We start from the raw sequence: 112,992 nt of genomic DNA, 5'->3' as shown, positions 1-112,992 counted from the left end.
CTGCTTCAACCCCACAAGGGTTCGTCTGAAACACCGACGATGTGGCGACTGGACGTGTCGCTCTCGTGGCTTCAACCCCACAAGGGTTCGTCTGAAACCATTCCGTTTCATCCGTAGTACCTCGCAAACGTGCTTCAACCCCACAAGGGTTCGTCTGAAACAAGCGCCATACGATAAGTGCTGGATGGAAATCGGCGCTTCAACCCCACAAGGGTTCGTCTGAAACGCCGACGTATCGGGCGCTCGCACTCGACGAGGACGGCTTCAACCCCACAAGGGTTCGTCTGAAACTCTCTGGTTGTCGGAATAGAACCAGAGCAAAGCCTGCTTCAACCCCACAAGGGTTCGTCTGAAACTGATGCGGCTGATGGGTGCGTACCCCTCACCAGACGAGCTTCAACCCCACAAGGGTTCGTCTGAAACATGGCACGCGAGATAGTGACGTTATCGTTAGAGCCGGCTTCAACCCCACAAGGGTTCGTCTGAAACCCGGCAATCGGCAACCTCCCGTTACATTTCGAGGTTGCTTCAACCCCACAAGGGTTCGTCTGAAACCCTCAACCTGAACCGCCCTCGCGAAGAGGACTCGCTTCAACCCCACAAGGGTTCGTCTGAAACCGCCTTCGACTTCTCCCAGCCTGAGTTCTCCGAGAAGCTTCAACCCCACAAGGGTTCGTCTGAAACACGCTTCGTCGTCGACGAGCGCTTGATAGAGCTCGCTTCAACCCCACAAGGGTTCGTCTGAAACCGTCCAAAGTGTCGGCCAACTTCTCGTCGACGGGGGCTTCAACCCCACAAGGGTTCGTCTGAAACCATAGATTGATGTCCTCCTGGCGGCAGGGCACTCGAAGCTTCAACCCCACAAGGGTTCGTCTGAAACTATCTCTGTGTCTTGATCGTAGACCGTAACATTTTGCTTCAACCCCACAAGGGTTCGTCTGAAACTTCGGGCGTCTCGGGTTCCTGGGTTTCAGGCTGCTGGCTTCAACCCCACAAGGGTTCGTCTGAAACTTGGTTTTGAATACTTAACCCCGAATGTAAGACAAGCTTCAACCCCACAAGGGTTCGTCTGAAACGCTACGTAGTCCAAATCAGGGTGACTATCCGGCTTTGCTTCAACCCCACAAGGGTTCGTCTGAAACTTCTTGCTGCGTGACGATATGGCTTTGTTTATCCAGCTTCAACCCCACAAGGGTTCGTCTGAAACGACGACCGTTAGCACATTCCCAACCGACGCAAACGGCGCTTCAACCCCACAAGGGTTCGTCTGAAACAACACGCTCACAATAGATACAAGCGCACTTGACGAAGCTTCAACCCCACAAGGGTTCGTCTGAAACGATATGGAAACCTTAGAATCAACGAGATATGAGGTTGCTTCAACCCCACAAGGGTTCGTCTGAAACTCGGCGTTCTTAACGGTCACGTCGTTATCAGGGAACGCTTCAACCCCACAAGGGTTCGTCTGAAACCGGGGGATTGACACCCGCGTTGACGCGCTTGAGGCTGCTTCAACCCCACAAGGGTTCGTCTGAAACTTAAGGTTCGCGGTTCACGACCTGTTCTCGTGGGGCGCTTCAACCCCACAAGGGTTCGTCTGAAACTTTGTTGGGCTGATATTGGCCCTTGGTTTTTCGGGACGCTTCAACCCCACAAGGGTTCGTCTGAAACCTTTGGATCGGATCTTTCGGTTTCAGACGACGGGGATGCTTCAACCCCACAAGGGTTCGTCTGAAACGCTGAAACTAACCATTATTGAAACGCTCGCTTTCGTGCTTCAACCCCACAAGGGTTCGTCTGAAACGTTAGCGACGATCGCGGTCGTGACTCGCGGATCGGCTTCAACCCCACAAGGGTTCGTCTGAAACTAGTCTCGGATGAATAACTTACAGCCGTCTTTATGAGCTTCAACCCCACAAGGGTTCGTCTGAAACCGCGCCCCAAGACATTAGCTCGAATTAGGCGAAGTCGCTTCAACCCCACAAGGGTTCGTCTGAAACGCTGGGGTTGGATCTTGAACTCTAAGCCCTCGGTCGCTTCAACCCCACAAGGGTTCGTCTGAAACCAACCAGAGGATATGACCCAAAAGGAGTGGTTCGGTGCTTCAACCCCACAAGGGTTCGTCTGAAACTCTCTGACATAATTAGCGCCCGCCAGTGCGTCCGCGCTTCAACCCCACAAGGGTTCGTCTGAAACGAGCCTACGACCGAGATAGAAGAGACACAGACACAGGCTTCAACCCCACAAGGGTTCGTCTGAAACTATAGTGACGTAGCGTAATATCTAATCTGTGTCGGCTTCAACCCCACAAGGGTTCGTCTGAAACATGACGCCTATCCCGTCCGGCGTATCCACGACTTCCGCTTCAACCCCACAAGGGTTCGTCTGAAACTGGGTCTCGGTTCGAGGTTCGGACTTCCCGTGAGTGGCTTCAACCCCACAAGGGTTCGTCTGAAACCGTCGTCGGCACAGGTGGGCGTCCCGCTCGCCACCAAGCTTCAACCCCACAAGGGTTCGTCTGAAACCTCCCAATAGAGGAGGTTGACGCCTGGCCGTGGGGGCTTCAACCCCACAAGGGTTCGTCTGAAACTGTTTGATCCGTTCAATAATCTCTTCAACGTCGATTGCTTCAACCCCACAAGGGTTCGTCTGAAACCGGTCGCCTGACAAGCCCTCGACGGCGTCGGTGAAGCTTCAACCCCACAAGGGTTCGTCTGAAACCACGGCGATTACATCCCAGACGGCGAGCAGCACTGCGCTTCAACCCCACAAGGGTTCGTCTGAAACGAGTGGTCGGATACTTCGTCCCCAGTGAGAACGTGCTTCAACCCCACAAGGGTTCGTCTGAAACGAACTCGGATCTGAGGCAACCGACAAAGCGATTGCTGCTTCAACCCCACAAGGGTTCGTCTGAAACTCTTTACCTCATCACCGGGCATAGTTCCTCTACCGTGCTTCAACCCCACAAGGGTTCGTCTGAAACTGGGAGAGTGGCCTTGCCGCAGCCCCGTTCGGCGCTTCAACCCCACAAGGGTTCGTCTGAAACCGGGGGCGCACAGTCCCAAGTCAACTCGATACTGGCGCTTCAACCCCACAAGGGTTCGTCTGAAACCCCTCTTTGTCGTAGTTGGCCGTGATGCCTTCGTACTGCTTCAACCCCACAAGGGTTCGTCTGAAACGCGGTTGTCGCTATCGCATAGAGTCGCAAACAAAGAGCTTCAACCCCACAAGGGTTCGTCTGAAACTGGTTGCAACTCATCAAAGCGTTCCTTATCACTCTTGCTTCAACCCCACAAGGGTTCGTCTGAAACTTGATTTGCTCAGTCCGTCGCTTTTGATTGGCGGCGCTTCAACCCCACAAGGGTTCGTCTGAAACTACGGAACGCTATCGAACCCGTGGCGACCACTCGACGGCTTCAACCCCACAAGGGTTCGTCTGAAACAGTCCGGGCGCGCGGTTCGAACTCGTCTATACGCTCGCTTCAACCCCACAAGGGTTCGTCTGAAACTACGGCGGGAAAGCGATCTGCCCAAGCTGTGATGGGGCTTCAACCCCACAAGGGTTCGTCTGAAACCCTGATCGGTATTAGGTGTGGTGTCGTCCTGAGCCGGCTTCAACCCCACAAGGGTTCGTCTGAAACTACACCACGGACGACGGCACCGAATACACGATTGATGCTTCAACCCCACAAGGGTTCGTCTGAAACGCCGGTTGGGACCGTATCCGGTCGTACCAGTCCTCGCTTCAACCCCACAAGGGTTCGTCTGAAACGGCGCGAAAGACTACCACCACGGTCAGTCTGACGTGCTTCAACCCCACAAGGGTTCGTCTGAAACAACAGAAAGAAGAACTTGGCGGACTTGCAGACGACGCTTCAACCCCACAAGGGTTCGTCTGAAACGCACTAGGGCATTTGTCCGTAGGTCTTCAATCGTGCTTCAACCCCACAAGGGTTCGTCTGAAACATCTTAGCCTTCGGGAAAGAGCGAGCCGAACAGACGCTTCAACCCCACAAGGGTTCGTCTGAAACGGCGGTATCGACTCGTATGGAGTTGCCGAAGGCACGGCTTCAACCCCACAAGGGTTCGTCTGAAACTTTCTATCGTTTACAAGTGTCACTGTCATTATTGCTTCAACCCCACAAGGGTTCGTCTGAAACGAAGCTCAATTGAGTGTCACGGGCGACTTTTCGTATGCTTCAACCCCACAAGGGTTCGTCTGAAACTAGGTTCGGAGTTGAGCCGCTGGATGACCCTCCTTCGGCTTCAACCCCACAAGGGTTCGTCTGAAACCACCTCCCCCCAGAATTTGACATAATCGCCTTGGATGCTTCAACCCCACAAGGGTTCGTCTGAAACACGGCTGGGGGCTCGACATCGACGGTACCACGATCTCGCTTCAACCCCACAAGGGTTCGTCTGAAACCACGTCGGGCACCACGTCGCGTCGTCGTGGTCACGCTTCAACCCCACAAGGGTTCGTCTGAAACCGTGACTGCGATTTGGCGTGGTGCTTATAACCGAGGCTTCAACCCCACAAGGGTTCGTCTGAAACCAGTGAGGTGGACACAATGACCGAACCAGAACAAGCTTCAACCCCACAAGGGTTCGTCTGAAACGGGATCATGTCACGGCGTCGGGGTATCAGGCCGCCAGCTTCAACCCCACAAGGGTTCGTCTGAAACCACGACGAAACCCGGTGGCGAACACGGCTCGGACGCGCTTCAACCCCACAAGGGTTCGTCTGAAACTTGCTGTGACGAGTGTGCCGGGTCCGTCCGGTCTTGCTTCAACCCCACAAGGGTTCGTCTGAAACTTATCAGACCCATCGCCAGTGTACTCCCAAACGTAGCTTCAACCCCACAAGGGTTCGTCTGAAACTCGTGTCTGCATCATCTGTAGACACTATCTGAAGTGCTTCAACCCCACAAGGGTTCGTCTGAAACGCGGACCTCGGTATCAATCCCGTAGGCGGGCAACTGCTTCAACCCCACAAGGGTTCGTCTGAAACTCTTTTTGTCCTGCCAGTTGACCCACTCCTCGGTGCTTCAACCCCACAAGGGTTCGTCTGAAACGCCCTCTACCACCCGAAACTAGAGGTTTCGTTTCAGACGCTTCAACCCCACAAGGGTTCGTCTGAAACCCGGTTAGTACCTCGTCGTACGCTTGGGGCTCCGTGCTTCAACCCCACAAGGGTTCGTCTGAAACCCACCACCTTCCACCAAATCGTTCGGTCGTCAGGCGCTTCAACCCCACAAGGGTTCGTCTGAAACCAGTTGGGCGTCGATATTTCGCTCACTACTACAGTTCTGCTTCAACCCCACAAGGGTTCGTCTGAAACCGCCGGAATTAGACAGTGCAACGATCACGGTACCCGCTTCAACCCCACAAGGGTTCGTCTGAAACACGGACCTGCTGGCGGCAGACGGGTACGAGAAGCTGCTTCAACCCCACAAGGGTTCGTCTGAAACTATGCCCAATACACGGGCTATAGACTCCGTACATTGCACACTGACACAAATGTTTCCATCGACCACCAATACTCGCTATGGCCAAGGGGGTCGATGGTCGAAAATCGTTACTAAATAAATCTACTCTCTTCCGCAGGATCGTCACCATACACCGTTCGATTGAGCAGTGTGTCCGAGGAGAGTTCGTAGACGATTACACTCTCACCGGGGAGGAGTAGATCTTCGATCGCGTTCTCCAGCGCGGTCAAATCACCTTCAGTAATCTGCCCTTCGAGGACGGAATTTTGGACGTGAGTGAGATAGCGACGGCCGAGTTTGAGCATTTTCTGCGTGCGGTCGGCCTCCATATCGTACACGAGAACGACGTACATTACCACCACCTCCGGAAGGCCTCATACGGTTCACCGGCCAAGAGGTGCTTTTTGAGTTTATACGCTTCGAGGCGCAAGAGATACTGATAGCTCACCTTCCGGTCGAGTTCCGGATGCTCGATAGTCTCTTCGAGCGTTTCCTCGAAGGCCTTCGTGTACGTTTTGCGTCCGCGTTCGGTGAGGAGACAAGAGCCCACTTCCGATCTGAAATCCTCAGCGGAGAGCTGCCGGCGGTTCAGTAACCGGAACATAACCCGATCGGCCAACAACGGCTTGAACAGATCGGCGACGTCCAATGACAACGAGTATCGCCGCTCTCCCGGTTCGTGGAGATAGCTCACTGAGGGGTCGAGCGCAGTCGCGCGGATCGCTGAAACACAGTTTGCATAGACGAGCGCGTTGCCGAAAGAGATGACACTGTTCACCTCGTTCGGCGGCGGGTTGAACCGACGAGTGCCAAACGCGAAGTCATTCGGGAGAATGGGCTCGAACGTCGCGTAATACGCCTTCCGAGCAGTCGCCTCAACGCCCATCAACTCGGACACGGACTCCGTGGCAGAAACACGTTCAGCAGCGACATCTAACTCGCCAAGCGCGTCCTCGAGATCGCGATCGCGGCTATCGTAGTACCGAACGTTCGCCCGCATATTATGAATGCTCCCCGCGACGAACTCACGAGCGATCTCAAGTCGGTGAATCTCATCTTCATACGCATTCACCTGTGCAACCACAGTACGTCCGGATGTCTGTCCCTTCTTCGGCATTACTGACCCAGAGTAGTAGTCGTTCCATCCGAAAACGTGTGCAGCGATCCCGTGGTCGTTGAGAAACGAAATAAGTCGGGTGTTGAAATCGATCTGACCGTGAAGGAATACGGCCTCGGCGTGTTCGACGGGGAGATGGTTCTTTTCGCCGCTCTCAGTGACGACGCGCAGGGTGTCGTCCCGGCGTTCGATGCGTCCGTCAGAGAAGACGTGATAGTTGCGGTCCATTGTTAGCACCAACAAAAGTCGTGGTAGGCACACGACGAGCAGAACGGCTTCTCACTCGCAGGCGGCGGTTGCTCGCACGTCACGACGGCGTATATCCCTCGTATCGCGTCCTCGACTTTCTCTCGCCGTTCGGTCGTCAGTTCGATCGGTTCGCGTTTCCGTTCGGTCGGATGCGCGAGGACGCCGTCACGTTCGACGCCTGCGATTTCCGCGAGATACCAGAGATAGTACGACAGCTGCATTCGTGCCGGCTCCTCCAGCGTCGAAGACGGTTTGACTTCGACGACGCGCCCGTCCTGTAAGAGATCGAGCGAGATCATTCCCAACGAGAGGTTCTCGCGTTCGGACTCGTACGCTGTCTCGTCAACGCGAGTACCGCGGACGACTGCCGTGTTCTCGCGGTCGATTTCGAGATAGCGACTTGCGAACCAGAGTTCCCGTTCACAGACGTGGAAATACTGCATCATCACCCCAGTCACGCGGAACGGATCGTCCACCGGCTCGCCAGTTGCAGTTCGTTTCAACTGTTCAATCGGGTACTCTCCCCGGGAGCCGAGCTCTGACGTGTCTGTCCCGGTTACGTCCGAGGAACCAGTCACAACAACCGCGCCTCCGCAGACGTGTCAGGGACACGGACTCCCTCGGTCGCGTTGAAATAGGATGTGTGTCGGCCGTGTCGGGTGTCAAGTTGTACCCGTTCGGCATCGGCATAGAGTCGTTCGAGGTGGGCCAGCGGCCCAGTCGCGTCCGCGGCGCTGTAGACGGGGATCGACACCTGTAGCGGCGAGAACTGGTCGACGAGGGCGTCTAATCGGTCCCACTCGAAGGCGGCGACGGCCTCACGAACCTCCGTAAGCTGTTCAGACTCGCGGGCAGTCCGTGCCACCACGACGTCGACAGCACGGCGCTCGTCGATCAGCGAGAGCCTTCCGAGCGTTTCGGCGTCAGCCCGGTCGACGTAATCGACGTATTCTCCTCTCCCGACGTTACGCGTATCGAGCATCCCGAAGTATGCTTCGACCGCGTCGCGAGTGACGACCGGCTCGGGGATCGGGGCCCCGTCGTAAACCTGATTGAGCGCGAGGGCCGTCAGTTTCGTCAGGCTATCGCCCTGGCGGTCGTAGACTGCCGTGGACGGCGTCTCTTCGCGGTCCTGTGGCGGGGCAAGCGTCCACACGGTGACGCGACCGCGGTCGCGATCGAACGATCGGTTGCACCGTCCAGCCGCTTGGACGAGGCTGTCGAGCGGTGCGAAATCTCGAACGACTTCGTCGAAGCTGACGTCGACGCCGGCTTCGACGAGCTGTGTCGACACGAACGCAATGGGAACACCGCGTTCGGTGAGCGTACTCGCCACCTCGATGAGATGGGCCCTGTCGACAGGGCGATGCCGCGTCGTCAGGTGAACGACGAGTGGAACCCCGTCTTCACGGCGGTCGAGCACCGTTTGGATCGTCCCGCCCGCATCTAACTCCGCGGTGACACCCTGATGGCTGCGGAGCCGTTCGTCGTACACCTCGTTGACGTTGATCGCATCACACCGATGAAGGAGAGTGGTAGCGAGTTCCCGAGCGCTGTCGATCGTGTTGCAGATGGAGAGGACCGACGAACCGCCATCCAGTCGTTCTGTCAGAACCCGTGCCGCATCCTCGTACGACACCGGCTCGGTGCGGCCATCGAGCGTTGCTTCGGCCGAGTGATGAAGCTCGAAGACGAGCCGGTCGAGCGGCTCGAAGTACGGGTCCGGATCTCCGATAAGTTCGAGTGGCGTCCCGTCCGCGGTGAACAGTTTCGGTTGCGTTGCCGTCATCGAGATGACTGTCGCGCCGTATCTCTCGGTGAGCGTCTCCGCGAGGCGTTCGACGAGCGGCCACCAGTCGAGTGGGAGTGCCTGCGGTTCATCGAGAACCACGACCGAACCGTACAACGACGGCAACTTCATCGAACGGCCGTTCGAGGGTCCAGCGAGACTCTCGAACAGCTGGACGAACGTCGTCACGACGAGCCCGCTCCGCCAACTCTCACCGAGCATCGCGGCGAGCGTTTCCCTCTCATCGCTAGGGACCGTTTCCGGATCGTCCGGGAGGTCAACGACTGTTTCTGCCAAGTGGTGGTCGACGGTAAGAAGGTCGCCACCGTCCTCGGTGGGGAAGACGTCCCGGCTGACTTCGGCGACTTGGTCGATGATCGACGTAAACGGGAGCGCGTAGACGACGCGACCGTCCCCCTCCTGTTGGCGAAGGACGGTGAGCGCCGCGTCGAGCCCCGAGAGCGTTTTTCCGAGGCCCGTCGGGAGCGTGAGCGTCGCGATCGACTCCGCAGAGCGGGCGAATTTCTCCGCCCGACCCCGGATGCGACGGCGCGCGCGTTCGCGGTCTTGGTTCAGCTGTCGCGTCGTCTCGTCGAGGTCGTCCGCGGCCGCGTCCAGCAGAAGCCCCTCGACGTGTGCGTCGATGGCAGAACGGGACGGGACTGTGGCATCGAACGCGTCGGCCCCCATTTCGATACCGGTACTTAGCGACGCTGCGCTCGTCTTGTCCGCGAAGACGAGTGCGCTCCACACCTGCAGGACTGCATCGTAAAACCGGTCCGAGAGTCGGTCCGGTTCCCGTGCGGTGAGCGCTCGACCGCTGAGAACGTGCGCTGCAACGGCGCGGTGAACTCCGTTCTCACGGGCGGTGTCCATCCGTTCACGGAACTCGGCCCACGACCCCTCGCCGTCGGTCGCACGCCGGATTAGCTCGTCCGCGAGATCCGGAACCGTCTCGTCGATGTTGTCGACCTGCGCGAATACGTCGGATCTGAACAACTGCTTCGCACGACTCCCGGTCATACTCGCTGTCGACCGTTCGACGTACTCCGCCGTGTCCGGAAGCCGTCCGTGGTGCCGGGCGACCGCGAGGAACCCGACGAGGGGATCATCGCCGTCGAAGCCGGACACGGAGAGCACGTAGTGGGCGACGAGCGCCCCAACGGGTGCGTGGTGTGTCGGCTCTGTGGGGTCGTCCCCATCGAAGTGAGCTTGGAACCACGAGGAGAGCTTCCCGAAGTCGTGAACGAACGCGACTCGACGCGCCAGTTCTCGCACCGAGTTCCCGTCGGGCGTCGCCCCATGTCCCGGGACGAGTCCCGCAACGCTGTTGGCGACGTCTTCCAAGTGGCAATCGAGCGGGATCGGTTCGCGGTTCGGACCGCGATGCGACGGCCGGTCTCGGAAGTCGCTCATTCGAAGATCACTCGTCGACCGTCCACTTCGACGGCCTCGACGTCGGTCACCGACAGTGACTCCCCCGCCGGGGAGTACGCGACCGTGAGGAACTCTGTCGTCGTTCGACCCCCGCTGTCAGCCGCCATATACCCGGGGGAACGCTCCACGCGCACCTGCGTTTCCGGCTCCATCACGACGTCGTCGACCGCGTTGATGATCACGGAGTCGACGCGGACATCCGCCGACTCGACTGATGTAACGTCGAACTCGCCGAGATAATCCACCTCAGCCAAGTGTTCCGAGAGGCCGAGACTCGGCGGGTAGTAACTCGTTCCCGCCGCAAGCCGGTCGCGTAACCGCTCGTAGAGCCCGTCGTCGCCGAGTCGGAGGTCGACGCGATACGCCGGCTCGACGAGCAATTCGTAGTTGTGCTGTTGTCGGAGTTCGGTCGGGTCGGGAAGAGAGACTCGCGCGTGGCCCCTCGACGGGACCGTCTTGAGGTGTTCCTTCGCCGTCGAGAGCGTATTCTGCGGGACGTTCATCGTCCGCAGTTCGGCGAGCGGCTCGATGGCCATCGCCGAGACGGCGGGGCCGAACGCCTCGTAGTACTGATCGCGACCGATTCCGAGGATGGCGGCGACAATCCCCGCCACTGTCGTCCGCGGCGGGATGCGGTACGTCTGCTTGACGATGTTTCCCTCGACGCGACGGAAGTGCGCCCACGGACCCCGAATCTCGAAGGAGAGACACGTCTGCGGGAGCGCCGTACCCTCCTTCGAGCCACGTGAGGTGTCCTCCGTTCCACCATCGGCGTCGCCCCAGTTCTCCAGCGAGCGTTGACTCATCAGTCCTCTGCCGCGGTCGGCATCGTTTCGGGAGCCTCCTCGTACACGTCGACGACGTCGACCCTTGCGGTCCCGAGTCGGTCGCGAAGCGCTTCGTAGACCCCGTGAGACCCACGGTCGTCGCCGGGCGTGAGGAGCTCGCCGTCCGCACTCGCTTCGAACACGTCGCTGGCTGCGACTCGAACGCCCTCGATCCGGTCGGCGTTGCGTTCGAGACGGGACAGGAGGTCGCTCAGATCGACAGTCAGATCGCGAATAGTGCGGACCTGCTCGATCGGCTCCGAATGCCCCGCGTCGACGCCGAGGTCGCGGGTCAGTCCGCCGAGGTGGTAGCCCTCATCGGCGTATTCGACGCGCAGGTACAGACGCGGCTCCTGTCCCACCTTGCTGCGACTGATCGTCTGATTCTTCAGCGCGCGCCAACAGAGCGTATCGAGTCGCTTCACGTCAGCCGGCGAGAGTTTCGTATCCGCCGCCCCGTGTTCGTCGACGAGGCCGTGAAACGCCACGAACCCGTACTGGATACGGTGGTCGTCGAGGTCGAACCCGCCCTGCTCTTTGTCCGCGCCGGTCGCGATAACGCTCGTGAGACTGTTGTACTCCTCGTTCTCCTGAACGGGGTGGATGGTCTTTCCCGGAGAGAACTGAACGGGACCGGTGAAGTGATCTGGGAGGTAGTCCTCGAACCCCTCGTATTTCCCTTGGAGGTCGAGGCTCATCGTCGCTCCGAAGTATCGGACGTCGGCGGCGTCGTCGAGGAACGCGCCGAAGATATCCTCACGCAGTTTCGCCTCCCCCTCCTCGTTGAGATCACCGAGGTCCCACTCGTCGGGGTCCAGCCCCTTGAGCCGGTCACGGAGGAGTTCCCACCGCTCGGACTGGTTTCCTTTTTCGTTTTTCACGTTCCGGACGTAGACGCCGTGGCCGTCCGCGTCGAGTTGGTCACGGAGGTAGCGCTTCAGACGGACGTCCGTGACGACTGCCTGCTGCGTCTGCGGATCGATCCGTGGCCGGTTCGCTCCGCTGAGAGGGTTCCCGTTCGGATTGGCGTCGACGGCGTCATAGCAGAAAACGATCTCTGAGCGGTGCTGTACGGGGTCGTAGCTGTCGTCGGCGTAGGCGTGTTCAGTCATCTGAGATCTCCGTGGCAGTCGCGTCTTCTTCGGTGGCCGATTCTCCCTCGGAGCCGTCGGTAGTCCAGTTGTTCATCCCGTAGGAAACACCTAGTGCGTAGTAGTAGCGGAGGTCGGTCGTATCGATCTCCCACGCCCCGTCCTCGCCGACTCGCGGCAGGATCTCGACGAGTTCGGTGACGACCTCCCCGTACATCGTCGAGGCGAGACCGTTTTCGCGGGAGTAGACGACGTTCTTGTCGAGGACGTCGCTCGCGAGGCGCTTGACTTTCGTCCCCGTGATCGCCTTGATCGGGTACTGATCGACGAGCGTCGTCGAACGGTTTTCGCTCACCTGCTGATAGCCGGTGACTTGGCCGACGAGGACGCCGAGCAAGAACCCCCCGCGCCGCTCCGGGCTCTCCGGAGAGAGCGCGGGAGTCTGATCGAGGAACTGTTCGAGCTTCGCTTCGCGCTTTTCGCGGGGCGATCCCCCGTCGGCGCGGGCGCGTGTGTCTGTCGCGTGTGTCATATCGGTGTTCGTATACGCGGTCGGTTTCGTCAGCGATTCGTCGTCACCAGTCAGTGCGCCAGCGGTCGCAAGGGCACACAGTTGTGCGTACTGCGTCGCCACCCGAAAGGTCGGAAAGCTTTCTGCCCCCTCGTCGATCAATCGGTCGACGTACTCCTCGAGTAGGGTCTCGACGGGGATCTGATCGCCAGACAGCGCGCTCACGAGCGATTGGATCCGGAAGTCGTCCGCGGACGCCGACTGATCGTCGTCTGGTTTCGAGTACGTCGATTCGAAGTACCAGCCGCTCGCGATGGCTCCGAGTAGATACCGCTCGGTCCCATCGAGGAGGTCCCAACTCTCGTGTGTCGGAAGCGCGGGGCGCACGTCCGGATGAGGAAGCGTCGCCGTCGCGTCGAACACCCACGAGCTCGTGATCGCCTCGTGCGCGCCCGCGAGCTCGACAGGGTGGAGCAGTGAACAGCCCAACGAATCGCCGAAGACGTCGAACCGCTTCGTCTGGTGTTTCAACACCGCCGCGACGTAGAAGCGCATCCGTTCGGCGAGATCCGCGGTGGAGGGGCTTCGATGGTACGCGTTGTACGTCTCCTGTACGGGAGTCATATTTTCTGAATCGACCGCTCCGTATAGTATTTTGTACAACTCGCGTGCGTCTTCGGACGTCAGTCGGCCGAAGAAGTACGGGAGGTAGTAGACGTTCGATTCGAGCGTGTAGTAGCTACACGCGTCGACGAACGTCGAGGCGTTCATCAGCGTCACCGCGACGTCTTCGGAGACGGGATGCGTTCGCCACGCCTCGTCCGGGTCGAACCCGGGGAACTTCTCCAGCTGTTTGCCGAGGAAGTAGTTGAGCGGATCCTCCGCGGTGCCGACCGTCCGTCCGTACGCACCGGTCACGAGGTCCGTCGCGTCGCCCGCGGAGTTCGTCGCCTCGCCCTTCGAGACGAGTTTCGAGCGCTTGCGCTCCCGCATCGCGACGTTGAACACGTCGGTGCCGCAGGCGCCAGGGAGCTTGTAGTCGCCGTCCGCGTCGAGCTTCACGGCGACGGTCGTCAGTGATGTCGTCGGTCCGTTGATCCGTTCTGTGACCGCCTGGGTGATGTCATCGGCGATCCCATCACGCTCACCGAGCGCCGCGAGTGCCTCGACGATCCAACCGTCATCGTGGGCGGCGACTGCGTCCTGAATCACCTCGTCGGACGCCCACGCAGTGAGTCGTTCGGTCAGGTACTCGGCGATCTTCTCGGGCTCTTTTCCCTTCCCTGTTCGATGGGTGATGCTGTGGTCGAAGCCTCGAGCCGCGTTGAACCACGAGTGAGCGACGGGTTCGACGAGGTCGCGCGAATACGTCCGGAACCGAACGGGCTCGTCGGGATCGAGTCGCGGCTCGTTCCCGGTCAGATCGACTTGGAGTATGGCCAAGCTCTCGGACTCGCCGAACAGGTCGGTCGATTTCTCCGGCGTCAGGTACGGTGCGAACTCCCCGCCGCCCGCGGTCGCGAGCGTGTACAGCCTGCCGTACAGGTACTGCAAGTCACGAAGCGACGTGATTGGTCGATCGGGAAGCTCGGCGGCGAGTTCCTCGTCGTCGTACTCGTCGTCGAACTCGGAGGGACTGGGGAGGAGGCTCACTCGCCGTGCACCTCCTCGGCGAGGGCTCCGTACGGACCGCGCTTCTCGGAGACGTTGATAAAGCCGAGTCCGAGCCCGTTTCGCTCGCCGAGGCCACAGTCGAGGGCGAGGTTCAGGTGCCGTCGATGGTGGTCGTCCCGGACGGTGTACTGGAGCCGCCACTTGCTGAGGACGTACGTCATCGTCTGCCCCTGTGTCACCTCGACCGGGACGGCGAACGTTTTGATCAGTTCGTATCCGTCGAACAGTTCTCCCGGCCGGTCACTCGGTCCGGGAAGGTGTTCTAGTGCGTGGCGGGCGTGTTTCTGATCGAGATTCGAGGCCAATTGCTTTCGCAGCGGCTTTGTCCCATGCTCAGGCTGCCAGTAGACAGCAGTATCTTCACCGGGATGGGCGATGCCGTAGTCGTCACAACGCCACGGCGGGATCCGCACGAGCAGTCCGGTCCCGGTTTCGAGCACGCCCGAACTCCCGGGTTCCCCGACGTCAGGAGAAAGGACGGATAGATCCTCGACGGTGAACGGCATCTCCCCGACGTTGAGCTCCGGATATTCCTTGAGGTTCTCTGCGACGTGTGCGAGCAGCTCTTCGTCGGGAGACGCGACGAGCAGCGTGCGCTCATCGCCCTCGCGCATATTCCCCGGCGGAAAGGGGTTCGAGAAGACGAACCCCGGCGGCTCGTTCGTATCGTGAACGTCTTCGAAGGCCGTTCCCTCGAGCGCCCGCCACATCCGACCGCGTAGTTTGTGGTGATACGCGTTGTCGTACGCCGCGTCCGCCCGCGCCGAGAGGCGGGCTAAAACCCGCATACAGCGGAGCTCCGGCGCGTTTTATGTCGATTGGTATTCATTTATCGGTGATTGTTGATCTTATGTCGAGGTAATAAATATTTGCACCAGCCCACTCTGGGTTCATCTGAAACGTGGTGCGCCCAAGTTATTGCCTCCCGGACATTTTCTTCAACCCTAGATTGGTTCAGCGGAACCGATTTACGTACTAACAGACAATGCTAGTACGCTGGGAGACAGTTCCCGAAAGGGCTCTTTGCTAGCGTGCCCGGATACCGTGGATACACTTTCACTGTATCCACCGGGCGGTTCATTATCTTGGCATATATCTACCTTAACAGAGACACTGTGTGCCAGCCACTTAATATTTTATCTCGTTGCCTCCCGGTACATTTGAATTACTCATACATTGCCCGCACAACAATATTCAGATAACCTCCCATTCAAAGCGTAAGACCAGTTATCGGCGGTCCCAACCCGACGAGTATGCCCGATGACGCTATCGATATTCGATTACGACCCGTTCGGCCCGACGACGCCACGGCCGTCCGCGACATCTACGCGCCGTTCGTCCGCGACTCGCCGGCGACGTTCCGCACCGAGGTCCCGTCGGTCGCGAGCGTCGAAGCCGACATCCGCGAGACGCTGGCGGCCGAGGAGTACCCGTGGTACGTGGCGGTTCAGGGCGTCGGCGGCGACGGCCACGACCGCCGTGGCGACGAGGCCGACGACGTCGTCGGCTACGCCTACGGCAGCCAACTCCGCAAGCGGCCGGCCTACCGCTGGGCCGTCGAGACGTCCATCTACGTCGATCCCGACGCACACCGCGCCGGCATCGGGAGTCGACTCTACGATCGGCTGTTAGAGACGCTCCGTGAGCAGGGCTACTGCGCGGTGTTCGCCGCGCTGGGGATGCCGAACCCCGAGAGCGAGGCGTTCCACGAGCGTCGCGGCTTCGAGCGCGTCGGTCGCTTTCCCGCGGCGGGCTTCAAGCTGGGTGAGTGGCACGACGTCGTCTGGTATCACCGCCGCCTCCGCGAGCCGGCGGGCGAGCCGGCCGAACCGCGGCCGGTCTCGGCCGTCGACGGAGCGTTCGGGGAGTGTGACTGACCGCATAGTGATTCTCGCGAGCCCTCATAGAGTTCTCGTCGGACGGGGCAGCGAGAATTTCTGAACCGGTGAAAGAATCACTACCACTTTCCACAGCAGAACCGTCGCTATAGTAGCGTTTGCAAGTCTTCACTCAGCCGATCGCACGACTGCGTGCGTCGAATGCGCAATCAGTTGCAAACGCTACTATAGAATCAGTACGTCTCGACGGAAACGCCATCGAACAGCTCGAAATCGTCCACGTTCCGTGTGACCACCGTCGCGTTCGCCTCTTTAGCGACGGCGGCGATGAGGACGTCGGCAGCGAGGGAGTTGATCTTATCGCCGTTTATCTCCGGGTCACGGTGAAGTTCCGCTTCCAGTTCACCGGCGACGAACGCGTGGTCGACATCGAAGGGAACGGTCCGCACCCAATCGAACGTCGACCGGATCTCGTGTCTGTCGAGTTCCCCTTGGAGCGCCCGTCCGACGGCGATCTCCTCGAGGTTGAGCGTTGTCGTCACGAACTCGTGCTCCTCGTGTTCGTCGAGGTAGTCCGCTACCGCGTCGACGCCGCCCCAGTAGTGGATGAGAACGGTCGTATCAAGCAGCTTCATCAGGGTCCTCGTCGATAGTTGCTAGCTCCTCGAGGACCGTCCGCTGACGTGTTGTGAGTCCCTCGCTCGTCCGAGTACGGGAGCGTTCGACCGCTCGTTCCAAGTCACCCATCTCCTCGGAGTCCAGCGTCCCGAACCCCTCACGCCAGTCGACAGTCGCCTCGTCCAGCAATCGATCCACGAGGTCGGTAAAGCTCTCGTCGTCCCGCTTGCGGGCCTTCAACCGCTCGTACGCGTCGTCGCGCAGGCCGATCGTCTTCGTCCCCATATATTGTGTTTGTGTGTATACACACAAAAGGGTTGCCGCGTCCGCGCTCGACGGCGACTCCGACGGCAATCCTCCGGAGAGTCGCCACGTTCAAGCGCGCCGGCCGAGTTGAGCCGACAACGATGACACGAAGCGTCTGGCTCAAGGCCGACGACAGCGTCGGCGACTGGGAGACACGGAAGCGACGGATCACGACCGGGCTCGAAGCCGGCGTCGACTGGGTACTCGTCGACGAGGCCGACGTCGAGCGCGTCCGAGCGCTGGGCGAGATTTCCGTCGCGGCGTTCCGAACCGACTCGGGGACCGCGCTCATCGACGACGTCGAGACGAGCGGAGGCGCCGAAGGCGGCGACGAAGACGGTGACGGCGGCGAGGATACCGTGAGCGCCGCGGAGTTCGGCGACGACGCGCAGACGGCGGACGCACCGACGGCCGCCGAGGCCACGGCGGACGCCTACATCGTCGGCAAAGACGGCGAGGGCGACGGGAGCGTCGACCTCCCCGCGGACTTCTCGGGCTCTGCGGACCTCACGACACTGCGCCGCGAGGACGACCGCGCGCAGGGCGCGTACGTCCGAATCCTCTCGAAGGAGTACGAGGCGCTCGCGGAGGAAGCGGCCGCGGAGGCCGAGTACACGATCGTCGTCGGCGAGGACTGGACGATCATCCCGCTCGAGAACCTCATCGCGCGCATCGGCGAGGAGACGGACCTGATCGCCGGCGTCACCAGCGCCGAGGAGGCCAAGACCGCCTTCGAGACGCTGGAAATCGGATCCGACGGCGTGCTGCTCGACTCCGACGACCCCGACGAGATCAGGCGGACCGTCGAGATCCGCGACGAGGTCGAACGCGAGACGCTCGATCTCCAGTGGGCCACCGTCACGGCCGTCGAGCGGACCGGCATCGCTGACCGCGTCTGCGTCGACACGGGCAACCTGATGGAGCACGACGAGGGGATGCTGGTCGGCAGTATGAGCCGCGGGCTCTTCTTCGTCCACGCGGAGACCGCCGAGTCGCCGTACGTCGCCTCGCGGCCGTTCCGCGTCAACGCCGGCGCGGTCCACGCCTACGTCCGGACGCCGGACGGCGGCACGAAGTACCTCTCTGAGCTCAAAAGCGGCGACGAGGTGCAGGTCGTCGACGCCGAGGGGAAGACCCGCGAGGCCGTCGTCGGCCGCGTGAAGATCGAGAAGCGGCCGATGTTCCGCGTCCAGGCGGAGGTCGACGGCGACCGCGTCGAGACGCTGCTGCAGAACGCCGAGACAATCAAGGTCCACACGCGCGAGGGGCGGACCGCCGTGACGGATCTGGACGCCGGCGACGAGATCCTGCTGTACTACGAGCAGACCGCCCGGCACTTCGGCGAGGCCGTCGAAGAGAGCATCATCGAGAAATAGGTTCGAGGCGCGTCGTTCGAGTTCCCGCCGTCACTCGCCGCGTTCGGCGCCCGTCTTCTCGCCGGGGCGTTCCCACTCCAGTTCGATCGTACACCACGGACAGAAGTCGATCTCGGGGTCGAGCTCGCCGCCGCAGTTCGGACACTGCGGCTCGTCGGTCGTCCGCACGCCAACCGAGGCGAGCCGGTAGGCGTCGAACGTGCTCAAAAGCAGCAGCCCGAAGAGCGGCGCGGTGACAGTCGCCGGCAGCGCCGACGGTTCGAGCGCCGCGACGGACGCGGGGTCGGTGAGAGAGACCGTCGACGGGTCGGCGAACAGCCACAGGAGCACGAGCGCCGCGCCGACGACGAAGGAGAACCACGCGACGGCCCGCCGCCACCGTCGGAGATAGAGGTGTCCCGCGCCGGCGACGCCGAGGCTCGCGCCGAGGACGGCGACGAGTGCCGCAATCATCGCACGACGGGTCCGGGTCATATCCGTGGTCGACGACGCCGGGGTTCTTAAACGTCCGGGAAAAGCAGCAGTCGAAACGCCGTTCGATCAGGCGAGGCCGATCGAATCTTCGGCTTCGAGCAGTTCGTGATAGCGGTTTCGGATCGTGACCTCGGAGATGTCGGCGACGTCGCTGACGGCGGCCTGCGTCGTCTTCTCGTTGGTGAGGAGCGCGGCGGCGTACACCGCAGCGGCAGCGAGGCCGACCGGCGACTTCCCGGAGTGAACGCCCTTCTCCTTGGCGTTCTTCAGCAGCTGGCGCGCGCGCAGTTTCGCCTCGTCTGACAGTCCGAGTTCGGAGGCGAAGCGGGGCACGTACTGCTCGGGGTCGGCGGGCTTGACCTCGAGCGAGAGCTCGCGGGCGATGTATCGGTAGGTGCGCGCGACCTCGCTCTTCGGGACACGGGAGACCTCAGAAATCTCATCGAGCGAGCGGGGAACGCCGGCCATCCGCGCGGCGGCGTAGACACAAGAGGTGGCGACGCCCTCGATGGAGCGGCCGGGTAGGAGGTCCTCGTCGAGCGCGCGGCGGTAGATGACTGAGGCGGTCTCGCGGACGTTCTCGGGGAGGCCGAGCGCGGAGGCCATCCGGTCGATCTCGCCGAGCGCCTGCTTGAGGTTGCGCTCCTTCGAGTCTCGGGTCCGGAAGCGCTCGTTCCACTTGCGGAGCCGCTGCATCTTCTGGCGCTGATTCGACGACAGGGAGTTGCCGTAGGCGTCGCGGTCGCGCCAGTCGATGTTGGTCGACAGCCCCTTGTCGTGCATCGTGTTCGTCGTGGGCGCGCCCACGCGGGACTTCTGGTCCTTCTCCTTGGCGTCGAACGCGCGCCACTCGGGGCCGCGGTCGACGGAGTCCTCGGTGATGACCAGCCCGCAGTCGTCACAGATCGTCTCGCCGTGCTCGTCGTCGACGACGACGTTGCCACCGCACTCGGGACAGGCCAGCTCCTCGTCGGTCGAAGTCGACTCGGTCTCTTCTTCTTCCTCGCCAGGGCGAACCCACCGCTGGCCGGCCGAGTCGCCGCCTCGGCCCTCGTTCGTTCGCGACTCGTCTCTCGTTCTCGCGTTCACGCGAGTGTAGGTACTCTTCTCGCTCATCGGGATAGCGACGAATGCCCCGAGCCACAGATACGCGTGAGAGAGGCCCGAAGCGGTCCGTACCCACTCAACCGCCGGATTGTATAAAAGCGGTTCGGAATCGATTGCCCGAACCGCGTACACAGCCCTGAGCCGAGGGATCCGTTGATAACGACCATTACAATTTATATATGCGGTTTGCTCGGACGGGGCACCACCACAACGTACTTGTCAGTCGCCGCACCGGCATCGGGTATGGACGCTTCCGGGAGTGATACCGCGGAAAGACGCGCCGGGGACGGCGGGACGGCAGTCGACCACCCCGAGCGCGTCGTCTCGCTCGCGCCCAGCGCCACCGCGACGCTGTCGGCGATGGGCGCGGGCGACGCGCTCGTTGGCGTGACCGGCCACTGCCCGCTCGATCGACCGGTCGTCGGCGGCTGGCTGAACCCGGACTTCGACCGACTGGCGTCTCTCGACCCGGATCTGGTCTGCACCGCCGACGCCCTCCAGTCGGACATTCGGTCCGACCTCCTCGACCGCGGCTACGACGTCTGCCACGTCGAACCGGACTCCCTCGACGCCGTCGTCGACACGTTCGCGACGCTCGGCCGAGCGGTGGGACGCGCGGACGCCGGCGAACGACTCGCGGCGGAGGCCCGTTCCCGACTCGACGCCGTCCGAGCGCGAGTGACCGCGCGACTCGACGACGCCGCGTCCGATGGCGGTTCCCGACCGGTCGTCTACTGCGAGGAGTGGGGCGACCCCCCGATGGCCGCCGGAAACTGGGTCCCCGAGGCCGTCGAAACGGCCGGCGCGCGGTATCCCTTTTGCGCTCCCGGTGATCGCTCACAGGAGGTGTCCGGCGAACGCGTCGAACGCGCAGACCCGGACCACGTCGTCGTACACCACTGCGGGCACGGGGACCGCGCCGACCCGGGCCTCATCGCAGAACGGGGTTGGGACCTCGACGCGTCGGTGCACGTCCTCGACGACGACCTCCTGAACCAACCGAGCCCGCGGCTCATCGACGGCGTCGAGACGCTGGCTGAGCTGTTCTACGGCGAGTCCGAGTAGGTCGCGTCTCCGTTGCCGATGGCCACCGGCTCCGAGCGTTTATCTAACAAGACCGGACCAGCGGGCGTATGATATGAGCGACGCCCCGCGTCGGGAAGCGGTTGCCTGGCACGTCGACGCGGGGTAGCGTGGCGGTTGCAACTCCCTATGCACTCGATCACACGCCGGCGTGCAGTCGGTCGTCGGCGTGCGCTCAGTCATCGGCGTGCAGTCGGACGACGTTGCAAGCGCGATGATCGACCCCGGCGGTCCCTCGTCGGGGGTGCCAGCTGTTCGCCACAGAGGAGACCGACACACGTAACGTCCGGCCGCGTTCACTCGCGAGTATGCGAATCGCTGTCGGCAGCGGGAACCCCGTGAAGCGGGAGGCGACGGCCCGCGTCTTTGCGGACGCGGCGGTCGTCGCGGAACCGGTTCCGTCGGGCGTCGCCGAGCAACCGATCGGCCACGACGAGACGCGAACGGGCGCGCGAAACAGGGCGGCGGCGACGCTCCGGGCCGGCGAGTACGACCTCGGCGTCGGCATCGAGGGCGGCGTCGCGACGTTCGGAGCCGAGGCGCGTGAGGACGGACGAAAAGCGACCGATTCCGAAGCGCCGTATCTCGTGATGTGGGCGGCCGTCACCGACGGCGACCGCTGGGGAGTCGGCGCCGGGCCGAGCCTTCCCCTCCCGCCGTCAATCGGTGCGCGGATTCGCGGCGGCGAGGAGTTGGGGCCGGTGATGGACGACGTCCTCGACGAGTCGAACGTCGCTCGAAATCGGGGCGCCGCGGGCGCGTTCTCCGAGGGGAAGCTGACGCGGACGGACGCGCTCGCCGCCGCGGTCACCGCGGCGGCGGCGCCGTTTCTGAGCGATCTGTACTGAGTCAGGATCCGTTCAAACGCGGGTTTCGGACGCCGGACTAATCGAGGTTCACCGGCTCCTCGGCCGACTCGCGAACCTCGCGTGACTCCTCGACCGCGGTCGTCAGCGAGACGTTGAGACCGAGCATCGAGGCGTAACCGCCCACGACGGTGATGAGGTTCTTCACGGCGTGATCGAGGACGGCCGCTCCGAGCGCGAGTTCGGCGCCGAGCGGCGTCAGTCCGACCACGAGGAGCGTGAACGCGCCCTCATAGAGGCCCACCCCGCCGGGTGACAGCGGGAGCACCTTCGCGAGGTTGCCGACGCTCACCGCGAAAAAGCTCACCGCGACGAGTTCGACGACCGGCAGGCCCGGTGCGAACGCCGCCAGCACGAGGATCGCGGTCGCGACGTCGAGCGTCCAGATGGCGACGCTCGACGCGCCGACGCGGGCGAAGCCGCCGCGCGTGCCGGCGACCGTCTGGAGGTCGGTGACGAACCGCGCGATGACGCCCGCGACGAAGTCGGCGTAGGAGTCCGTGCTCACGCGGTGAACGAGCGCGGTGACGAGGTCTCGATCGCTCCGCGCCGAGAGGGCAATCCCGCCGACGGCGGCGATCGCGACGAGGCCGACGCCCACCGCCACAGCGACGGCCACGCGTCCCGCTCCCTCCGCCCCGACGACGGTTCGGGCCAGTTCGGCCGTCTGTCCAGTCGCGGTGTACCCGATGAGGACTATCCCGGCCATCGACGCGATGGTCAGGAGGTCGAACACCCGTTCGGCCGCCAGCGACGCGAACCCGGTCGGGTACGGAATGCCGCGGCGCGCCTTCACCACGTACGCACGGATGAAATCGCCGGCTCTGGCGGGAAAGACGAGATTCCCGGTCTGGCTGATAAACACCGCACCCATCAGAAAGTCGACCCGCTCGTGGTAGCCGAGTTCCGCGAGGATGTCGCGGTAGCGGAGCCCCCGAAGCGGCCACGAGAGGACGTACACGAGCGCGGCCGCGCCGACGAGCGCGGGGTCCGCTTCGCGCATCTCCGCGAGCACCGCCCCGAAGTCGATGTACTGCGTCATCAAGGAGAGCGCGAGGACGGCGAGCATCGCCCCGACGGCGAGGTTCACCCGCCGAGAGAGCCGCGGACTGACCGACAGCTGCCACCACGTCCGGAGGATCTGACTCCCCATCCCGAGGACGTCGCGGACGAGGTCGACCTTCGTGTCGCCTTTGGGCGTCCACTCGACGGGGAACTCCGACACCTCGTAGCCGGCGCGCTGGGCCCGGACGAGCATCTCGGTGTCCCAGAACCAGTGTTCGTCCTCGACGTCGGTTCTGAGGTCCTCGAACGCCTCCCGGCTGAACGCCTTGAAGCCGCACTGGTGATCGCGGAGGTTCGATCCGAGGAGCGCCCGGACGAGGCCGTTGTAGATTCGGCTCGGTACGCCGCGTTTCGCCGGCCTGTCTGCGACGTTCTGTGGCATCCACCGCGACCCGGTCGCGACGTCGGCGGATCCGGATCGAACGCGTTCGATGAGCGCCTCGAGGTGCCGCATATCGGTCGCGAGATCCGTGTCGAAGTAGACGAGGACGTCGCCGCGGGCGGCCTCGAACGCGCGTTCGAGCGCGCCGCCGCGGCCAAGTCGCTCCTCGCTGTGGAAGTGACGGACCCGGTTGTCCTCGGCTGCGAGACGGTCTGCGATCTCCGGCGTCCGGTCGTCGCAACCGTCTTCGGCGACGATCACCTCGAATGTCCCGGCGTCGAGAAACGACGCGAGCGTCCGGAGCGTGGTCGCCACTGTCGACTCGATCGTCCGCTCCTCGTTGTACGCCGGAAGGACGACACTCACCGACACACCGGCCGCGACGTCGCCGTTTCCGAGCGGGGAGGCGGCCGTTTCCCTGCCGTCGCGGGGACCATCCATTGGTAGACTGTGCCCGTGCAGCGCGTATGAACTTTCTGCCTCAGTACGCAAGGTCCGACGTTAGGCGACCGTACCTCTCGATCGGGCATAGGTCCCGGATAGCCCCCGCCGAACGCACGAAACCGCAGCACTGCGCGGCGTTAACCGTCCGTACCAAACCCCTCATACGGGAAGCGGCCGTTGTCCTCGTGTATGAGCGCGACCGCCTCCACGACGACCGCACCGGACCTCAGCGAGAAACAACGCCGGATCCTCCGGTACCTCCGCTCGAACGTCGATCAGCGGACCTACTTCAAATCGCGACTGATCGCCGAGGACCTCGGCCTCTCGGCGAAGGAAGTCGGAGCCAATATGCGCGCGCTGCTCGACGGAGAGGTCGGTCTCACCGTCGAGAAGTGGGGGTACTCCTCGGGAACGACGTGGAAAGTGACGCAGTAGCGCTCGGAGGACCTCCGACGGTCTCCGACGACCCAGATGCGACGCAGTCGGCGGTACGGGACAGCTGAGACGTTGGTAAGCGGGTGTGGCGCTCGCCATCGCTCCCCGGCACCCCGCGGAGATACCAGCCGTTATCCGTCCGCGGCGACAACCGGCGGGAGTATGGACGACTCGATTCTGCAGGACCGTCGGCGCTTCCTCGGGGGCCTCGGCGTCGGTGGCGGACTCCTACTGGCGGGGTGTACCGAACAGCTCTCCCCAAGCGACGAGGCGCGTGAACAGGTAGACGAAGGCGGCGACGAGACGGCCAGCGGCGTCGCGGCTATCGCCGCCGTCGATCAAGAGGGGATGCAAGAAGAGCAGGCCCGGTTACGCGAAGAACTGCAGAGCGGGAACCTCTCCCGAGAGGAGGCACAGGAGGAACTCGTTTCTCTGCAGGAGTCGTATCTGAACGAGGCGATGGATGCGCTCAGCGGAACGCTCGAAGCCCAAGAGGGCGTGACCGTCGACGAGGAGTACCGCTCTCTCGGCGCGGTGACCGTCAGCGGCGACGCCGGCGCGATTCTGAGCGTGCTGGACTCCGAGGACGTGAGCGCGTTCGTCGCGAAGGCGGACGTGGAGTCGCGAGTACAGACGCAAGAAACACCGGAGTAGCGCTCGACTGCGGGGGTCGGCGCTTTTTCACGGATCGTATCTGACGAGCGAGTCGGCCTCGTCCGCCAGCGCGACCGCCTCGGGACCGAACGACTCGGCGTACCTGACGACGAGCGTGAGGAGCGTCTCGGGCCGTTCGACCGCGTATCCGCCCTCTCGGGACAGTACCCCCGCCTCGTCGAGTTCGCGGGCGTACCCGCTGACCGTCGCCCGAGAGACGTCGAGCCGTGCGGCGAGATCCGCGCCGCTCGTCCCCGGCGCCCGGAGGAGTTCGACGAGCATCCCGCGCGGCGTCCGTCGGCGCAGATAGCCGAGCGCGGTCTGCTCGAACGTCGAGAACCGACCCGCGGGGAAAAAGCGCTTGTAGTCGCCGTCGCGGCGGAACACGAGCACCTCGTCGTCGACGAGTCTCCCGAGGTGATGCTGTGTCTCGCCCGTCCCGAGACCGAGATCGTCGCGGATCTTCGAGAAGTGCGCGCCCGGCGTCGAGGAGACGTACCCGACGATCGCGTCGCGGGCGTCGCTCGTCGTCTCCGACGCCGCTTCGGCCCCCTCGCTCGCGCCGAGTCCGACGAGCGGCGACGCCGCTCCGAGCGCTGCGAAGCGTCGGAGCGTGGCCCGCTTCTCCTCGTCGATATCTCGATCCGGCATCCTTCGTACCAGTATCGAGGCGGGATTCGGACAAAAGCGCTTCGTTCGCCGGGGTTTACTCTCGCTCGGTCTCGACTTCCGGGTCGCCGTCAGCCTCGGCGGCGGGGTGCTCGCCGTCCGCCTCCGCCCCCGACGGCGGCTGATCGTCCGCATCGGCGACGACATCGTCGGGATCTTTGATGGACGCGGCGTCGGCGGCGTCGGCCTCGTTGACGACCGCGTCGGCGTCCCGGATGTCGGTTCCCGCGCCGCGTTTGATCGCCTCGGCCTCCTGTTCGAGCTCCTCGACGTCCATCTCGGTCGCCTGATCGATCTGGCCGAGAATCTCCTCGATGTCGTCGAGGCCGATGAGTTCGCGCGTCTCCGCGTCGAAGTCGAGGCTCTCCAGACCCGCGGACTCCTGCACGTCGGAGTCCGTCAGCTGCCGGCCGTAGCGCCCGAGGAGGCTCGTGAGCTCCTGCGGGAGCACGAACGTCGTCGACTCGCCCTGCCCGATCGTCTCGAGCGTCTCCATCCCCTTCTCGATGACGGCGCGCTCGCCCATCGATTCGGCGGACTTCGCACGCAGCACCGTCGAGATAGCGTCACCCTGCGCTTCGAGGATCTGACTCTGCTTTTCGCCCTGCGCGCGGATGATGTTCGACTGCTTTTCACCCTCGGCCTGCTCGACGGCGGAGCGCCGTTCCCCCTGCGCCTCGAGGATCATCGCCCGGCGGCGACGCTCCGCTGAGGTCTGTTGCTCCATCGCCTGCTGGACGTCTTGGGAGGGGTTGACCTCGCGGACCTCGACGCTCTCGACGCGCACGCCCCACTCGTCGGTGGGTTCGTCGAGTTCCCGACGGATTCGACCGTTGATCTCCTGACGCTTGTTGAGCGTGTCGTCGAGTTCCATGTCGCCGATGACGGCCCGAAGCGTCGTCTGCGCGAGATTCGAGACGGCGCGCTTGTAGTCGTCGACCTCGAGGAACGCCTTCTTCGCGTCCATCACCTTGATGTAGACGACGGCGTCGGCGGTCACCGGCGAGTTGTCTCGCGTGATCGCCTCCTGGCGGGGCACGTCGAGCGTCTGCGTCCGCATATCGAACGCGTACGTCCGAGAGACGAACGGCGGGATGAAGTTGATCCCCGGTTCCAGCAGTTTCCGGTACTCGCCGAAGACCGTCAGCGCCTTCTTCTCGTAGGCGTCGACGATCTCGACCATCTGATAGACGGTGACGATCGCGAGGAGGAGGACGAGGATCCCGACGGTCGGGATCCCGATTCCTGTCTGTAGCAAGACGGGACCAAGTACCATACAGGGACTTGGCGTGTCGGTCTGATAAGCGTTGGCCTGCGGCGCTGTCGACCGAAGTCGGCGGTGGGCGGCGGCCGGAGTCGGCGGTGGGGGCCCCGCGATCAGGCCGGCTCTGTCCGTCAGGCTCGCTCCGTCTCCGTCTCGCTATCGGGGTCGCCCTCTTGCTCGGTGGTGTCGGCGGAGTCAGCGTCGGCATCGGCGTCGATTCGCCGTTCGGCATTCGTCCCGGTCACCGAATCGTCTTCGGCACGACCCCGTGCGAGTTCCCGGTCGATGTCGTCGTAGGCGGCCGACAGCGACTCCACAGTCACGACGTTGCCGCCGCCGGGGTCGACGACGACGACTTCGCTGCCCTCCGGGATCTCACCGTCGACCGACCGCGCGGCGTAGTAGGGATTGAAGCCGCCCTCGTCGAGTTTGACCTCGCCCTCCGTCGGCGTGACGCGCTCTGTGACGTGTCCCGTGCGCCCGCGGAGGCTCTGTGAATCGCTGGTCCGACCGGAGCCTTTCCCGCCGTACACGTCGAACTCGCGGTAGCCGTAGAGCGCCAGTCCGCCGAAGGCGAGGACGAGCACGCCGAGGAGGACCGGTGAGGCGAGGGGGCCGAGAACGAGCCCGACGAGCCCCGCGGCCAGCAGCGCGACGCCGAGGACGATGAAGTGCGCGCCCGGCGCGAACGCCTCGAGGACGCTGATCCCGAGCCCGGCGGCGACGAGCAAGAGCGGCAGCGTCTCCGGCGGGATCGAGAGCTGTAAGGCGACGACGAGCGCTCGGTCGAGCATACCCGCCGTAGGCGCGGTGGACGATTAAGCGTTGTCACGCGTTCGCAGCGCCGGTCATCGCTCCGCGGGGCCGCCGTGACCGCGGGCCTCCCACCGTCGGGTACCGTCGCCGCGGATCACTCGCGGTCGTGGGCTCTCGCCGCGGATCACTCGCGGTCGGGGACCGTCGCCTCGGGCGTCACCGCGCCGTCTCGGACGAACCGCACCCGAATATCGCCCTCCATCAGAAGCGTCGCACTCTCGGCGTCGCCCGGGACGGTGAAGACGGTCCACACCTCGCGCGTTTCCTCGGGCTCGAACAGCCCGGCGCTCGGGAACCCCGTCACGCCGTCCAGCGGCTGGTGAGCGTAGCGCTCGCCCGCGACCTCGACCGCCAGCGCGGACTGATCGAGCTGCGTCGGGCTCGCCTCAGTGTTCGTCACGTTCATCCTGACGAGGAGGAACGTCTGGCCGTCGGGGGCGTCGTAGGTGGTCCCGTTCACCGTCAGCGACTCGGTCGTTCTCGCGTTCCAGCGGACGTCGAGCGTCGCGTTCGATCCGGCCGTCGACGCCGCCGAGACGTCGGGAGCGTCACCCGCCGTGGACGGGCCGACACCCAGTCCGACCGCCGGCCCGAACGTCGCCCCGAGCACGAACGCGACGACGAGGACGACCGGAACGACCGCGGCCGGCAAGGACCGCGAGGCCACCGACCGAGCGCCAGCCAGTCGGCCGCCCCCGGCGGTCGAGTCGGCCCCGCCGCCCGCCGCGTCGCTGCCGCCGCTGCCGGTCGCTGTGTCACCGCTTCCGCCGCCGTCCGCGCCGGGACCGCCGGCGCTACCACCGCGGCCGAGTTTCGCTCCGACGGCCGCGATCGGACCCGCAATGACCGCGGACACCGACGACGCGGCGCCCGAGAACCGCTCCGGGACCGGATCCTCCGGGATCGGAACGCCGAGGTCCCGAAGCCGCTCGAACGCCGCATCGAGGCGGCTCGTGTTCGTGTACGCGGCCAGTAGGTCCTCGAACCCGCCCTTTTCGACCGTCGTAGCCAGCGTCGATCGGTCAAGGAGGTGAACGCTTCGCTGGGCGGCGATCCGCTGTGCCCCCTCGGCGAACGCGCCCTGCGTCGCCGCGACTGCGACGTCGATTCCGCGCTTTCGGCAGAAGCCGACGAACTGCTTGAGGTGCCGCTCGGTGACCGTCGAGGAGGTCGTCGGGAAGACGTAGATGATGCCGCGCTTCCCGTCGCCGCGCTTGCCGACGACGAAGTGCGTCTCGTCGGCGCGCTCCTTGACGGTGACCTCCCAGCCGCGCTCGCGCCACAGGTCGGCGAGGAACGAGACGAACTCGTCGGGTTCGAGCTCGGGGATCACGCGGAATCACCCCGCCGCGCGAGAAGCGCGCTCGCGCCGAGGAGCGCCGCCACCGCGACCCCCGGCGACAGCGGGAGGCTCGATTGCGAGGCGCCGGCGGGGGCGAGCGGGGTCCGCGTCACCACCGGATACGACGTCGCCGTCGGCGTCGACGTCGCCGTCGACGTCTGCGTGGCCGTGCTCGTCTCGGTGGGTGCCGGCGGGAACTCGATCACCGCGCTGTCGACGACGACGCTGCCGTTCGCGACGTACGACGACGAGTCGGGATCGTAGGGGGGAGTACCGTCGTCTGCGGCGCCCTCATCGTCCGACGCCTGTCCGGGGCGGACCAGTTCGGCCCTGAGCGGCTGCGTCTCGAACACCGGCGTTTCGAGCTCCGCGCTCACGGCCTCGTGCTGCCCCGGCGGGAGGTAGTCACTCCGCCCGACGGGGTCGCCGGCGGCGTCTTCGAGTCGGACGAACCCGCCCTCGGGGATCTCGGCGCTCGCGATCTCGACGGTCGTTCCGTTCACCGTCTGGTTCTCGATCCGGACGCTCGGGTCCGGCGCGACGAGATACACCGTCTGGACGGTCTGGTCGCGGTGGTTTCGGACCCACAGCGTGGCGTTCGTGCCGCGGGAGACCGACGAGAGGTCGAACGACGCCTCGAAGTCGCCATCGTCGCCGACGGTCGTCTCGCGTAACTGGAGGAACGCGTTCGGGTCCGGCGAGCGGAGCCGGACCTCAAGGTCCGTGTTGGGGGCGCGGTTCGTCGACCCCGCCACGGCGAACGCGCCGTCGTCCCACGGGTAGTGGACGGAGTCGTTGACCGTCGACAGCGACACGGACTGCCGTTCCAGTTGGAACGTCGTCGTCGCGACCGTCTCCGAGGACTCCGAGAGGCCGCTCTCGTCGGTGAGCGTCAGCGACGCGCGGTACCGGTTCCGCTCGGAGCGGGACTCCAGACCGACGCCCGTGGTGTTCCAGACGACGTAGAGCTCGTCGTTCTCGAAGTTCGGCAGTACCGTGACGTTCGCCGTGTCGGTCGCGACGTACTCGCTGGGTTCGTGATTCGGCCCGGGGTCCGTCTGCGTGAAGTTGACTTTGAGGCCGTTGGCGGCGGCGCTCCCAGTGAGGTCGCTCGCGTTCAGCGCCGTCTCCAGACCGCTCTCTTCGATGTGGACAACGGCGTAATCTCCCCGGGCGACGGTCGACCCGGCGGTCATCGACTCCTCCAGCGGGCCGACGCTTGCATCGCCCTCCTCGCCCCCGCCGACGTGTTCCTCCGGCTCGAACGCGCCGGGGGCGCGGGAGGAGTCCGCGGCGAAGTCTCCGCGCGGTTCGACGGTGAGCGTCCCGATGTCGCGCTCGACGTCGTCGATGTCGACCCGGAGCAGGTAGTCTTCGGGCTCCATCGGCTCCTCGAGCGGCGCGGAGTGCAGCGTGGCGGAACCACCCTCGATGAATTCGTTCGGGTCCGCCGCGGTCGTCGCCCGGGTGTCGAGGACGACCTCGGTGGAGCCGCTGCCGCCAAGGGAGACGGTGACGTGGAAGCCGTATTCGGGGCCGCCGATCGTCAGCGTCGCGGGGTCGGAGTGCGAGACGGTGATCGTCACCTCGTCGCCCCGCTCGACGCTCACGTTCGCTTCGCCGAACGACGCCGACGCGTCGTCGACCTGCGGGAGGGCGTCGTCGTCGAGTTCGCCGCCGTCGAGCGCCCGGGCGTGACCGTCCGGCGCGGCGCCGAGCCCCGCGGCGGGAGTCGCACCGCTGAGGAGGAGGGCGAGAACCGACGCGAGGGCGAGGAAGGTAGACACGTTGGACATCGGCGAGACGGTTGTCTCTCTCCGCTACCCGCCGTCTCACATAAAACGCTGCGGTCAAAGCATCAGAACTGATAACCGACGGACGGGAGGACGCGCTCTCCGTCGGGCTCGTCGAACCGGGCCACGACCGGCTGGGCGGGTCCCAGTCAGCGAACCGCCGGCAGGATCGAGGCCGCGAGGAGCGCGATGGTTCCGAGCGCGCCGAGCAGGACGAACAGGGCGTTCTCCAGCGAGGGCGACTCGGGCTCGATCGGCGCTCGCGGCAGGCGGAACCGCTCGTCCTCGGCCACGGCCGCAGCCCCGTCTCGGTCGTCGACGGCGGTGGCGGCCGCCACGTCGGATTGCCCCGTACCGGCGGCTGTGTCGTCGGGTCCACGATCTTCCCAACTGTCTGTGGGACGCTCGTCCGCGCCGTCGGCGGGCGCGTCTCCCCGTGCATCGGCGGGCGGATCGGTCATTGGGAACCGTACGCGCGCCGAGGAAAAAGGCTTGCCGCTCGCGGGGCCGGCGCCCGTGGGCCGCTACTGGCTCTCGACGTCGCGGCGGCGGTGGCTGAGGAGATTCCCCTCGTAGACGACGCCGCGTTCGGCGTGTAGCGTCAGCGTCGTGCCGGGCGAGAGCCGGCGGGGGAGCGGCGCGCCGGAGATCATCGGGATCCCGAGCTCGCGGGCGACCAGCGCGGGGTAGCCGGTCATCCCCGGCCGCGCGTCGACGATCCCCGCCAGCTTGGCCGCCTCGCCGTCGAACTCCCCCTCGAAGCCCGCCGGCAGCGACAGGATCGCGCCGTCGGGGACCGCCGAGAGGTCGCCGTCGTCGCTGATCGCGAGCGGGCCGGCGACGCGACCGCCGACGACCTTCCGGCCGGTCGCGACCGCCTCCGCGGCGACGTGGAGTTTCAGCATGTTCGTCGTGTTCGTCCCCTCGAGTTCGGTCATCATCCCCGAGAGGACGACGAGCGTGTCGCCCGAACTGGCGACGTCGGCGTCGAGAGCGGCGTCGACGGCGTCTTCCATCATCTCGTCGATCCCCTCGCGGTACGACGAGAACTTCGGGATGACGCCCCACGAGAGCGCGAGCTGGCGGCGGACGCGGTCGGTCGGCGTCGTCGCGACGACCGGGACGCCGGGGCGGAACTTCGCGGTCTTGCGCGCGGTGTAGCCCGACTCCGAGGCGGCGACGATGGCGCTCGCACCGACGTCGCGGGCGAGGTACCGCGCCGAGCGGGCGAGCGCCTCCGTCCGGGAGTCCTCGTCGGGCGTCGGGATCCGCTGCTCTCGCACCTCGGCGTACTCGGCGCTGGCCTCGATCTGCCTGACGATCCGGTCCATCGTCCGGACGACGCGCACGGGGTCGTCACCGACTGCCGTCTCGCCCGAGAGCATCACGGCGTCGGTGCCGTCGAGGACGGCGTTCGCGACGTCCGAGGCCTCCGCGCGGGTCGGGCGGCGGGCGTGGACCATCGAATCGAGCATCTCGGTCGCCGTGATGACCGGCGTCCCCGTCGCGTGGCACTTGCGGATCGTGCGCTTCTGGATGATCGGAACGTCCTCGAGCGGCATCTCGACGCCGAGGTCGCCGCGGGCGACCATCACCCCGTAGGCGGCGTCGATGATCTCGTCGAGGTTCTCGACCGCGCCGGCCCGCTCGATCTTCGCGACGACCGGGAGGTCCGCGCCGAGTTCGTCGAGCGCGTCGCTGATGGTGTAGACGTCCTCCGCCGAGCGGACGAACGAGGCCGCGACGAAGTCCGCCTCGGTCTCGGCGGCGACGGCCAGCTCCGTCCGATCGCTCTCGGTGATGAGGTCGATGTCGAGGTCGACGCCGGGGAGGTTCACCCCCTTTCGGCCCCCCAACGTCCCGCCGGAGTCGACGCGCGCGACGACGGCGTCGCCCTCGATCCGGTCCACGGTGGCTTCGATCCGCCCGTCGTCGAGGAGGATCGTGTCCCCGGGTTCGGCCGCCGCGATCGAATAGGAGAGACCGACGGTCTCGGCGGTCGCCGCATCGCCCTCGACGAACCGGACCTCGCTGTCGGTCGGAAGGTGGATCGGCTCCTCCAGCGGCGCGGTCCTGACCTCCGGGCCCTGAAGGTCGACCATCGCCGCCAGCGGTTGTTCTACCGTCTCGTCGACCCGACGAATCCGCTCGATTACCTCGCGTCGTCCCGCCGGCGTCCCGTGGCTCGCGTTGAGCCGCGCGACGCTCATCCCCGCCTCGGCGAGGTCCCGAATCGTCGACTCCTCGTCCGACGCGGGCCCGAGCGTACAGACGATCTTGGCCTTTCGCATACCACTGACTACAGGCGAACGGGGTAAAAAATACCCGACGGCGGACTACAACCGTGGTAAAAATTCCGGGCGATACGACGCTCGGCGGCGCCTCGTGGTCCGGGTATCGCCGTGGGCCGGTCCGCACGGGAGCGTTCGGACAACCGCCGGACGCGTCGGGGTGGCGGCGCGCTCGCGGGCGCTACCGGATTTTCGTTCCGGGCTTGGCGTCGCCGTGCGTGGTGAGGAGATCGGCCTCCTCGCCCGCCGCGAGCAGCATCCCGTTGGACTCGACGCCGAACAGTTCCGCTTTCTCGAGGTTGGCGACGACGACGATCTTCGTTCCCGGCAGCGACTCGACGTCGTGGAGCTGTTTGATGCCGGCGACGATCTGCCGCTCTTCGAGGCCGATGTCGACGGTCAGCTTCGCGAGTTTGTCCGCGCCCTCGACGCCCTCGGCGGCGACGACCTCGCCGACGCGGATGTCGAGGTCTTGGAAGTCATCGAAGCCGATGCGCTCGTCGGCGAGCGGTTCGAGGTCCGCGGCCGGTCCCGCGTCCGACGAGTCGCCGTCGGCGCCTGCGCCGGCGTCCTCGCTCTCGTCTGCGCCGTCGTCAGCAGTCGCCTCGGCGACGCGCGCTTCGAGCTTCTCGTTCAGCTCCTCGACGCGCTCTTCGGGGATCTTCTCGAACAGTTCGGTCGGCTCGTCGAAGGACCCCGCTGGGGCCTCGAGCGCCGCTTCGACGCCGACAGCGTGGACGTCACCGTCCTCCCCGAGGTCGTCCCAGATGTTCTCGGCCGCCTCGGGCGTGACCGGCTCGAAGAGCACGGCGACCGCCTTCGCGATCTGGACGCAGTCGCGGATGACCCGCGCCTTCGCCGGGTCGTCGTCGTCGAGCTTCCACGGCTCGTTGCGCTGGATGTACTCGTTGCCGAACTGCGCGAGTCGGACCGCGCTCTCGCCGACCTCGCGGACGGAGTACTCGTTGACCCCGGCCTCGAACGCCTCGATCGCCTCGTCGATCCGGTCGCCGACGTCCTCGGAGAGATCGACGTCGGGCGCGCCCCCGAACTCCCGGGCGGCGAAGAGCAGCGAGCGGTAGACGAAGTTGCCGACGGTCCCGACGAGCTCGTTGTTCACGCGCTCGCGGAAGCGCCCCCACGAGAAGTCGACGTCCTGTTGGAAGCCGCCGTTCGTCGCGAGATAGTACCGCAGGAGGTCCGGCCGGAAGCCCTCCTCGAGGTACTCGTCGGCCCAGACCGCCCGGTCCCGCGAGGTCGAAAAGCCCTTGCCCTCGAGCGTGATGAACCCCGAGGCCATCACCGCGCGCGGCTCGGCGTAGCCGGCGGCGCGAAGCATCGCCGGCCAGAAGACGGTGTGGTGCTGGATGATGTCGCGACCGATGATGTGGACGATCTCGCCGCCCGATCCGGCGTCGCGCTCGTCGTCCTCGTCGCTCCCGTCGATCGCCCGCCAGGCCTCCTCCCAGTCGAAGACGTCGGCCCCGACGCGGTCTGTGTACTGCTTCGTCGAGGAGATGTACTCGATCGGCGCGTCGACCCAGACGTAGAGGACGAGGTCGTCGTCGCCGGGGTAATCGACCCCCCAGTCCATATCGCGGGTGATACACCAGTCCTGCAGTTCTCCCTCGATCCACTCGCGGGGCTGATTCTGCGCGTTCGAGGTCCCCTCGAGCCGATCGATGAACGCCGCGAGGTACTCCTGCAGGTCCGAGACGGCGAAGAACTTGTGCTCGCGCTCGCGGTACTCGGCGGGGTTGCCCGTGATCGTCGAGACGGGGTCTTCGATCTCGCCGGGTTCGAGGTGGCGGCCACAGCCCTCGTCACACTCGTCCCCGCGGGCGTGCTCGCCGCAGTACGGGCAGGTCCCCTCGACGAACCGGTCGGGGAGCCACTGGTCGGCGTCGGGGTCGTAGGCGACGGGGATCTCCTTCTCGTAGACGTACCCCTCCGCCTCGAGAGTCCGAACGATCTCCTGTGTCGTCTCGACGTTGGTCTCGTCGTCGGTGTGGCCGTAGTTGTCGAAGTCGACGTCGAACTTCGGGAACGTCTCCTCGTACTGCTCGTGGTGTCGAAGCGCGAACTCCTCGGGGGTGACGCCCTCCTCGGCCGCGTTGACCGCGACGGGCGTCCCGTGCATGTCCGACCCGGAGACGAACGCGGTCCGCTGTCCGAGTCGCTTCAGCGCGCGGCTGTAGATGTCGCCGCCGACGTACGTCCGGAGGTGACCGATGTGCAGGTCGCCGTTGGCGTACGGCAGCCCGCAGGTCACCACCGCCGGCCGTTCGGTGGGGAAGTCCTCGTGGCTCATAGGGGGTAGTCTCGGCGGCGGCACCAAAATCCCGCTGATTCGGCGCCGGCGCCGGGGCGGTATCGCCGCGGTCGCTCACGCCCCCCGAGCAGTCCTCAGACGATGGACAACAGCGTCCCCACGCCGACGACGGTGACGACCAGTCGACCGATGCTGCCGAGGAACGTCGCGGCCGCGAACTTCACGTAGTCCTCCTCGAGGACGGCGAAGGCGTAAATAGAGATCGTGTCGGGGAAGAACGGGACCGAGAGCGCGGCGGCGAGCCCCGCGTAGCCCCACTTCTGTGCGACGTCGACGGTGCGCCGCTCGGACCACTCGATCACGTCGAACCGGGAGTTCCGAAGCAACCGAACGACGGGTCCGGCCTCCTTGGCCTCCTGACCGATGTGGAATGCAAAGACGCTCCCGGCGGCTTTGCCGACTCCGCTCACGAGCATAATGATCGCCAGGCGGCCGGTCTCCGAGAGGCCGAGGTTCAGCGGTGCGAGGAGGACGACCTCGCTCACGCCGGGGAGCGCGAAGGCGATGAGAAACGAGTAGACGAAGATGATCGACAGCCCGGCCCAGCCGGTGGCCGTCTCCACCGCCCGCGAGAGCCAGCCGAAGTCGGGGAGGAGGTCGCCGGCGACGGCGGGGCCGACGGTCCCGGCCGCCTGTGCGATCGGATCGAGAGCGAGCCATCCCCCCGCGGCTGCGAGTGACACGTCTACAAGCGAGTCCGTCGCACGGGAAAGTAAGTCTTGAGTTTGGGGATGCGCTCGAACGACGCAGTGCGAGCCCGACCCGGAACCGGCTATCCGCCGGAGTTCCCGATCTCGTCCAAGTCGCTCAGAAACGCCCGGAGCACCTCTCGCGTGACGTGCGGCATCGCGACGACGCGGGCCAGTCCCGACCCCGTGCGGGAGAGACGCCAGTCGCGGTCCCGCAGCGCCTCGAACGTCGACGCGTCGAGGTCGGCGACGACGATCGGCAGTTCGACGTCGGCGACGTCGTAGCCGCGCGCGCGGAGCTCGCCGGCGAGCCACCGCGCCAGACGGTCCGCGCGCTCGTACTCGCGGCGGTACCCGTCGGGCCACAGCGCGTCCATCGCGGCGACGGCGCTCGCGACGCCTGCCCCGCTTCGCGTGCCGGTCAGAGACGCCTGCGAGGTGGACTCGAGATACGGCGTATCGACCGCGAGCGCGTCCACGCCGGCGCGCTCGCCGAAGAGCAGTCCGCCGGCGGGGATGACCGCCCGCCCGCACTTGTGCGGGTCGATCGTCAGCGAGTCGATCGGCGCGTGGGCGAAGCTCCACTCGTGGTCGGTGAACGGGAGGAGAAACCCGCCCCACGCGGCGTCGACGTGGCAGTAGGCACCAGCGTCGTGGGCGATCGAGGCGAGTTCGGGAATCGGGTCCACGCGGCCGTACTCGGTGGTGCCCGCGACGCCGACGACGAGGGCCGTCTGTTCGTCGACCGCGGCCGCGACCGCCTCGACGTCCGCCCGGTGGTCGTCGTCGGTCGGGACCGTCCGCAGTTCCACGCCGAGCACGTCGGCGGCCTTGGTGAACGAGAAGTGCGCGCTCTCGGGGGCGACGACGTTCGGTTCGGCCACGTCCCGGCGGTTCCGCGCGGATCGGACCGCCTGGATGTTCGCCTCGGTCCCCCCGCTGGTGACGTACCCGTGGGGCGCGCGGTCGGAGCCGGCCGCCGCGTCCGAAGGCGTGACGTCGAGGCCGGCCAGCCGTCCGAGACCCGCGACCGCTCGCGTTTCGAGCGCCGCGATCTCGGCGTAGGTGGCCGGATCGCCGGGGTTCGTGGCGAGAAATCGCTCGGCGGCCTCGCGCGCGGCGGGATGCGGCTCCGTGCACATCGAGGAGAGAACGCGGTCGAATTCCTGCGGGGCCGCCCGCTGCATAGAGCGCGGTAGGGACCGACCGTGTTTAGTCATTCTGTTCTGTGCATCGCGGCGCGCGGAGGCGGCTCACCGGACTGAATCGAGCACGAGTCGCTGTTCGGTGCGCTTTACCTCGTGTTGGACGTCGCGGACGGCGTCGATGTTGGCCGAGATCGACGAGATCCCCCGCTCGACGAGGAACTGGACCATCCGCGGCTTCGAGCCGGCCTGCCCGCAGATGCTCGTCTTGACGCCGAGCTCGCGGCACGTCTCGATGGTGTCGCCCATGAGCTTCAGGACCGCTGGGTGGAGTTCGTCGAACCGGTCTGCGACGCGCTCGTTGTTCCGATCGACGGCGAGCGTGTATTGGGTGAGGTCGTTCGTCCCGAAGGAGACGAAGTCGATTCCGGCTTCGGCCATCGATTCGACGGCGAGCGCGGCCGCGGGCGTCTCGACCATCACGCCCCACTCGCGCTTTTCGGGATCGACGCCGGCCTGCTCCAATAGGGTCCGAGCCCGGAAGACGTCCTCGGCGTCGTTGACGAGCGGGAACATCACCTCGACGTTGTCGTACCCCATATCGAAGATCCGGCGGAACGCTTCCAGCTCGTGTTTGAAGAGGTCCGGGTTGTCGAGCGAGCGCCGGATGCCGCGGTAGCCGAGCATGGGGTTGTGCTCGAGCGGTTCGTCCTCGCCGCCCTCCAGCTGGCGGAACTCGTCTGTCGGCGCATCGAGCGTCCGGACGCGGACCGGTCGTGGGTAAAACTCCTCGGCGGCGGTCCGAATGCCGTCGACGAGCTCGTCGACGTACGCGCGCTCGCCGTTGTCGGCGATGAACTTCGATGGCGTCTTCCCGAGCGAGAGCACCATGTGTTCGATTCGGAGGAGCCCGACGCCGTCCGCGCCGGTCGCCGCGGCGCGCTCTGCCGCCTCCGGAATCGAGACGTTGACCTTCACCTCCGTCGCCGTCATCGGCTTCACGGGCGTCTTCGGGCGGGCCTCCTCGATCGGTTCGTACTGCTCTTCTTCGGCCTGAATGCCCTCTCGAATCGTCCCCTTGTCGCCGTCGATCGTGATCGGCTGGCCGTCTTCGAGTTCCCGGGTCGCAGAGCCCACGCCGACGACCGCCGGGACGCCGAGTTCGCGGGAGACGATGGCCGCGTGCGACGTCATCCCGCCCTCGTCGGTGACGATGCCCGACGCGCGCTTCATCGCCGGCACCATATCGGGCATCGTCATCTCGGTGACGATGATGTCGCCCTCGCTCACCTGGTCGAGGTGATCGAGCTTCGTGACGATCCTGACCTCTCCGGAGGCGATTCCGGGGCTCGATCCGAGCCCGCGGAGGATGACGTCTCCCGCCTGCGAGGATCCGACGTCGGCGTTGTCTCCCGACTCGTTCGCAGCCTCCCCCGACTCGTCGGCCGAAGACGAGGCGTCCTCGGAGATCGTCGTGATCGGGCGCGACTGCAGCATATACACCTCGCCATCGAGGATGGCCCACTCGACGTCCTGCGGCGTCCCGTAGTGCTCCTCGACGCGCGTGCCGAGTTCGACCAGCGCTTCGATCTCCGCCTCGGAGAGAACGCGCGCGCTCCGCTTGTCGTCCGGGACCTCCCGCTCGACGGTCTCGCCGGTCTCCTCGTCTTTGAGCATCATCACCTTCTTGTCGGCAACGGTGATCGTCTCCACCTCGGCGGTCTCGCGGTTGATGACGTAGTTGTCGGGGGAGACCGTTCCCGAGACGACCGCCTCGCCGAGCCCCCACGCGGCCTCGATGATTATCTGGGGCTCGCCGGTGGAGGGATGGGAGGTGAAGAGCACGCCCGACTTCTCGGCGTCGACCATCTCTTGGACGACGACGGCGATGTCGACTTCCTCGTGCGGGAACCCCTGCCGGTTGCGGTAGTAGATGGCTCGCTGGGAGAACAGTGACGCCCAGCACTCTTTGACGCGGTCGACCAGCGCGTCGCCCTGCACGTTCAGGAACGTCTCCTGCTGGCCGGCGAAGGACGCATCGGGGAGGTCCTCGGCGGTCGCAGACGAGCGGACGGCGACGAACCGCTCGCCGTCTCCGAGGTCGCCGTACGCCGAGAGGATCCCCGCTCGGACGTCTTCGGGGACGGGCGTCTCCATAATGAGTTCGTGTGCGCGCTCGTGCGCCTCTCGGAGCGCTTCGGTGTCCTCGTGGTCGACGTCGACGACCGCGAACAGTTCCTCATCGATGCCCGCGTCTTCGATGAACTCGCGGTAGGTCGCGGCGGTCACGACGAAGCCCGACGGCACCGGTAGCCCTGCAGCGGTGAGCTCGCCGAGCGAGGCCGCCTTCCCGCCGACGGTTTCGATGTCGGCGGACCGCACGTCGTCCAGCCAAGCTACAGCCATTAGTGTGTGTAACTCCGAATATATCCCTAAAGTACTTTCCGAAGCGCGCAACCGTGAATAAAAAGTACTCTAATCCGAGTTTTTAATTATCGATACCGTCAGGCTCGCCTGACCGGCGATCGGCGACGCTGGATCGGTTGGGCGAGACGTTCTTTAGTTCCGAACGCCTTCGTTCACACGTGCTTCCCGAGTGGCTCTCGCTCCTGCCGTCGTGGCTGATTTTCGGTCTCCTCGGCGGTGGAATCGCGTCTGTTCTCGTCGCGGGGGCGTTCCTCGTCGGCGGGCGCCTGTTCCCGGGGGAGCCGACACCCTCGGGGTACCGCATCGACGGCCCGGGGCGTCGCCGCGCGGAGATCCGCGACTTCTTCGGGACGGTTTCAGAGCCGTTTCTCGAGGACTACTCGATCGGCGACGAGACGGTGGCGTTCTATCTCCCGAACCGGGACGTCGCACTCACGTTCGACGCGCAGGCGTACTTCAGACTCGAGCGCGCCGGGACGGCCACCGTGCTCTGCGAGCACGAGATGCCGGTCCACGCGCTCGGGCGTCGGCTCCCGTTCGACGTCCCGAACGTCGGCGTCGATCCCCGGTTCGGCTCCGACCCCGTTTCGGCCGCGTTCGACCACCTCGATCTCCCCCGCAGCGCGACACCGGAGGACGTGAAAGACGCCTATCGCGAGCGCGTGAAGTCCGCCCACCCCGACCACGGCGGGTCGCAAACGGAGTTCAAACGGCTGCAGGAGGCGTACGCCACCGCGCGGGAACACGCGGCTGACGCCGAGTAGCGGGCGATGGTTCTTATATCAGAACGGGGCCACACCGCGCGTGACCTGATCGAAGCCGCGGCGCGTCTGCGGGTGCGTGGCACACCGCGCCGCGGTCGGGAGTCGCATCCGGAGTCGACCGCGCGTGCCACCTGTTCGCCCCTGCAACGGAAGCGTCAGTCCGTGAGTGACTTCGGTGCCGCGGTCGTAGAGCACCCGTGGACTGGATACGGTTCCAACCGCGGTGCGCGTTCCTGCCGCGAGCGGACGCGCTCGTCGTCGCCGACCTCCACGTCGGGCGCGCCGAGGCGTCCGCCGTCGCGTTTCCCCTCGACGAGCGCGGGGACCTCCGCTCGCGACTTCGGAAGCGTCTCGCGGCGTCGGACCCCTCGACGGTCGTCTTCGCCGGCGACGTCCTCCACCGCTTCGACTCGGTCACCGAGCGCGCTCGCGAGACGGTCGAGGAACTCGCCGACCTCTGTGTAGACGCCGGCTCCCACCCCGTGTTCGTACGGGGCAACCACGACACCGCTCTCGACTCGGTCCGAACCGACGTGCGGGACGCGTACGTCGCCGTCGACGAACCGCGCACGGTCGTCTGTCACGGCCACGAGGAGCCGTCGGTCGATGCGGACCGGTACGTGATCGGACACGACCACCCCGCGATCACGATCGAGGGGCGACGCCGTCCGTGCTTTCTCTACGCCGCCGAGGCGTGCCGCGGGGCCGACGTCCTGATGCTCCCGTCGTTCTCGCGGCTGCCGCCGGGCGTCGAGGTCAACGACGCCCGCGGCGGGGACCTCCAGTCGCCGCTCGTCCGCCGACTCGGCGACGCTCGTCCGGTCGTCTTCGACGAGGAGCGGGGAGAAGCGCTCACCTTCCCGCCGCTCCGCTCGTTCCGGGATCTCCTCTAGCGGTATCGCCGTTTGCGAGCGCTCAGAGATCCCGTTCGACGGCCCGCGCGGTCTCGCGGCCGCTCCGCACCGCTCCCTGTATCGAGGACCACGCGGTGTAGTCTCCGGCGAGGTACGTCCGCCCACCCGGCGCGCGATGGTCCGGAAGCGTCTCGTGGATCCCGGGCGGCTGCGCGAACTGCGCGAACTCGATCCGGTGGGTCTCGATTGGTTCGATTCCCGAGAAGTTTCGTCCGGGATACCACGCCTCCAACGTCAGACGCGTCTCCTCTGCCAGTGCTGACGCGTCGCGCTCGAGCGCGCCGGCACCGAGGAACGTGGCGTTCAGGAGCGCCGCACCGCGCGGCGCGTACTCCGGTGCGACCTCCGAGAGGTTGACGACGGTGTTCGGCGAGGCGTCCTTCGCGTTGAGCAGCAGCTTCCGGCCGGTCGTCGGCGCCTTCCCCTCGGGGAGCCGGTAGTACTGCGTCACACAGCTGCGAGCGTCCGTTGGGATCGAGTCGACGGCGGTCAGGCGCTTCGCCTCGCGGGGGTCGGCGGCGACGACGACCGCGTCCGCCTCGATCGGCCCGGACGCCGTCTCGACGGTGACCGCGTCGCCGTAGTCCGTGACCGCCTCCACTCGCTCCGACAGGGAGATCGACGCCCCGGCGTCCCGGGCCCGCTCGGCCAACTGCTCGGAGATCGAGCCCATCCCGGCGGCCGGGACCGCGATCCGTCCCTCCGAGAGGGCCTTGAACGTGTACTCGAAGACGCGCTTCGACGACGAGAGCGAGCGGTCCAGCGTGATCCCGCCGTAGAACGGCGCGGCGAAGTGCTCGATGTACGCCTCGGAGAACCCCCACTCGCGGAGGTACGACCGGGCCGATCGATCGGCGCTTCTGAACACTTCGGCTTCCGTTACCGTTCCGACGTGCTGCCGGAGGAGCAGCGTCCTGAGCTTGTCCGAGAGCGTCACCTCGTCGTTTCGGAGCGACGCCAGCGCGGACCGCGCGTCCCGGAACGGGTCCGAGAGGACCGACCGGGAGCCGGGCCGGGCGATGATCGCACCCGGCGAGAAGTGCCTGAGGTCGAGCGCGCGTAGGTCCAGTTCCCGGCGGACAGCGGGGTAGGCGGTGAAAAGTACCTGAAACCCTCGATCGATCGTGAATTCGTCTCGGGTCTCCGTACGCACGCGCCCACCGACGGACGGTCGGCGCTCCAGAACCGTGACGTCGGCGCCGGCGGCGGCGAGGCGACGGGCCGCGACGAGTCCGGACAGTCCAGCGCCGACGACCGCGACTGAGTCTCCGTCCATACGCAGACTTCGGCCGGTGGACACAAAGAGACTGCGTGTGCCGCGGTCGTCCGCGGTAGACGATCGGTCGAGGGCGGTGCCCGCGATGAATAGGGATTTGTCCGTCCGAGCGCAACGCCGGGTATGACCACGACTGAGACGTTCCGCGGCTTGCGGTGTACAGCCACGGACGAGCGCTACGACGCGACGGCGACGGGACCGAGCGACGCCGACGCGCGACTCGAAGCGGCGTACGACTACGACGCCGTCGACTGGGAAGACGGGTCGCTCGCGGACGCGCCGCGATCGATGTGGCGGTACGCGGAGCTGCTCGCGTTCGAGGCGCCCGTTTCGGCCGCCGAGGGCGGGACGCCGCTCGTATCGACGCCGGCGCTCGCAGACGAGATCGGCGTCGACGCGCTCTCGGTCAAAGACGAGGGCCGGAACCCGACTGGGACGGTTCTCGACCGCGGCCTCTCGCAGGCAGTGACCGCTGCCCGCGAGGCCGACGCGGACCTCGTCGCGCTCGCGACCCCGGGCAACGCCGGCCAGTCGGCCGCGTCGTACGCCGGGGTGGCGGGCCTCCGGTCGTACGCGTTCGTCCCCTCGCGCGCGCCGTTCTCGAACAAGGCGATGGTGAACGTCCACGGCGGCGAAATGCGCGTCGCCGGGGGGCGTTACCCCGACGCGGAGGCCGCCCTCCACGAGCAACTGCAGTCGGAGTGGTACACGCTCCAAGAGTTCGACAACCCGTTCCGCCACGACGGGATCAAGACCGCCGCGTTCGAGATCGCGGAGTCGCTGTCGTGGTCGACACCCGACGCCGTCGTCGTCCCGGCCGGGACGGGCGAGGTCGTCGCGGGCGTCGCGAAGGGGTTCCGGGAACTCCGCAACGTCGGCGTGACCGACGCGTCGCCGACGATATACGCCGCGCAGCCGTCCGGGTGCGCTCCCATCGCGGCCGCCCACGAGCGCGGCGCCGCCGTGATCGAGCCTTGGGAGTCGCCGGACACGATCGTCGGCGAACTGGAGATCCCCGAGCCGAACGGCGGCGTCGCGGCGCTCGATTCGGTCGCGGAGACCGGCGGCGACGTCGTGGCTGTCGACGACGCTGACAGCCTCGAAAGCGCGGTCGTCGCCGCGCAAAACACCGGCCTCGAAGTCGGCCTCGGCGGCGGAGTCGCGCTGGCGGCCGCGAGTGAACTCGCCGCCGCCGACGCGTTCGGCGACGACGACCACGTTGTCGTCCTCAACACCGAGTCCGGAACGAAGACCGCTGATATCCTCCGAAGCCACCTGATGGGCAAGGGAATCTAATCGGGGGGCGAAGCAGGTTTCGATTCGGAACAGTGATCAATTTCCACCGTTAGACTATTACTTTCGATCCGTCTAAACCATCGTATGTTGAGCGACGTGATGGAGGATTATCTCAAATCGATCTACCAGATTCAGGCCCGCAGCGGGCCGCCCGTTTCCACGTCCGCGATCGCGGAGAGCCTCGATAAGACGCCGGCGACAGTCACCAGTATGCTCGGCACCCTCGAAGAGCGCGGGCTGGTGACACGAGAGAAGTACAAGGGCGCAGAGCTCACCCCCGAGGGCGAGACCGTCGCGCTGGAAGTGCTGCGTCATCACCGCCTCATCGAGGCGTACCTCGCGGAACACCTGAACTACTCGTGGAGCGAGGTCCACGACGAGGCGGACGCGCTCGAACACCACATCAGCGAGGAGTTCGAACGGCGCGTCGCGGCGGCGCTCGACGACCCCGCGGTGGATCCGCACGGCGATCCGATCCCGTCTGCGGACCTCGCGCCGCTCGAGGACGACGAGACGGCGCCACTGACGGAACACGGCGTGGGCGACCGCGTCGTCGTCGCCCGGGTCAGCGACCGCGACCGCGAGGAGCTCGAATACCTCGCCGACGCGGGGATCACCCCGGGAACCACACTCGAGATCGTGGACGTCGCCCCGTTCGGGATGCTCACCGTCCGGGTGGCCCCCGAGTCCGAACAGAGCCTCCCGGAAGCGGTCGCCGGGGCGATCTTCGTCCGGCACTCGGTTGATGCCTCCGAGCCGGGAGAGCAAGCCGAGGGGGGCGAGACGTGAGTACGTACCTCGAGATTCTGTTCGTCGCGTTCGTCGCGCAGCTGGCGGTCCTGCCCGGCGAGAAAGTGCAGTTCATCATCGCCGGGCTGTCGACCAGATACGACCCGAAAGTGGTCGTCGCCGCCGCGGGCTCGGCCTTCGCGGGGTGGACCGCGATCGAGATTCTCCTCGGGCGGGCGCTGCAGTCCGCGCTGCCGCCGATCGCGCTCGATCTCGTGACGGCGGCGCTCTTTCTCGGTTTCGCCGTGCTCCTGTATCGATCCGCTCCGTCCGGACCGGTGTCGGGCGCGGAGCTGTCGACTAAGACCGACGGCGGGGTCACAGCGCTCGCCGACTTCGAGCTTCCGGGACCACTGAGCCGGTTCTCAGACTCCTTTGGCGGGTTCCTGCCGATCTTCGCGCTGATGGTCACCGGCGAGTTCGGCGATAAGACGCAACTGGTCACGATCGGACTGGCCGTCCAGTACGGCGCGACCTCGGCGATCTGGGCCGGCGAGATGCTGGCGATCGTTCCGGTCAGCCTCGCGAACGCGTATCTGTTTCACACGTTCGCCCACCGGTTCAATATGCGGAGAGCCCACCTCGGATCGGCGGCGCTGTTCGCGTTCTTCGGCGCGGATACGCTCCTGTCGATCCTGACGGGCTTCTCGCTGTGGGAGGCGTTCATCGGGGCGGTCAGCGCCGTCGCGACCGGGTTCGTCTAGGCGGGCGCACGCGGACGTTCCGGTACGGCAGGCGTCCTTCGTGTCATTTTTCTCATTCCCGCCCCTGAGTGACAACGATGACGAGCGTTCTCGTGACCTTCTCTGCGGGTGTTGTCTTCGGTGTCGCGCTGGCCGCTCCCCCCGGACCGATGAACGCGATCATCGCCGAAGAGAGCGTCGTCAGAGGGTGGCTCGCCGGGTTCAAAGCCGGGCTCGGCGCGACGAGCGCCGACGCCATATTCTTCGTGCTCGCGGCGCTCGGCGTCGTCACGTTCGTCGAGCGGTTTCCCCTCCTCCGCGCGGTGATGATCGGGGTCGGGGGCGCGTTGATGCTGTATTTCGCCTACGGCGCGGCCACCGACGTTCGGTCGTCGTTCCGCGTCGGCGGTGGGGCCGCCGACGAGAGCGATCCACGCGTCGGCACGGGTTTCCGCAAGGCGTTCGTGCTGGCGCTCACAAACCCCTACCAGATCCTCTTTTGGCTCACGATCGGCGTCGGACTCCTCCAGCCGGGACAGCTCGACGTCCTCGCGCAGACGCCGTACGCCGGTGAGGCGCTCGCGGGAATCGTCGTCATCGACACCGGCTCGCCCGCGCTGGTCGCGGGCTTCTTCGGCGGTGTCACCCTGTGGGCCGCGGGCTTTCCCGCCGCGCTCGTCGGGGCGGAGCGTCGCGTCGACGCGTTCGCGCCGGCGGTCGCCGGGCTCAGCGCCGTCGTCCTCGCCGGGTTCGGCGTCGTCTTCCTGGCGCAGAGCGCCGGGACGTTCCTCGGGTGAGTCGCGGGCGCGCGCTCCGGCAACCCACAAAAAACGGGAAACCCTTTCGTGCACCCACCGCGACAGGAGAGTATGTTCGAGAAGACGACGTGGATCAAGCTCCCGCGGAGCGTCCTCGTCGGTCACGGCGTTCTCGAGGACCTCTCTGAGGCGTTAGCGGAGCTCTATCTCTCCGGGCGTCCGCTCGTGGTCACGAGTCCGACGCCGGAGCGACTGGCTGGCGATCGGGTCCGCGCACAGTTCGACGATCCGGCGACCGTCACGATCGAGACGGCGGGGTTCGACGCCGTCGAGCGCGTCGTCGCCGCCGCCGAGGCGTCAGACGCGGGCTATCTGGTCGCCCTCGGCGGCGGGAAGCCGATCGACACGGCGAAGATGGCCTCGGACCGGCTCGGGTGCGGCTTCGTGTCGGTGCCGACGGCCGCGAGCCACGACGGCATCGTCTCGGGGCGGTCGTCGATCCCGGAGGGCGACACCCGCCACTCGGTCGCCGCCGACCCGCCGCTCGCCGTCGTCGCCGACACGGAGCTCCTCGCGGACGCGCCCTGGGAGCTCACCACCGCAGGCTGTGCGGACATCATCTCTAACTACACGGCGGTGAAAGACTGGCAGCTCGCCCACCGGCTGAAGAACGTCGAGTACAGCGAATACGCGGGCGCGCTCTCGCAGATGACCGCGGAGATGCTCGTCGAGTCCTCCGACGCGATCAAACCCGGCTTCGAGGAGTCGGCGTGGCTGGTCGCGAAGGCGCTCGTCTCCTCCGGCGTCGCGATGTCGATCGCGGGTTCCTCGAGACCCGCGTCGGGCGCAGAACACCTCATCTCTCACCAACTCGATCGACTCGTCCCCGGCCGCGCCCTGCACGGCCATCAGGTCGGCGTCGCGGCCGTCGTGACGGAGTACCTCCACTCGGGCGAACGCGGCGAGTGGATGGACATCCGCGACGCCCTCGACGACGTCGGCGCGGCGACGACGGCCGCCGAACTCGACATCGGCGACGAGACGTTCCTCGAGGCGTTGACGACCGCGCACACGATTCGCGACCGGTACACGATCCTCGGTGACGGCGTCAGCGAGGCGGCCGCGCGCGAGGCCGCGACGTTCACCGGCGTGATCTGAGCGCCGCCAGTCCGAGCCCGGGAACGGGCCACTGGCGGTCTGAGCTTGCGACCCGAGTGCGTGCGATCCGAGCGTTACTGACCCGAGTGCGTCCGACCCGAGCGCCACTGTGCGATCGGACGTCCCCGGCCTCGATCCGAAGACGGAATACGTCGGGTTCCCAACCGGCCGGTATGGCTCTATCGAGCGCCGACAACGCCGTCAAGCGGCACCCGCTGGCGGTCACGGCCGTCCTCTCAGCCGTCGGCTACGCCGCCGTCATCGGCACGTTCCTCGGTGTCGTTCCCGGGAGCGTGTTCCCGGAGCTGTCGCTGCGGGCCGTGAACCGACTCGCCGACGCCATCGCCCTCGTCAACGCGGTGAACGTCCTCGTCATCGCCACCGGCTGGCGGTGGATCCGACGCGAGGAGGTCCGCAAACACGCCGCCGCGATGGTGACGTCGTTCGTCCTCATCCTCGTGTTTCTCGTGCTGTATCTCACGAAGATCGGCGGCGGCGGCACGAAGGAGTTCGTCGGTCCGACGCTGGCGTACTACCCGTATCTGGCGATGCTCGCCGTCCACATCGTGCTCTCGATCGTCTCGGTTCCGGTGGTCCTCTACGCGCTCGTGCTCGGTCTCAGCCACACGCCCGCAGAGCTTCGGAACGAGACGCCGCACCGACGGATCGGCCGGATCGCCGCCGCCGCGTGGCTCCTGTCGCTCGCGCTCGGCGTCGTCACGTACCTGCTGTTGAACCACGCCTTCGACTGGGAGTACGTCGAATCGGCCGCGGCGGCGGTCGTCGCGGCGCCGCCGCCGGTCTGAGCGGGCGACGCGGACCGACCGCGAGCAGACCGGTAGAATGTCGAGGATTTTTATCGACCGGCCGAAACTCTCGGGTATGCGTGTCGCGTTCGTCTCGCTGTATCCCGATCAACGCCGCTCCGACGGCGCGACGAGGCGAGCGCGACGAGTCGCCGAACGGCTCGCGGCGCGCGGCCACGAGGTCACGTTCCTCTGCTCGCAGTGGTGGGAGGGCCCGCTCGACGCCTTCGAGCAGGCCGGCGTCCGGTACGTCGCCGTCACGGAGACGCCGTCGGCGCGGCCGTTCGCCTCGAAGCTCCCCTTCGCGCTTCGGCGGGCCGCCCCCGACGTGATCCACGCCACCAACAGCCCACCCTCCCAAGTCGTCGCCGCGAAGACCGCGGCGCGGGCCCTCCGAGTTCCCGTCGTCGTTGACTGGTGGGCCGCCCGGGAGAGCGACACCACGCGGATGCTCCGGCGGGCGGCGACGCGCACCAACCGCGTCCTCGCCCCCTCGAGACTGGTCAAAAGCGACGTCTGCGAGTGGGGCGCGCCCGCCGACGCGGTCACGGTCGTCCCGGAGTCGATCGACGTCGACCTCGTCCGCGAGGCCGCCGTCGACGCGCGGGCGGACCTCGTCTACGCCCGCCGGCTGGACGAACACGCGAACGCCGAGTCGTTCCTCCTCGCGCTCGCGGAGCTCAGAGACCGCGAGTGGCGCGCGGCGGTCGTCGGCGACGGCCCCGAGCGCGCCGCCGTCGAGCAGACCGCCGCGGACCTCCGTATCGACGACCGCGTGGAGTTCCTCGGGGAACTCCCGCCGGAGGAGTTCGTGCCGATCCTGAAGGGCGCGCACGTGTTCGCACAGACCGCGACCGTCGAGCCGTTCGCGCGCGAACTGCTCTGGGCGCTGGCCTGTGGCTGCGTCGGGATCGTCGAGTACCAAGCGCACTCGAGCGCGCACGAACTGGTCGAAAACTGCGACCGCGGCGTGCGCGTGACGAACCCGCAGGAACTGACCTCCGAGGTCGTCGCCGCCGCCGAACGCGAGCGGTCGTCGTTCAACGAGGCGTTCGCGGAGTACGATCACGCGGCCGTGATGCAGCGGTACGAGCGGGTCTACGAGGCCGAGCGCGACGACTACGGGTTCTTCTGAGCGGCAGTCGGGTGAAGCGGTGACGCGGACTACTCGTCGTCGAGGTCGTAGTCGCCGCCGTACTTCAGGAAGAAGAAGGCGAGCCCGAGCGTCGCGACCATCGCGAAGGTGGTGGCGACGCCGAGCGTTTTCGCCGAATCCGGGACCGACGGTACGCTCGCGGGCTCGGGCGTCGAGATCTCCTCGACGACTTCGATGGTGGCCTCCATCCCGGCGCTGAGGTGGGGGTCGCAGTGGTACTCGTAGGTGCCGAGCACCTCGAAGGTGTACTCGTACGTGAATCCCGTGTTCTCGATCGGCTCGTGGCCCCCCCAGTTCGCGTCCTCCGGTTGGCTGTCGACGACGATGTTGTGGTTGTCCGAATCCCAGACGAACTCCACGGTCGTCCCCGGTAGGATCTGGAGCGGTTCGTCAGTCCCCGGCGTGTACACGAGCGATCCGTCCGGGCCGACGACGACCTCCTCGGTGCCGCCGCCCTCCTGGGCCGCGGCGGTTCCGACCGCACCGGCGGCCGCGGCGGTTCCGGCAGCCGTCGTGAGGAAGGCGCGACGGGACATCTCCGCGTTGCCGTCAGTCATACTCGGGCGTTGGAATGCCGCTGTAGTGAATACTTTGGTTTGTCTCTTCGGGGTCGCGTTCGCGGGCCGCGAGTGGACGCGCCGCTGGGGATCGGGTGTACCTTTCGGTGCGGGGCAGTGCGGGGCGGTAGCGGAGGCGGTGCGGGGCGGTAACGGAAGCGGTGCAGGGCGGTAGCGGAGGCGGTGCGGTCGCAGTAGGCAAGCGATCGGACCGCGAGGCGAGCCGGGCGGGACCGGCTCGCCTCGCGGACATTTTTCCCTCCAGGTTTTTGCGCGGAGGGGTCCGTGGACCCCTCCGCAGTAAAAAGGTGGATTCGCAACGCTTTTGCGGATCGTCTCGCACGTCACGGCTATGGCAGACGTAGAGGCGGAGCTCCGCCAGCAGTTCATCGACGCGTTCAGTGGTGCCGACTTCCCGGTCAGCAGCCAAATGGACCTCGTGCCCGCGCTCCCGGACGGCCCGGGAACGAAGTTCGAGGCCGGCGACGTCACGCTCACCGCGATGGAGATGGCCGCGAAGCTCGGCTCCCATCAGGAGTTCCCCTACGACGACGTCGAATCCCTCGTCGACGACGTCATCGAGGGACTCAAGGCCGAAGGGCTGATCTGAGCGGCGGTCGGTCGGGTCGTGCGCGAGACCAAACGGCGGCTGTGGGAGTCGTGGCTCGATCGCTACGTCGACAGCGACGACCCCACGCCGCTTTTCGCGACGACCGACGACGCGGGGGTGACCGTCGAGCTGACCGAGTACGGCGGGCGGCAGCGTCGTCCAGTGCTCCGGCGGAGTGACGCGATGAACGCGCGGCTCGGGGAAGCCGTCGAAACTGTCGTCGAAGACCACGAGACTCGTCGCGGGGAGTACGACGGGATCGTGTATCTGATGTACGCCATCGACGAGTCACGAGTGATCCCGTACTACGTGGGAAAAGCGGGGATGTATCGCCGGTCCGACGACGGGCTGAGCGCGAACCTCCGAAACGTCTCCGAGACGGGGGGAAAGTTCGCCCGCTGGGGGTACGGGAACGCGTACCACCTCGGCGATCTGAGCGCGGCCGTGCTCGACGCTTGTGACGGTATCGACACCACCAATCACGACGATCCGAAGGAGAAGTATCAAACGTGGGCAGCGCAGCTCTTTAAGCCCGGCACGCGCCGCCTCCGTCGCCCCGTCTACTTCTGGGTCCGCGCGTGGGACCGCAGCATAGGTCCGTATCCGGACACGAATCCCTACCTCGCCGAGTTGGAGTACCAGCTGGTCGGCATCGCCTACGAACTGTTCCCGGAGACGCTCCTAAACACCGAGGGCGTTCCGAACAACCCGACAGCCTACGCGAAGGCGCGAGGTTGGATCGCGGACGGTCGGACCCGTCTCGGGGACTTCGCGGACGCTGATCGGTAGCCCGCTAGGGCTGCCGAGCTCACCCACCCGAACGCTTTCGTCCGCCGCCGCGGAATCTGAGGTATGTCCCACGACATCGAGCGCTATCTCAACATCCGGAGCGCCTACGGCGCGTCCGTCGGTCCCGACGACGAACGGATCGCGTTCCTGATGGACACCACTGGCGTCCCGCAGGTGTGGACGGTCGCGGCCCCGGGCGAGTGGCCCGAGCAGCGCACGTTCTTCGATGAGCGCGTGACGTTCGTCTCGTGGTCGCCCGAGCGCCCGGAGTTCGCCTTCGGAATGGACGAGGGCGGCAACGAGCGCCAGCAGCTGTTCCGCTACGACCTCCCGACGGGCGAGATCACGAACCTCACGCAGGCCTCGGAGGCGAAGCATCGATGGGGCGGCTTCACCCACGACGGCGAGCGCTTCGCGTTCGCGTCGAACCGCCGCGACGAGTCCGTCTTCGACGTCTACGTACAGGACCGCGACGCGACCGGCGAGGACGCCGAACTACTCGTCGAGGGCGACGGCTGGCTGACGCTCGGCGGCTTCTCGCCCGACGACTCGCGACTCATCGTCTCGGAGGCGTACTCGAACGTCGATCAGGACGTCTCGGTCCTCGACGTCGACACCGGCGAGCTGACGCATCTGACGCCGCACGAGGGGACGGTACGGTTTCAGAGCGCCGAGTGGGGTCCCGACGGCGAGTCCGTCTACCTCGTCTCCGATCGCGAGAGCGACACGCTGGATCTCTGGCGGGTCGACGTCGAGACCGGCGCGTTCTCGCTCGCCGCGTCGGACCCCGACTGGGAGATCGACGGCGTCGCCGTCGACGACGAACACGGCCGGTTGGTCTACTCGAAGAACGTCGACGGCCACACCGAACTGACGGCGGGGGAGCTCGCGGACGACGGTGACCTGCGAGACGTTACGGCGCCGGGGATCCCCGAGGGCGTCGCGGGAGGCGTCGCCTACGACGCCGCCGGCGAGCGGTTCGCCGTCACCGTGACCCGACGCGGCGACCCGGCAAACGTCTACGTCGTCGACGGCGACACCGGTGATGCGGAGCGCTGGACGCGCGCGGCGACCGCGGGGATCCCGCGCGACTCCCTCGTCGAACCCGAGTTGGTCCACTACCCGACGTTCGACGGGCGGGACATCCCCGCGTTCTTCTCGCTGCCGGAGTCGGACACCGGCGAAGGCGAGACGCCGGTGATCGTCGACATCCACGGCGGCCCTGAATCCCAGCGGCGACCCTCTTTCAGCGCGGTCACGCAGTACTTCCTGGCGAACGGCTTCGCCGTCTTCGAGCCGAACGTCCGCGGGTCGGCCGGGTACGGGAAGGCCTACGGCCATCTCGACGACGTCGAACGTCGGATGGACGCGGTCGCAGACATCGAGGCGGCCGTCGAGTGGCTCTCCGATCACCCGGCGGTCGACGACGACCGAGTCGTCGCGATGGGCGGGTCCTACGGCGGCTTTATGGTCCTCGCGGCGATGACGGAGTACCCCGACCTGTGGGCCGCCGGGATCGATATCGTCGGGATCGCGAACTTCGTTACGTTCCTCGAGAACACCGGTGAGTGGCGAAGAGAACTCCGTGAAGCCGAGTACGGCTCCCTCGAGGACGACCGGGAGTTCCTCGAGTCGATCTCCCCGCTCAACACCATCGAAGCGATCCGTGCGCCGCTTTTCGTCCTCCACGGCGCGAACGATCCGCGAGTCCCCGTCTCGGAGGCGCACCAACTGGTCGAGGCCGCGAGCGAGCACGTTCCCGTCCGCGAACTCGTCTTCGACGACGAGGGACACGGCGTTACGAAACTGGAGAATCGGATCGAAGCCTACGAGGCGATCGTCACGTTTCTGAACGACGTGCTGGAGTAGAAGAGTCAGAATAGTTTAATACCAGACGGTGTTGCAGTATGTGAGCGAATGTGAGTATCCACTCACTGTCCCGCCGTTTCCCCGACGATGTGGTGGCTGCCTGCGTGCCGGGACCACGTATTCGTCAGGGAAGCGAACGTCTTAATGTGTTGACGTACGAGTTGTGGGGTATGACGGGAGAGTCCGCCGGGGGGCGCGTTCTCGTCGTCGGGTCGTCGTCGTCCGTCGCCGACGACGGTGGTGGGGACCTCGAGTCCGGCCGAAACGATGGGACCGACGAAAAGGACGATCCGGCGAGTGAGGGGCCCGGGACGGGACCGGACCGCGGTTTCAGCGGTGGCTTCGTTCGGGGCAACGCACCCGCCTGTGAAGGGGGGCAGGGCGGCGACCACCCGGGTAGCGGCGGCGAACGGTCCGAGGGAGAGATCGACGTATCGTCGATCGTCTCGAGACTGGAACACCAACTCGACACCGACGTCGTCGTTCGCTACGGAGAGACCGCAAGCGAGTACGTGGCGGAACTCGGGCCGACGATCGATTGCGTTGTCATCCTCGGCGGGGGGAGGGGTCTGGTCCGTGACGTCGTCAAGAGCGACGAAGTCCCGATCGTCGTCTACGACCCGCCAGCTATCGCCGTGGTCGAGGGAACGACCGTCGAGGAGGGCGCTGTCGACGAACTCAATGCGCACGTGCGCTCGGTGATCCGCGAGAACAAAACCAAGGACAAACTGCGCGAATCCAACGCTCGGTTGACCGCGCTGAGCCATTACGCCGAGGACATCACCGCCTGCGAGACCGTCGACGCGGTGATACAGCGGACCGTTGAGGCGACGACTGACGCGCTGGCGTTCGAGTTCTGCGTCGTCTTACTCGCCGAGGGCGACCGGCTCGTCTCCCGTGGATCTACGCTCCCCGACTCGCAGTTGAGCCCGGTTCACATCGAGGAGGGAATCGCCGGACGCACGCATCGGACGGGCGAGTCAGAGATCATCGACGACATCCAAGCGGACCCCGACGCGATCATCGAACACGACGGGTTCCACGCGCTATTGAGCGTGCCGATCGACGAGCGCGGCGTGATTCAGGTTGCCTCCGACTGCCGCGGGGCGTTCGACGAGCGCGATCGGGAGTTCCTCGAGACGCTCGCGGGCTACACGCGCGAGGCACTCGAGCGAATCGAGCGGGAGGTGACGCTCCGCGAGGAGCGCGACCGCCTCCACGCCTTCTTCGACGTCCTCCCCGCCCCCGCGGTCTGCGTCGAGCGCCCCGACGGCGTCGCGAGGGTCGCCGACGTGAACGGAGCGTACATCGACCGGTTCGGCGACGTCGAGGGCGGCAGTGCGCTGACAGAGGAGATCCCCACCGACGACGAGATCGAACTGTATCTGCGGGCGCTGCAAACCGGCGAGGCGTCGACGGCCACCATCGAGCGGCCGGCCGCCGACGGCTCCGCTCGGGAGTTCACGCTGAGTCTCGTGCCGGCGTCACCGCCGGGCTCCCTCCAGTGTATCTACGGGATCTACCACGAGTGGTCCGGGTAAGCCGAGTGGGGTCGAAGCAGCCGATTGCTGGACCGTGCCGGTAGAACCAAACGGCCGGCCGTCGAACCGACGCGTATGAGCGCCGACGCAGAGCGAACGGGAGTGCAGCGACCGATCCGGTGTCTCATCGCGAAGGTCGGTCTCGACGGCCACGACCGGGGGGCCCACGTCATCGCCCGCGCCTTCCGCGACGCCGGCTTCGAGGTGGTCTACTCCGGTCTCCACCGCTCGCCCGACGAGATCGTGCAGGCGGCGGTCCAGGAGGACGTCGACGTCCTCGGGATCTCGATCCTCTCGGGTGCGCACAACACGCTCGTCCCGAAGATCGTCGACGGGCTGCAGGCGTACGACGCCTTCGAGGACACGCTGTTCATCGTCGGCGGGATCATTCCCGAGGGCGACCGCGCCGGGCTCCGCGAGATGGGCGTCGCGGCGATTTTCGGTCCCGGAACGCCGATGGAAGAGACCGTCGAGTTCGTCCGCGAGAACGCCCCCCGGCGCGACTGATGGACGGGGACCGAAGCGGTCCGGGGGCTGACCGGGACGACACCGCGGCGGGGCAACGAGACGCCGTGACCGGCGAGGCTGGCGAAACCGGCGACGCAGCGACGGGCCGAGCCGACGCGGAGAGGGCGGCGCGGAACGAGCGTCTCGTCGACGCGCTGCTCGACGGGGACCACCGCGCGCTGGCGAGGGTCATCACCCGGATCGAGAACCGCGCGCCGGGCCACCGCGACCTCGTCTCGCGTCTGTATCCCCACACGGGCGGAACGGATATCGTCGGGGTCACCGGCAGCCCCGGCGCGGGGAAGTCGACGCTCGTCGACAAGCTGGCGGAGGCGTACCGCGACCGCGGCGACACCGTCGGCGTCGTCGCCGTCGACCCCGCGTCGCCGTACTCCGGCGGCTCCGTGCTCGGCGATCGGATCCGGATGGCCTCGACCGTCGGGGACATGGACGTCTTCTTCCGCTCGATGAGCGCGCGCGGGCAACTCGGCGGTCTCGCCGGTGCGACGACGGACGCCGTGACGGCACTCGACGCGTTCGGGAAGGACGTCGTCGTCGTCGAGACGGTCGGCGCCGGACAGAGCGAGGTGGACGTCGTCCGCGCCGCCGACACCGTCGCGGTCGTCGTCCAGCCCGGCAGCGGCGACGACATCCAGATGCTGAAGGCGGGTATTCTCGAGATCGGCGACGTCTTCGTCGTCAACAAGGCCGATATGGACGGCGCATCGCGGACCGTCGCGGAGCTCGAAGAGATGGTCCGCGGGCGGGACACCGGTGATGTCACGCCCCCCGAGACCGGCGCGTTCGCCTCGGCATCGGGGGGCGATCCCCCGAGATCGGAAGCAGGCGACTCCCCGAAATCGGCGGCGGGCGACTCGGGCGGAGAACGCGCCGGCGATCCCGGTTGGGTGCCGCCGGTCGTCGAGACCATCGCGACCACGGGAGCCGGTGTCGACGACCTCCTCGCGGCCTTCGACGCGCACGCGGACTACCTCGACCAGTCGGGGCGACGCGAGCAGCAGGCGCTGCGGCGGTACGCGGACGAGATCCGACAGCTCGTCCGGAGCGACGCCGCCGAACTCTTGGACGCCGAGATCCAGCGACGGGGCGGCGCGGACGCGCTCGCCCGAGCCGTTCTGGACCGGGAGACGGATCCGTACGCCGTCGCGGCCTCGATCATCGATCCGCTGCGGGAGTGTCTCGAAGAGCCCCCCGGTGAGGAACGATAGCGGGGCGCGACGATCGTTCGCCGCCCACGTGCCGCCCGAGCGACTTCCCAGTAGCCTGAAGGCCGCTGCTACCGTACGATCGCGTATGAGACGCAGTGTTGCCGCCGCCCTTGGAATCGCCGCGGGCACCGGCGCCGTCGCCCTCGCGAACGCCGCGCTCGAACGTCACCGCGACCCTCTCGAGCCCGCACTCGGCGGGGAACAGCGGACGTTCGAGTGGCGCGGGATCGACGTCCGGTACGCCGAGGCGGGCGACCCAGACGACCCGGACCTCGTACTCCTCCACGGTGTCAACGCGGCCGCCTCCAACGGCGAGTTCCGCGAGGTGTTCGAGAAGCTCGCCGCCGACTACCACGTGCTCGCGCCGGATCTGCCGGGGTTCGGCACGTCCGATCGGCCGCCGCTTCGGTACTCCGGAACGCTGTATGCGGAGTTCGTCCGGGACTTCCTCACTGTGGTCCCCGAGGAACCGTCGGTCGTCGCGTCCTCGCTGACGGCGGCCTACCTCGCCGATGTCGCCCCGAATCTCGACCTCGCGGGGGTCGTGCTTGTCTGTCCGACCGACCGCGGGGGCCCCGATCGGAACCTCCTCGCGCGGGAGCTGCTTCGCGCGCCGGTCGTCGGCGAGGCGCTGTATAATCTCATCGCCTCGAAGCCGTCGATCAGGTATTTCAACGCCGACCACGGGTACTACGACCTCGACCGCGTGAGCGAGGAGTGGATGGACTACGAGTGGCAGACGGCCCACCAGCCGAACGCGCGCTATGCGCCCGCGTCGTTCGTCAGCGGGTATCTCAACGCCGATCGCGACCTCGAGGAGACGCTCCCGGCGATCGACGCGCCGGTGACGCTGATCTGGGGACGTGAGGCCGACATCACGCCGCTCGCGCGCGGTCGCGAGCTCGCCGAGCGCGCCGACTGTCGGCTGGTCGTCTTCGACGATTCGAAGCTTCTGCCGCACGTGGAGTATCCCGATCAATTCGTCGACACCGTGCGCGCTGCACTCGATGACGCCTGAGTCGCCGGGGGCTCGCGGAACGGGAACCGCTGGGTCTTTTTCCCCAGCGGTCTACCGGTCGGTATGCGCCTTCAGGGCCTCCGGCGCGCGCGCACGGTCGCGACCCACCGACCCCGCGCGGGCGACGCCGACGACGCGACCGGAACCGACTGGGCGGAGGCGGGACCGTGATCGGTTCCGTCGTCGTCGCTGGCGACGGGAGTTCGATCGAGAGCGCCGTCGTCGACGCGCTGTCTGCGGTCGACGGCGCGGCGGTCGAGCGCGTCGCAGGCACCCCGCGCCACCAGCCCGACGCGAGCGGAGAGTCCCGATCCGACGAAACGCCGTTTCCGACCGACGCCGGCGACGCTGACGCACTCTTCGCCGTCGGCGAGGCCGGACTGCTGTCGCTGACCGCGTGGACGGGAGGATCGCTTCCCCCCGTCTTCCCGATCGATACGGGCGCCGGGCGCTACGATATCCCAGCGCCGGCGGTCGATCGGGCGGTCGACGCGTTCGCGAGCGGAACCTTCGAGACGGCCTCACATCCCATTTTGGACGTCGCCGTCGGCGGCGACGCCGCGGGGTCGGCGGTCGCCGACGTGACGCTGCTGACGACGGAGCCGGCCCGCATCTCGGAGTACAGCGTCGAGTCGCGGGACGGGTGGCGCGAAACCGTCCGGGCGGACGGCGTCGTGACGGCGACGCCGATCGGGAGTACCGGATACGCTCGCGCGGCCGGCGGGCCGCTTCTCGGCGCCGAGACGGGAGTCGTCACGGTTCCGATCTCACCGTACGCGATGCACGTGAGCCCGTGGGTGCATCATCTCCCGGTCTCTCTCTCGGTCGAACGCGACGAGGCGGCGGTGTCGCTGCTGCTCGACGACGACGTCGTCCGTCAGGTGCCGCCGGACGCACGCGTCGACGTGCGAGTCGGTCGCGAAGCGCCGGTCGTCCGCCCGCAGACGATCGGCGAGTGGTAAGCGAATTTGAGACTGCGGACGAGCCGCGGCCTGTCAGTGCCGAGACGCTCGCGAGGAGTGGGGCCGCGGGGCAGAACTCGCGGTCGTGGGCCGTTAGATGACCGAGTTCCAGAGCGGTTCGATGAGGAAGAACAGGCTCTGATAGCCCGCATACAGCAGTGCGAAGACCGACGCGCCGATCGCCGCGGTCGGTCGCTCGAGCGCTTTGCTCTTCGAGCGCGCCTCCACGCGCCGGGACTCGAACTCGAAGAAGTCCGAGATGAACACGGTGAGCGCGAGCACGGACATCACCATTCCGCCGTGCGGTTCGACGATCATGAAGAGGAACGAGGCGAGCACCAGTCCGAGCGTCGTCGCCGTGTGCGGGAGCCACCGGCGCAGCGCCTCGTCGTCGTCACCGGGGTCGGCCTGACTGCGATGGCGGCTGTGCTGAAGCAGTCGCGTCACGAGGTTCCCGAGCGCCAGCGCGAAGATAGCGAACGGGAGGACCGGCGCGAGGGCCTCCAGCGCGTCGAGCGGAACGAGGAACTGTAGCGGTTGCATACTCCACGTTGGGTGCAGGACTCATTAGAGTTTTTCCAATCCGACGCGTCGCGACGATGCGTCGGATCGGTCGAAAGCGAGACATCGGGAGTCGGATCGGATCGAGTGCGGCCGGAGCGGCGGCGAACGGCTCCGGACGGGGTGTTATTGTGCGCGCTCTTCGATGGCCTCGCTGGCCTGCCGGGCGACCGGGATGAGCACCCAGAACGTCAGCGCGCCGATGATCGCGAACCAGAAGAACATATCCATCAGGAGCACCCCGAGCGTGTCGAACATCGTCGCGGAGTCGGCCAGCTCTACGGGCGCGACGAGCTGCTGTTCGCTCTCGAAGCTCGGCGTCCGGTACCACCCGGCGAGCACCATCCACGCGAGCCCCGCGCCGGTGAAGATGCCCAGTCCTTTGATGAACTCGTCAGCCATTGTTGTTCGAACCTTCGCCGGAGTCCTCTTGAGAGTTTCCCATTCCGGGTGCGCGAAACCGAGTCCCGATGACGTAGACGCCGGCGCCGAGCGCGATACTCGCGAGTCCGAGCGCGGCGAAGAGCGTACTCAACAGACCATCGGCGATGTCGAGACCGACGAGCGCGAACACGCCGCGGACGGCGTTACCGAGGAAACTCACGTTCAACGTCGCCGCATCGAGCAGCATAAAGCCGAACACGACGCTGATCACTGCGATGAGCGTCGAAAAGACGGTGACGACCTTATACAGCGGCATCGGGACGACGACGTCGCGCCCCCGTTCCCTCTTCGGGCCCCGATCCGTGGACGCCGGCCGGTCGAGGTCGCCTGACGACGTCGATTCGGTTGATCTCGACTCGTCCCCGTCTGCCAACGGGACAGTCTCGTCCGAGCGCGACGGATCCGCGCCCTCGTCGGCGACGTCCCCACTCGTGGCGTTCCTGTCTGTCATTGTCGGAAGTGGGGTCGCGTGGGGATCTGTGAGCCTGAAGAGCGTATCTGCGGCGGATTATTTCGGCGGCCGAAGCCGGTAGTACCGCCGGTTGAGGTCGTACATATACCCCTCGCGCATCGTCTTCAGCACCGCCCACGTGATGAACCCGGCCACGATGGGCAGGAGGAACGTCAGGTCGAAGGCGAGGTGGACGTTCATCGGCAGCAGGTTCTTCGCGGAGTAGACGCTGATCGTGAGCGCGAAGATGACGCCGCCGACGCCGACGGCCGCCCAGAAGGGCTGCTCGACGGGGCGGCGCGCGCTCCCCTTGTTGAGGAACGGCACGATGGCGATGATCCCGACGACGACGAGGTTCGCGACCACGCCGTAGGTCCGGTCGGCCATCAGCTTCTGGCCGCCGAGGATCGACAGTTCGGGGTTGAGCGGACCGAGCTTGAGCAGGCCGAACGACCAGTAGAGATACCAGTCCGGCAGGATGATCGCGGGCGTGCTCGAGGGGTTCGCCGGGTCGCCGATGTGCGGCGGGAGCGTCGCGGACAGGAACAGCAGCATCCCCACGAAGAAGCTCGCGATCGCGAGGTTTCGGATGATCTCGTGGGGCCACGTCGGGAACGCGAGCACGTCGCGTTCGACGTAGTCAGACTCCTGTCTGAGGTCTTGGTCTTCGCGGCGGGCGCGCTCGAAGTACTCGTACGTGAGCCGGGAGAGGCCCTGCGTGCGTTCTTTGCGCTCGCGCCACGTGGGCGTCTCGTCGTCCGGAGCGACGATACCGCTGCCGTCGGTGCGAACGTCGTCGGTGGGGGTGTCTTCGTCGGTCATAGATCTAGTGGGGTTCCGCGATGCCCTGCACCCAGACGATGCCGATGTGGATGGCGATGAGCGCCGTCACCACGAACGGGAGCAGGAACACGTGGAGTATGTACATCCGCTGTAGCGTCGCCTGACTCAGCGAGAAGCCGCCGAACAGCAGCTGTGCGGCCCACTCGCCGGCGAGCGGGACCGAGAGCGCCATCTCGACGCCGATCTGTCCCGCCCAGAAGGCGAGCTGGTCCCAGGGGAGCAGGTAGCCTGTGTACCCGAAGACCATCGTCAGGCTGATCAGCACGATCCCGAGGAGCCAGTTCAACTCGCGCGGCTCCTTGTACGCGCCGGTGAAGTACACGCGGAGCATGTGGAGGAACACCGCGGCGACCATCACCTGCGCCGACCACCGATGGATCGAGCGGAGCATAAAGCCGAACTGGAGGTCCCGCATAATGAACGCGATGCTGTCGTAGGCGACGGTGGCTTCGGCCGCGGCGGCGTTCGACGGGGCGTAGTAGAAGCCTAACAGCGCCCCGGATATCGCCGCGACGACGTACGCGAGCGTCGAGAACAGCCCCAGCGTGTACAGCGGGTACCAGTACCAGAACTTGTTGTCGAGGTTGTACTGTTCGGTGTGACTCTTCGGCATCTGGAGGTTGACCCGGTAGTAGAGGGTCTCCATAAGCTCCAGGTAGTCGACGATGCGGAGCCGCTTGTCCAGCCAGATGAGCGTCGTGAGGAACGTCGACTCCACGGGAGTCAACTCCTTTTCTTTCATCCAGCCTTCGTGGTCGTACTCGTCTTTCTTTTCGAGGCTCATTGTTATCGCTTGTAGTACGGGTAGATCGCGTGTTTGACGTGGTCCCACGCGCCGTCAGCGAACGGCACGCCGTCGACGTCTTCCTCGCGGACGTAGAGATCTTCCCACTTCCGACGTCGCTTCTTGACGATCACGACGTCCGGCAGGAACTCTTTGCGGTACAGCGCGAGGATGAAGGCCAGATCGACGAAGATGACGGCCAACACCGCCCCGAGGTACATGTTCCCCGTGTCGGAGAGGCCCCATCCCGAGAGGAGCCCGTACGTGAACAGGAACACGAACACGACCTCGATGATCGTGAGCAGGACGATGGCGATCGCCGCCGCCGTGCTCTCGCGCGCCGGTTCGTACCGATGGATGTCGCCGTAGGTGCTGCCACTCGATGACATCAGTCGTTCCTCCCGGTCCCCGTGTGGGGCGATTCACCGTACTTCAGGATGTAGAACGTGAAAATGACCGTCACGAGGATCCCGAGGATGGTGGCGGCGCCGACCCAGTGTGCGTGGATCGGAACGCCGAGGTCGTGCAGTTCCTTCTCGCCGCCGCCTCCGCCGCCGGCGGGTTCGGGGTTCTCGACGACCTCGATGGTGGCCTCCATCCCGGCGCTCCGGTGGGGGTCACAGTAGTAGTCGTAGGTGCCGAGGGTCTCGAAGGTGTGACTGTAGGTGAAGCCGGTGTTCTCGATCGGCTCGTGTCCCTCCCAGTTCGCCCCTTCGGGTTGGTTCTCGACGACGATGTTGTGGTTGTCGGAGTCCCAGACGAACTCCACGGTCGTTCCGGGAGCGATCTGCAGCGCCTCCTCGGTACCCGGTTCGTACACCAGAGAGCCGCCGGGGCCGACGACGACCTCGACCGTCTCGCCGCCTCCACCCCCGCCGCCGTCGCTCCCGGTCCCCGTGCCCGTGCCCGTGCCCGTTCCGGTTGCCGTGCCGGTGGCTGTGCCGCCCGAGGTCTCCGTCTCCTGGGCGGTGCCGAGCCCGGCGGTGGCAGAGGCCGTCGCGGCGGCAGCAGGGACGCTCGCTGCTCGCAGAAAGTCCCGCCTCTTCATACACGTCGATGTGAGGATGGAACGCGCTTAAACCCACCGACTCACCCCTCACAGCCGTCGTTGCCGTTGCGGCCTATTGCCCCCGCTCAGCGGGATTTTCGCCTGTGTTCCCACCGGCGTCAGCGGCGGCGTCAGTGTCGGCGTCAGCGGCGGCGTCAGCGGCGGCGTCAGCGGCGGCGTCGGTATCCCCGTGGATGCCCTGATCCGAGAGCACGTCCGGGCGGTCGTCGCCGGCGACGTCGAGCGCGCGGAGCCGGTTGCGGAACTCCTCGGCTCGAAAGCGATCGGAGAGGCGCGCGTTCGCCACGACGACGAAGAGGAAGAAGCCGATCAAGAGGAATCCGAGCGCGGCGATCGGCGCGACGATCGTCGATAGCGACGGGAGCGCAATCCACGCGACCACGAGCCCGACTCCCACGAGAATCTGTGCGGCGGCGACGACCTGCAGCATCAGGTTGCCGAGTTGGCCGCTCCCCTCGACGACCTCGTCCGGCTCCGGCAGCGAGGCGTCTTCGGGGGCTTCCATCAGATCGTACTGCTCCATCGAGCAGAGCGCGACCGTCGGTTTGACGTCGCGGAGGACGGTTCCCTCGCCCTCGACGCTCCCGTCGGCGTAGATGACCGCATAGCCCTCGTCGGAGTAGGCGACGACGCGGTCTTCGCCGTCGTCGACGCGCTCGATTATCGCGAATATCTCGCGGATCGCGACGCGGGCGTTCAGCTCCTGTTCGACGCGGTCGAGGAGCTCCTCCCCGACGATCCACGTCTCGGGGTCGAAGGCGGCCTCCCACTCTTCGAGACTCATCTCGGCCATGTCCTCGGGGCCGAAGTTCTCGAAGTCGTAGGTCTCTTCGACCCGCTCTCTGAGCGCGTCGACGTCGTCGGGGGCGTCGTCGGAACCGCTTTCGGGGGCTTCCCCGCGCCCCTCGGGGCCAGACGAGCCCGCGCGGCGGTCCGCGGCGTACGACTCCTCGGAGGACTCCGTCATTTCCCGACCTTTGGGGCGGCACGCTCCTTAGGGTAACGGTTCTCCCGGTCGACCGACTCCGTCTCGTGGCCTCTCGGGGGAGCGCGCGCCAACGCGGACCCCGCCGAAACGTCGAGTGACCTCTTCGATCGACGGGAAGCCGGGCACTTTACCCGAGAGGGATCCCTACCCCGACCGATGGTATCTGATTCGGCCATCGCGACGGCCGCCGCGCTGATGGTCTCTGCGAGCCTCCCGTTCTACCTTTACGGCGCGTGGATAATGATCGACGCCGACGTCGTCACCTGGGACGTCCTCGTGTATCACCTCGCGTTCATCGTCCCGGGGCTCGTTCTCAACACGATCCCCGTCCTCGCGTGGATGCTCCCCCGACTCCTCGATCAGCTCGGCGGCGTGATCGTCCTCCACGCGATCTTGGGGCTGCAGGCGTACGCGCTATTGGGGCTCGCGTTGACCGGAATCGTCCGGATCTTACAGGTGAAACGGGACGCCAACCTCTACGACGATCCGGCCCAAGACGTCGACCTGAACGATCTCCACCCGAATATGAGCGCCTGGCGCGGGCGACTCCGCGCCGGCGTCTTCGGCTACGTCATCTTCTGGTTTCTCGCGTGGCTCCTCGGACTGTATCAGTACCTCGGGCAGTACGTACTGGGGTGATCAGCGAGTCCGCGCCGGATCTGACTGTCCGCTCCCGTCTCACTCCCACGCCTCGCCGGACGCGAGGTCGACGTCGCCGTCGAGTTTCGAGGACGGACAGACGTCTTCGAGCACGCAGTCACCACAGTCGGGATTCCGGGCGGTACAGACCGCGCGCCCGTGACTGATGAGCAGGTGCGTGAACTGCTGCCAGTCGGACTCGGGGACCACCTCCATCAGTGCCCGCTCGATCTTCGTCGGCGTCTCCTCCGCGGTGATCCCCAGTCGGCGCGAGATCCGCTGGACGTGCGTGTCGACGACGATGCCCTCGACGACGTCGTGACCGTGCTGGAGGACAACGTTCGCGGTCTTGCGACCGACGCCGGAGAGCGCCGTGAGCTCGGCCATCGTGTCGGGGACCTCGCCGCCGTGCTCGGCCAGCAGCGTCTCGCCGATCGACTGCAGATAGCCCGCCTTGTTGTTGTGGAACGTGATGCCGTAGATGTCGTCTGCGAGCTCCTCCTCGTCGGCCGCGGCGTAGTCCTCGGCGCTCCGGTACTTCTCGAAGAGGTCCGACGTCACCTGATTCACCCGCTCGTCGGTGCACTGCGCCGAGAGGACGACGGCGACGAGCAGCTCCAGCCGGTTCGAGTAGCGCAGCGATATCGTCGAGTCCGGATACTCCTCGTAGAGACGGTCGAGAACCTCCGCGACCTGTGTCTCGCGATCGGAACGCGGCGTGCCCATACCCGGCCGTCGTCGCGGTCGGTGTTGAGTGGTTCGGCTTCGATCGCTCGCCCAGCCCGCCCGGCCACCGCATACTGGTTATTCTCGGCTTGTCCAGGCGGTCGCCGACCCCGTTGGCGGCGATCACCGGTGAGAGTCGAGAACGATCAGCGTCAGTCGTCCGCTGCCTCCATAGCCGCGAGTGACGCGTCGTCGGCGCGCTCGACCGACGAGCGGTTGGTCGTCGGGTCCTTCTCGACGGTCACGAGGTCGTCGGCGGCCGCGACGAGCTCGTCGTCGTGACTGACGATCAGGATCTGGTTCACCCCGAGGCTCCGCATCTCCTCGACGAGGTCGACCAACCGCGAGACGTGTCCGGAGTCCAGAAACACCGTCGGCTCGTCGAGGATGAGCGGCGGCATCGGCGCCGAGCCCTCGATCCCCTCCGCCAGGAGTCGATAGATCGCACACCGCAGCGAGAGGTTGAAGAGCGCCCGCTCGCCGCCGGAGAGCTGCTCCGGTTCCAGTGCGGTCCCGTCCTTCTGGAACACCGTCAGTTCGTACTCGCCGTCGAGGCGGATCCGCGAGTAGGCGTCGTTGCCGTAGACCAGCTCGAACGTCTCGTTAAGCATCCGTTCGAGCGTCTCGACGTTCCGCTGGCGAAGCTCCGCGCGCAGGTCGCCGTAGGTCGATTCGAGCGTCGAGATCTCCTCGTGCAGCGACTCCAAGTCGCCGACGCGCTCGGCGAGCCGTTCGCGGTCCGCGCGCAGGTCCTCCAACTGCGAGAGCTCGCCCTCGACGCTCCCGATACCGCTCTGGAGTTCGTCGCGCCGCTCGCGGAGTTCCTGCAGTTTCACCGCGACGTCTTCGAGGTACTCCTCGGCGTCGGCCTTGTCGTCCTTCGCGTCCTCGATCCGCGACTCGTCGATCGACTCCGCGAGATCGGACCGGCGCTCGCGCTTCTCCGCGAGGAACTCACGTCGCTCGTCGTTTCGGTCCGCGAGGTCCTCGCGTCGCTCTCTGAAGCGGTCGATCCGGCCCGCCTCATCGTCGATCTCCGCCCGGAGCTCCTCGACCCGCTCGAGCCTCTCGCGCGCGGAATCGATATCAGAGAGCTCCGCCTCCAGCGACTCGACGCGCGAGTCCGCCTCGTCGGCCGCCTCGCGCTGCGCCTCGGCCGCGTCGCGTTTTTCTGTCGCCTGTTCGTCGAGTTCAGCGGCCCCCTCACGGAGCGATTCGGCCTCCGATCTCCGTTCCCGCGCCGTCTCCCGGGCGTCCTCGATGCGGTCGTCGATCAGCGAGCGCTTCTCGCGAAGCGCTTCGAGCCGGGTCTCCGCCGCCGCGAGCGACTCGGCCGTCTCGAGGGACGCCTCCAGTTCGTCGCGGCGCTCGCACAGCGCGTCGACGTCGCGTTCGAGCGATTCGATCTCTGATTCGTACTCGCCGATGGCGTCGACGTGCGGCGACCCCTCGACCGGCTGTCCGCACTCGGGGCACTTCCCCTCGTCGCGGAGCGTTCTGGCCTCCTCGAGGCGCTCCCGAACGGACGACAGCTCCGCTCGCGCGTCGGCGAGGTCGTCTCTGACCGCCTGCCGGTCGGCCTGCACCGACTCGCGATGTGCCTCCGCCTCGCCGACCTCGACCGGCGAATCCGCGAACCGATCGCGGAGCGTTTGGCGCTCGCTGTCGACCTCCTCGCGTTCGGCCGTCCGCTCTTCGACCCGCTCCTCGGCCGACTCCGCCGACGATTCCGCCTCGGCGGCGCGGTCGCGTTTCTCCGCGGCGCGCGATTCGAACTCCTCGGCTCGCTCTCGCAGCTTCTCGGCCTGGTTCGACAGCATCGTCGCGCGACGGCGCGCGTCCTGCAGGTCCTCGCGGACCGTCGCCTCCTCGTCATCGAGCGTCTCCCGGCGATCGTCGATCGCGGCCTCGTCGACGCCATCGACGCCGGCCGCGTCGAGGTCGGTCTCCGCGAGCGCCGCCGCGAGGTCGCCTTCGAGCGCGTCGATCCGCTCGCGCGCGTCGACGATCTCGTCTCGCAGTTCCGCCCGCGTCGATTCGTCGGCGCTGATCGTCTCGCGCAACGTTTCGATGTCGGCGTCGAGGTCCTCGAGCGTCTCTCGGGTCTCCTCGTACGACGCGAGGATCTCCGCTGCGTCCTCCAGTGTGTCCTCGGCTCGCGATTGGTTCCCCTCGAAGCGTTCGATCTCTGAGTCGACCGACGCGAGTTCTGTTTCCAACCCGTTCAGCCGCTCGTGAAGGTCCGCGTCCTCCTTGGCCTCGATCTGTGAGTCGAGCTTCGAGAGGGCCCCGCGCCGTTCGGAGAGGACGTCCTCGACGCCGAGTCGCGCCTGCCCGGCGCGATCGCGGTACTCCTCCAGTTTGCCGAGTTGGAGGAGGTCGTCGATGGTGTCCTGTCGCTCCGTCGGCGTGGCGTTGATCAGCTTGTTCACTTCGCCCTGCCGGACGTACGCGCAGTTGACGAACGCCTCCGCGTCCATCCGGAGGAGGTCGGCGACGAACGCCCGGACGTCGGTGGCGCCGTCGACCGCGACGTCGGGACCCTCCAGCGTGCAACTGGCCGTCTGCATCCGCTCGCCCGACCGGCGCAACCGACGTTCGATGCGGAAAGCCTCGCCCTCGTGGACGAACTCGAGCGTCACCTCCGCCTCGTCCTCGCCGGTCGTCACGACGTCGTCGAGCGTCTCGTCGAGGGCGCGAGCCCCGTAGAGCGCGAAGAAGCACGCTTCGAGCAGTGACGACTTGCCGCTGCCGTTCAGCCCGTGGATGACCGTCACGCCGTCCCGGAGGTCGAGCTCCGCGTCGGCGTACGGCTTGAAGTTGCGGAGTCCGATGCGCTCGAACCGCATTCAGAAGTCCCCCATCGTGACCTGCGTGTCGCTCGCGTCCGTCTCCGCCGTCCCGTCCGAGCCGCGCTCCGCGCCGGCGTCGCTCGCGTCGGTATCGCCGTCGCCCGCGCTGTTTCCCGCGTCCTCGACAGCACCGGCGCCGGGTACGCCGTCGCCGCCGTCCCCATCCTCGGATTCGGCGTCGGCGTCGTCCCCGGATTCAGCGTCGCCCCCGTCCTCGGACTCGACATCGGTGTCGGCTCCGGACTCCGAGCCGGTGTCGCCGTCGGCGTCACGCGCCCCACCGACGTCGGGCGCCGGCTCGAACGCGTCCGAGTCCCCGTCGACGAGTTCGGAGACGCGAGCGTTGACGGTCTCGCGGACGTTCGACTCGGAGACCTTGCTCGCGCGGATCGTCTCGTCGACGTCGAGCGCGGCCGAGGAGAGCCCGAGCTCTCGGACCCGCGCCTCGACCGCGTCGTCGGGGTCGGCGAATGAGACGTCGATCTCCGCGTCGACCTCGCGCTCGCGGCGGTCGGTGACGCGCGCGACGAGCGCGCCGCGCTCGGTGAGGTACTCCTCGATGGCAGCGGGCGTCACCGGCTCGCCCTCGCCAGTCACCTCGACGACGACCACCGCGTCCGCGACCTCGCGCTGGCGGATCTGCTCGCGGACGCGCTCCGGTCCCTCGCCCGCGGCCAACTCCACCGAGACGAACTCGAACGGGCGGGTCGCGAGGGTCCGCCGGCGGATGTCCACCGCCGCGCCGGATTCGCCGCTCGCGCCGAACGTCACGAGGTTGTACCCGCGCGCGTCCTCCTCGGCGGCGCTGGCCCGCTCGGTCGACCCGCAGTAGGTGACCCACGTGTCGTTCACCGTCTCGATCCCGGGCGCGTGGTTGTCCCCCAAGAGGACCGCGTCGAAGTCGACGTTCGAGCTCTCGAGCACCGTCTCCGTCTCCCAGTCGGCGTGCGCGAACGGCGTGAACAGCCCGTGGCTCACGAGCGCGGCGTGCTCGCAGTCGTGCGGCTCGAAGTCGTATTCGAGGTCGTCCCGGCGGGACCGCGGGACGTGATCGAGGCCGTAGAACGCCGTCTCACCGACGACTCGCGGCTCGAACCCGAGTCGCTCGCCGAGGCCGAGGTCCTCGAAGAGGTCGAGCCACTGGCCGCCGCGCGTCGACTCGTGGTTGCCCACGACCGCGAGAAACGGGATGTCGGCATCGCGAAGCCGTCGGAGCACTCGAATCGTCCCGAGGAGATCCGGGAGTTCGGGCCGGCGGTCGTGAAACAGGTCCCCCGCGTGGATCACGGCGTCGACGTCGTCGGCGACGGCGTCTTCGATCACCCGCTCGAACGCGTCGAGGAAATCCGCGCGACGCGTCGGCGAGTGATACTGCCGATACCCGAGGTGGGTGTCGCCGGTGTGGATCACCCGTGTCATCTGTCCGCCTCTTCATCCCTCGGTCCTAAAACCGTTCCGCGAGCGGGGCGGAAGTGGTCTGGCGGTCCGCCTCGTCAGTCATCGACCGGGTGTCGTCCGCGTCCTCCGTAGCCTCCGCGTCCTCCGTAGCCTCTGTGGACCCCACGTCTTCTGCGATATCCGCGTCCCCCGCGATATCCACTCGACACGTGTCCTCGCCGGCCGCACCGGACAACGCGGTATCGAGGCGTCGGAGCGTCGCCAGCGCGCGCCGACCGCGCCGCTCGAGCGCGGCCGCGTCGCAGCGGGCGGCGCTCTCGACCGCCGACTCCAGAGCCGGGAGACGCCCGTCGCCGAGGAAGGCCGCGGCTTCCCGCGCGCACGAGACGGCGCGGTCGGCCTCACGGACAGTCCGCTCGGCTTCGCAGGCGGTCGATTCGCTCTCGGGACAATCGCCCTCCGTCCCGGTGCCATCGGCGAGCGCGCGGAGCGAGCGGCGGACCGACTCTGGGGACGGCGATACCGATGGCGGCGGGGAGGTCGGCGGCGCCGACGCTGGTGGCGGGAGTGTTGACCGTGATGGGGAGGTCGGCGGCGACGGGGCCGACCGCGAATCTGTCCGTTCCCGGGGGAGAGACGAGTGGTGTGACACGGGGATTGTGGATCTGTTATCGCACTTGAATCCCCGGCCCGCGGACCCGATCAGAGAGTCAGCGTGTACAGCCGCTTGCGAGCGTCGGTGAACGAAAAACGCGAGTCGACGACGCCGGCGTCTTCGAGCCGAGAGACCGCGTATCGGACCGTTCGCGGCGGGAGCAGCGTCTCCTCGGCCAGCTGGCTCTGCGTCAGGGTATCGTTGTAGTCGAGTACCTTCGCGACCAGCTTCGCACTCGGCGGCATCTCGCGCACCGGGTCCCAGCGGTCGATCGTCTCCTCTTCGGGGGCGAGTGCCTCGGTGGTGCTCATTCGTATCTCCCTCTGTGTGATGTAGACTGATAATATTTACTGTATAGAAATATTACTATCAAGAATTTCATCGGGGAGTCCTACACACCTAAGTCGTTTCACCGGCAGGATCGACCCGGAGAGTCAGCAGACGATGACGCTCGGTAAGATGGCATCGCACGACGCGCGTCGCGTGGACGCCAGCGACGGACACGCCGTCGTCGTGGGAGCGAGCATCGCCGGCCTCCTCGCCGGGCGGGTCCTCGCCGACACGTTCGCCGAGGTAACCGTGCTCGACCGCGATCCCCTCCCCGACGAGCGGATCGTGCGGCGCGGGGTTCCGCAGGCGAACCACGTCCACGCGCTGTTAGAGCCCGGTCGAGTGATACTCGAGGACCTGTTTCCCGGGTACGGAGACGAACTCCGCGAGGCGGGTGGTCTCGTGATCGACGGCTCGACCCAACTCGACCTCTATCAGCAGGGGGACTTCCTCGCGGACGCCGAGAAGCGTCTCCCCTTCTACTGCGCGAGCAGGCCGCTCTTCGAGCAGATCACCCGTCGGCGCGTCGCCGGACACGAGCGTATCACGCTCCGCGGCGAGTGTCACGTCACCGACTACGTCGCCGACGGCGGAGGCGCCGGGGACTCCCGCGACGGGGTGAGAGTCACCGGCGTCGAGATCGCAGCCGACGCCGGGGAGACGACACTCGACGCCGACCTCGTCGTCGACGCGACGGGGCGGACCTCGCGAACGCCCGACTGGCTGCGACGACACGGCTATCGGGCGCCGGAGACCGAGACGGTCGGGGTCGATCTCGCCTACAGCACGGTGGCCGTCGAGCGGCGGCCGTCCGAAGCGCAGGGGTATCTGATCGTTCCCTCGCCGCCGGTCACCCGCGGCGGGACCGCTGTGCCAGTCGAAGGCGACCGGTGGATCGTGACGGTGTTCGGTCGTCACGGCGACCATCCGCCGGGCGATTCCGAGGGGCTGAAGGCCTTCGCTGCGTCGCTGCCGACGCCCGAGATCCGGGACCTCCTCGAGGAGCGGTCGTGGGTGACAGACGAGGTCCGCCAGTACCCCTTCCCTGCCAGCAAGCGGCGGTACTACGAGGACCTCGGTCGGTTCCCCGACGGCCTGCTCGTCACGGGCGATGCGATCGCGAGCTTCAATCCTATCTACGGGCAGGGGATGTCGGTGGCGGCGCTCGATGCGCTCGCACTTCACCACGCGCTCGCGGGGGGTCGGGGCGACCTCGGCCCGCGGTTCTTCGAGCTGGCGTCCGAGACGCTCGACGTCGTCTGGCAGATGACCGTCGGCTCCGACTTCGCGTACTCACAGACCGACGGTGAGAAACCGCGCGGCACCGACCTCCGCAACCGCTATCTGTCGTGGGTCGTCGACGCCGCGCACGCCGACAGCTACGTCGCCGAGCGGTTCGTCCGCGTGCTTCGGCTGGAGGAGTCGCCGAGTGCGCTGCTGCGTCCGGGCGTGCTCTGGCGGGTCGCCGCTGCAGCGATCGGTCGATGAGTCTGTTGAGCAGTTCCGACCAGTCGGTGTGACGCACTGCGGCGAGTGGGACGCCCCGGATCGTCGTCCGGCGTGCCGACCTTTTAATATCCGAGCGTGGAGAGGGGAGATCACTATCCGGGACCGACATGTCTGAGACCGCTATCTGCGAGTACGTTTACGATCCGGACGACCCGACGCAGGCGCACGGCACGCTCGACGAATCCGCTCTCGACGACGAATTGCTGACCCAAGACGGCGTCTGGACCTGCCCGCACGAGTCGGGCGCGGAGTCGGACCTGTGTGTGTTTCACCGCCCCGTCGAGGAGAAAGACGACGCGGAGGTCGTCGACGCGTTTCTGGAGGCGGTCTCCCGGACTGCCGACAGTACAACGGCGTCGGTGGCGCGATCGCGCCAATTCGTCGGGGCGCGGTTCGGTGCGTTCGAACTGAGCGAGAGCGCCGGCGTCGCGTTGGGGCAAGGGAGGATCACGCTCGCAAGCGCTCGGTTTCAGAGCCCTGTCGATTGGAGCGGTGCCGCGACTGCAGCACTCGATCTTCGAGGTGCTGTGTTCGCCGCGGACGCCGACTTCAAACGGGTGACGTTTGAAGAAGGCATCGACCTCGCTGGCGCGAGGTTCGAGGGGCGAGCCGACTTCGGCCGAGCGACGTTCGCGAACGAAGCCGACTTCTCCTCGACGACGTTCGAAGGGGAGGCTGAGTTCCGAAGCGCCACGTTCGAGCGCTGTGTGGCCTTCGAGGGGGTTCGTTTCGCCGCCGAATCGACGTTCAGGCTCGCCACGTTCGAGCGTGAATCAGAGTTCGAGGAGGCAGTGTTCGATGCCGACTCGACATTCGAGATGGCGACGTTCGAAGCGGACGCGACGTTCAGAAACGCCGCGTTTTCCGCTGTCAACTTCCGGAGCGGAACGTTCGAGACGGACAGCAAATTCAAGGGCGCGACGTTCGCGCGCGAAGCCGACTTCTCGAAGGTGCGATTCGACGGTGCGGTGAGTTTCTGGAACGCTGCCTTCGACGGAAGCGTCGACTTCGACCGCGCGACGTTCGATTCCGGCGGGTTCTTCGAAGGGACGGCGTTCGGCGGCGAAGTGTCGTTTCAAAGCCCGTTCAGCGGCGACGAGTGTACGGAATTCGGAGGCAAGATGACGTTCTCCCGGTCCGAATTCGCAGACGACGTCGACTTTACCGGAGCCGTGTTCAGGGCCGGCACGAATCTCCGGGCGACGTTCCAAGGCGATGTGAGATTCAGTAAGGCAGTGTTCGAGGGCGAAACCACGCTCCGGAAGGCGGAGTTCGCCGGCAGCGCCGAGTTCGACAGGTCGTCGTTCGACGCCGACGTCAATTTCGGCGGGGCGAGATTCGAAAGCGACAGCAGTTTCGAGAACGCGACGTTTGACGGCGATGCCCGCTTCGAGACGCCTGAGAGCGGGGTGATTACGGAATTCGGAGGGACGGCGAACTTCAAATCGGCGAGCTTCGGCGGTGCCGCGGTGTTAAGAGACGTCCACTTTCGCGGGAAGGCGATCTTCACGAAGGCGACGTTCGAGACGCCGCCCACGTTCTCGCGGTCGCGTCTCGATGGTGCGGATTTCGAGGGCATCGACCTCGCCGACGCTCGGTTCAGGGCCGCGAGCCTCACGAACGCGAACGTACCGGAGATTACCGCCCGAGGAGCTGATTTCTCCGAAGCGCACCTCGAACGTGCCAACATAGAAAATGCGGATCTGACGGGTGCAAACTTAGAACGAGCGAAGCTGTCGAACGCGGACCTGTTCGGCGCGGATCTGAGCGGGGCTCGGCTGTACGGTTCTCGCGTGGGAGATATCGGGATCAACACGGAGACGGTGTTCGACGGGCACGGAACCGATCGATGCGTGTACGACCCCCGGTCGACCTACGAGTACGAACCGGACAGCGAGGAGAACGTCGACCGGTTGACGAAGGCGATGGGTACGTACAACCTCCTCGAAGACATCGCGAGATCGAACACGCTCCCGGATAAGCAGGCGACATTCTTCGCCCGAAGGCAGGATATGCGTCGAGCGCAACTCCGCAGAGACGAGTCGTTTCCGCGCCTCGACTACTGGTTCGCTGTGGTGCAAAATGCGGTATTCCGACACGGCGAAGGGTTTTCACGGGTCGTGGCGTGGGCTCTCGGAACGATCGTCGCGTTCACCCTTGTGTATCCGGCCGGCGGGTGGTTACAGACCGAATCCGCCGGTGCGATAACGTATGGGAAAATCGCCGAAACGCCACTGTTACTCTGGAAGAGTTTTCATCACAGCGCGCTGCTCTTTTCGACCGGTGAGTCGCCGCTCACGACCGTCGGGATCGGGGGAGAGGTTCTCGTCACGATCGAGTCGATGACGGCGCCCGTGTTGCTGGCGCTTCTGGTATTCGTGCTGGGCCGACGGGCCGCGAGGTGACCGTCGATACCGCTATCGTAGCGTTTGCAAGTCTGTACACACTCGACCGCACGACGGCGCGCGGTCGGCTGTGCAATCAGTTGCAAACGCTACGATAGCACACCGGCAGGGGTTCTCGCCGGAAGCATCGAAGCCGGCTACTCGAGTTACCCGAAGTCTCTTATGAAGCCACGCCCTACGGAGGGTGATGACTGACACTGTGGACGACGTCGAACTCCCCTACGACGAGGAGGCGACGTCGCAGCAGGAGAAGATCGAGGCACTCAGAGAGCGCCTCGACGTTCTCGAGTCCCAAAACGAGGAGATGCGGGACAGGCTGCTGGACGCGAACGCGGAGAACAACAAGTACCAGCAGAAGCTCGAGCGACTGACGCACGAGAACAAGAAGCTTAAACAGTCGCCGCTGTTCGTCGCGACGGTCCAGGAACTCACCGACGAGGGCGTCGTGATCAAACAGCACGGAAACAACCAAGAGGCGCTCACCGAGGTGACCGACTCGATGCGCGAGGAGCTCGAGCCCGACGCGCGCGTCGCGGTCAACAACTCGCTCTCGATCGTCAAGCGCCTCGACAACGAGACCGACGTCCGCGCCCGCGTGATGCAGGTCGATCACAGCCCGGACGTGACCTATCAGGACATCGGCGGTCTCGAAGAGCAGATGCAGGAGGTCAGAGAGACCGTCGAGATGCCGCTCGAGTCGCCGGAGATGTTCGAGCGGGTCGGCATCCAACCGCCATCGGGCGTGCTCCTGTACGGCCCGCCGGGGACGGGGAAGACGATGCTGGCGAAGGCCGTCGCGAACCAGACCGACGCGACGTTCATCAAGATGGCCGGCTCCGAGCTCGTCCACAAGTTCATCGGCGAGGGTGCAAAGCTCGTCCGCGACCTCTTCGAGGTGGCCCGCGAGAACGAGCCGGCCGTCCTCTTCATCGACGAGATCGACGCCATCGCCTCCAAGCGGACGGACTCGAAGACCTCCGGCGACGCGGAGGTCCAGCGGACGATGATGCAGCTGCTCTCGGAGATGGACGGCTTCGACGAGCGCGGCGACATCCGCATCATCGCGGCGACGAACCGCTTCGACATGCTGGATGAGGCGATCCTCCGCCCCGGCCGCTTCGACCGCCTCATCGAGGTCCCCAAGCCCGGACAGGAGGGGCGCGCGATCATCTTCCGGATCCACACCCGCGACATGAACGTCGCCGACGACGTCGACTTCGAGCACCTGGCTGAGCTCACCGACGACGCCTCGGGCGCGGACATCAAGGCGGTCTGTACGGAGGCGGGAATGTTCGCCATCCGCGACGATCGCACGGAGATCACGATGGCCGACTTCCTCGAGGCCTACGAGAAGATCCGGGCCGACGCGATCGACGACGGAAGCGTCAGCCGCGCGTTCGCCTAAGCGTCGGTTTCTTCGGGACGTTCTGTTTCGGTACTCGTTTCGACGCCTGTCGCCCGCAGCGACGCCACCGCTCGCCGCGTCGTCTCGGTCGCGTCGTATCCCCGCTCGCCGTGGACGGTCGTCTCCGCGAGCAGTCCGGCCGCGCGGAACTCCGCGAGCAGGCCGTGGAGATCGGACTCACAGAGGCCGTACGCGTCGAGTAGCTCGACGACCGAGACCGGACCCCGGTCCGCGAGTTCGACGAGCAACCCCAGCGATCGGTCGTCGTGGGCGGCCGTGACCACGCGGCGGACAGGCTCGGGGACGGCCCCGGCGGCGACCGCGAGCGGCGCGTCGTCGCGGTCGAACGTCAGCGTCTCGTTCGGGAGGTACCGCTCCTCGCCGGTCTCGGGGTCGCGCACGCGGCTCGACTCCGAAGAGCGCTTCACGAGGAGATATCGGTCGCCGGACGCGTCGCGGACGGTCTGCATAGCTGGTGGGTGGGTCGACACGCGCTTAGAAATTGCGCTGCGCTGCCCCGGCCGCTACGGCGACGAGCGCTCGCCCGCGTCGTTCCCCTCGTCGAACGACCTGCCCGGTTCGTCGCCGGTCTCGTCCGTTCCGTCGCCGGCCTCGCCCGTTCCGTCGCCGGCCTCGCCCGTTCCGCCGCCGGCCTCGCCCGGTTCGTCCCCTGAGATATCCTCGCGGTACGTCCGATAGAGGTCGTACGTCCGGTAGAGCGCGAAGAGACCGACGGCGACGGCTCCGCCGCCCCAGACCCACTGGTCGCGGAAGGCGACGAGCAACAGGCCGATGCTGATCCCCGCGAGCGCGACGTTGGCGTAGATCACGGCCGCCCAGAAGAACTTCGCGAGGTCGCCGTCGACCTCGATGCCCGCGCTTTCCTCGTCGCCCTCCTCCCCGGGGATGTCGACTGAGGGAACCGAGACGAGGTCGTCTTCGGGGTCGCCCCAGCGCTGCTCGGGATCCGGTTCGTCGGGCTCGTCCGGCCACTCCGCTGCGTCCCTCGGCACGCTCGCGTCGACGGGCGGCGTTCGCAAAAGGGGTTCGTTCCGCGATGCACGGTCCGCGGATAAACGGTATCGCGAGCCGTCAGCAGTGCTCTGTGAGCGTCACCGGCCGCGACGCTTCCACCCACGCGAGCGGATTCTGCGGGTCGTAGAACACGATTCCGTCGTCGACCTCGTAGGACTCGACGTCGCCGAGTCCGTTCGCTTCGCCCAGCCGCGCCGGCGCGGCTGACGACCGATTCGTCCGCTCGGAGTCTGCACGGTCGACCATCGTACCCTGTGGTATGAAGTACCACACTATAGGTCTTGCGTCCGGTTCCGGTACCAATGCCGAAGCTTTTACTCGGGACCGACGAACGCGTGTCTATGAAACAGGCAGGGCTCACGGACGACTGGGGAGGCGGTGGTCCGGACGCCACCGACGACGCCCGGCCCGACGCGGAGGCGGTCGCGGTCGCCGGAAACGGCAGCCAGCACGTCTCGGAGGTCGTCGACGCCGAGGACGTTCGGTTCCCCGACGCCGACGGCACGGTCGAACTGATGGTGACGCAGGTGAACTACTCCATCGAGGGGAGCGGTCGCCGGGAGTACCCCGTCCTGCATGTCTTCGGCCGAACCGCCGACGGGCGCCCCGAGCACGTCCGCGTGCTCGGATTCGAGCCGTACTTCTACGCCCCCACGGAGACGCTCGACGACGACGTACTCGACAGAGACGTCATCACCCGCACCGAGGAGGGGTATCAGAGCATCCGCGGCGATCCGCTGACGAAGATCTGCACGCGGACGCCGCGGGACGTCGGACAGATCCGCGACGAGTTCGATCACTACGAGGCGGACATCCTCTTTCCGAACCGCCTGCTCATCGACAAAGACATCAAAAGCGGTATTCGAGTCCCCGCTCGCCGCCTCGACGGCGGGGAGGGGAATGCGGGAGGCGACGGTGACGGACCCGCCCCGATCCAGATCCCCCACGACGAGATCGAACCCGTCGACGTCGACGCCGACCTCCGGGTGAACACCTTCGACATCGAGGTCGACGACCGCTCGGGCTTCCCCGAGGAGGGAGAAGAGCCGATCGTCTGCCTCACGAGTCACGACTCGCGCCGCGACGAGTACGTCGCGTGGCTCTACGACGCCCCGGCCGCCGGCGAGGGCGTCGAGTCCCCGGACAACCTCGCGGACTACGAGACGCTCCGGGAGGACACCGAGGTCGACGTCCGCACCTTCGCGCGCGAAGACGAGATGCTAGACGCCTTTGTGTCGTACATCGAGGAGACCGACGCGGATCTTTTGACCGGCTGGAACTTCGAGGACTTCGACATGCCGTACCTCCTCGACCGGATGGAGGTGCTCGATCCGACCTCGGAGCACGACCTCGACCCGGGGCGGTTCTCTCGGATCGGCGAGGTGTGGCGCAGCGGCTGGGGCGGTCCCAACGTGAAGGGCCGCGTCGTCTTCGACCTGCTGTACGCCTACAAGCGGACGCAGTTCTCCGAACTGGAGTCCTACCGCCTCGACGCCGTCGGCGAACTCGAATTAGACGTCGGAAAGGAGCGCTACGCGGGCGACATCGGCGACCTCTGGGAGCAGGATCCCGAGCGCCTGCTGGAGTACAACGTCCGCGACGTCGAGCTCTGTATCGAGATCGACCGCAAACAGGACGTCATCGCCTTCTGGGACGAGGTGCGGACGTTCGTCGGCTGTAAGATCGAGGACGCGCCGACGCCGGGCGACACCGTCGACCTCTACATCCTCCACGAGGCTCACGGGCGCTTCGCGCTCCCCTCGAAGGGCCGGGCCGACGCCGAGGACTACGAGGGCGGCGCGGTCTTCGACCCGATCACCGGCGTGAAGGAGAACGTCACGGTCCTAGACCTGAAGTCCCTCTACCCGATGTGCATGGTGACGATCAACGCGTCGCCGGAGACGAAGGTCGACCCCGACGACTACGGTGGCGAGACGTTCCGCGCTCCCAACGGGACACACTTCCGGCGCGAACCCAGCGGGATCATCCGCGAGATGATCGACGACCTGCTGACCGAGCGCGAGGAGAAGAAGTCGCTGCGGAACGAGAACGATCCGGGAACGCCGGTGTACGAGCAGTACGACCGACAGCAGGGAGCTGTCAAGGTTATTATGAACTGCTTCACGCCGGACACGGACGTGCTCACGCCGGACGGCGTCCGCAACATCCGTGACCTCGAAGTCGGCGACGAGGTCTACTCGCTAGACCCGGAGACGATGCGGATGGATGTGAAGCCGGTCGAGGAGACGCATAAGTACCCCGAATACCGGGGCGACCTGATCGACGTTCAGACCAGCAAAACCGACTTCCGCGTGACGCCGAATCACCGAATGCTGGTCCGGAAGAACTCGAAAAACGGGGCAGCGTGGGACGACTACCGCTTCGTCGAGGCCGGGAATCTCGACGAGTACTCCCACTACGAGCTCCCGCACGACTGGTCTGTCGAGGGCGGGGAACGGATCGACGAGGTCGACCTCACGGAACTGATCGACGGCGAGTACGAAGTGTGGGTGCGCCCCTCGGTCCACGGACACACGTTCACGGCGGAACTCGGCTGGACGCCCCGGCGCGTTCCGAAGGCAGATCTCGGCCAGATGGGGTACGTATTCACCGCCGAGGAGTTCGAGGAGCACCGCGAGTACATCGAATCGGTCTGCGAAACGAGCTACCTCCACCGCGAGTCGGGGCGAAAGTGGATCCCGCGAACGTACGACGGCGACGACTTCTTGGAATTCCTCGCGTGGTACGTCACCGAAGGAAACGTTCACACGTCCGAAGACAAGCAGTTCGGCGAACAGTTCCGCGGCTCCGCGACGACCGTCCAGATCGCGCAGAACGCGGTCGCTGACGATGAAGGGAGAGACGAGGCGGTCGCAGACGGCGGAGCAACGAGCGGCCGAACAGACAGCCACGGCCGCATCGGATCGCTGCTCGACCGTCTGGACTTCGATTATTACGTCGACGACCGCTCCTACCAGTTCACGTCGAAGCTCTTGGGCGACCTCCTCGAACGGCTCTGCGGCGAGAGCAGCTTCGAGAAACGGATCCCCGACTTCGTCTTCGACGCCGCCGAGGAACAGAAGCGAAACTTCCTGAACGCCCTCGTCGCGGGCGACGGCGACCGACAGGTGAACTCTTGGCGGTACACCACCTCTTCTGACCGCCTTCGGGACGACGTCCTGCGCCTCTGCGCGCACCTAGGGCAGACCGCGAGCTACAACCGTGATAGCGGGTCGTGGCGGATCTACTGCACCGAGGGCGCGAAGAATTCCTTCAGGATGCACCGGAGCGGTAGGACCAGCACTGCCGACGACGGCGTCTACTGCGTGACGGTCGCGGACAATCACACTCTGATGGCGGGGCGAAACGGAAAGTTCCAGTTCGTCGGACAGTCGTTGTACGGCGTCTTGGGCTGGGATCGGTTCCGGTTATACGACAAAGAGATGGGCGCTGCCGTCACTGCAACCGGGAGAGACGTTATCGAACACACCGCCGAGGCGGCGAACGAACTCGGCAAACGTGTCATCTACGGAGACACAGACTCCGTGATGTTGGAACTCGGCGGCGATATCTCCAAGGAGGAGGCGATCGAGCAGTCCTTCGAGTTGGAGGATCACATCAACGCCTCCTACGACGAGTTCGCACTGCGGGAGCTCGACGCCGCGAACCACCGCTTCCAGATCGAGTTCGAGAAGCTCTACCGGCGGTTCTTCCAAGCCGGCAAGAAGAAGCGCTACGCCGGCCACATAATCTGGAAAGAGGGGAAAGACGTCGACGACATCGACATCACGGGCTTCGAGTACAAGCGCTCTGACATCGCGCCGATCACGAAGGAGGTCCAAAAGCGCGTCATCGAGATGATCGTCTACGGCGAGGAGACCGAGGAGATCGCCGACTACCTCCACGGCATCATCGAGGACTTCGAGACCGGCGAGATACCCGTCGAGGAGATCGGGATCCCGGGCGGGATCGGCAAGCGACTCGACGCCTACGACACCGCCACCGCACAGGTCCGCGGCGCGAAGTACGCGAACGAGTTCCTCGGGACGAACTTCGGGCGCGGCTCGAAGCCGAAGCGGCTCTATCTCCGGAAAGTCCACCCCTCGTGGTTCCGGCGGATGGAGGCCGAAGAGGGGTTCGACCCCCAGCGCGACGCCCTCTATGGGGAGTTCAAGCGCGATCCCGACGTCATCTGCGTCGAGTACGACGACCAGCTCCCGGAGGCGTTCGAGGTCGACTGGGACAAGATGCTCGAAAAGACCCTGAAGGGGCCGATCGACCGGATCATCGAGGCGCTCGGGATGTCGTGGGAAGAGGTGAAGACGGGACAAGAGCAGACCGGCCTCGGTAACTTTATATAGCTCGCAGCGATCGGCGCTGTCCGAGCGTCACGCGTCACGCAGCCGTTCTTTCGCAAAAACGAAAATATATTTTCCTGACGGAAAAGCGTCTACTGGTAAATGCGTAACCATTATGGGTGCCACGGACCTCCATTGAGATACGAGGCAACGAAACAACGATGGCTACACTCGAAATCAACAATCTCCACGCTCGCGTAGCGGAGGAAGGCGGCGAACAGATCCTTCGCGGCGTCGACTTGGAGGTCAAATCAGGCGAAATCCACGCTATGATGGGACCGAACGGCTCCGGGAAGTCGACCACCGCGAAGGTGATCGCCGGCCACCCCGCCTACGAGGTCACCGACGGCGAGGTACTCCTCCATCTCGACGACGAGGAGCTCGACGACGTCTCCGACGACAAGCGGACCTGGAACCTTCTCGATCTCGAGCCGAACGAGCGCGCGGCGCTCGGTATCTTCCTCGGCTTCCAGTACCCCGCGGAAATCGAAGGCGTCACGATGACGAACTTCCTCCGAACGGCGCTGAACGCCAAGCTCGAAGAGCGCGCGGAGCTCTTCGAGGACGGCGACGCCGACGACGAGGACGACGAGGCGGACGCGGGCTATGAGACCTCCCCGATGGAGGGCCCCGCAGACGACGGCGAGATCGGCGTCGCCGAGTTCCAGAAGCTCCTCAAAGAGAAGATGGAGCTGCTGGACATGGACGAGAAGTTCATGCAGCGGTACCTCAACGCGGGCTTCTCCGGCGGCGAGAAGAAACAGAACGAGGTGCTGCAGGCGGCCATCCTCGAACCGTCGGTGGCCGTCCTCGACGAGATCGACTCGGGCCTCGACATCGACCGCCTGCAGGACGTCTCGAAGGGAATCAACGCCCTCCGCGACGAGCAGGGCACGGGCATCCTCCAGATCACGCACTACCAGCGGATCCTCGAGTACGTCGAGCCCGACCACGTCCACGTGATGCTCGACGGCAAGGTCGTCAAGAGCGGCGACGCGTCGCTCGCGGAGGACCTCGAGGACGAGGGATACGACTGGATCCGCGAGGAAGTCTACGAGGCCGCATAACACGGACAGATACACAGTGAACACACAACTACACCCATGAGTTCCGAACAAGACCACCTCAAAGACACGGACACCGAGGCCCGCTTCGACTTCAAGAAAGAGGAGTCCTCGGCGTTCCAGACCGAGAAGGGCCTGACCGAAGAGACGGTCCGCGTTATCTCCGAGGACAAAGGCGAGCCCGAGTGGATGCTGAACCGACGGCTCCGCGCCTTAGAACAGTTCCAAGAGATGCCGATGCCGACCGACTGGCCCGGCCAGCCGGACCTCTCGGAGGTCGACATCGCCGAGATCGTTCCCTACATCCGCCCGGACGTCGACGTCCGCGCGGGCGTCGACGACTGGACCGAACTCCCCGACGAGATCAAAGACACCTTCGACAAGCTCGGCATCCCCGAGGCGGAGAAGAACGCGCTCTCGGGCGTCGGCGCGCAGTACGAGTCCGAGGTCGTCTACCAGAACATGCAGGAGCGCTGGGAGGAGAAGGGCGTCATCTTCATGAACATGGACAAGGCGGTGCAGGAGCACCCCGACATCGTCCGCGAGCACTTCATGACGAAGTGCGTCCCCCCGAGCGACAACAAGTTCGCCGCGCTCCACGGCGCGGTCTGGTCCGGCGGCTCGTTCGTCTACGTCCCCGAGGGCGTCACCGTCGAGATGCCGGTGCAGGCGTACTTCCGGATGAACTCCGAGGGGATGGGCCAGTTCGAGCACACGCTCATCGTCGCCGAGGACGGTGCGGAGGTCCACTACATCGAGGGCTGTTCGGCCCCGAAGTACTCCGCGTTCAACCTCCACTCCGGCGGCGTCGAGGTGTTCGTCGGCGAGGACGCCCACGTCCAGTACTCGACGGTCCAGAACTGGTCGAAGAACACCTACAACCTCAACACGAAGCGCGCGCTCGTCGAGGCCGGCGGCCGGATGGAGTGGATCTCCGGATCGATGGGCTCGAAGGCGACGATGCTGTACCCGTCGACGGTGCTGAAGGGTCGCGGCGCCTCGGACAACCACATCACCATCGCCTTCGCGGGCGAGGGCCAGAACATCGACACCGGTGCGAAGGTCTATCACAACGCCCCCGAGACGAAGTCGACGATCGAGTCGAAGTCGATCTCGAAGGACGGCGGCCGGACGAACTACCGCGGGCTCGTCCACATCGCCGACGGCGCGACCGACTCCTCGACCTCCGTCGAGTGCGACGCGCTGATGTTCGACAACGAGTCGACGTCGGACACGATGCCGTACATGGAGATCAACGAGTCGAAGGTCGACGTCGCCCACGAGGCGACGGTCGGAAAGATCGGCGACGAGGACGTCTTCTACCTCCAGTCGCGCGGTCTCGACGACGACGACGCCAAGCAGATGATCGTCTCGGGCTTCATCGAGCCGATCACCGAGGAGCTACCGATCGAGTACGCCGTCGAACTCAACCGCCTCGTCGAACTCGAAATGGAGGGGAGCCTCGGATAGCATGAGCGCCGTACAACTCCCAGCGAACCTCACAGAGGAGACCGTTCGCGAGATTTCCGAGCGGCGCTCCGAGCCCGAGTGGCTCCTCGAAACCCGTCTCGAGGCGCTCGAGGCGCTCGAGACCCTCGAGTTGCCGGACGTCATCCAGACGCCCGGTCGCCGATGGACGAACCTCGACGCGCTCGACTTCGAGTCGCTGGTCGATCCGCTCGATCAGGCCGACGAGACGACGCGCGTAAGCGACGAGGGCGTCGACGTGCTCACGTTCACGGAAGCGATCGAGGCCCACCCCGACCGCGTCGAGTCGGCGTTCGGCTCGACGATCGACCCCGAAGAGAACTACCTGACGGCGCTGTCGGCGGCGCTCTTCACGACCGGAACGGTCGTCTACGTCCCCGAGGGCGTCGACGCCGAGGACGTGACGATCCGCGCGGAGATGAACTCCCGCTCGCTGTTCAGTCACACGCTCGTGATCACAGAGCAGTCCTCGTCGGTCACGATCCTCGAGAGCATCGAGTCCGGCGTCGAGACCGACGACGCGCGGTACTTCTCGAACCTCGTCGAGATCGACGCGGGCGAGAACTCCTACGTCCAGTACGGCTCGCTGCAGAACCTCGCGGAGGACACCTACAGTTACTCGCTCAAGCGCGCCGACGTCGGGACGTACGCGACGGTCAACTGGATCGAGGGCAACCTCGGATCGCGGCTGACCCGAAGCGACGTCGAGTCCGAGCTCAACGGCGACTCCGCGGAGACGAAGATCGTCGGCGCGTTCTTCGGACACGGCGACCAGCACTTCGACGTCAACGCCCGCGTGTGGCACCAAGCCGAGAACACGACGGCGGATCTGGTCACCCGGGGCGTCCTCGACGAGGAGGCGCGCTCGGTGTACGAGGGCGTTCAAGACGTCGGCCGCGACGCGTGGAACACGAGTTCCTACCAGCGCGAGAACACGCTGATGCTCTCGGACGACAGCGAGGCGGACGCGTCGCCGAAGCTGATCATCCACAACCACGACACCGAGGCCTCGCACTCGGCGACCGTCGGGCAGGTCGATCAGGAGGACCTGTTCTACATGGTGTCGCGGGCGATCCAGCCGGAGAAAGCGCGGAACATGCTCGTCGAGGGTTTCTTCGTGCCCGTCCTCGACGAGATCGAGGTCGAGGAGTTCCGTGAGGACCTCGAGGCCCTGATCGCCGCGCGGCTTCGGTAACGGCGAGCCGACTGTTTCGCTGCCCCTTTTTCGCCGTTTTCGCTTCGCTCTGTGTTCCCGTTCGTCACTCTCGCGGGCACCGCCCCGTCGGCGTGACACAGCGGGGACCGGGCGCGGGATCGCTCCACGCGACCGATCGCTCGTCGGCGTTCCCGTCCCTGTCGCCGACGCCGAGTTTGCCCGAGGGAACGACCGCGAGGGCCATCGTCCGAACACGGAAGTCCACGCGCTCGCTCCGCCCCAGCGGTTCCGCGTCGCCGTCGCCGTCGACATCGAGCGCGACGGTCGATCCGTCGCGGACGTACGTCGTCGGACCGGACTCCGTCGAGACGGCGAAGCGGCCGTAGGCCCCGCGCGACTCAACGATCCACAGGTTCGCCGTGGCGACCCACGGGCTGAGCGTCGGCGAGATCGGAAGACCCGCCGGGATGCCGCCGACCGTGTCGTTCGTCGCCCGCGAGATCGCGCGCTCGGCCCCGCGCTCTGCGAGGTCGGCCGCTCTCTCCTCGGCGAACGCCCTGGTCGAGGAGACGGCGTCGTCGACGGCGGATTCGGGGACGCGGACGCGGTCCGACGTCGCCACCCGGTGGAGGTCGACGCGAAGCGCCGTCCGGAGGCGGTCCGCGGCGACGCCGTCGGACGCGTCGCCCGCACCGCCGTCCGATGCGACCGCGACCGACGCAATTTCGCGAGCCAGCGAGCCGTCCGTGGCGGCGACGGCTCGCTCGCCCGGACCGTCCCAGCGATCGAACGCGCGATCGACGACCGCCCCGCGCTCTGCGGCGCCGAGTGAGGTCTCTCGAGCCAAGGTCCGTATCGCGACCCGCCGAACGGCAGTCATCGATCCCCCGACCTTCGCCCGGAGCGTGTCCCGCCGGCTCCGGAGCTCGGGGTCCGGATGGGATTCGAGCGTCCGATCGGCGGCGACGAGCGCCTGTCCGGCAGCGTGCAACGACACCCGTCCGGGGTCGTCGAAGAGCGTCCGCGTGACGAGGTCGGCGGCGTCGCCGTAGGGGACGCTGAAGACGTTCACGTTCCTGACGGCGAGACCGACGTACTGCTCGTCGTCCGCGACGCCGTCGACGAGCGTTCCCTCGACCGGGTCGGGCGCGAGATACGCGGGGTCGCCGTCGGGGACGAGCGTCGTCTCCCCGCGAGGTCCCGACTCGCTGCCGACCGTCGTTCGCGGTGACGGCGGCTCGGGCGTGAGTTTGGCGAGTTCGTTCGCGCGGGAGGCGGTAATTCCGCTCGCCGCGAGCGCCCGCTCGATACCGGCGTTCCGCTCCCCAGACTGGCCGGCTCTGTCGTCCAGTTCCGCGAGCAGCAGCTCGAGGTACGCCGCGCGGGCCGCGACGCGCGTCCGGTCGGCGACGCCGTCGTACTCGCGCGGCGCGTCGAGCAGTGCCGCACGGCGGTCGCGAACGAGCGCGGCGAGTCGGGCCGCGCCGTTCGCGCGACCGGTCGCGGCGTCGCTCGCCTCGACGTCGACGGAGAACCCGCGAACGCGGTCGCGGAGCCGTGCGACGTCCTCGTACACCCACGGCTCCAACTCAGCCGGTCGATCGCCGACGATCGTTCGCGACGCGCTCGTCCGGCCGCCGGCCACGGCCGCTCGGGCGATGGCGTCGGGGCCGCCGAGGTCCGAAACGAGGTCGCGGCTCGCCGCGCGACCCCCTCTGAGATTCGGCCCGCCGAGCGCCCCGCCGGACTCGAACAGCGGCCGGACGGATCGAGACGGTTCGGGGCCGCCGCGGAGGCGGCCGACGGACGTCACGCGAACGCGGTGGACGTCCCGCCACGTGGCGGTGGTGGTCCGCGGCGTCTCGTTCAGTTTGACCCACGTGCGATCGGTCCGGTGACGCTCGGTGACGCGGCGCGTGGCGGCGTAGAGCCGCCGTTCGCCGGTCCCAATATGCGAGACGGACTGCGTACTCCCGCCGCCGGCGACGGAGACGTCTGTCGACGTGTGCGAGTAGGCGAGCGTCCAGTTCTCACCGGGGGCGCGCGGCCGCGGACGGCGCTCGGACCGGATCTGTCGGGCGCTGGCTGCGACAGAGACGGTCGCCCGGTACCCCTCGCGTCGAATCGTCTCGAGACTTTCAGACCCGCGTTCGCCCCGGAGGAGCGACAGAAACGCCTCGTCCGCCGTCCCGTTGATACCCACCGAGACCGTCCGCGTCGCCGGGAGCGACCCCTGACCGCCCCCATCACTCGACCGCTCGGCGTCGTTCGGCCCCGGAAGTTGCCCCGTCGCCGCGGCGACGACCTTCCCGTCCGTTCGGGGAGAGAGCACGTCCGTCACTCCGGTCCGGAGCGTCGCCGCGCGAACGCCCGCCGCCGCGTCGGGATCGCTCCGGCCGAACGCGGCCCGCTGGGCGTCGAGCAGTCCCGCGTTCGTCGAGAGCGCGACGTGTCGGTTCGCGACGACGTTCGAGATCGGCAGGCCGCCGTACTGACCGAGGCCGCGCGCCTGCGCCATCGCGGTCACACCGACCGTCGTGCGTCGGGCGAGCCCCGGGGCCTCGATCGGGTCGGCGTCGAGGCGGTCCTCGAACGCCTTGGTTCGGTCGTGCAGCGCCAGCACGGGCACCCCGACGGTGACCGTTCGGTCCACGCGCCGCGCGTCGAGGACGCGCCCCTCCTCCTCGACGGTCAGTTCGAGGTCGTGGATCGTCACGGCGATCTCCGTCCCGCCGTCGACGCTCGAAATCGAGACGCGGCGGAGCGCCTCGGGGACGGTCTCGACCGAGTCGCCGAACGAGGCCCGCGCGACGCTCGCACCGCGGCGGTGTCCGACGGGGTCCATCGCGTCTCTCGCGGCGAGGAAGATCCGGAGCCTGAGGTACCGCCGGAAGGTGTCGCCCCCGGCGAGCGCCCGGCCGGCGTCGGTGTCGGCGGCGACGGTGACCGGGTCCCGCGCCGCCGCTCGCGCGGCATCGCGGACCGCTTTGCGGAGCGCGGCCGTCGCCGCCGCGTCCGCGCGGTCTGCGGCGACGTCGGCGGCACGGTCGACCGGGGCGGGGCCGGGCGTCGCGAGCGACGCCGCGAACGTCGAGCTGCCGACGAGCAGCAACACGCCGACGAGGGCGAAGGGGACCCTCGCGCGGTCGTCGTCTGCGAGCCGCATCAGCGGTCCCCCGCCGACGGACTCCACGTGCGAACGACGATCCGAACCGACGAGACCGACACCGCCTCGGCGGCCTCCGCGGGGGCGTCGTATCGGTCGCGGAGATCGGCGGCCATCGCCGGCGCGAGAGCGGCCGCCACCCGGGCGTTCGCCGCGTCGGTGTCCTCGGTCGCGAGCGGTTCCGCGAGCGACGCGTTCGTCGCCGACGCGAGCCGCGCGTACCGGTGGCGTACCAGCGCGGCCGAGGGATCGTTGCCGCGGAGCGTGACGCGCGCTGGGCCCGCGGGGACGAGAATCGAAACGGTTCGCTCGGCGACCGCCGCGCCGAGCGTCTCGAACGACGATCCGGCGGCCGGCGGGATCGGCTCGGCGCCGGTCGGGACCGCGAGCGTCGCGGCGTGGACTCCGTCACCCGGCGGATGAGGACCGACGCCGACGGCACCGCCGACCGGCGCGTCGGGGTACGGTCGCCAGACCGCATCGACGCGGACGTGTCTACCGGTCCGCGCCCGGACCGCGTCGCGTACGCCGCGGCGGAAGTCCTCACGGGTTCGCGTGAGCGGCGTACTCGCGGGGTCCGCGTCGACAGCAGCAGCGGCCGCCGGTGCGCCGGTACCCGGGGTCCCGATCCGCCGGCGCTCGTCGAGGCCGCTGGTCGCCGTCGCCGCGCGGGCGAGCAGTCCGGCGAGGCTGCCGTGAGCCGTCCGGTCGAGCTCGGGCGAGCCGAGCGCGTCTTCGACGCCGGCGCGATCCGCCGCGAGCGCGTCCCAGTCAGGCGCGCGGGCGGTCCTGTCGGACGCGTCCGAGCCGTTCGTCGCCGCAAGTTCGCGGACGCCGGGCGCCAGCGAGTAGTCAACCTGCGCGTTCGTCGTCGCGAGCGCGTTCGCGACGGCGTCGGCGCGACCGGGCGTCGCGGGCGGCGACTGTTCGACGGAGACGAGTCCGACCACGGCCGCGGAGACGAGTAACAGACACACCGCCGCGTCGACCGCGGCGTTCATCGCCACACCCACACGCGGAGCCGCCCCCAGACGACGTCGCCGTCGCCCATCGCGACGCTCACCGGGCGCTGGGCGCTGTCGACGGCGATGCTCTTCGCGGCCATCTCGGACGGCGGCTGTCGGCCGTTCGTCCAGCGGCGCCCGGACGTGGTCACAGCCACGGCGACTCGGTAGCCGTCGGGAGCGACCTCCCTCGCCCGCGTCAACGCCACCGGGGAGAGGACACCGCCGTCGCTCACGGCGTCGTGCACTCGGTCGAGCGTCGGCCCCGCGAGCGCGTTCTCATTCTCCGACGGCGTTACGCCCCCGAGCGTCGTGGCGTACAGCGAGACGCCCGCACAGACCGCAAAGAGCGCGACGAGCGCGACGATCGGCGTCGTCTGCGCTCGCGCGGAGTCGTTCGCCGACACGTTCCCGTCGACCGACTCACGCGTCGACGAGAACGACATTCACGCCCTCCCACGTGACTCGTCTGACAATCAGCGTGCGGTCCACTGTCCGCCACCGCGCGTCGGCCGCGTCGGCCCGCGCGACGACGACGGCCTGTCGAAACGCCTTGGGAGACCCGAACGCCCGGTGCGGGTGCGTCCCATAGAGCACGTCGCGGAGCGTCGAGTCCCCGACAGGGACCGGCGTCACGGGGCCGAACGAGAGCGTCGCGTGCGCGGTTCCCGACGGCGAACGGAGCCCGATCCGGCGCGTTCCCAGCCTGATCTCCTCGGCGTCGATCGGGTGCTCCGCCGTTGCGGAGTACTCCGCGGCGGCGACGCGGTCGACCGTCGCCGCGGCCGCCCCCGCGTCCGGCGGCGCCGCCGTCGGAAGCCCGCTGACCGCCCCGACGAGCGCGACGCCCGCCAGCGACAGCCCGATCCAGCCGTACCACGCCTCCAGCGTCAGGTCGAACATAAGGCGGATGGTCCCGGATTCGTATATAAACTCTCGGCGGGCGTCGCCGTCGACGGGGAGCTCGAAGACAGCGCGGACGCTCAAAACAGCGCCGAGGCCCCGAGAAACGCCGCCAGAAACGCCGCCGTCGCAGAGAGCAGCGCGACCCCGACCCGGTAGCCGATCAAGGTCCGATCGAGCCCGCGGTCCAGCCCCGTCGCCACCGTTGTCAGGATCGCCGCGAGCGAGAGCACGTACACGCCCACGGCGGTGCCGAGCGTCGACGGCGCGAGCGTCGCCGCGCCGGGGGCAGCGGAGCCGGCGAGGGAGGCGCTCTCGGCCGCCGTCGCGCCGGATGCGGCCATCTGGGCGGCCATCGCCACGGTCGCCCCGCCGACGAGCGGACCGAACAGCGCCGCGGTGTGACCGAGCGTGCCGGTGATCGAGGCGAGCTCGCGCCGGGCTTCGGCTTCGACCCGCCGCAGCTCCGTCAGGTGGTCCGCCAGCGTGACGAGCGTGGGGCCCGCCGGTCGGCCCTCTCTCGCGGCGACCGCGAGGAGCGAGGCCGTCGAACGGGCGCGCGGGCTCGGTACGTGCTCCAGCGCGCCGTGGTCTCCGAGAAACGCGCGGTGGACGCCGACGCGAAGTCGGCGCTGGACGCCCGCGGCGTCGTCGAACAGCTCGCTGGTCCGGCCGGTCGTCGCCGCGGCGGCCGACTCGATCGCGGTCTCGACCGACTCGCCAGCGCCGACCCGTCGCCCGATCACCGCGGTCGCGTCCGCGAGCCCGGACTCGACCGCGCGGACGTCGCGCCGGACGGCCGCCATTGGTCGGAAGTGGGCCGTGAGCGCGGCACCGACTCCGATCCCAACCGCTGCGATCGGTCCGGCCCACGACGCGACGAGCGAGCCGGCGGCGAATCCGAGCGCGACACCGCCGGCTCCCGCGGCCGCGCTGCGCGCGAGTCCCGCCGGGACGTCGGGATGTGCGGCCGTCACGCGCGCTGGCGCGAACGCGACGGGACGTTGGAGGAGCAGCCAAGCGCCGGCGGCGACGAGCCCGACCGGGAGGAGCACGTCGTAGAGCGCGACGAACGCCGTCGCCGGCACGGAAACGCCGCCGGCGCGGGCCGCCGGCAGTACGCCGACGAGCGCGAGCGGGAGGAGCACACCGAAGGCGTAGATCCCGCTCGCCGGCCCGCGGACGTCGCCGGCGAACTCCGCCATCTCGGTTCTGGTCCCGTCCAGTACGGTTTCCAGTGCGCGGTCGAGCGCGCGGTCGCGCTCGTCCGGCGGCGCGTCGACGGCAGCCGAGAGAAGCGACGTCGCCCGTTCGATCGCGGCGAACCACGGCCGCCACTCGGCGGCGAACGCGTCGAATCCGGCGGCCGGTCCCGCGAGCGTGCGCTCGGTGTGGGCCGCGAGGCTGCGCGCGAGCGGCCCCTCGCCCGTCCGCGCCGCGAACACCGCCGCGCGCTCCGGGGTCGCTTCGAGACGGAGGCGAAGCGCCGCCCGGGCGACGAGTCCGGGCGCGTCCCCGAGCGCGCGGGTGCGCCGGAGCGCCGCCGCCGCGACCGGGAGGCGGTGGACCGCGTGCGTGGCACCGAGGCCGATCCCCGCAGACGCCGGAACCGTCGCCGCCGCGGGAAGGGCGGGAACCGCGAGCAGTAACGTACAGAGTGCGAACACGGAGACGGGGACCGCCGCCACGTAGCCGGCGCGAACGACGGTCTCGCCGCGGAGGTCGCTCTCGAGGAACGCCAGCGACCGGTGCAGCTCCGTCGTCGGTTCGGGCTCGCCCGCCGCGTCGGGGTACCACGACGCGAGCGCGCGGGCCAAGCGCCGAGTGTGGTGCCGAAATCCGCCGCGTCGGCCGCGGGCGAGTTCCGCAGTCATCGGGTCGCTCCGTGCGACCGTCGACCGTCACTCGAGGCGTCGGCATCCGCGCCGCGAGAGCGGTCGCGGTCCGCAGGGGCGGTCAATCCCGCGGCCGCGAGCCGATCGAACCGAGCGGCGCGCCGTTCGAGCAGCGCGAGCAGGTCCCCGTACGACTCGCCGCCGTCACAGAGGCGCTCGAACAGGGCGCTGTCGCCGCGGTCGACGGTCCCGGTCGGAGCGAGCGTTCCCCCCTCTCGCGCGAACAGCGTGCGAAACGACGTGTCGTCGCCGGTCGATCTGACCTCCTCGATGGCAGCGACGCCCCGCGCGTCGCCGTCGCGAGCGCAGGTGACAACCAGATCGGTCGCCCCGAACGACGAGGGCGGGACGCCGAGGTCCGAGACGACGCGCTCGCGGACCGCGGCCGCGGAGTCCCCGTGGATCGTTCCGAGGACGGCGTGGCCGTGCGCACCGACCCGCATCGCCTCGTAGAGCGCCCCCGCCTCTTCGCCGCGCACCTCGCCGACCGCGAGCGCGCCGTCGCCGAGTCTGAGCGCGGACCGGAGCGCGTCGGTCGGGGCGAACGCGCTAGAGGTGCGGGAGGCGTCGGGCCCGCCCCCGCCGCCGGTCGGTCGCCCCACCGAGCCCGCGTCGGTGTGCAGCGCTTGCACGTCGCGGCCGCGCTCGCGGAGTGTTCCCGTCGGGAGTTCGGGCGTGTCCTCGATGGTGACGAGCCGGGTCGCCGCCGGGAGCTCCCAGAGCAGCGCACCGAGGAGCGTCGTCTTCCCGGCCCCGCGGGTTCCGGCGACGATGGTGGCCGCGCCGCGCTCGGTCGCCAGCGAGAGGAACGCGGCCGCGGCGGGCGTCACCGATCCGACGGCGACGAGGCGGGCGAGCGTCCACGCCTCGTCGCCCCGGGCACGAAAGGCGAACCCGACGCCCTCGCTGGCCGGCGCCGTCACGCCGGCGACCCGGATCCGCCGGCCGGTCTCGCCGACGACCGACGCGTCGAGCGTCGGCGAGCTGCGGGAGAACGCGCGGCCGCTCTCGCGGCGGAACCGCGATGCGAGCGACGCCGCGCCGTCGGGCGTCAGCCGGACATTCGTCGGGAGGCGCTCGCCGTCGACGACGACGCGGACGGGCGCGTCGGTCACGGGCGCGGAGGCGACGACGTCCGACACTCGCTCGTCCGCGAAGAGGTGCTCGAAGACGCCGAGCCAGCGCGTGTGTCGGTCGAGGACGGCAGAGAGCGTCTCGGCCGGATCGCCGTCGTCGGCGACGCGGCGGACTGCCCGACCCGCGGCGCGCGTGCCGCCGCCGACGGACCCGTTCGCGAGCACGTCGTAGGCGTCCGCCAGCGTCGCCGTCGCGTCGTCATCGAGGTCGTGCGCGACGGGTGTGAGGTGATAGAGCGGGCCGTCGGCAGTCTCACAGATACGAGCGGTCGCGCCGGTGGGAAGCGCTCTGGTTTCGCGGCAAGCGGCGCTCACCGGTCGACGCGTCGACACCCGGGCCCGAGAGAGCGTCGGCCCGACGAACGCGCGAAGCGCCTCGTCGTAGCCGTTTCCACCGTCTGGGTCCGCCGACACCGAGCGCGTGTTCACGCGCGCTGCACCCTCTGCGAGCCCCGATTCGGCGGCGATCCGCGAGAGCGCGCCCGCCCGTCCCGAGGCGCTGTGGGCGGCGGCGAGCGGGTCGTATCGCGCGCGGTCGGCCAGCGACTCGTCGTGAAACCGAGCGCGCTCGGCGAAGCGCCCCGCGGCGAGCAGAAGCCCGACTGAGGCGTCCGTATAGGTCCGCTCGCGCCCGTCGCTTCTCGTCGTGACGACGTCGACGTCTCGCGATTCGAGCGCCGAGATCACGGTCGCTCGACAGGCCGGGCTGGCCGCGAGGTCGCCGTCTCCCGGGCAGTCGCCAGCGTCGACGCGGAGCTCCCGACGGTCCGTGATTCCCGTTCCGGTCGGTCGCTCGAACGAGGGCCGACACTGGCAGCCGTCCGCGGCGCTCTCGTCGGCAGCGCGGTCTCGCCCCATCGCGGCTCTGCCGTCGCGCCCCGTCCCCGCGTCAGATCGCTTCGCGTCGGCTCCCTGTGGGTCGTTACCGCTCGCTCGGAGGCCTCGTTCGCGGTCGGATCCGGTCCCACCAGCCCCGCGGAAGGCGAACCCCAGCGCCGCAGCGACGCCGGTGACCCGACGACGGATGCTCGGTGTCATAGGGCGGGTGGCCGCGTCACCGTATATAAACGATCGGCCGCAACCGCAGTCAGCGCCCGGGCGCCGTGCGCGCTCGAGAGACGACGATCGCCGGGCTGTCGCCCTCGCCGACGAGGGCGAACGAGACGGCGTGCCTGCCGCTCTCGCGGAACACCACCGGCCCGTCGGGAGTCCGCAACGGGACCGGCAGCGAGAGCTCGCGGAGCCGCGTCGGCGACGACCCGGACGCGTACGCCACGATCGAGCGGTTCCCCGGGCCCCCGGGTCGCCCGCCGACCGCGACGAACGCCGGGCGCGCGGTGGTCACCGACCGGCGAGCGAGAGAGAACTCGACGCGCCGGACCGCGGCGTGCTCGCGCGTGGGCGTCGCGTCCTCGGTCACCGCGAGAGCCGTTCCCGCCCGCTCCAGTCGATCGATCGCACGCTCGATCTCCGCGTCGACCCGGGCCGTTCGCGCGTCGTCGACTGCGGGGAGCGCCGCCGCGAGCGTCGCGACTGTGAGCACCGCGGCGACGACGAGGCGGATCACCGGAACGCGTCGCGGAGGCGGGACGCGAGCGTCTCACCGGGGCCGGCTTCCGCGCCGCCATCGAGCGGGGGCGACTCTCCGTGATCGGGTTCGGGGCGCCCTTCGGTGACGGGACCGGACGACCCTCGGGGCGAGCCGTAGGTCGAGTCGGCGGTCGAGCCGTAGGTCGAGTCGGCGGCCGTCGGGTGCCCGTCGGTCGCGTCGCGGGCTTCCGGAAGCCGCTCGCGGACCAGCCCGCGGTCCTCGGCGTCGACGGCGCGTTCGAGCGTCTCGACCTTCGCGAGCGCGATCGAGGCCCGACGCTCGACGGCCTCGTCGACGGCACCGACGCCGTCCAGCAGGCCCCGAACCGATTCGAGGTCGGCTTCGAGCGCCGTCAGTCGGCGATCGAGCGCCTCGAGTCGGTCCTCGGCGGGCGGATCGCACGCGTTGGCAGCGTCGTCGCCATCAGACGGGTGGTCCCCGTCTGCCGGTACTTTCGACCCGCTCGAATCCGGCTCGAACTCGTCGGACGGTCTCGCGTGAGGTTCGAGACGGGAATCACGGCCGCGGGATTCGGCGTGTCTCATCACGGGTCCGTGGCCCCGCCTTCCGTTATAAACCCGCGGGCACCAACGTTGAAGTCCCGTCTCGAAGATACACGAGTATGAAGACCGTCCTGATCGGCGTCGGCCAGGCCGGCGGGAAACTCACCCGCGAACTGGTCGAGTACGACGAGCGGATGGGGTTCGGCGCCGTCCGCGGCGCGGTCGGGGTGAACACCGCACAGGCCGACCTCCGCGGCCTCCCCTTCGAGACCGTGCTCGTCGGGCAGGACCGAGTGAAGGGACAGGGCGTCGGCGGCGACAACGAACTCGGCGCCGAGGTGATGCAGTCGGACTGCCGCGAGGTGCTCTCGGCGCTCGACGGCCGCGTGACCGCCGGCACCGAATCGATCTTCGTCGTCGCGGGGCTCGGCGGCGGCACGGGCAGCGGCGGCGCGCCGGTGCTCACGAAGGAACTCCAGCGCATCTACGACGTCCCGGTCTACGGGCTCGGCGTCCTCCCCGGGCGCAACGAGGGCGCGATGTACCAGGTCAACGCCGGCCGCTCGTTGAAGACGCTCGCCCCGGAGGCCGACTCCCTCCTCCTCGTCGACAACGACGCCTTCCGGACGGCGGGCGAGAGCGTCACCGAGGGGTTCGACTCGATCAACCGCGAGATCGCCCAACGGGTCGGGCTCCTGCTCGCCTCCGGAGAGGCCACCGATGGCGTCGCAGAGAGCGTCGTCGACTCCTCGGAGATCATCAACACGCTCCGCGGCGGCGGTATCGCCGCGCTCGGCTACGCCGCGGCGGACGCCGCTCCCGCCGCCGAGGGAAACATCAACACGGTGATGAGCACCGCCCGGCGCGCGCTCCTCACGGGGTCGAGCCTCCCGAACGCGACCGACGCGGACGCCGCGCTCCTGATCGTCGCCGGCGAGCCCGACGCCATTCCGCGGAAGGGCGTCGAGCGGGCGCGCCGCTGGGTCGAAGAGGAGACCGGCAGCCTGCAGGTCCGCGGCGGCGACTTCCCGCTGTCGAGCGGTCGGATCGCCGTGTTGGTCCTCCTTGGCGGCGTCGAGCGCTCCGACCGGCTGGAGGCGTTTATGGAGCGCGCCCGCGAGGCGCAGGAGGCGGACGAAGCCGCGGGAGACGCCCCCGAGGGAGGCGACCCCGCTGAGAGGTGGGCGAACGATCAGCTCGACGATCTGTTGTAGCGACGGCGGGCGGAGTCGGGCGGGGAGACGAACTGAAGGTCGCGAAGGCAGCGAAGGCAGCGAAGGCAGCGAAGGCAGCGAAGAATCGAAACGCTACTGTTTGAGGAGGCTGGCGCCGTCGAACTCCGCGCGGGGGTACTCGATGTCCATCAGATCGAGGATCGTTGGGGCGATGTCGTAGAGGTCGGGCGTGATGCCCTCGATGTCGACGTCCGGATCGTCGACGAGCAGCGACGCGTTGTCGAAGCTGTGCATCCCGTTTCGCGGGCCCGTCCCGAACACGTCGTCGTGGCCTTTGAACCCCGACTTGAGATCGAAGCCGTGGTTCGGGACGACGACGAGGTCCGGCGCGATGTCGTCGTGATCCCCGCGGAAGGCGTCCTCCTTCTCGACGACGCGGGCGGCGACCGGCCGGCCGTCCGGTCCCTCCAGCGCTTCGAGTTCGGCTTTGAGCTCATCGCGCGTCTCCTCGTACTCTGATTCCGGGACGCTCCCGCGGGGCTCCCGGCCTTCGAGGTTGATATAGAAACGCCCGGGGATGAGCGAGTACGCCCGGGTGTCGTCGGCGATGTCGCCGAGTTCGTCGTGGTCGTCGTCCTCGAAGGAGAGCCACCCCTCCGATTCGAGCCACGCGTTGCAGTGGACCTCCCAATCGAGCGACGTGAAACCGTGGTCGGAGGCGACGACGAGCGTAGTGTCCTCCGGCAGCGACTCCCGGATCTTACCGATGTACTCGTCGACCATCTCGTAGAACTCGATGAACGCCTCGCGGTTCTCCCCGTCGCGCTCGTAGTCCTCGAAGAGGAAGTGGTTCACCCGATCGGTCGTCATGAAGACGCCGAAAAAGAGGTCCCAGTCGTCGCGGTCGATGACGTTCCGGAACGCCTCGTAGCGCCGGTCCAGCGTCTCGTGGGCGTTCGCGACGAAGTCGCTCTTGTCGTCGTCGTGGCCGAGCTTCGCGTTGACGTCGATGCGGTAGCCGAGCTCTTTGAGCTCGTCGCGGAACGCCTCGGGGTAGGCGGCCTTGTCGACGCCCGGAGAGAGAAAGCCCGAGACCATTCGCTGAACGTTTCGCTGCGGCGGGAACGTGACGGGGACGTTCATCACGCTCGCCTTCCGACCGGCGTCGGTGACCCGATCCCACAGCCGCGTCGCCTGCACGTCTCGTCCCATCGGAACGTAGGTGTCGTAGGAGCCGTTCTCCCGGTCTTGGAAGCCGTATACGCCCGTTTCGCCGGGGTTGACGCCGGTGGTCAGCGCGGGCCAACACGCCGACGACTCCGGCGGCACGATGCTCTCTATCGCCCCGGCGCTGCCCTCCTCGGCGAGCGCGGCGAAGTTGGGGAACGCCTCGGGGTTATCGGCGAGGAGACTGAAGGGGACGCCGTCGATACCGATGAAGGCGACGCGCGGGTGGTCGTCCCCGCGCAGCCGGTCGAACAATCCCATACTGACCGTATTCCGTGGTTGTCCATAAGAACTTTCGTCTCTCCGCGAACGTCTGCCGGCGTCTGCGACGCGGTTCCCCGGCCGGGCAACAGCGTACGGCCGGAAGAGAGATTCCGCACGGTCGACGGAACGATCCGTATGGTTGGAGCTCATCCCGCACGGGCGAAGGAGCGAAGTGTCCGCCCGCCCAACGAACGAGGGAGAGCCGTGAAGGAGTTTCAGAGAAAGCAGCTGCTCGAGCGCGTCAACCGCGAGGGCGCGACCGTCGGCGTCGAGATTCCGGACGAGATCGAAGTGCAGGGCGAGGAGCTCGACCTCCGGACGTTCGTCTTCGAGATCAAGCGCCGGGAGACGGTCCCCGAGGGCGAGCGCGAGCGGGTCGAGCGAGCGAAGCGCAACCTCCGCCGCGAGCGACGACAGCGGCTCGAACGGATCGAGAACGGCGAGGTCACGTTCGAGCGGGGGGAGCGTCTCGCCGAGAGCGTCATCGGGATAGACCGCGCGCTGAACGCGCTCGAACAGCTTCGCCCGGTCGACCTCGAACAGGAGTCGGCGGTGCAGGAGGCCGCCGACCAGAAGCGCTGGATGAGCTTCCTAAAGCAGGCGCTCGGTCGCGAGGACAGCGGCCGAACGCGCGGGGGGCGATCGTGAGCCGCAACGCCGAGATCGCTCGCCGCCTCGAACTGTTCGCCGACCTGCTCGATGCCGACGGCGTCGAGTACAAGCCGAACGTCTACCGGCGCGCCGCCGAGAACATCCGCGAGCACCCCGAGCCGATCGAGGAACTGGCCGCGGAGGGCCCCGAGGCGGTCGAGCGGATCGACGGCGTCGGCGACGCCATCTCCTCGAAGGTCGTCGAGTACGTCGAGACCGGGTCGATCGAGGAGCTGACCGAGTTACGCCGGCGGCTCCCCGTCGACATCGAAGCGCTCACGCGGGTCGAGGGCGTTGGGCCGAAGACGGTCGGGGCGCTCTACGACGCGCTCGAGATCACCACGCTCGAGGAACTGGCCGACGCCGCGGAAGCGGGACGCATCCGAGACGTGAAGGGGTTCGGCGCGAAGACCGAGCAGAACATCCTCGAGAACATCGAGTTCGCCCGGCAGGCGCAGCGGCGGCAGCGGCTCGGCGACGCGCGGCCGCTCGCGGACGACGCCCTTGCGTATCTCCGTGGCGTCGACGCCGCCTCGCAGGTGGCGGTCGCGGGATCGATCCGCCGCTGGCTCGACACCATCGGCGACGTCGACGTCCTCGTCGCCTCTACGTCGGGTGCGGACGTCGTCGACGCGTTCGTCGAGTGGCCCGCCGCGACCGACGTCATCGAGGCGGGCGAGCACAAGGCGAGCGTCCGCGTCGACCGCATCCGCATCGATCTCCGCGTCGTGGTCCCCGAGGAGTTCGGCGCGGCGCTGCAGTACTTCACCGGGAGCAAAGCCCACAACGTCGAGCTCCGGAACCTCGCGATCGCGCGTGACCTGAAGATGAACGAGTACGGCGTCTTCGACGTCAGCGACGTCGACGATCCCGACGCGGGCCAGCGGGTCGGCGAGCGGATCGCCGGCGAGACCGAGGCGTCGATGTACGACGCCTTGGACCTGCCGCTCGTCCCGCCGGAGGTCAGGGAGGGGTCCGGCGAGATCGACGCCGCCCGCGAGGGCCGACTGCCGGCGCTCATCGAGGAGACCGACCTCCGCGGCGACCTCCACACGCACACGGACTGGTCAGACGGGCGCGCCTCGCTGCGCGAGATGGTCGCCGCGGCCGAAGCCCGCGGCTACGACTACTACGCCGTGACCGACCACGCCACCGGGCCGGGGATGGTCGGCGGCGTCGGCCTCTCCGAGGACGACCTGCGCGAGCAGATGGGCGCGGTCGAGGACGCGCGAAGCGAGATCGAATCGGAACTGACCCTCCTCCACGGCGTCGAGGCGAACATCGACGCCGACGGGGATCTCTCGACCGGCGACGACGTCCTCGGGGAACTCGACGTCGTGATCGCCTCGCCGCACGCGGCGCTCGGACAGGATCGGGAGACGGCGACCGACCGGCTCGTCCGCGCCGTCGAACACCCGAGCGTCGACGTGCTCGGCCACCCCACGGGCCGGAAGATCAACGAGCGCGAGGGGCTGGACCTCGACGTCACCCGACTCGCCGCGGCCGCTGCAGACGCGGGGACCGCCCTAGAGATCAACGCCGACCCCGTTCGACTGGACCTCCGGGGCGAACTCGCCCGCGTCGCCGTCGACGCCGGCGCGACCGTGGCCATCGACACGGACGCGCACGGACCGAACGCGCTCGATTACAGCCGGTACGGCGTCCACACGGCCCGTCGCGGATGGTGTGAGGCGGCCGACGTTGTGAACGCGCTGGCAGTCGACGACCTGCTCGCGTTCCTCCACTGACGGAGACACACTGACCGCATTCCTCCACAGACACGGACACACTGACCGCATTCCTCCAGCGACGATCCCACACGTATGACCGCGCGACTCCTCCTCGATGCGATGCTCGGCAAACTGTCGACGTATCTCCGGATGTGCGGCTACGACGCCGAGTACGTTCTCGACGACTCTTGGGGGTCAAGCCGGACGGCTCAAGAGCCGAGCGACGACGAGATCCTGCGCCGCGCCCGCGAGTCGGACCGGACGCTCCTCACCCGGGATGTCGACCTCGCGGCGCGTGCACCCGACGCCGTTCTCCTGTCGACGCGCGAGGTGCGCGATCAACTGCGAGAGCTTCGCGAGTCGGGCTATGCGCTCTCGCTCGAGAATCCACCGACGAGATGTGGCGCCTGCAACGGCGAACTCGCTCCCGTCGACGCGGGCGCGTCGCTGCCGCCGTACGCGCCCGACCCCGCGGAGACGGACTGCTGGCGCTGTCTGGACTGCGGACAGGCGTTCTGGCGGGGGAGTCACTGGGACGACGTTGGATCGACGCTCGCGGCGCTGTAGCCCGGCGAACGCGGTCGAAAGCGCGTCTGCTACCGCCGGTGTCCCGAGCGCGAGGCCCACTCCTCGCAGGGGTCCATGTCGTCCATCAGTTCCTCGGACACGCCGCAGTAGGGCTGGATCCCGGCGTCGGTCCTGACGTACTCGAAGTGCGCGCAGTTGCCGCAGTAAGTGTCCTCCGTGGTGGTCGTCGGCGAGGGTGACCCCGTACGAGCATCCGGAGCGGACCCGGCCGACGCGCGTCGGTCGCGCGGCTCATCGAGCGGCGAGGTGATCGACTGCGCGTCGGTCCCGCCGTCGGATGCGGGTCCCGGCGCGGCGCCCGGTGAGCCGGGGCCGCCCGTGCTACCCCTGCGTGCCGTACGTCCCGAGCCCCCAGCGGTTCCGGAACGCCCGCCGCTGCCGCCGGTCTGCGTCTCGACCTCTCCGTCGGGGGTCCCGCCGAAGAAACCGATCCCGCCGAAGCCGCCGCGGGGCCGCTCCACGGGGACGTACTTCGTCTCGTGCTTCCGCGTCACGTTCACCGTGGCGGTGCCGCCGGGGTCGTTTCGGGTCTTGAAGTTCGCGACGCCGACGAACAGACACCAGAACGTGAGCATCGCGCCGAGGAAGTACACGCCCACGGTCATCAGCGTCAGGTCCGGCTTGCCCGCGCCGCAGAGCGACCCCGACCACCGGCAGGGATACGCGTAGGTGAAGAGCGCGACGCCCATCAGCGCGATGCCCGCGCCGACGACCGCCGCGGCTTTCGTGAGCCGCCCGGACGGGAGCACGGCGAAGATACCGAGGAACACCGCGGGGACGCCGATTCCGGCGAGAACCCCACCGAGCTGGCGTTTGGCCGTCAGCGCGGCCAGTTCTGAACCGTAGAGGATATCGGTCGTCGCGACGACGATCCCTGAGACGACGAGGACGCCGCCGGCGAGAAACAACACCAGCCCGAAGAGCAGTCGCCGGAGGCTCGGTCCCCGTTTCTTCCCCCTGTAGACCTCCGAGAGACTGGTCATACCCCTCCTTCGAGGTCGCAACACAAAACGATGCGTCAGACGGACGCACGACGACCGACCGGTGAGGAATCGGTGCGGGAACCGGTGCGGATCGATGCGGGTGCCGGTGAGGAATCGAGGCCAGAATCGGTTCAGCGAAGCGGCAGCGACGGAGATGCCGTCTTCGGCGCGCTCCGGGGCGTGCCGAAGGGATTAATGTCCGGGACGGCGAACCGCCGGGTATGGCAGACGAGGACGAAGACGAGGGCCCCGTCGTCGAACTGGGCGAGGAGACGCCCGTCGAGGGACAGCCGCTGGCGCGCGTCGCCGCGCGGCTGACGTGGCCCCACGAGATGAGCCGGATCGAAGAACAGGAGGGCGACAGCGTCATCCGGACGCCGTCGGGCCCACAGCAGCTTTCTACGGTCCTCGAGTCGGTCGAGGAGACGTACGTCGACTCCCGGCAGACGTTCGTCCGGCTCGTCGAGGACGTCGTCGGCGACGGTCCCGTCGAGACGGAGTAAGCGCGACTCCCGACGGTGTCCGTCCACGCACGCCTCCGCGACGCCGCCGTCGGATCGAGCTGGCTCCAGCGGTCACTGGTCGTCGGCTTCGTACTTTCCGCGCTCTGGAGTGCGTGGGCGGTTCCGCCGTCGGATCTCACCGCCCGCGTGGTCCGCGATACGGTGCTGTTTCTGGGCGTTCCCGCGGGGCTCGCGGCCACCCACGGGCGGGAGCTCGGATTCCGCGCGGACCGGGTGGCCCTCCGCGATACGCTCGTTCTCGCGGCGTTCGTCGTGCCCTTCTACCTCGTCGGCTCGTCGCTGCCGAGCATCCGCGCGTACTACCCGATGTGGCAGACGACGACCGCGCTCGCGGAATTCCTCCCGCACACGCTCCAACAGCTGCTCGTCGTCGTCGCTGCGGAGACGTACTACCGCGGGCTGCTCTGCGTCGGCGTCAGCGAGGAGTTCGGCTTCAAGAGCGTCTTCATCAGTCCCGTCGTCTACGCCCTGCACCACGTCGGAAAGCCGCCGATCGAACTCCTCCTGTCGGCGCCGACGGACGTCCTCTTCGGCGCGGTCGACTACCACAGCCGGTCGCTTCTCCCCTCCGTCGTCGCCCACGGGCTCGGACTCACGCTCTTGGACTGGCTCGTCCTGCACGATCCGGTCCTCCCGCCGGCCGACGTGCTCGCGGCGCTGCGGTGGCTCCCAGTGCCGCTGTAATCGGTCGAGGGGTGCGAGTGGTGTGTGATCGACGTCTGTCCGCCGAGGACAGGTATATAATGATCAAACGTTTATGATATAGTCGTGGTATGCGTGGCAACACCAATAGGCGCAGGAGCGAAACCGCGGCCGCCACGCGGGGCGGGAGAGGAACGAAGCGGTAGCGGGCTCTCGACGTGTATCGAGTTCGTCGTGGAAGGAATCGCCGTGTCAGGGGCGTTCCTGCTCTCACTTCCGGTTTTGGCTGATCTCACGCAGCCGCTCGGTCTCCTCTCGACGACGGCGCTCGTGTTTCTGTTCCTCTTCGCGTGGTATCTCGTCTGGGTCGTGGTGCAGGTGGCACGGCACCGGGCCATCCGCTTCCGGTAGCCCAGCGATTTTGCGGAGTGATCCCAATCCCATACGTTTTCGTCGCCGGCGCGCGTAGTCCCCGTCGATGACGCTACCAATCGACCCCGGAGCGATCGCGGCCGGAGACATCGGCGAAGAGCGCGCGACCCTAGCGATGGACCACGAGGCGGCGATCGAGCACGTCCGCGAGGCGTTCACGGCCGCCGGATTCGGCGTCGCGACCGAGTTCTCGGCCTCGGCGATGCTCAACGAGAAGATCGACGCCGGGCGCGACCCGTACTACGTGTTGGGCGCGTGCAACCCCGCGATGGCGGACCGCGCACTCGACGCCAGCGACAAGCGGATCGGCGGGCTGTTCCCGTGCAACGTCGTGATCTGGCAGGAAGAGACGGGCGTCCAGACCGTTTATCACGTGAGCATTATGCGGATCGCCCGGCTGCTCGGGATGGCGCCCGAAAACGAGGAGATGGCAGATATCATCGCCGACACCGGCGAACTCGTCGACGAGGCGTTCGGGAACCTCGATACCGAATAGAGCGTTCCCTTCGCGGCCGGTTTCGCCGTTCCCGATCACGTCGACGGCTCGTCGAAACCGCGCCAGTCGTCGACGGCGGCGCGGTCGAACAGCGGCTGCGGGTCCCGCGAACTGATTCGACGCATTACCGCGTTCATCTGCGAGAAGGTGGCCGTCTGCCTGTCGCGTGTTGACATCGTACACCGGCAAACGCGAGTGTGCGGCATACGTTTTCTTACCAGCTACTGTCGTATCGTTGGTGAGTCCCCACTCGAATCGCACGACAGCGTGCGATCCGAGTGCGGGAGGACTCGCAAACGAGACGATAGCGTCCCCGCCGACCGATAGAATTAGCCCGGACCCGGACCCATCCCCGGGTATGACTCGAAGTGACTGGGGAGACTGGCTCCCGCGGGCGGTCGAATCGGCGGACCCCGACACGGTCGCGGTCTGGTATCTCGGCTGCAACGGGTTCATCCTGAAGGGATGCGAGGGGACGACCGTCGCCATCGACCCGTACCTCGGCACCGGCGATCCACCGCGAACGGTGCGGATGGTCCCGGTACCCTTCAACCCCGAGGACGTCGCGGAGATGGACGCCGTCTTCGCGACGCACGAGCACACAGACCACACCCACGGGCCGAGCCAAGGTCCCATCTTGGAACGGACGGGGGCGACGTTCTACGCCCCCGACGACGCCCTGTCGGTGGCGTTCGACGACGAGGCGTGGCTCGACGAGTACGACCTGATCGAATCGCAGTTCGTCGAGGTCGAGGAGGGCGATACCGTCGAGGTTGGCGAGTTCACCGTCCACGTCGAGTTCTCGCACGACCCTGACTCGACGCACCCGGTCTCGTACGTGTTCGAACACGAGGCGGGGACGTTCTTCCACGGCGGCGACACGAAGCCCCACGACGACTTCGACAACCTCGGAGAGCGCTACGACATTGACCTCGGCGTCCTCGCGTTCGGCGCGATCGGTATGATCCCCGACAAGGAGACGTGGGAACCGACCCGAAAGCGGTGGTACTCGACCGAGAACGAGGTGATCGAGTCGGCCGTCGCACTCCGGTTCGACCGGTTCCTCCCGAGCCACTGGGATATGTGGAAGGGACTGACCGCGGACCCGAAGGCGCTGCACCACCACGCCCGGAGTTACGAGTACCCGAAGTCGCTCGAAATCGCCGAGATCGGCGACCGCGTCGACCTCGCGTAGCCGCCTGGTATGCGCGCTCACGGTCGGACGGGGACGGACGCTAACAATTAACACGCGCGGGACTCAGAGATACGCCAATGACGGAGTGCAGTCGGTGCGGGGAGGCCGAGGACGTCGAGGACGGGCGCATCGTCGGACAACTCGATCACTGGGACCGAGCGGTGTGCAATCGCTGCCGAGCAACCGAGCTCGCAGACCACACTGCCCTCGTGAGAGAGGAAGCCGAAGTCAAGGCCGTTCGCCAACTGAGTGAGTATTCGCTCGACGACATCGCGGATTTCCTCGATCTCGACAGATCTACAGTCAAGATGAAACTCCGCGTCGTCGAGAAACGAATCAACAAGGGGCAGGTGACGCGCGAGACGCTGCTCTCTCAGAACCTCGGGTGATCGGTACGTCGGCAACGACGGAGGCCGGGTGATCAGCCCACGCGACGTCACGATCGAGTTGCGTGGGCGAAGCGGACGGACGTGGCGGGATCCCCGCGAGCGGAGCGAGTGGAGAGTCGCCACGGGAGTGAGCGAAGCGGACGGACGTGGCGGGATCCCCGCGAGCGGAGCGAGTGGGGAGTCGCCACGGGAGTGGGCGAAGCGGACGGACGTGGCGGGATCCCCGCGAGCGGAGCGAGTGGGGAGTCGCCACGGGAGTGAGCGAAGCGAACGGACGTGGCGGGAGTCGAACCACGGTCGCTCCGCCGTCGCTCCCTGATTCGACTCCCGCACGGTTCGCTCTGTGTCTCGCTGACGCTCGACACCAGAGCGGACGTGGCGGGAGTCGAACCCGCGATCTAGGGGTTAGGAACCCCTCGCCCTAGTCCACTAGGCCACACGTCCTACCGGCGGGTAGCACAGCCACGACTTAAATGGACACGATTCCGCAAAAAGCGTCAGACGGAACGTGGGCTCACGCGGGGAGCGGAATCGCCGCCGGTCGTCGCCTGCGCGGCTCGGTTACCGTTCGAGAGACGGTCAGTTCGTCTCGGTGGACGTCTCCGTCGCTGTCGACTTCGTGGTTTCGGACTCGGTCTCCGTCTCGGTCTCTTCGGTGTCGTCCCCCTCGTCCATCTGGCTGAGCTCCTCTTCGATCTCCTCGCGGCCGCGCCTGAACTCGCCCATCGCCTGCCCCGTCGAGCGGGCGAGCTTCGGGATCTTGTTTGCGCCGAACAGAAGCACCAGTATGAGCAGGACGACGAGCACCTCCGGCCCACCCGGCAGCCCCGGGAACAGTGGGGTGATAGTTCCGTACATCGCTACCAGCACCTAACCCAGTCGCAATTATAGGCTTTTTGCTCGGCCACCCGGTCAAAGCGCCGCAGTTCGAGACAATACCAGCCATCGTCCGTCGATCACAGGCATCGACAACACCAAGGCAACCATACCGAAGTGAGCGCAACCAAGAACAACAACATTCAACCCGAACGCCCGTGGAGTGGTGATATGGTCTCAGTCGGCGACGACGCCCCAGATTTCACCGCACCGCTCGCAGACGGTTCCGTCGAGTCCTTCGCGCTCTCGGAGTCACTCGACGACGCGCCGCTCGTGCTCGCGTTCTTCCCCGCGGCGTTCACCGGCACCTGCACCACTGAGGTGTGCACGTTCCGTGACCGGATGGCCAACTTCGAGAACGTCGGCGCAACGGTCTACGGGATCAGTATCGACACCCCGTTCGCGCTCAACGAGTTCCGCGACCAGAACGACCTGAACTTCGATCTCATCAGCGACACGAACCGCGAGATCATCGATCTGTACGACGTCTCGATGGACTTCTCCGACCTCGGCATCCGCGACATCGCAAAGCGCGCGGTCTTCGTCGTCGACGGCGAGGGGACGATCACCTACGCGTGGGTGAGCGACGACCCCGGCGTCGAACCCGACTACGCGGAGGTCGCCGAGGCGGCCGAGGCGGCCACTCCGGTCGAGGCGACGAGCGAATAGCGACGATCCGATCCGCGCTCCGAGCGGGATCGCTCTCACCCGCAGCTACTTTGCCCTCGCCGGGGTACCCGAAGGTATGCCCGACGCCAGCGGAAACGGCGGCCAAGAGTACGATCCGGACGCCCAGCACAGCTTCCCGGACGAACGGCTCAACGCGGTCCTCCCGGAACTCCTCTCGGACCCCGAGATCACGACGTACCTCGAGGCGCAGAACGTCAACGCCGTGATGAGAAAGGGGTACAACGACCACGGGACGAAACACATCGAGATCGTTCGCAACCGCGCGCTCAACCTCTATGACCTCCTGAAGAGCGGCGACGTTCCGTTCAACGGCGCGAGAGATCAGGGCCTCGAGGAGGCCGACGAGCCGGTGATCATCGCGCTCGCGGCCACCTTACACGACATCGGCCACGTCGTCCACCGCGACGGCCACGTCTACTATTCGATCCCGCTGGCGGCGGACCTCCTCGATCGGCTCCTCCCGGAGTTCGGCTTCTACGACGCCCGGGAGGCCGTCCGGATGAAAGCGGAAGTGCTGCACGCGATCCTCTGTCACCACACGGAGGAGGACCCGCTGACGACCGAAGCGGGAATCATCCGCGTCGCGGACGCGCTGGACATGGAGCGCGGTCGATCGCGCATCCCCTACGAGAAGGGCGGCCGGGGGATCAACACGCTGTCGAGTCAGGCGATCGAGAGCGTCTCGCTGCGCCCCGGCGACGGGAAGCCGGTGTTAGTGGAGATCGAGATGATCAACGCCGCCGGCGTCTACCAGGTCGACAACCTCCTGAAGGCGAAGCTGCAGGACTCGGGCCTCGAGGAGTACATCCGGATCGTCGCGGTCAACACCAAAGCCGAGGATCAGCTTCTCGAACGCATCGAACTGTGATCGCGAGCGCGGTGAGACGGACGACGAAAAGCGGCTCGGCGAGTCGGCGCAGCGGGAATCGAACGGTCAGTCGTCGGCGGGCGTGACTTCGTCGAGCCCGGCGACCGTGAGTTCGCCCCCGAGCGTCCGGTTCGGGAACGGGATATCGATCCCCTCCGCGTCGAAGCGCCGTTTGACGGCCGTGACGTAGTCCGCACGCGTCTTCACGAAGTCCGAACGGCTCGGATCGGCGATCCAGACGCGGGAGGTGAGCGTCACCGAGGAGTCGCCGAGTTCGGTCAGCCGCACCGACGGGGCCGGGTCTTCGAGGATCTCCTCGTTCGCTTCGGCCTCCTCGACGATGATTTCGGTCGCCGTCTCGACGTCGTCGTCGTAGCTGATGCCGAACGGCACCTGCAGGCGGAGTTTGTCCTTCGCGACGGGGTTCTTGATGACGCCGTCGGTCAGCGCCGAGTTGGGAACGGTCAACAGCTCGTTGTCGAACGTCCGGACGCGGGAGACGCGGAAGCTGATGTCCTCGACGACCCCGGAGTTTCCGTCCCACTGGATCCAGTCGCCGATCTTGAACGGTTTGTCGGTGTAGATGAAGATGCCGGCGACGAAGTTCTTCAGGACGTCCTGCATCGCGAACCCGATTGCGAGCGTCGCGGCCGCGGCGATCGTCGCGAGCGATCGGAGGAAGTCAGGATAGCCCGCCGCGCCGAACGCGGCGGTGACCGCGATGAAGCCGACCACGACCGAGAGGAGCCGTCGGATCGGCTTCTGGGCGTGCACCTCGAGACCGCGGGAGTCCATCATCCGATCGGCGATCGGCAACACGACGCTGCGTCCGACGACGAACACGGCCGCGAAGACCGCGAGGAACGCCAGCACCTGTCCGAGCAGGCCGGCGACCGTATCGGGGAGTCCGAATCCGGCGAGGAACCGACTGATTGATCCGCTCAGGCCGACACCAACCTGGAGGGCCCCCCCGGTGATCATCGGGCGAATACCCCCGTGTTCCCCCGAGTTTCGACCACGGTCGCGTCGGTTCGCGCCGCCAAGTCGTCGGCGAGTTCCTCGACGGTCGTGCCGCCGCGGGCCGCCCGGAGGAACTTCACCTTAATCAGTTCCCGGTCGGCCAACTGGTCGGACGCCTCCTCGACGACCGGCTCGATGCCCCCCTTGCCCACCCAGACGGTGACGTCCAGATCGTGGGCTTCCTTCCGCAACTCCTGTTCGTCCATACGCTCCCGCTAGGAGCGCTTCCGGTTTGAAGCTTAACACTCTGGGTCATGCGCTGTCGTACGGGTATCGCTTCGTCGCGCCGCAGCACAGACACCGCACGACGACGTGACCGGACTGCAGGCGCACCCGCGCCGTCGATCCCGGACGGAGATACGCGTCGCAGTCGTCGCAGGTGAACCGGCGGAACCGGCGGGGGAGCCCGGTCCGGTTCCGCTCGGAGATACGCCGCGCGAGCCTGACGTACTCCCGGGCGCGTTCGACGTTCCCCTCGGCGGTCGCCTCCCGGGCGAGGTCGTGCAAGCGCTCGATTCGCTCGGCCGGGATGCCCATACCGTGGCACGGAGACGCCCGACCAAAGACGTTCCGGGTCTCGATTCGATCGGGGGCCGGGGCCGGGTCCAACGGGATCTCGGCCCCGATTCCAACAGTATTGGAACGATAGGACAATATTAGTTGTCGGGGGCGCGTACTCCGAGTATGCGTATCGTATTCGCGACGGACCTCTCGGACGCCAGCACGGACGCAATGAGCTCTCGGACCTGTCTGGACTGCCTCGACAACATCGGCGTCACGGAGGTGCACCTCGTGACAGTCGTCCCGGACAACGTCTCCAGCGGACTGCCGGGAATGGAGAGCGCGACCGACGCCAGACGGTCGCTCCGACCGCAGCGGGAGGTCTTCGAGTCGGCCGGCTTCGACGTCGAGACGCACGTCGCCCGCGGGACGCCGCACCGGCGGATCACCGGGTTCGCCGACCGACTCGGGGCGGAGCTGATCGTCGTGGGATCGAGAGGTGAGAGCCCGCTCGAGAACCGGCTCGTCGGGAGCACGGCCCGAAACGTCGCGCGGACGACGACGCGGCCGCTCCTCGTCGAGCGCATCGCGCCGCCCGACGCCGACCAAGCCGTGGTGAAAGAGCACCTCTTCGAGCGCGTCCTCTTCCCGACGGACTTCTCGGAGAACGCCCGAACGGCGTTCGAGTTCCTGCCGCGGTTGAAGGGGGCCACGCGGGCGGTCGACCTCCTGTACGTCCGCGGTCGCGACGACGACGTCACGGACCCGCGGGATCGACTCGCGGACCTCGCCGCCGAGGTCGAACGCGAGATGGGCATCGAGGCCGGGATCAACGTCCGCGAGGGGAACGTCGTCGACGAGATCCTCGCCGAGGAGACGCGCGTCGGCGCGACGACGACGCTTCTCGGGACGCGCGGGCGGAGCCGCCTCCGGCGACTGCTCCTCGGGAGCGTCTCCGAGTCGGTCGTCGCCCGCGGCAACAACAACGTCCTCTTGGTCCCGCCGCGCGCAGCGCAGCGGTGAGTCGGATGGAAACGAGCGCTGAGAGTCGCAGCTATAAATAGGTCCGCGGGGAACGACCCACGACGTGGCTCTCCGCGCGCTCAACTACCTCGAACTCGAATCCCGACTGGACCGAAGCGGCATCGGGACCGCAACGGACCAACAGCGGGCCGCACTCGAACGCACGGACGTCGAGGTCGTGACCTCGCCGTGGCGCGGCGGCGACCCGCTCTCGGGCGTCCGCTCGGCCGCGACCGGTCGCGGGCTCTTCCGCGCGTACGACGTCGCCCACTGCAACCTCGTCGGCCCCGGATCGCTCGCCGTCGCGCGGCACGCGAGACGGAACGGGATCCCGCTGGTCCTCCACACGCACGTCACGCGCGAGGACTTCGCGGAGTCCTTCCGGGGGTCGACGACGGTCGCGCCCGCGCTGGGGCGGTACCTGAAGTGGTTCTACTCGCAGGCTGACCTCGTATTGTGCCCCTCACAGTACACCAAGCGGATCCTCGAATCCTACCCGGTAGACGCGCCGATCCGCCCGATCACGAACGGCGTCGACGTCGAGGCCCTCGAGGGCTTCGAGGACCTCCGCGCGGAGTACCGCGAGCGCTACGATCTGTCGGGCACGGTCGTCTTTCTCGTCGGCAACGTCTTCGAGCGGAAGGGCCTGACGACGTTCTGCCGGGTCGCCGAGGAGACGCCGTACGATTTCGCGTGGTTCGGCCCCTACGACACCGGCCCGCACGCCTCGAAGGCGGTTCGCCACTGGACGACGAACCCCCCGGAGAACGTCACGTTCACCGGGTGGGTCGACGACATCCGCGGCGCGTACGGCGCGGGCGACGTCTACCTCTTCCCGACGAAAAACGAGAATCAGGGCATCGCCGTGCTCGAAGCGATGGCCTGCGGGAAGGCGGTCGTCCTCCGCGACATCCCCGTCTTCGAGGAGTTCTACACCGACGGGCACGACTGCCTGAAGTGCGATACCGACGAGGAGTTCCGCGAGGCGGTCGAGCGCCTCGCCGAGGACGAAGGCTTCCGCGAACGCCTCGGCGAGAACGCCCGCGAGACGGCGCTGCGACACAGCCTCGACCGGGTGGGCGAACGCCTCGCCGAGACCTACCGCGAGGTCGTCGACGCGAAGCGATCCGGAACTACTTAACCCCGCGTCCGTGAATTCGCCGCCGATGGATCCCGTCTCGGTCGCCGCCTTCACCGACACCTACCTGCCGACGGTCAACGGCGTCACCTACACGATTCAGACGTGGCGCGACCGCTGGCGCGAACGCGGCGGGACGATGCGGGTGGTCTACCCCGCGAGCGGCGAGTACGACCCCGAGGAGGGGGAGTACCCGCTTCGAAGCCTCCCGTTTCCGATGTACGATGGCTTTCGACTCGGAACGCCCCACATCCCCGCCGCCGTGAAAGACGTCGACGTCGTGCACGCCCACACGCCCTTCGCGGTCGGCCTCGGAGGGGTCCGACTCGCTCGGCGGAAGGACCTCCCGCTCGTGATGTCGTATCACACGCCGACCGCCGAGTACGCGGACTACCTCACGTCCCGTCCGCGCGTCGAACGCGGGATCGAGCGCCTCGCCGAGCGGTACGAGAAGTGGTTTCTCTCCCGGGCCGACGCCGTCGTCTGCCCCAGCGAGGACGCCCGGGACCACGTCGCGGAGCGAATCGACCCGCAAACCGCGGCGGTCGTCGTCTCCAACGGCGTCGACGTCGAGTTCTTCGCGCCGACCGATCCGACGCCGTTCCGCGAGCGCCACGGTCTCCCCGAGGGGCCGCTCGTCGGCTACACCGGCCGCCACGGGTACGAAAAGAACCTCTCGGAGTTCCTGCGGGCGGCCGACGGACTGGACGCCACGGTCGTCCTCGGCGGCGACGGGCCCGCCCGCGACCGGCTGGAATCGCTCGCGGCCGACCTCGACGTCGACGCGCGCTTTCTCGGCTTTCTCCCGCGAGAGGAGTTGCCCGCCTTCTACAGCGCGCTGGATGCGTTCGTCTTCCCGAGCCCGGTCGAGACCCAAGGGCTGGTCGCACTGGAGGCGAACGCCTGCGGGACCCCGGTCGTCGCCGTCGACGCCGGCGCGCTCTCGAACACGGTCCGCGAGGGACTCACGGGCTATCACTACGCTCACGGCGACGTCGACGGCTGCCGCGACGCCATCGAACGCGTTCTCGACGAGCAGTCGGCGCTCTCGGCGTCGTGTCTGAAGCGCCGAGAGGAACTGAGCGTCGATCGCGCGGTCGATGAGCTCTCGTCGCTGTACGAGCGGGTCGTCGCGGATCGACGCGTCGCGAAGACGGCGTAGCCGCGGCACCGCAGGCGGAGCGCGCGGCTCAGAACAAAGACGGCGTAGCGCCGCCGCACCCTCGAACGCGCCGAGCGAGTGGCGGCGCAGGGGTCATCGTACCGTGTGCATCGATTCCCGCCGTCCCGCCCGACGAGGGGCTATGAGGGCGCGCGGGATTCCCGCTCAGTCGTCGAGGTCTTCGACCGCCTGCGCGATCCGCTGTAGCTGTCGCGTCGCGTCGCGGACCTCGTCGCGGAGCTGTCGGACCTCGCGGACGAGCTCCTCGTTGCCGCCGCTTTCCTCCTCGCGGCCGCCCATTCCGCCGGGGCCGCCCGGACCGCCACCCATTCCGGGCGGGCCGCCGCCGCCCATCATTCCGCTCATCATCTGCGCGAAGGGGTTGCCGCCGGCGCCGCCGGGACCGCCACCCATCATCTCTTCGGGCTCGGGGCGGTCGCCGTCCTCGCGCTCCTCCGCGCGTCGCTCGCGGATCTCCTCGACGCGCTCGCGGAAGGATTTCTCCTCGGCGTCGCCCTCGGTTTCGGCGTCAGCGCCGGAATCGTCGGCGGCGTCCGGCGTTTCGTCCGCGTCGTTCCCCTCGGCTGGGTCTTCTGGATCGTCCGACATACCTTCGGATTCTGGCTCTGCCCGCAAATGACTGTTGGTCGTCGGCCGCGCCGCGGTGCCACTCGAGTGAGCGACTCAGCGACCAAGCGTGTGACAGAATCGACAGTCCACAGAGACAGAATCGACAGTCCACAGAGACAGAATCGACAGTCCACAGAGACAGAATCGA

Annotated in this window: 104 protein-coding genes, 1 tRNA gene and 1 CRISPR repeat array (1 of these 106 only partly in view); of the genes, 46 read left to right on the top strand and 59 right to left on the bottom strand. The window is 67.1% G+C overall.

Features of this window, described 5'->3' with window-relative positions:
* A CRISPR array of direct repeats spans positions 1-5,471; the repeat unit is 30 nt; unit sequence GCTTCAACCCCACAAGGGTTCGTCTGAAAC; it reaches 1,371 nt to the left of the window's first position.
* 110 nt (positions 5,472-5,581) lie between these two features.
* The 8 genes from cas2 to cas6 all read right to left on the bottom strand — a co-directional run bounded on the left by cas2 (position 5,582) and on the right by cas6 (position 14,972).
* On the bottom strand, positions 5,582-5,842 hold the full coding sequence (gene cas2, locus ACT3HL_RS07940; protein WP_445086286.1) for a CRISPR-associated endonuclease Cas2: 261 nt from the start codon (positions 5,840-5,842) through the stop codon (positions 5,582-5,584).
* Positions 5,842-6,834 (bottom strand): type I-B CRISPR-associated endonuclease Cas1b, encoded by a 993-nt coding sequence (gene cas1b / locus ACT3HL_RS07935; protein ID WP_445086285.1) that lies wholly within the window; start codon positions 6,832-6,834, stop codon positions 5,842-5,844. Before cas1b ends, cas2 begins: the two co-directional genes overlap by 1 nt.
* A gap of 2 nt (positions 6,835-6,836) precedes the next feature.
* Complete coding sequence (locus tag ACT3HL_RS07930) at positions 6,837-7,367, bottom strand: Dna2/Cas4 domain-containing protein (RefSeq protein ID WP_445086499.1); 531 nt, start codon at positions 7,365-7,367, stop codon at positions 6,837-6,839.
* A gap of 62 nt (positions 7,368-7,429) precedes the next feature.
* Positions 7,430-10,060, bottom strand: coding sequence for a CRISPR-associated endonuclease Cas3'' (locus tag ACT3HL_RS07925; protein WP_445086284.1), 2,631 nt, complete (start codon positions 10,058-10,060; stop codon positions 7,430-7,432).
* Positions 10,057-10,887: a type I-B CRISPR-associated protein Cas5b gene (gene cas5b / locus ACT3HL_RS07920; RefSeq protein WP_445086283.1), complete on the bottom strand. Its 831-nt coding sequence runs from the start codon at positions 10,885-10,887 to the stop codon at positions 10,057-10,059. The genes ACT3HL_RS07925 and cas5b overlap by 4 nt, the downstream gene beginning before the upstream one ends.
* Positions 10,887-12,020 (bottom strand): type I-B CRISPR-associated protein Cas7/Csh2, encoded by a 1,134-nt coding sequence (cas7b, locus tag ACT3HL_RS07915; RefSeq protein ID WP_445086282.1) that lies wholly within the window; start codon positions 12,018-12,020, stop codon positions 10,887-10,889. The genes cas5b and cas7b overlap by 1 nt, the downstream gene beginning before the upstream one ends.
* The gene (cas8b, locus tag ACT3HL_RS07910; RefSeq protein WP_445086281.1) at positions 12,013-14,163 is read right to left on the bottom strand and encodes a type I-B CRISPR-associated protein Cas8b/Csh1; all 2,151 of its coding nucleotides are present in this window, start codon (positions 14,161-14,163) and stop codon (positions 12,013-12,015) included. Before cas8b ends, cas7b begins: the two co-directional genes overlap by 8 nt.
* Positions 14,160-14,972 carry a CRISPR-associated endoribonuclease Cas6 gene (cas6, locus tag ACT3HL_RS07905; protein WP_445086280.1) on the bottom strand — a complete coding sequence of 271 codons (813 nt, stop codon included), beginning with the start codon at positions 14,970-14,972 and terminating at the stop codon, positions 14,160-14,162. The genes cas8b and cas6 overlap by 4 nt, the downstream gene beginning before the upstream one ends.
* A 465-nt stretch (positions 14,973-15,437) precedes the next feature.
* Between cas6 and ACT3HL_RS07900 the strand changes: the two genes are divergently transcribed.
* Complete coding sequence (locus ACT3HL_RS07900; RefSeq protein WP_445086279.1) at positions 15,438-16,061, top strand: GNAT family N-acetyltransferase; 624 nt, start codon at positions 15,438-15,440, stop codon at positions 16,059-16,061.
* 194 nt (positions 16,062-16,255) lie between these two features.
* Here ACT3HL_RS07900 and ACT3HL_RS07895 read toward each other — a convergent pair whose 3' ends face one another.
* Together ACT3HL_RS07895 and ACT3HL_RS07890 are read right to left on the bottom strand one after the other, a co-directional pair.
* Entirely contained in the window at positions 16,256-16,657 is a 402-nt protein-coding gene (locus ACT3HL_RS07895; protein WP_445086278.1) for a PIN domain-containing protein, read from the bottom strand.
* Complete coding sequence (locus ACT3HL_RS07890) at positions 16,644-16,925, bottom strand: antitoxin VapB family protein (protein ID WP_445086277.1); 282 nt, start codon at positions 16,923-16,925, stop codon at positions 16,644-16,646. Before ACT3HL_RS07890 ends, ACT3HL_RS07895 begins: the two co-directional genes overlap by 14 nt.
* A gap of 122 nt (positions 16,926-17,047) precedes the next feature.
* Here ACT3HL_RS07890 and ACT3HL_RS07885 point away from each other — a divergent pair, with 122 nt between their 5' ends.
* Complete coding sequence (locus ACT3HL_RS07885; protein WP_445086276.1) at positions 17,048-18,322, top strand: 3-dehydroquinate synthase II; 1,275 nt, start codon at positions 17,048-17,050, stop codon at positions 18,320-18,322.
* A 30-nt stretch (positions 18,323-18,352) separates the two neighbouring features.
* Here ACT3HL_RS07885 and ACT3HL_RS07880 read toward each other — a convergent pair whose 3' ends face one another.
* Both ACT3HL_RS07880 and ACT3HL_RS07875 read right to left on the bottom strand, forming a co-directional pair.
* A complete protein-coding gene (locus tag ACT3HL_RS07880) occupies positions 18,353-18,796 on the bottom strand; it encodes a DUF7575 domain-containing protein (RefSeq protein ID WP_445086275.1) in 444 nt (147 codons plus the stop codon).
* Positions 18,797-18,862: 66 nt separating this feature from the next.
* Positions 18,863-19,912, bottom strand: coding sequence for a transcription initiation factor IIB (locus tag ACT3HL_RS07875; protein WP_445086274.1), 1,050 nt, complete (start codon positions 19,910-19,912; stop codon positions 18,863-18,865).
* A gap of 234 nt (positions 19,913-20,146) precedes the next feature.
* On the opposite strand from ACT3HL_RS07875, the gene ACT3HL_RS07870 reads away from it, so the two are divergent.
* Both ACT3HL_RS07870 and ACT3HL_RS07865 read left to right on the top strand, forming a co-directional pair.
* On the top strand, positions 20,147-20,968 hold the full coding sequence (locus ACT3HL_RS07870; protein WP_445086273.1) for a helical backbone metal receptor: 822 nt from the start codon (positions 20,147-20,149) through the stop codon (positions 20,966-20,968).
* A 326-nt stretch (positions 20,969-21,294) separates the two neighbouring features.
* Positions 21,295-21,834, top strand: coding sequence for a DUF84 family protein (locus tag ACT3HL_RS07865; protein ID WP_445086272.1), 540 nt, complete (start codon positions 21,295-21,297; stop codon positions 21,832-21,834).
* Between the two features lie 37 nt (positions 21,835-21,871).
* On the opposite strand, the gene ACT3HL_RS07860 is transcribed toward ACT3HL_RS07865, so the two are convergent.
* Positions 21,872-23,740, bottom strand: coding sequence for a flippase-like domain-containing protein (locus ACT3HL_RS07860; protein WP_445086271.1), 1,869 nt, complete (start codon positions 23,738-23,740; stop codon positions 21,872-21,874).
* 192 nt (positions 23,741-23,932) lie between these two features.
* Here ACT3HL_RS07860 and ACT3HL_RS07855 point away from each other — a divergent pair, with 192 nt between their 5' ends.
* Positions 23,933-24,178 (top strand): DUF7123 family protein, encoded by a 246-nt coding sequence (locus ACT3HL_RS07855; RefSeq protein WP_445086270.1) that lies wholly within the window; start codon positions 23,933-23,935, stop codon positions 24,176-24,178.
* 162 nt (positions 24,179-24,340) lie between these two features.
* The gene (locus ACT3HL_RS07850; protein ID WP_445086269.1) at positions 24,341-24,832 is read left to right on the top strand and encodes a twin-arginine translocation signal domain-containing protein; all 492 of its coding nucleotides are present in this window, start codon (positions 24,341-24,343) and stop codon (positions 24,830-24,832) included.
* 27 nt (positions 24,833-24,859) lie between these two features.
* On the opposite strand, the gene ACT3HL_RS07845 is transcribed toward ACT3HL_RS07850, so the two are convergent.
* From ACT3HL_RS07845 to ppsA, 11 genes are all read right to left on the bottom strand, one after another.
* Entirely contained in the window at positions 24,860-25,483 is a 624-nt protein-coding gene (locus tag ACT3HL_RS07845) for a winged helix-turn-helix transcriptional regulator (protein ID WP_445086268.1), read from the bottom strand.
* Positions 25,484-25,538: 55 nt separating this feature from the next.
* A complete protein-coding gene (locus ACT3HL_RS07840; RefSeq protein ID WP_445086267.1) occupies positions 25,539-26,777 on the bottom strand; it encodes an SPFH domain-containing protein in 1,239 nt (412 codons plus the stop codon).
* 119 nt (positions 26,778-26,896) lie between these two features.
* Positions 26,897-27,559, bottom strand: coding sequence for an NfeD family protein (locus ACT3HL_RS07835; RefSeq protein WP_445086266.1), 663 nt, complete (start codon positions 27,557-27,559; stop codon positions 26,897-26,899).
* A 146-nt stretch (positions 27,560-27,705) separates the two neighbouring features.
* The gene (locus ACT3HL_RS07830; RefSeq protein WP_445086265.1) at positions 27,706-28,914 is read right to left on the bottom strand and encodes a restriction endonuclease; all 1,209 of its coding nucleotides are present in this window, start codon (positions 28,912-28,914) and stop codon (positions 27,706-27,708) included.
* Positions 28,911-30,719: a DUF7282 domain-containing protein gene (locus ACT3HL_RS07825; RefSeq protein ID WP_445086264.1), complete on the bottom strand. Its 1,809-nt coding sequence runs from the start codon at positions 30,717-30,719 to the stop codon at positions 28,911-28,913. Before ACT3HL_RS07825 ends, ACT3HL_RS07830 begins: the two co-directional genes overlap by 4 nt.
* A 146-nt stretch (positions 30,720-30,865) precedes the next feature.
* The gene (locus ACT3HL_RS07820) at positions 30,866-31,177 is read right to left on the bottom strand and encodes a DUF7312 domain-containing protein (protein WP_445086263.1); all 312 of its coding nucleotides are present in this window, start codon (positions 31,175-31,177) and stop codon (positions 30,866-30,868) included.
* Between the two features lie 63 nt (positions 31,178-31,240).
* The gene (pyk, locus tag ACT3HL_RS07815) at positions 31,241-33,007 is read right to left on the bottom strand and encodes a pyruvate kinase (RefSeq protein WP_445086262.1); all 1,767 of its coding nucleotides are present in this window, start codon (positions 33,005-33,007) and stop codon (positions 31,241-31,243) included.
* Between the two features lie 181 nt (positions 33,008-33,188).
* Positions 33,189-35,318: a methionine--tRNA ligase gene (gene metG / locus ACT3HL_RS07810; RefSeq protein WP_445086261.1), complete on the bottom strand. Its 2,130-nt coding sequence runs from the start codon at positions 35,316-35,318 to the stop codon at positions 33,189-33,191.
* A 95-nt stretch (positions 35,319-35,413) separates the two neighbouring features.
* The gene (locus ACT3HL_RS07805; RefSeq protein ID WP_445086498.1) at positions 35,414-35,980 is read right to left on the bottom strand and encodes a VTT domain-containing protein; all 567 of its coding nucleotides are present in this window, start codon (positions 35,978-35,980) and stop codon (positions 35,414-35,416) included.
* A gap of 131 nt (positions 35,981-36,111) precedes the next feature.
* Positions 36,112-37,215, bottom strand: coding sequence for a tyrosine decarboxylase MfnA (gene mfnA / locus ACT3HL_RS07800; RefSeq protein ID WP_445086260.1), 1,104 nt, complete (start codon positions 37,213-37,215; stop codon positions 36,112-36,114).
* 66 nt (positions 37,216-37,281) lie between these two features.
* Positions 37,282-39,579 (bottom strand): phosphoenolpyruvate synthase, encoded by a 2,298-nt coding sequence (gene ppsA / locus ACT3HL_RS07795; RefSeq protein ID WP_445086259.1) that lies wholly within the window; start codon positions 39,577-39,579, stop codon positions 37,282-37,284.
* Between the two features lie 179 nt (positions 39,580-39,758).
* On the opposite strand from ppsA, the gene ACT3HL_RS07790 reads away from it, so the two are divergent.
* Positions 39,759-40,364 carry a DnaJ domain-containing protein gene (locus ACT3HL_RS07790; protein WP_445086258.1) on the top strand — a complete coding sequence of 202 codons (606 nt, stop codon included), beginning with the start codon at positions 39,759-39,761 and terminating at the stop codon, positions 40,362-40,364.
* A gap of 197 nt (positions 40,365-40,561) precedes the next feature.
* Positions 40,562-41,257, top strand: a complete 696-nt coding sequence (locus ACT3HL_RS07785; RefSeq protein ID WP_445086257.1) for a metallophosphoesterase — start codon at positions 40,562-40,564, stop codon at positions 41,255-41,257.
* Positions 41,258-41,279: 22 nt separating this feature from the next.
* Here ACT3HL_RS07785 and ACT3HL_RS07780 read toward each other — a convergent pair whose 3' ends face one another.
* Positions 41,280-42,554: an FAD-dependent oxidoreductase gene (locus ACT3HL_RS07780; RefSeq protein ID WP_445086256.1), complete on the bottom strand. Its 1,275-nt coding sequence runs from the start codon at positions 42,552-42,554 to the stop codon at positions 41,280-41,282.
* A 123-nt stretch (positions 42,555-42,677) separates the two neighbouring features.
* Here ACT3HL_RS07780 and ACT3HL_RS07775 point away from each other — a divergent pair, with 123 nt between their 5' ends.
* The 7 genes from ACT3HL_RS07775 to ACT3HL_RS07745 all read left to right on the top strand — a co-directional run bounded on the left by ACT3HL_RS07775 (position 42,678) and on the right by ACT3HL_RS07745 (position 49,179).
* Positions 42,678-43,850, top strand: a complete 1,173-nt coding sequence (locus tag ACT3HL_RS07775) for a pyridoxal-phosphate dependent enzyme (RefSeq protein ID WP_445086255.1) — start codon at positions 42,678-42,680, stop codon at positions 43,848-43,850.
* Between the two features lie 84 nt (positions 43,851-43,934).
* Positions 43,935-44,639 (top strand): iron dependent repressor, metal binding and dimerization domain protein, encoded by a 705-nt coding sequence (locus ACT3HL_RS07770; protein WP_445086254.1) that lies wholly within the window; start codon positions 43,935-43,937, stop codon positions 44,637-44,639.
* Complete coding sequence (locus ACT3HL_RS07765; protein WP_445086253.1) at positions 44,636-45,343, top strand: TMEM165/GDT1 family protein; 708 nt, start codon at positions 44,636-44,638, stop codon at positions 45,341-45,343. The genes ACT3HL_RS07770 and ACT3HL_RS07765 overlap by 4 nt, the downstream gene beginning before the upstream one ends.
* A 77-nt stretch (positions 45,344-45,420) precedes the next feature.
* Complete coding sequence (locus tag ACT3HL_RS07760; RefSeq protein WP_445086252.1) at positions 45,421-46,119, top strand: LysE family transporter; 699 nt, start codon at positions 45,421-45,423, stop codon at positions 46,117-46,119.
* A gap of 72 nt (positions 46,120-46,191) precedes the next feature.
* Entirely contained in the window at positions 46,192-47,238 is a 1,047-nt protein-coding gene (locus ACT3HL_RS07755) for an NAD(P)-dependent glycerol-1-phosphate dehydrogenase (RefSeq protein WP_445086251.1), read from the top strand.
* Between the two features lie 173 nt (positions 47,239-47,411).
* Positions 47,412-48,044: a DUF420 domain-containing protein gene (locus ACT3HL_RS07750; protein WP_445086250.1), complete on the top strand. Its 633-nt coding sequence runs from the start codon at positions 47,412-47,414 to the stop codon at positions 48,042-48,044.
* A gap of 76 nt (positions 48,045-48,120) precedes the next feature.
* A complete protein-coding gene (locus tag ACT3HL_RS07745) occupies positions 48,121-49,179 on the top strand; it encodes a glycosyltransferase (protein WP_445086249.1) in 1,059 nt (352 codons plus the stop codon).
* A gap of 29 nt (positions 49,180-49,208) precedes the next feature.
* Here ACT3HL_RS07745 and ACT3HL_RS07740 read toward each other — a convergent pair whose 3' ends face one another.
* Complete coding sequence (locus ACT3HL_RS07740; protein ID WP_445086248.1) at positions 49,209-49,757, bottom strand: plastocyanin/azurin family copper-binding protein; 549 nt, start codon at positions 49,755-49,757, stop codon at positions 49,209-49,211.
* Between the two features lie 352 nt (positions 49,758-50,109).
* Between ACT3HL_RS07740 and ACT3HL_RS07735 the strand changes: the two genes are divergently transcribed.
* The 8 genes from ACT3HL_RS07735 to ACT3HL_RS07700 all read left to right on the top strand — a co-directional run bounded on the left by ACT3HL_RS07735 (position 50,110) and on the right by ACT3HL_RS07700 (position 58,282).
* Complete coding sequence (locus ACT3HL_RS07735; protein ID WP_445086247.1) at positions 50,110-50,367, top strand: MTH865 family protein; 258 nt, start codon at positions 50,110-50,112, stop codon at positions 50,365-50,367.
* An 18-nt stretch (positions 50,368-50,385) separates the two neighbouring features.
* Positions 50,386-51,156 (top strand): hypothetical protein, encoded by a 771-nt coding sequence (locus ACT3HL_RS07730; RefSeq protein WP_445086246.1) that lies wholly within the window; start codon positions 50,386-50,388, stop codon positions 51,154-51,156.
* 63 nt (positions 51,157-51,219) lie between these two features.
* The gene (locus ACT3HL_RS07725; RefSeq protein ID WP_445086245.1) at positions 51,220-53,025 is read left to right on the top strand and encodes an alpha/beta fold hydrolase; all 1,806 of its coding nucleotides are present in this window, start codon (positions 51,220-51,222) and stop codon (positions 53,023-53,025) included.
* 170 nt (positions 53,026-53,195) lie between these two features.
* Positions 53,196-54,566, top strand: a complete 1,371-nt coding sequence (locus tag ACT3HL_RS07720; RefSeq protein ID WP_445086244.1) for a GAF domain-containing protein — start codon at positions 53,196-53,198, stop codon at positions 54,564-54,566.
* A 75-nt stretch (positions 54,567-54,641) separates the two neighbouring features.
* Positions 54,642-55,073: a cobalamin-dependent protein gene (locus tag ACT3HL_RS07715; protein WP_445086243.1), complete on the top strand. Its 432-nt coding sequence runs from the start codon at positions 54,642-54,644 to the stop codon at positions 55,071-55,073.
* Positions 55,073-56,302, top strand: coding sequence for a methylmalonyl Co-A mutase-associated GTPase MeaB (gene meaB / locus ACT3HL_RS07710; RefSeq protein ID WP_445086242.1), 1,230 nt, complete (start codon positions 55,073-55,075; stop codon positions 56,300-56,302). The genes ACT3HL_RS07715 and meaB overlap by 1 nt, the downstream gene beginning before the upstream one ends.
* Before the next feature lie 85 nt (positions 56,303-56,387).
* Positions 56,388-57,320 (top strand): alpha/beta fold hydrolase, encoded by a 933-nt coding sequence (locus tag ACT3HL_RS07705; protein WP_445086241.1) that lies wholly within the window; start codon positions 56,388-56,390, stop codon positions 57,318-57,320.
* A 167-nt stretch (positions 57,321-57,487) separates the two neighbouring features.
* Complete coding sequence (locus ACT3HL_RS07700) at positions 57,488-58,282, top strand: NAD(+)/NADH kinase (RefSeq protein WP_445086240.1); 795 nt, start codon at positions 57,488-57,490, stop codon at positions 58,280-58,282.
* 93 nt (positions 58,283-58,375) lie between these two features.
* Here the strand turns inward: ACT3HL_RS07700 and ACT3HL_RS07695 are convergent, their stop codons facing one another.
* The 8 genes from ACT3HL_RS07695 to ACT3HL_RS07660 all read right to left on the bottom strand — a co-directional run bounded on the left by ACT3HL_RS07695 (position 58,376) and on the right by ACT3HL_RS07660 (position 63,401).
* The gene (locus ACT3HL_RS07695) at positions 58,376-58,825 is read right to left on the bottom strand and encodes a DUF7313 family protein (protein ID WP_445086239.1); all 450 of its coding nucleotides are present in this window, start codon (positions 58,823-58,825) and stop codon (positions 58,376-58,378) included.
* A gap of 144 nt (positions 58,826-58,969) precedes the next feature.
* Complete coding sequence (locus ACT3HL_RS07690; RefSeq protein ID WP_445086238.1) at positions 58,970-59,245, bottom strand: DUF7314 family protein; 276 nt, start codon at positions 59,243-59,245, stop codon at positions 58,970-58,972.
* On the bottom strand, positions 59,238-59,660 hold the full coding sequence (locus ACT3HL_RS07685; RefSeq protein ID WP_445086497.1) for a DUF7315 family membrane protein: 423 nt from the start codon (positions 59,658-59,660) through the stop codon (positions 59,238-59,240). Before ACT3HL_RS07685 ends, ACT3HL_RS07690 begins: the two co-directional genes overlap by 8 nt.
* Positions 59,661-59,795: 135 nt before the next feature.
* The gene (locus ACT3HL_RS07680; RefSeq protein ID WP_445086237.1) at positions 59,796-60,560 is read right to left on the bottom strand and encodes a cytochrome bc complex cytochrome b subunit; all 765 of its coding nucleotides are present in this window, start codon (positions 60,558-60,560) and stop codon (positions 59,796-59,798) included.
* Positions 60,561-60,564: 4 nt separating this feature from the next.
* Complete coding sequence (locus tag ACT3HL_RS07675; RefSeq protein ID WP_445086236.1) at positions 60,565-61,365, bottom strand: cytochrome b N-terminal domain-containing protein; 801 nt, start codon at positions 61,363-61,365, stop codon at positions 60,565-60,567.
* A gap of 2 nt (positions 61,366-61,367) precedes the next feature.
* Positions 61,368-61,754 (bottom strand): DUF7318 family protein, encoded by a 387-nt coding sequence (locus ACT3HL_RS07670; RefSeq protein ID WP_445086235.1) that lies wholly within the window; start codon positions 61,752-61,754, stop codon positions 61,368-61,370.
* Positions 61,754-62,413, bottom strand: coding sequence for a plastocyanin/azurin family copper-binding protein (locus ACT3HL_RS07665; protein ID WP_445086234.1), 660 nt, complete (start codon positions 62,411-62,413; stop codon positions 61,754-61,756). Before ACT3HL_RS07665 ends, ACT3HL_RS07670 begins: the two co-directional genes overlap by 1 nt.
* A 73-nt stretch (positions 62,414-62,486) precedes the next feature.
* Positions 62,487-63,401, bottom strand: a complete 915-nt coding sequence (locus ACT3HL_RS07660) for a DUF7319 domain-containing protein (protein ID WP_445086233.1) — start codon at positions 63,399-63,401, stop codon at positions 62,487-62,489.
* Between the two features lie 177 nt (positions 63,402-63,578).
* On the opposite strand from ACT3HL_RS07660, the gene ACT3HL_RS07655 reads away from it, so the two are divergent.
* Complete coding sequence (locus ACT3HL_RS07655) at positions 63,579-64,061, top strand: DUF7321 family protein (protein WP_445086232.1); 483 nt, start codon at positions 63,579-63,581, stop codon at positions 64,059-64,061.
* 39 nt (positions 64,062-64,100) lie between these two features.
* Here the strand turns inward: ACT3HL_RS07655 and nth are convergent, their stop codons facing one another.
* The 5 genes from nth to ACT3HL_RS07630 form a co-directional block, all read right to left on the bottom strand.
* The gene (gene nth / locus ACT3HL_RS07650; RefSeq protein ID WP_445086231.1) at positions 64,101-64,787 is read right to left on the bottom strand and encodes an endonuclease III; all 687 of its coding nucleotides are present in this window, start codon (positions 64,785-64,787) and stop codon (positions 64,101-64,103) included.
* Positions 64,788-64,939: 152 nt separating this feature from the next.
* Positions 64,940-67,636, bottom strand: coding sequence for a DNA double-strand break repair ATPase Rad50 (rad50, locus tag ACT3HL_RS07645; protein WP_445086230.1), 2,697 nt, complete (start codon positions 67,634-67,636; stop codon positions 64,940-64,942).
* Positions 67,637-69,058 carry a DNA double-strand break repair protein Mre11 gene (mre11, locus tag ACT3HL_RS07640; protein WP_445086229.1) on the bottom strand — a complete coding sequence of 474 codons (1,422 nt, stop codon included), beginning with the start codon at positions 69,056-69,058 and terminating at the stop codon, positions 67,637-67,639.
* Between the two features lie 25 nt (positions 69,059-69,083).
* Positions 69,084-69,689: a hypothetical protein gene (locus ACT3HL_RS07635; RefSeq protein ID WP_445086228.1), complete on the bottom strand. Its 606-nt coding sequence runs from the start codon at positions 69,687-69,689 to the stop codon at positions 69,084-69,086.
* A 50-nt stretch (positions 69,690-69,739) separates the two neighbouring features.
* A complete protein-coding gene (locus ACT3HL_RS07630; protein ID WP_445086227.1) occupies positions 69,740-70,003 on the bottom strand; it encodes a winged helix-turn-helix transcriptional regulator in 264 nt (87 codons plus the stop codon).
* Between the two features lie 148 nt (positions 70,004-70,151).
* On the opposite strand from ACT3HL_RS07630, the gene ACT3HL_RS07625 reads away from it, so the two are divergent.
* The 3 genes from ACT3HL_RS07625 to pan1 all read left to right on the top strand — a co-directional run bounded on the left by ACT3HL_RS07625 (position 70,152) and on the right by pan1 (position 75,341).
* A complete protein-coding gene (locus tag ACT3HL_RS07625; protein ID WP_445086226.1) occupies positions 70,152-71,510 on the top strand; it encodes an FAD-dependent monooxygenase in 1,359 nt (452 codons plus the stop codon).
* Positions 71,511-71,638: 128 nt separating this feature from the next.
* Positions 71,639-73,936, top strand: coding sequence for a pentapeptide repeat-containing protein (locus ACT3HL_RS07620; RefSeq protein WP_445086225.1), 2,298 nt, complete (start codon positions 71,639-71,641; stop codon positions 73,934-73,936).
* Between the two features lie 187 nt (positions 73,937-74,123).
* Positions 74,124-75,341 (top strand): proteasome-activating nucleotidase Pan1, encoded by a 1,218-nt coding sequence (gene pan1 / locus ACT3HL_RS07615; protein WP_445086224.1) that lies wholly within the window; start codon positions 74,124-74,126, stop codon positions 75,339-75,341.
* Here pan1 and ACT3HL_RS07610 read toward each other — a convergent pair.
* The 3 genes from ACT3HL_RS07610 to ACT3HL_RS07600 form a co-directional block, all read right to left on the bottom strand.
* Positions 75,338-75,811: a DUF7346 family protein gene (locus tag ACT3HL_RS07610; protein WP_445086223.1), complete on the bottom strand. Its 474-nt coding sequence runs from the start codon at positions 75,809-75,811 to the stop codon at positions 75,338-75,340. The two genes, pan1 and ACT3HL_RS07610, sit on opposite strands and share 4 nt — an antisense overlap.
* Before the next feature lie 54 nt (positions 75,812-75,865).
* The gene (locus tag ACT3HL_RS07605; RefSeq protein WP_445086222.1) at positions 75,866-76,354 is read right to left on the bottom strand and encodes a DUF7322 domain-containing protein; all 489 of its coding nucleotides are present in this window, start codon (positions 76,352-76,354) and stop codon (positions 75,866-75,868) included.
* Positions 76,355-76,433: 79 nt separating this feature from the next.
* A complete protein-coding gene (locus ACT3HL_RS07600) occupies positions 76,434-76,622 on the bottom strand; it encodes a DUF7331 family protein (RefSeq protein ID WP_445086221.1) in 189 nt (62 codons plus the stop codon).
* A gap of 95 nt (positions 76,623-76,717) precedes the next feature.
* Here ACT3HL_RS07600 and ACT3HL_RS07595 point away from each other — a divergent pair, with 95 nt between their 5' ends.
* From ACT3HL_RS07595 to sufD, 4 genes are all read left to right on the top strand, one after another.
* A complete protein-coding gene (locus ACT3HL_RS07595) occupies positions 76,718-80,737 on the top strand; it encodes a DNA polymerase domain-containing protein (RefSeq protein WP_445086220.1) in 4,020 nt (1,339 codons plus the stop codon).
* Between the two features lie 158 nt (positions 80,738-80,895).
* The gene (locus ACT3HL_RS07590; protein WP_445086219.1) at positions 80,896-81,801 is read left to right on the top strand and encodes an ATP-binding cassette domain-containing protein; all 906 of its coding nucleotides are present in this window, start codon (positions 80,896-80,898) and stop codon (positions 81,799-81,801) included.
* Between the two features lie 36 nt (positions 81,802-81,837).
* Positions 81,838-83,268 carry a Fe-S cluster assembly protein SufB gene (gene sufB / locus ACT3HL_RS07585; RefSeq protein ID WP_445086218.1) on the top strand — a complete coding sequence of 477 codons (1,431 nt, stop codon included), beginning with the start codon at positions 81,838-81,840 and terminating at the stop codon, positions 83,266-83,268.
* A 1-nt stretch (position 83,269) separates the two neighbouring features.
* Positions 83,270-84,481, top strand: coding sequence for a Fe-S cluster assembly protein SufD (sufD, locus tag ACT3HL_RS07580; RefSeq protein ID WP_445086217.1), 1,212 nt, complete (start codon positions 83,270-83,272; stop codon positions 84,479-84,481).
* A gap of 64 nt (positions 84,482-84,545) precedes the next feature.
* Here sufD and ACT3HL_RS07575 read toward each other — a convergent pair whose 3' ends face one another.
* The 8 genes from ACT3HL_RS07575 to ACT3HL_RS07540 form a co-directional block, all read right to left on the bottom strand.
* On the bottom strand, positions 84,546-87,608 hold the full coding sequence (locus ACT3HL_RS07575) for a DUF7286 family protein (protein ID WP_445086216.1): 3,063 nt from the start codon (positions 87,606-87,608) through the stop codon (positions 84,546-84,548).
* A complete protein-coding gene (locus ACT3HL_RS07570; protein WP_445086496.1) occupies positions 87,608-88,609 on the bottom strand; it encodes a DUF7284 family protein in 1,002 nt (333 codons plus the stop codon). The genes ACT3HL_RS07575 and ACT3HL_RS07570 overlap by 1 nt, the downstream gene beginning before the upstream one ends.
* Positions 88,606-89,058, bottom strand: a complete 453-nt coding sequence (locus ACT3HL_RS07565; RefSeq protein ID WP_445086215.1) for a DUF7285 family protein — start codon at positions 89,056-89,058, stop codon at positions 88,606-88,608. Before ACT3HL_RS07565 ends, ACT3HL_RS07570 begins: the two co-directional genes overlap by 4 nt.
* Positions 89,036-89,515, bottom strand: a complete 480-nt coding sequence (locus ACT3HL_RS07560) for a DUF7283 family protein (protein ID WP_445086214.1) — start codon at positions 89,513-89,515, stop codon at positions 89,036-89,038. The genes ACT3HL_RS07565 and ACT3HL_RS07560 overlap by 23 nt, the downstream gene beginning before the upstream one ends.
* A gap of 80 nt (positions 89,516-89,595) precedes the next feature.
* Complete coding sequence (locus ACT3HL_RS07555; RefSeq protein WP_445086213.1) at positions 89,596-91,389, bottom strand: type II secretion system protein; 1,794 nt, start codon at positions 91,387-91,389, stop codon at positions 89,596-89,598.
* Entirely contained in the window at positions 91,386-93,584 is a 2,199-nt protein-coding gene (locus ACT3HL_RS07550) for an ATPase, T2SS/T4P/T4SS family (protein ID WP_445086212.1), read from the bottom strand. Before ACT3HL_RS07550 ends, ACT3HL_RS07555 begins: the two co-directional genes overlap by 4 nt.
* Before the next feature lie 49 nt (positions 93,585-93,633).
* Positions 93,634-94,113: a DUF7311 family protein gene (locus ACT3HL_RS07545; protein WP_445086211.1), complete on the bottom strand. Its 480-nt coding sequence runs from the start codon at positions 94,111-94,113 to the stop codon at positions 93,634-93,636.
* Entirely contained in the window at positions 94,110-94,682 is a 573-nt protein-coding gene (locus ACT3HL_RS07540; protein WP_445086210.1) for a DUF7310 family coiled-coil domain-containing protein, read from the bottom strand. The genes ACT3HL_RS07545 and ACT3HL_RS07540 overlap by 4 nt, the downstream gene beginning before the upstream one ends.
* 77 nt (positions 94,683-94,759) lie before the next feature.
* Between ACT3HL_RS07540 and ACT3HL_RS07535 the strand changes: the two genes are divergently transcribed.
* Positions 94,760-95,854 carry a tubulin/FtsZ family protein gene (locus ACT3HL_RS07535; protein ID WP_445086209.1) on the top strand — a complete coding sequence of 365 codons (1,095 nt, stop codon included), beginning with the start codon at positions 94,760-94,762 and terminating at the stop codon, positions 95,852-95,854.
* Between the two features lie 93 nt (positions 95,855-95,947).
* Here the strand turns inward: ACT3HL_RS07535 and ACT3HL_RS07530 are convergent, their stop codons facing one another.
* Positions 95,948-97,303 carry an alkaline phosphatase family protein gene (locus ACT3HL_RS07530; RefSeq protein ID WP_445086208.1) on the bottom strand — a complete coding sequence of 452 codons (1,356 nt, stop codon included), beginning with the start codon at positions 97,301-97,303 and terminating at the stop codon, positions 95,948-95,950.
* A 207-nt stretch (positions 97,304-97,510) separates the two neighbouring features.
* Between ACT3HL_RS07530 and ACT3HL_RS07525 the strand changes: the two genes are divergently transcribed.
* The 3 genes from ACT3HL_RS07525 to ACT3HL_RS07515 all read left to right on the top strand — a co-directional run bounded on the left by ACT3HL_RS07525 (position 97,511) and on the right by ACT3HL_RS07515 (position 100,254).
* Entirely contained in the window at positions 97,511-97,954 is a 444-nt protein-coding gene (locus tag ACT3HL_RS07525) for a DUF5788 family protein (protein ID WP_445086207.1), read from the top strand.
* The gene (gene polX, locus ACT3HL_RS07520) at positions 97,951-99,705 is read left to right on the top strand and encodes a DNA polymerase/3'-5' exonuclease PolX (RefSeq protein WP_445086206.1); all 1,755 of its coding nucleotides are present in this window, start codon (positions 97,951-97,953) and stop codon (positions 99,703-99,705) included. The genes ACT3HL_RS07525 and polX overlap by 4 nt, the downstream gene beginning before the upstream one ends.
* A gap of 75 nt (positions 99,706-99,780) precedes the next feature.
* Positions 99,781-100,254 carry a Mut7-C RNAse domain-containing protein gene (locus ACT3HL_RS07515; RefSeq protein ID WP_445086205.1) on the top strand — a complete coding sequence of 158 codons (474 nt, stop codon included), beginning with the start codon at positions 99,781-99,783 and terminating at the stop codon, positions 100,252-100,254.
* A gap of 29 nt (positions 100,255-100,283) precedes the next feature.
* Here the strand turns inward: ACT3HL_RS07515 and ACT3HL_RS07510 are convergent, their stop codons facing one another.
* Positions 100,284-101,258, bottom strand: coding sequence for a DUF7139 domain-containing protein (locus ACT3HL_RS07510; RefSeq protein ID WP_445086204.1), 975 nt, complete (start codon positions 101,256-101,258; stop codon positions 100,284-100,286).
* A gap of 221 nt (positions 101,259-101,479) precedes the next feature.
* On the opposite strand from ACT3HL_RS07510, the gene ACT3HL_RS07505 reads away from it, so the two are divergent.
* The 4 genes from ACT3HL_RS07505 (at position 101,480) to ACT3HL_RS07490 (ending at position 103,352) form a co-directional block, all read left to right on the top strand.
* On the top strand, positions 101,480-101,761 hold the full coding sequence (locus tag ACT3HL_RS07505; protein WP_445086203.1) for a DUF5789 family protein: 282 nt from the start codon (positions 101,480-101,482) through the stop codon (positions 101,759-101,761).
* Positions 101,762-101,776: 15 nt separating this feature from the next.
* A complete protein-coding gene (locus tag ACT3HL_RS07500) occupies positions 101,777-102,466 on the top strand; it encodes a CPBP family glutamic-type intramembrane protease (RefSeq protein ID WP_445086202.1) in 690 nt (229 codons plus the stop codon).
* A gap of 207 nt (positions 102,467-102,673) precedes the next feature.
* The gene (locus ACT3HL_RS07495; protein WP_445086201.1) at positions 102,674-102,835 is read left to right on the top strand and encodes a hypothetical protein; all 162 of its coding nucleotides are present in this window, start codon (positions 102,674-102,676) and stop codon (positions 102,833-102,835) included.
* Positions 102,836-102,902: 67 nt separating this feature from the next.
* Complete coding sequence (locus tag ACT3HL_RS07490) at positions 102,903-103,352, top strand: DUF302 domain-containing protein (protein ID WP_445086200.1); 450 nt, start codon at positions 102,903-102,905, stop codon at positions 103,350-103,352.
* A gap of 35 nt (positions 103,353-103,387) precedes the next feature.
* Here the strand turns inward: ACT3HL_RS07490 and ACT3HL_RS07485 are convergent, their stop codons facing one another.
* On the bottom strand, positions 103,388-103,528 hold the full coding sequence (locus tag ACT3HL_RS07485) for a hypothetical protein (RefSeq protein WP_445086199.1): 141 nt from the start codon (positions 103,526-103,528) through the stop codon (positions 103,388-103,390).
* A gap of 182 nt (positions 103,529-103,710) precedes the next feature.
* Here ACT3HL_RS07485 and ACT3HL_RS07480 point away from each other — a divergent pair, with 182 nt between their 5' ends.
* Together ACT3HL_RS07480 and ACT3HL_RS07475 are read left to right on the top strand one after the other, a co-directional pair.
* Entirely contained in the window at positions 103,711-104,547 is an 837-nt protein-coding gene (locus ACT3HL_RS07480) for an MBL fold metallo-hydrolase (protein ID WP_445086198.1), read from the top strand.
* A gap of 77 nt (positions 104,548-104,624) precedes the next feature.
* Positions 104,625-104,936, top strand: a complete 312-nt coding sequence (locus ACT3HL_RS07475; RefSeq protein WP_445086197.1) for a hypothetical protein — start codon at positions 104,625-104,627, stop codon at positions 104,934-104,936.
* 370 nt (positions 104,937-105,306) lie between these two features.
* Here the strand turns inward: ACT3HL_RS07475 and ACT3HL_RS07470 are convergent.
* A tRNA-Arg gene (locus ACT3HL_RS07470) sits at positions 105,307-105,380 on the bottom strand.
* Between the two features lie 135 nt (positions 105,381-105,515).
* Positions 105,516-105,794, bottom strand: coding sequence for a twin-arginine translocase TatA/TatE family subunit (gene tatA / locus ACT3HL_RS07465; RefSeq protein WP_445086196.1), 279 nt, complete (start codon positions 105,792-105,794; stop codon positions 105,516-105,518).
* A gap of 189 nt (positions 105,795-105,983) precedes the next feature.
* Here tatA and ACT3HL_RS07460 point away from each other — a divergent pair, with 189 nt between their 5' ends.
* Positions 105,984-106,481, top strand: a complete 498-nt coding sequence (locus tag ACT3HL_RS07460) for a redoxin domain-containing protein (protein ID WP_445086195.1) — start codon at positions 105,984-105,986, stop codon at positions 106,479-106,481.
* 76 nt (positions 106,482-106,557) lie between these two features.
* Complete coding sequence (locus ACT3HL_RS07455) at positions 106,558-107,370, top strand: HD domain-containing protein (protein WP_445086194.1); 813 nt, start codon at positions 106,558-106,560, stop codon at positions 107,368-107,370.
* Positions 107,371-107,436: 66 nt separating this feature from the next.
* Here ACT3HL_RS07455 and ACT3HL_RS07450 read toward each other — a convergent pair whose 3' ends face one another.
* From ACT3HL_RS07450 to ACT3HL_RS07440, 3 genes are read right to left on the bottom strand one after another with little or no spacing between them, the layout of a single operon-like run.
* Complete coding sequence (locus ACT3HL_RS07450; protein WP_445086193.1) at positions 107,437-108,351, bottom strand: mechanosensitive ion channel domain-containing protein; 915 nt, start codon at positions 108,349-108,351, stop codon at positions 107,437-107,439.
* Positions 108,348-108,596: a YhbY family RNA-binding protein gene (locus ACT3HL_RS07445; protein ID WP_445086192.1), complete on the bottom strand. Its 249-nt coding sequence runs from the start codon at positions 108,594-108,596 to the stop codon at positions 108,348-108,350. The genes ACT3HL_RS07450 and ACT3HL_RS07445 overlap by 4 nt, the downstream gene beginning before the upstream one ends.
* 46 nt (positions 108,597-108,642) lie before the next feature.
* Entirely contained in the window at positions 108,643-108,927 is a 285-nt protein-coding gene (locus ACT3HL_RS07440) for a ribonuclease P protein component 4 (protein WP_445086191.1), read from the bottom strand.
* 147 nt (positions 108,928-109,074) lie between these two features.
* Here ACT3HL_RS07440 and ACT3HL_RS07435 point away from each other — a divergent pair, with 147 nt between their 5' ends.
* The 3 genes from ACT3HL_RS07435 to ACT3HL_RS07425 all read left to right on the top strand — a co-directional run bounded on the left by ACT3HL_RS07435 (position 109,075) and on the right by ACT3HL_RS07425 (position 112,214).
* Complete coding sequence (locus ACT3HL_RS07435; RefSeq protein ID WP_445086190.1) at positions 109,075-109,914, top strand: universal stress protein; 840 nt, start codon at positions 109,075-109,077, stop codon at positions 109,912-109,914.
* Positions 109,915-109,978: 64 nt separating this feature from the next.
* The gene (locus tag ACT3HL_RS07430; protein WP_445086189.1) at positions 109,979-111,055 is read left to right on the top strand and encodes a glycosyltransferase; all 1,077 of its coding nucleotides are present in this window, start codon (positions 109,979-109,981) and stop codon (positions 111,053-111,055) included.
* A 25-nt stretch (positions 111,056-111,080) separates the two neighbouring features.
* Positions 111,081-112,214, top strand: a complete 1,134-nt coding sequence (locus tag ACT3HL_RS07425; RefSeq protein ID WP_445086188.1) for a glycosyltransferase — start codon at positions 111,081-111,083, stop codon at positions 112,212-112,214.
* Between the two features lie 165 nt (positions 112,215-112,379).
* On the opposite strand, the gene ACT3HL_RS07420 is transcribed toward ACT3HL_RS07425, so the two are convergent.
* A complete protein-coding gene (locus tag ACT3HL_RS07420; protein ID WP_445086187.1) occupies positions 112,380-112,823 on the bottom strand; it encodes a hypothetical protein in 444 nt (147 codons plus the stop codon).
* Positions 112,824-112,992: the final 169 nt, after the last annotated feature.

This window comes from Halobellus sp. GM3 (genome assembly GCF_052545375.1).
This window is presented reverse-complemented; position numbering and strand designations above follow the sequence as displayed.

Excerpts from the sequence above, each read along its gene's own strand:
- cas2 (WP_445086286.1), bottom strand. The coding sequence starts at position 5,842 with ATGTACGTCGTTCTCGTGTACGATATGGAGGCCGACCGCACGCAGAAA.
- cas1b (WP_445086285.1), bottom strand. The coding sequence starts at position 6,834 with ATGGACCGCAACTATCACGTCTTCTCTGACGGACGCATCGAACGCCGG.
- ACT3HL_RS07925 (WP_445086284.1), bottom strand. The coding sequence starts at position 10,060 with ATGAGCGACTTCCGAGACCGGCCGTCGCATCGCGGTCCGAACCGCGAA.
- cas5b (WP_445086283.1), bottom strand. The coding sequence starts at position 10,887 with ATGAGTCAACGCTCGCTGGAGAACTGGGGCGACGCCGATGGTGGAACG.
- cas7b (WP_445086282.1), bottom strand. The coding sequence starts at position 12,020 with ATGACTGAACACGCCTACGCCGACGACAGCTACGACCCCGTACAGCAC.
- cas6 (WP_445086280.1), bottom strand. The coding sequence starts at position 14,972 with ATGCGGGTTTTAGCCCGCCTCTCGGCGCGGGCGGACGCGGCGTACGAC.
- ACT3HL_RS07900 (WP_445086279.1), top strand. The coding sequence starts at position 15,438 with ATGCCCGATGACGCTATCGATATTCGATTACGACCCGTTCGGCCCGAC.
- ACT3HL_RS07895 (WP_445086278.1), bottom strand. The coding sequence starts at position 16,657 with ATGAAGCTGCTTGATACGACCGTTCTCATCCACTACTGGGGCGGCGTC.
- ACT3HL_RS07890 (WP_445086277.1), bottom strand. The coding sequence starts at position 16,925 with ATGGGGACGAAGACGATCGGCCTGCGCGACGACGCGTACGAGCGGTTG.
- ACT3HL_RS07885 (WP_445086276.1), top strand. The coding sequence starts at position 17,048 with ATGACACGAAGCGTCTGGCTCAAGGCCGACGACAGCGTCGGCGACTGG.
- ACT3HL_RS07880 (WP_445086275.1), bottom strand. The coding sequence starts at position 18,796 with ATGACCCGGACCCGTCGTGCGATGATTGCGGCACTCGTCGCCGTCCTC.
- ACT3HL_RS07875 (WP_445086274.1), bottom strand. The coding sequence starts at position 19,912 with ATGAGCGAGAAGAGTACCTACACTCGCGTGAACGCGAGAACGAGAGAC.
- ACT3HL_RS07870 (WP_445086273.1), top strand. The coding sequence starts at position 20,147 with ATGGACGCTTCCGGGAGTGATACCGCGGAAAGACGCGCCGGGGACGGC.
- ACT3HL_RS07865 (WP_445086272.1), top strand. The coding sequence starts at position 21,295 with ATGCGAATCGCTGTCGGCAGCGGGAACCCCGTGAAGCGGGAGGCGACG.
- ACT3HL_RS07860 (WP_445086271.1), bottom strand. The coding sequence starts at position 23,740 with ATGGATGGTCCCCGCGACGGCAGGGAAACGGCCGCCTCCCCGCTCGGA.
- ACT3HL_RS07855 (WP_445086270.1), top strand. The coding sequence starts at position 23,933 with ATGAGCGCGACCGCCTCCACGACGACCGCACCGGACCTCAGCGAGAAA.
- ACT3HL_RS07850 (WP_445086269.1), top strand. The coding sequence starts at position 24,341 with ATGGACGACTCGATTCTGCAGGACCGTCGGCGCTTCCTCGGGGGCCTC.
- ACT3HL_RS07845 (WP_445086268.1), bottom strand. The coding sequence starts at position 25,483 with ATGCCGGATCGAGATATCGACGAGGAGAAGCGGGCCACGCTCCGACGC.
- ACT3HL_RS07840 (WP_445086267.1), bottom strand. The coding sequence starts at position 26,777 with ATGGTACTTGGTCCCGTCTTGCTACAGACAGGAATCGGGATCCCGACC.
- ACT3HL_RS07835 (WP_445086266.1), bottom strand. The coding sequence starts at position 27,559 with ATGCTCGACCGAGCGCTCGTCGTCGCCTTACAGCTCTCGATCCCGCCG.
- ACT3HL_RS07825 (WP_445086264.1), bottom strand. The coding sequence starts at position 30,719 with ATGTCCAACGTGTCTACCTTCCTCGCCCTCGCGTCGGTTCTCGCCCTC.
- ACT3HL_RS07820 (WP_445086263.1), bottom strand. The coding sequence starts at position 31,177 with ATGACCGATCCGCCCGCCGATGCACGGGGAGACGCGCCCGCCGACGGC.
- pyk (WP_445086262.1), bottom strand. The coding sequence starts at position 33,007 with ATGCGAAAGGCCAAGATCGTCTGTACGCTCGGGCCCGCGTCGGACGAG.
- metG (WP_445086261.1), bottom strand. The coding sequence starts at position 35,318 with ATGAGCCACGAGGACTTCCCCACCGAACGGCCGGCGGTGGTGACCTGC.
- mfnA (WP_445086260.1), bottom strand. The coding sequence starts at position 37,215 with ATGCAGCGGGCGGCCCCGCAGGAATTCGACCGCGTTCTCTCCTCGATG.
- ppsA (WP_445086259.1), bottom strand. The coding sequence starts at position 39,579 with ATGGCTGTAGCTTGGCTGGACGACGTGCGGTCCGCCGACATCGAAACC.
- ACT3HL_RS07780 (WP_445086256.1), bottom strand. The coding sequence starts at position 42,554 with ATGGACGGAGACTCAGTCGCGGTCGTCGGCGCTGGACTGTCCGGACTC.
- ACT3HL_RS07775 (WP_445086255.1), top strand. The coding sequence starts at position 42,678 with ATGACCACGACTGAGACGTTCCGCGGCTTGCGGTGTACAGCCACGGAC.
- ACT3HL_RS07770 (WP_445086254.1), top strand. The coding sequence starts at position 43,935 with ATGTTGAGCGACGTGATGGAGGATTATCTCAAATCGATCTACCAGATT.
- ACT3HL_RS07760 (WP_445086252.1), top strand. The coding sequence starts at position 45,421 with ATGACGAGCGTTCTCGTGACCTTCTCTGCGGGTGTTGTCTTCGGTGTC.
- ACT3HL_RS07755 (WP_445086251.1), top strand. The coding sequence starts at position 46,192 with ATGTTCGAGAAGACGACGTGGATCAAGCTCCCGCGGAGCGTCCTCGTC.
- ACT3HL_RS07750 (WP_445086250.1), top strand. The coding sequence starts at position 47,412 with ATGGCTCTATCGAGCGCCGACAACGCCGTCAAGCGGCACCCGCTGGCG.
- ACT3HL_RS07745 (WP_445086249.1), top strand. The coding sequence starts at position 48,121 with ATGCGTGTCGCGTTCGTCTCGCTGTATCCCGATCAACGCCGCTCCGAC.
- ACT3HL_RS07740 (WP_445086248.1), bottom strand. The coding sequence starts at position 49,757 with ATGACTGACGGCAACGCGGAGATGTCCCGTCGCGCCTTCCTCACGACG.
- ACT3HL_RS07735 (WP_445086247.1), top strand. The coding sequence starts at position 50,110 with ATGGCAGACGTAGAGGCGGAGCTCCGCCAGCAGTTCATCGACGCGTTC.
- ACT3HL_RS07725 (WP_445086245.1), top strand. The coding sequence starts at position 51,220 with ATGTCCCACGACATCGAGCGCTATCTCAACATCCGGAGCGCCTACGGC.
- ACT3HL_RS07720 (WP_445086244.1), top strand. The coding sequence starts at position 53,196 with ATGACGGGAGAGTCCGCCGGGGGGCGCGTTCTCGTCGTCGGGTCGTCG.
- ACT3HL_RS07715 (WP_445086243.1), top strand. The coding sequence starts at position 54,642 with ATGAGCGCCGACGCAGAGCGAACGGGAGTGCAGCGACCGATCCGGTGT.
- meaB (WP_445086242.1), top strand. The coding sequence starts at position 55,073 with ATGGACGGGGACCGAAGCGGTCCGGGGGCTGACCGGGACGACACCGCG.
- ACT3HL_RS07705 (WP_445086241.1), top strand. The coding sequence starts at position 56,388 with ATGAGACGCAGTGTTGCCGCCGCCCTTGGAATCGCCGCGGGCACCGGC.
- ACT3HL_RS07695 (WP_445086239.1), bottom strand. The coding sequence starts at position 58,825 with ATGCAACCGCTACAGTTCCTCGTTCCGCTCGACGCGCTGGAGGCCCTC.
- ACT3HL_RS07690 (WP_445086238.1), bottom strand. The coding sequence starts at position 59,245 with ATGGCTGACGAGTTCATCAAAGGACTGGGCATCTTCACCGGCGCGGGG.
- ACT3HL_RS07680 (WP_445086237.1), bottom strand. The coding sequence starts at position 60,560 with ATGACCGACGAAGACACCCCCACCGACGACGTTCGCACCGACGGCAGC.
- ACT3HL_RS07675 (WP_445086236.1), bottom strand. The coding sequence starts at position 61,365 with ATGAGCCTCGAAAAGAAAGACGAGTACGACCACGAAGGCTGGATGAAA.
- ACT3HL_RS07670 (WP_445086235.1), bottom strand. The coding sequence starts at position 61,754 with ATGTCATCGAGTGGCAGCACCTACGGCGACATCCATCGGTACGAACCG.
- ACT3HL_RS07665 (WP_445086234.1), bottom strand. The coding sequence starts at position 62,413 with ATGAAGAGGCGGGACTTTCTGCGAGCAGCGAGCGTCCCTGCTGCCGCC.
- ACT3HL_RS07660 (WP_445086233.1), bottom strand. The coding sequence starts at position 63,401 with ATGACGGAGTCCTCCGAGGAGTCGTACGCCGCGGACCGCCGCGCGGGC.
- ACT3HL_RS07655 (WP_445086232.1), top strand. The coding sequence starts at position 63,579 with ATGGTATCTGATTCGGCCATCGCGACGGCCGCCGCGCTGATGGTCTCT.
- nth (WP_445086231.1), bottom strand. The coding sequence starts at position 64,787 with ATGGGCACGCCGCGTTCCGATCGCGAGACACAGGTCGCGGAGGTTCTC.
- rad50 (WP_445086230.1), bottom strand. The coding sequence starts at position 67,636 with ATGCGGTTCGAGCGCATCGGACTCCGCAACTTCAAGCCGTACGCCGAC.
- mre11 (WP_445086229.1), bottom strand. The coding sequence starts at position 69,058 with ATGACACGGGTGATCCACACCGGCGACACCCACCTCGGGTATCGGCAG.
- ACT3HL_RS07630 (WP_445086227.1), bottom strand. The coding sequence starts at position 70,003 with ATGAGCACCACCGAGGCACTCGCCCCCGAAGAGGAGACGATCGACCGC.
- ACT3HL_RS07625 (WP_445086226.1), top strand. The coding sequence starts at position 70,152 with ATGGCATCGCACGACGCGCGTCGCGTGGACGCCAGCGACGGACACGCC.
- ACT3HL_RS07620 (WP_445086225.1), top strand. The coding sequence starts at position 71,639 with ATGTCTGAGACCGCTATCTGCGAGTACGTTTACGATCCGGACGACCCG.
- pan1 (WP_445086224.1), top strand. The coding sequence starts at position 74,124 with ATGACTGACACTGTGGACGACGTCGAACTCCCCTACGACGAGGAGGCG.
- ACT3HL_RS07610 (WP_445086223.1), bottom strand. The coding sequence starts at position 75,811 with ATGCAGACCGTCCGCGACGCGTCCGGCGACCGATATCTCCTCGTGAAG.
- ACT3HL_RS07600 (WP_445086221.1), bottom strand. The coding sequence starts at position 76,622 with ATGGTCGACCGTGCAGACTCCGAGCGGACGAATCGGTCGTCAGCCGCG.
- ACT3HL_RS07595 (WP_445086220.1), top strand. The coding sequence starts at position 76,718 with ATGAAACAGGCAGGGCTCACGGACGACTGGGGAGGCGGTGGTCCGGAC.
- ACT3HL_RS07590 (WP_445086219.1), top strand. The coding sequence starts at position 80,896 with ATGGCTACACTCGAAATCAACAATCTCCACGCTCGCGTAGCGGAGGAA.
- sufB (WP_445086218.1), top strand. The coding sequence starts at position 81,838 with ATGAGTTCCGAACAAGACCACCTCAAAGACACGGACACCGAGGCCCGC.
- sufD (WP_445086217.1), top strand. The coding sequence starts at position 83,270 with ATGAGCGCCGTACAACTCCCAGCGAACCTCACAGAGGAGACCGTTCGC.
- ACT3HL_RS07575 (WP_445086216.1), bottom strand. The coding sequence starts at position 87,608 with ATGCGGCTCGCAGACGACGACCGCGCGAGGGTCCCCTTCGCCCTCGTC.
- ACT3HL_RS07570 (WP_445086496.1), bottom strand. The coding sequence starts at position 88,609 with ATGAACGCCGCGGTCGACGCGGCGGTGTGTCTGTTACTCGTCTCCGCG.
- ACT3HL_RS07565 (WP_445086215.1), bottom strand. The coding sequence starts at position 89,058 with ATGTCGTTCTCGTCGACGCGTGAGTCGGTCGACGGGAACGTGTCGGCG.
- ACT3HL_RS07560 (WP_445086214.1), bottom strand. The coding sequence starts at position 89,515 with ATGTTCGACCTGACGCTGGAGGCGTGGTACGGCTGGATCGGGCTGTCG.
- ACT3HL_RS07555 (WP_445086213.1), bottom strand. The coding sequence starts at position 91,389 with ATGACTGCGGAACTCGCCCGCGGCCGACGCGGCGGATTTCGGCACCAC.
- ACT3HL_RS07550 (WP_445086212.1), bottom strand. The coding sequence starts at position 93,584 with ATGACACCGAGCATCCGTCGTCGGGTCACCGGCGTCGCTGCGGCGCTG.
- ACT3HL_RS07540 (WP_445086210.1), bottom strand. The coding sequence starts at position 94,682 with ATGAGACACGCCGAATCCCGCGGCCGTGATTCCCGTCTCGAACCTCAC.
- ACT3HL_RS07535 (WP_445086209.1), top strand. The coding sequence starts at position 94,760 with ATGAAGACCGTCCTGATCGGCGTCGGCCAGGCCGGCGGGAAACTCACC.
- ACT3HL_RS07530 (WP_445086208.1), bottom strand. The coding sequence starts at position 97,303 with ATGGGATTGTTCGACCGGCTGCGCGGGGACGACCACCCGCGCGTCGCC.
- ACT3HL_RS07515 (WP_445086205.1), top strand. The coding sequence starts at position 99,781 with ATGACCGCGCGACTCCTCCTCGATGCGATGCTCGGCAAACTGTCGACG.
- ACT3HL_RS07510 (WP_445086204.1), bottom strand. The coding sequence starts at position 101,258 with ATGACCAGTCTCTCGGAGGTCTACAGGGGGAAGAAACGGGGACCGAGC.
- ACT3HL_RS07505 (WP_445086203.1), top strand. The coding sequence starts at position 101,480 with ATGGCAGACGAGGACGAAGACGAGGGCCCCGTCGTCGAACTGGGCGAG.
- ACT3HL_RS07490 (WP_445086200.1), top strand. The coding sequence starts at position 102,903 with ATGACGCTACCAATCGACCCCGGAGCGATCGCGGCCGGAGACATCGGC.
- ACT3HL_RS07485 (WP_445086199.1), bottom strand. The coding sequence starts at position 103,528 with ATGTCAACACGCGACAGGCAGACGGCCACCTTCTCGCAGATGAACGCG.
- ACT3HL_RS07480 (WP_445086198.1), top strand. The coding sequence starts at position 103,711 with ATGACTCGAAGTGACTGGGGAGACTGGCTCCCGCGGGCGGTCGAATCG.
- ACT3HL_RS07475 (WP_445086197.1), top strand. The coding sequence starts at position 104,625 with ATGACGGAGTGCAGTCGGTGCGGGGAGGCCGAGGACGTCGAGGACGGG.
- tatA (WP_445086196.1), bottom strand. The coding sequence starts at position 105,794 with ATGTACGGAACTATCACCCCACTGTTCCCGGGGCTGCCGGGTGGGCCG.
- ACT3HL_RS07460 (WP_445086195.1), top strand. The coding sequence starts at position 105,984 with ATGGTCTCAGTCGGCGACGACGCCCCAGATTTCACCGCACCGCTCGCA.
- ACT3HL_RS07455 (WP_445086194.1), top strand. The coding sequence starts at position 106,558 with ATGCCCGACGCCAGCGGAAACGGCGGCCAAGAGTACGATCCGGACGCC.
- ACT3HL_RS07450 (WP_445086193.1), bottom strand. The coding sequence starts at position 108,351 with ATGATCACCGGGGGGGCCCTCCAGGTTGGTGTCGGCCTGAGCGGATCA.
- ACT3HL_RS07445 (WP_445086192.1), bottom strand. The coding sequence starts at position 108,596 with ATGGACGAACAGGAGTTGCGGAAGGAAGCCCACGATCTGGACGTCACC.
- ACT3HL_RS07440 (WP_445086191.1), bottom strand. The coding sequence starts at position 108,927 with ATGGGCATCCCGGCCGAGCGAATCGAGCGCTTGCACGACCTCGCCCGG.
- ACT3HL_RS07435 (WP_445086190.1), top strand. The coding sequence starts at position 109,075 with ATGCGTATCGTATTCGCGACGGACCTCTCGGACGCCAGCACGGACGCA.
- ACT3HL_RS07425 (WP_445086188.1), top strand. The coding sequence starts at position 111,081 with ATGGATCCCGTCTCGGTCGCCGCCTTCACCGACACCTACCTGCCGACG.
- ACT3HL_RS07420 (WP_445086187.1), bottom strand. The coding sequence starts at position 112,823 with ATGTCGGACGATCCAGAAGACCCAGCCGAGGGGAACGACGCGGACGAA.